Annotated in this window: 99 protein-coding genes, 2 tRNA genes, 1 other RNA gene and 3 pseudogenes (1 of these 105 running past the window's edge); 45 read left to right on the forward strand and 60 right to left on the reverse strand. The window is 71.9% G+C overall.

Going from position 1 to position 115,011, the window contains the following annotated elements:
* Positions 1–79: 79 nt before the first annotated feature.
* Positions 80–3,331: a dTMP kinase gene (gene tmk, locus ACFVT2_RS00240; RefSeq protein ID WP_390010388.1), complete on the reverse strand. Its 3,252-nt coding sequence runs from the start codon at positions 3,329–3,331 to the stop codon at positions 80–82.
* Positions 3,332–3,512: 181 nt separating this feature from the next.
* The gene (gene topA / locus ACFVT2_RS00245) at positions 3,513–6,353 is read right to left on the reverse strand and encodes a type I DNA topoisomerase (protein WP_390010390.1); all 2,841 of its coding nucleotides are present in this window, start codon (positions 6,351–6,353) and stop codon (positions 3,513–3,515) included.
* 462 nt (positions 6,354–6,815) lie between these two features.
* On the opposite strand from topA, the gene ACFVT2_RS00250 reads away from it, so the two are divergent.
* Entirely contained in the window at positions 6,816–7,400 is a 585-nt protein-coding gene (locus tag ACFVT2_RS00250; protein WP_390010392.1) for a hypothetical protein, read from the forward strand.
* Complete coding sequence (locus tag ACFVT2_RS00255; RefSeq protein WP_390010394.1) at positions 7,397–7,909, forward strand: DUF2752 domain-containing protein; 513 nt, start codon at positions 7,397–7,399, stop codon at positions 7,907–7,909. Before ACFVT2_RS00250 ends, ACFVT2_RS00255 begins: the two co-directional genes overlap by 4 nt.
* A gap of 18 nt (positions 7,910–7,927) precedes the next feature.
* On the opposite strand, the gene ACFVT2_RS00260 is transcribed toward ACFVT2_RS00255, so the two are convergent.
* The 7 genes from ACFVT2_RS00260 to bldG form a co-directional block, all read right to left on the reverse strand.
* Complete coding sequence (locus ACFVT2_RS00260) at positions 7,928–8,332, reverse strand: hypothetical protein (RefSeq protein WP_390010396.1); 405 nt, start codon at positions 8,330–8,332, stop codon at positions 7,928–7,930.
* Between the two features lie 158 nt (positions 8,333–8,490).
* Positions 8,491–8,688, reverse strand: coding sequence for a hypothetical protein (locus ACFVT2_RS00265; protein ID WP_100604829.1), 198 nt, complete (start codon positions 8,686–8,688; stop codon positions 8,491–8,493).
* Between the two features lie 118 nt (positions 8,689–8,806).
* Entirely contained in the window at positions 8,807–10,336 is a 1,530-nt protein-coding gene (locus tag ACFVT2_RS00270) for a methyltransferase (protein WP_390010398.1), read from the reverse strand.
* A 147-nt stretch (positions 10,337–10,483) separates the two neighbouring features.
* Complete coding sequence (locus ACFVT2_RS00275) at positions 10,484–11,068, reverse strand: small secreted protein (RefSeq protein ID WP_390010400.1); 585 nt, start codon at positions 11,066–11,068, stop codon at positions 10,484–10,486.
* 216 nt (positions 11,069–11,284) lie between these two features.
* A complete protein-coding gene (locus ACFVT2_RS00280) occupies positions 11,285–13,693 on the reverse strand; it encodes a sodium-translocating pyrophosphatase (protein WP_390010402.1) in 2,409 nt (802 codons plus the stop codon).
* Between the two features lie 932 nt (positions 13,694–14,625).
* Positions 14,626–15,063, reverse strand: a complete 438-nt coding sequence (locus ACFVT2_RS00285) for an ATP-binding protein (RefSeq protein ID WP_390010404.1) — start codon at positions 15,061–15,063, stop codon at positions 14,626–14,628.
* A 109-nt stretch (positions 15,064–15,172) separates the two neighbouring features.
* Positions 15,173–15,514 carry an anti-sigma factor antagonist BldG gene (bldG, locus tag ACFVT2_RS00290; RefSeq protein ID WP_046926810.1) on the reverse strand — a complete coding sequence of 114 codons (342 nt, stop codon included), beginning with the start codon at positions 15,512–15,514 and terminating at the stop codon, positions 15,173–15,175.
* Between the two features lie 160 nt (positions 15,515–15,674).
* On the opposite strand from bldG, the gene ACFVT2_RS00295 reads away from it, so the two are divergent.
* Positions 15,675–18,056, forward strand: coding sequence for a DEAD/DEAH box helicase (locus tag ACFVT2_RS00295; protein ID WP_390010406.1), 2,382 nt, complete (start codon positions 15,675–15,677; stop codon positions 18,054–18,056).
* 561 nt (positions 18,057–18,617) lie between these two features.
* Here ACFVT2_RS00295 and ACFVT2_RS00300 read toward each other — a convergent pair.
* The 7 genes and pseudogenes from ACFVT2_RS00300 to ssd all read right to left on the reverse strand — a co-directional run.
* Positions 18,618–18,851 (reverse strand): annotated as a pseudogene (locus tag ACFVT2_RS00300) (Rv3654c family TadE-like protein); the annotation flags it as partial.
* 16 nt (positions 18,852–18,867) lie between these two features.
* Positions 18,868–19,278, reverse strand: coding sequence for a TadE family type IV pilus minor pilin (locus ACFVT2_RS00305; RefSeq protein ID WP_390010408.1), 411 nt, complete (start codon positions 19,276–19,278; stop codon positions 18,868–18,870).
* The gene (locus ACFVT2_RS00310; RefSeq protein WP_362307194.1) at positions 19,265–19,453 is read right to left on the reverse strand and encodes a DUF4244 domain-containing protein; all 189 of its coding nucleotides are present in this window, start codon (positions 19,451–19,453) and stop codon (positions 19,265–19,267) included. Before ACFVT2_RS00310 ends, ACFVT2_RS00305 begins: the two co-directional genes overlap by 14 nt.
* Before the next feature lie 153 nt (positions 19,454–19,606).
* On the reverse strand, positions 19,607–20,467 hold the full coding sequence (locus ACFVT2_RS00315; RefSeq protein WP_390010410.1) for a type II secretion system F family protein: 861 nt from the start codon (positions 20,465–20,467) through the stop codon (positions 19,607–19,609).
* Positions 20,468–20,483: 16 nt separating this feature from the next.
* Positions 20,484–21,416 carry a type II secretion system F family protein gene (locus ACFVT2_RS00320; RefSeq protein WP_390010412.1) on the reverse strand — a complete coding sequence of 311 codons (933 nt, stop codon included), beginning with the start codon at positions 21,414–21,416 and terminating at the stop codon, positions 20,484–20,486.
* The gene (locus ACFVT2_RS00325; RefSeq protein ID WP_390010414.1) at positions 21,410–22,567 is read right to left on the reverse strand and encodes a TadA family conjugal transfer-associated ATPase; all 1,158 of its coding nucleotides are present in this window, start codon (positions 22,565–22,567) and stop codon (positions 21,410–21,412) included. The genes ACFVT2_RS00320 and ACFVT2_RS00325 overlap by 7 nt, the downstream gene beginning before the upstream one ends.
* Positions 22,568–22,778: 211 nt before the next feature.
* On the reverse strand, positions 22,779–23,942 hold the full coding sequence (gene ssd, locus ACFVT2_RS00330; protein WP_390010416.1) for a septum site-determining protein Ssd: 1,164 nt from the start codon (positions 23,940–23,942) through the stop codon (positions 22,779–22,781).
* A gap of 457 nt (positions 23,943–24,399) precedes the next feature.
* Between ssd and ACFVT2_RS00335 the strand changes: the two genes are divergently transcribed.
* Complete coding sequence (locus tag ACFVT2_RS00335; RefSeq protein ID WP_390010418.1) at positions 24,400–25,332, forward strand: HAD family hydrolase; 933 nt, start codon at positions 24,400–24,402, stop codon at positions 25,330–25,332.
* Positions 25,333–25,601: 269 nt separating this feature from the next.
* Here the strand turns inward: ACFVT2_RS00335 and ACFVT2_RS00340 are convergent, their stop codons facing one another.
* Entirely contained in the window at positions 25,602–26,459 is an 858-nt protein-coding gene (locus tag ACFVT2_RS00340) for an oxidoreductase (RefSeq protein WP_390010419.1), read from the reverse strand.
* A 101-nt stretch (positions 26,460–26,560) separates the two neighbouring features.
* On the opposite strand from ACFVT2_RS00340, the gene ACFVT2_RS00345 reads away from it, so the two are divergent.
* The gene (locus ACFVT2_RS00345) at positions 26,561–27,547 is read left to right on the forward strand and encodes an ATP-binding protein (protein WP_390010421.1); all 987 of its coding nucleotides are present in this window, start codon (positions 26,561–26,563) and stop codon (positions 27,545–27,547) included.
* Here ACFVT2_RS00345 and ACFVT2_RS00350 read toward each other — a convergent pair.
* On the reverse strand, positions 27,528–28,799 hold the full coding sequence (locus tag ACFVT2_RS00350; protein ID WP_390010423.1) for a hypothetical protein: 1,272 nt from the start codon (positions 28,797–28,799) through the stop codon (positions 27,528–27,530). The genes ACFVT2_RS00345 and ACFVT2_RS00350 overlap by 20 nt on opposite strands.
* A gap of 320 nt (positions 28,800–29,119) precedes the next feature.
* Here ACFVT2_RS00350 and ACFVT2_RS00355 point away from each other — a divergent pair, with 320 nt between their 5' ends.
* From ACFVT2_RS00355 to ACFVT2_RS00380, 6 genes are all read left to right on the forward strand, one after another.
* The gene (locus tag ACFVT2_RS00355) at positions 29,120–31,441 is read left to right on the forward strand and encodes a SulP family inorganic anion transporter (RefSeq protein WP_390010425.1); all 2,322 of its coding nucleotides are present in this window, start codon (positions 29,120–29,122) and stop codon (positions 31,439–31,441) included.
* A 148-nt stretch (positions 31,442–31,589) separates the two neighbouring features.
* Entirely contained in the window at positions 31,590–33,551 is a 1,962-nt protein-coding gene (acs, locus tag ACFVT2_RS00360) for an acetate--CoA ligase (protein ID WP_390010427.1), read from the forward strand.
* 294 nt (positions 33,552–33,845) lie between these two features.
* A complete protein-coding gene (gene nhaA / locus ACFVT2_RS00365) occupies positions 33,846–35,240 on the forward strand; it encodes a Na+/H+ antiporter NhaA (RefSeq protein WP_390010429.1) in 1,395 nt (464 codons plus the stop codon).
* A gap of 44 nt (positions 35,241–35,284) precedes the next feature.
* A complete protein-coding gene (locus tag ACFVT2_RS00370; RefSeq protein WP_390010431.1) occupies positions 35,285–35,743 on the forward strand; it encodes a phage holin family protein in 459 nt (152 codons plus the stop codon).
* Positions 35,740–36,669 (forward strand): alpha/beta fold hydrolase, encoded by a 930-nt coding sequence (locus ACFVT2_RS00375; RefSeq protein WP_390010433.1) that lies wholly within the window; start codon positions 35,740–35,742, stop codon positions 36,667–36,669. Before ACFVT2_RS00370 ends, ACFVT2_RS00375 begins: the two co-directional genes overlap by 4 nt.
* A 174-nt stretch (positions 36,670–36,843) precedes the next feature.
* On the forward strand, positions 36,844–37,041 hold the full coding sequence (locus ACFVT2_RS00380) for a hypothetical protein (protein ID WP_100604853.1): 198 nt from the start codon (positions 36,844–36,846) through the stop codon (positions 37,039–37,041).
* Positions 37,042–37,118: 77 nt separating this feature from the next.
* On the opposite strand, the gene ACFVT2_RS00385 is transcribed toward ACFVT2_RS00380, so the two are convergent.
* The 3 genes from ACFVT2_RS00385 to nth form a co-directional block, all read right to left on the reverse strand.
* The gene (locus ACFVT2_RS00385; RefSeq protein ID WP_390010435.1) at positions 37,119–38,318 is read right to left on the reverse strand and encodes a MarP family serine protease; all 1,200 of its coding nucleotides are present in this window, start codon (positions 38,316–38,318) and stop codon (positions 37,119–37,121) included.
* Between the two features lie 13 nt (positions 38,319–38,331).
* Complete coding sequence (locus tag ACFVT2_RS00390) at positions 38,332–39,057, reverse strand: NUDIX hydrolase (protein WP_390010437.1); 726 nt, start codon at positions 39,055–39,057, stop codon at positions 38,332–38,334.
* A gap of 67 nt (positions 39,058–39,124) precedes the next feature.
* The gene (gene nth / locus ACFVT2_RS00395) at positions 39,125–40,105 is read right to left on the reverse strand and encodes an endonuclease III (protein ID WP_390010439.1); all 981 of its coding nucleotides are present in this window, start codon (positions 40,103–40,105) and stop codon (positions 39,125–39,127) included.
* Between the two features lie 381 nt (positions 40,106–40,486).
* Between nth and ACFVT2_RS00400 the strand changes: the two genes are divergently transcribed.
* Positions 40,487–41,161, forward strand: a complete 675-nt coding sequence (locus tag ACFVT2_RS00400) for a Crp/Fnr family transcriptional regulator (protein ID WP_003981529.1) — start codon at positions 40,487–40,489, stop codon at positions 41,159–41,161.
* Between the two features lie 130 nt (positions 41,162–41,291).
* Positions 41,292–42,155 carry a nucleotidyltransferase gene (locus tag ACFVT2_RS00405; RefSeq protein WP_390010441.1) on the forward strand — a complete coding sequence of 288 codons (864 nt, stop codon included), beginning with the start codon at positions 41,292–41,294 and terminating at the stop codon, positions 42,153–42,155.
* Between the two features lie 43 nt (positions 42,156–42,198).
* On the opposite strand, the gene ACFVT2_RS00410 is transcribed toward ACFVT2_RS00405, so the two are convergent.
* The 4 genes from ACFVT2_RS00410 to ACFVT2_RS00425 form a co-directional block, all read right to left on the reverse strand.
* Positions 42,199–43,029, reverse strand: a complete 831-nt coding sequence (locus tag ACFVT2_RS00410) for an MBL fold metallo-hydrolase (protein ID WP_390010443.1) — start codon at positions 43,027–43,029, stop codon at positions 42,199–42,201.
* Positions 43,026–43,931 (reverse strand): NUDIX hydrolase, encoded by a 906-nt coding sequence (locus ACFVT2_RS00415; protein WP_390010445.1) that lies wholly within the window; start codon positions 43,929–43,931, stop codon positions 43,026–43,028. Before ACFVT2_RS00415 ends, ACFVT2_RS00410 begins: the two co-directional genes overlap by 4 nt.
* Positions 43,932–44,021: 90 nt before the next feature.
* Positions 44,022–44,486 carry a RidA family protein gene (locus ACFVT2_RS00420; RefSeq protein ID WP_390010446.1) on the reverse strand — a complete coding sequence of 155 codons (465 nt, stop codon included), beginning with the start codon at positions 44,484–44,486 and terminating at the stop codon, positions 44,022–44,024.
* Positions 44,483–44,641 carry a DUF4177 domain-containing protein gene (locus ACFVT2_RS00425; protein ID WP_003967454.1) on the reverse strand — a complete coding sequence of 53 codons (159 nt, stop codon included), beginning with the start codon at positions 44,639–44,641 and terminating at the stop codon, positions 44,483–44,485. Before ACFVT2_RS00425 ends, ACFVT2_RS00420 begins: the two co-directional genes overlap by 4 nt.
* A 153-nt stretch (positions 44,642–44,794) precedes the next feature.
* Between ACFVT2_RS00425 and ACFVT2_RS00430 the strand changes: the two genes are divergently transcribed.
* Entirely contained in the window at positions 44,795–45,772 is a 978-nt protein-coding gene (locus tag ACFVT2_RS00430; protein ID WP_359824100.1) for an ArsA-related P-loop ATPase, read from the forward strand.
* Positions 45,769–47,151: an ArsA family ATPase gene (locus tag ACFVT2_RS00435; RefSeq protein WP_390010448.1), complete on the forward strand. Its 1,383-nt coding sequence runs from the start codon at positions 45,769–45,771 to the stop codon at positions 47,149–47,151. The genes ACFVT2_RS00430 and ACFVT2_RS00435 overlap by 4 nt, the downstream gene beginning before the upstream one ends.
* 43 nt (positions 47,152–47,194) lie before the next feature.
* Here the strand turns inward: ACFVT2_RS00435 and ACFVT2_RS00440 are convergent, their stop codons facing one another.
* A complete protein-coding gene (locus tag ACFVT2_RS00440; protein WP_366331382.1) occupies positions 47,195–47,539 on the reverse strand; it encodes a WhiB family transcriptional regulator in 345 nt (114 codons plus the stop codon).
* 380 nt (positions 47,540–47,919) lie between these two features.
* On the opposite strand from ACFVT2_RS00440, the gene ACFVT2_RS00445 reads away from it, so the two are divergent.
* Positions 47,920–50,118: a transglycosylase domain-containing protein gene (locus tag ACFVT2_RS00445; protein WP_390010450.1), complete on the forward strand. Its 2,199-nt coding sequence runs from the start codon at positions 47,920–47,922 to the stop codon at positions 50,116–50,118.
* A 112-nt stretch (positions 50,119–50,230) separates the two neighbouring features.
* Here the strand turns inward: ACFVT2_RS00445 and ACFVT2_RS00450 are convergent, their stop codons facing one another.
* On the reverse strand, positions 50,231–50,695 hold the full coding sequence (locus tag ACFVT2_RS00450; RefSeq protein WP_390010452.1) for a GatB/YqeY domain-containing protein: 465 nt from the start codon (positions 50,693–50,695) through the stop codon (positions 50,231–50,233).
* A 158-nt stretch (positions 50,696–50,853) separates the two neighbouring features.
* Between ACFVT2_RS00450 and ACFVT2_RS00455 the strand changes: the two genes are divergently transcribed.
* Together ACFVT2_RS00455 and ACFVT2_RS00460 are read left to right on the forward strand one after the other, a co-directional pair.
* On the forward strand, positions 50,854–51,780 hold the full coding sequence (locus ACFVT2_RS00455) for a metallophosphoesterase (protein WP_390010454.1): 927 nt from the start codon (positions 50,854–50,856) through the stop codon (positions 51,778–51,780).
* A 279-nt stretch (positions 51,781–52,059) separates the two neighbouring features.
* A tRNA-Pro gene (locus ACFVT2_RS00460) sits at positions 52,060–52,133 on the forward strand.
* Positions 52,134–52,274: 141 nt separating this feature from the next.
* On the opposite strand, the gene ACFVT2_RS00465 is transcribed toward ACFVT2_RS00460, so the two are convergent.
* Both ACFVT2_RS00465 and ACFVT2_RS00470 read right to left on the reverse strand, forming a co-directional pair.
* Positions 52,275–52,997, reverse strand: a complete 723-nt coding sequence (locus ACFVT2_RS00465; protein WP_390010456.1) for a response regulator — start codon at positions 52,995–52,997, stop codon at positions 52,275–52,277.
* A complete protein-coding gene (locus ACFVT2_RS00470) occupies positions 52,994–53,512 on the reverse strand; it encodes a sensor histidine kinase (RefSeq protein ID WP_390010457.1) in 519 nt (172 codons plus the stop codon). Before ACFVT2_RS00470 ends, ACFVT2_RS00465 begins: the two co-directional genes overlap by 4 nt.
* Positions 53,513–53,525: 13 nt before the next feature.
* On the opposite strand from ACFVT2_RS00470, the gene ACFVT2_RS00475 reads away from it, so the two are divergent.
* Complete coding sequence (locus ACFVT2_RS00475) at positions 53,526–54,638, forward strand: Lrp/AsnC family transcriptional regulator (protein ID WP_390010459.1); 1,113 nt, start codon at positions 53,526–53,528, stop codon at positions 54,636–54,638.
* On the opposite strand, the gene ACFVT2_RS00480 is transcribed toward ACFVT2_RS00475, so the two are convergent.
* A complete protein-coding gene (locus ACFVT2_RS00480; RefSeq protein ID WP_390010461.1) occupies positions 54,592–55,431 on the reverse strand; it encodes a hypothetical protein in 840 nt (279 codons plus the stop codon). The two genes, ACFVT2_RS00475 and ACFVT2_RS00480, sit on opposite strands and share 47 nt — an antisense overlap.
* A gap of 68 nt (positions 55,432–55,499) precedes the next feature.
* Positions 55,500–56,684 carry an IS701 family transposase gene (locus ACFVT2_RS00485; RefSeq protein ID WP_390010463.1) on the reverse strand — a complete coding sequence of 395 codons (1,185 nt, stop codon included), beginning with the start codon at positions 56,682–56,684 and terminating at the stop codon, positions 55,500–55,502.
* A gap of 295 nt (positions 56,685–56,979) precedes the next feature.
* Between ACFVT2_RS00485 and ACFVT2_RS00490 the strand changes: the two genes are divergently transcribed.
* On the forward strand, positions 56,980–57,591 hold the full coding sequence (locus ACFVT2_RS00490) for a TetR family transcriptional regulator (RefSeq protein WP_390010464.1): 612 nt from the start codon (positions 56,980–56,982) through the stop codon (positions 57,589–57,591).
* Position 57,592: 1 nt separating this feature from the next.
* Here ACFVT2_RS00490 and ACFVT2_RS00495 read toward each other — a convergent pair whose 3' ends face one another.
* Both ACFVT2_RS00495 and ACFVT2_RS00500 read right to left on the reverse strand, forming a co-directional pair.
* The gene (locus ACFVT2_RS00495) at positions 57,593–58,516 is read right to left on the reverse strand and encodes an NAD-dependent epimerase/dehydratase family protein (RefSeq protein WP_390010466.1); all 924 of its coding nucleotides are present in this window, start codon (positions 58,514–58,516) and stop codon (positions 57,593–57,595) included.
* Positions 58,513–59,121 (reverse strand): ScbR family autoregulator-binding transcription factor, encoded by a 609-nt coding sequence (locus ACFVT2_RS00500; RefSeq protein ID WP_390010468.1) that lies wholly within the window; start codon positions 59,119–59,121, stop codon positions 58,513–58,515. The genes ACFVT2_RS00495 and ACFVT2_RS00500 overlap by 4 nt, the downstream gene beginning before the upstream one ends.
* Before the next feature lie 197 nt (positions 59,122–59,318).
* Between ACFVT2_RS00500 and ACFVT2_RS00505 the strand changes: the two genes are divergently transcribed.
* Positions 59,319–60,233 carry a ScbA/BarX family gamma-butyrolactone biosynthesis protein gene (locus tag ACFVT2_RS00505; protein WP_390010470.1) on the forward strand — a complete coding sequence of 305 codons (915 nt, stop codon included), beginning with the start codon at positions 59,319–59,321 and terminating at the stop codon, positions 60,231–60,233.
* A 48-nt stretch (positions 60,234–60,281) separates the two neighbouring features.
* Here the strand turns inward: ACFVT2_RS00505 and ACFVT2_RS00510 are convergent, their stop codons facing one another.
* Entirely contained in the window at positions 60,282–61,187 is a 906-nt protein-coding gene (locus tag ACFVT2_RS00510; protein WP_390010472.1) for a hypothetical protein, read from the reverse strand.
* A 149-nt stretch (positions 61,188–61,336) separates the two neighbouring features.
* Positions 61,337–62,188, reverse strand: coding sequence for a 2OG-Fe(II) oxygenase (locus tag ACFVT2_RS00515; RefSeq protein ID WP_390010474.1), 852 nt, complete (start codon positions 62,186–62,188; stop codon positions 61,337–61,339).
* 497 nt (positions 62,189–62,685) lie between these two features.
* Between ACFVT2_RS00515 and ACFVT2_RS00520 the strand changes: the two genes are divergently transcribed.
* From ACFVT2_RS00520 to ACFVT2_RS00550, 7 genes and pseudogenes are all read left to right on the forward strand, one after another.
* Positions 62,686–63,450, forward strand: a complete 765-nt coding sequence (locus ACFVT2_RS00520) for a BTAD domain-containing putative transcriptional regulator (RefSeq protein WP_390010476.1) — start codon at positions 62,686–62,688, stop codon at positions 63,448–63,450.
* A gap of 375 nt (positions 63,451–63,825) precedes the next feature.
* Positions 63,826–65,036 (forward strand): annotated as a pseudogene (locus ACFVT2_RS00525) (amino acid permease); the annotation flags it as partial.
* A gap of 6 nt (positions 65,037–65,042) precedes the next feature.
* Complete coding sequence (locus ACFVT2_RS00530) at positions 65,043–65,228, forward strand: amino acid permease C-terminal domain-containing protein (protein ID WP_390011189.1); 186 nt, start codon at positions 65,043–65,045, stop codon at positions 65,226–65,228.
* Positions 65,229–65,328: 100 nt separating this feature from the next.
* Positions 65,329–66,567, forward strand: a complete 1,239-nt coding sequence (locus ACFVT2_RS00535; protein ID WP_390010478.1) for an MFS transporter — start codon at positions 65,329–65,331, stop codon at positions 66,565–66,567.
* A 10-nt stretch (positions 66,568–66,577) separates the two neighbouring features.
* On the forward strand, positions 66,578–67,837 hold the full coding sequence (locus ACFVT2_RS00540; RefSeq protein WP_390010480.1) for an ATP-grasp domain-containing protein: 1,260 nt from the start codon (positions 66,578–66,580) through the stop codon (positions 67,835–67,837).
* Positions 67,838–68,285: 448 nt separating this feature from the next.
* Positions 68,286–72,311, forward strand: a complete 4,026-nt coding sequence (locus ACFVT2_RS00545; protein ID WP_390010482.1) for a hypothetical protein — start codon at positions 68,286–68,288, stop codon at positions 72,309–72,311.
* An 825-nt stretch (positions 72,312–73,136) separates the two neighbouring features.
* Entirely contained in the window at positions 73,137–75,104 is a 1,968-nt protein-coding gene (locus tag ACFVT2_RS00550) for a M3 family metallopeptidase (protein ID WP_390010484.1), read from the forward strand.
* 49 nt (positions 75,105–75,153) lie between these two features.
* On the opposite strand, the gene ACFVT2_RS00555 is transcribed toward ACFVT2_RS00550, so the two are convergent.
* Both ACFVT2_RS00555 and ACFVT2_RS00560 read right to left on the reverse strand, forming a co-directional pair.
* On the reverse strand, positions 75,154–76,212 hold the full coding sequence (locus tag ACFVT2_RS00555; protein WP_390010486.1) for a hypothetical protein: 1,059 nt from the start codon (positions 76,210–76,212) through the stop codon (positions 75,154–75,156).
* A 258-nt stretch (positions 76,213–76,470) separates the two neighbouring features.
* Positions 76,471–77,307: a class I SAM-dependent methyltransferase gene (locus ACFVT2_RS00560; protein ID WP_390010488.1), complete on the reverse strand. Its 837-nt coding sequence runs from the start codon at positions 77,305–77,307 to the stop codon at positions 76,471–76,473.
* 210 nt (positions 77,308–77,517) lie between these two features.
* On the opposite strand from ACFVT2_RS00560, the gene ACFVT2_RS00565 reads away from it, so the two are divergent.
* Complete coding sequence (locus ACFVT2_RS00565) at positions 77,518–79,338, forward strand: S9 family peptidase (RefSeq protein ID WP_390011191.1); 1,821 nt, start codon at positions 77,518–77,520, stop codon at positions 79,336–79,338.
* A gap of 86 nt (positions 79,339–79,424) precedes the next feature.
* Here ACFVT2_RS00565 and ACFVT2_RS00570 read toward each other — a convergent pair whose 3' ends face one another.
* From ACFVT2_RS00570 to ffs, 10 genes are all read right to left on the reverse strand, one after another.
* Positions 79,425–80,309 carry an SURF1 family protein gene (locus ACFVT2_RS00570; protein WP_390010489.1) on the reverse strand — a complete coding sequence of 295 codons (885 nt, stop codon included), beginning with the start codon at positions 80,307–80,309 and terminating at the stop codon, positions 79,425–79,427.
* A 329-nt stretch (positions 80,310–80,638) separates the two neighbouring features.
* Positions 80,639–81,913, reverse strand: coding sequence for a hypothetical protein (locus ACFVT2_RS00575; protein WP_390010491.1), 1,275 nt, complete (start codon positions 81,911–81,913; stop codon positions 80,639–80,641).
* Positions 81,910–82,572, reverse strand: a complete 663-nt coding sequence (locus ACFVT2_RS00580; RefSeq protein WP_390010493.1) for a SigE family RNA polymerase sigma factor — start codon at positions 82,570–82,572, stop codon at positions 81,910–81,912. Before ACFVT2_RS00580 ends, ACFVT2_RS00575 begins: the two co-directional genes overlap by 4 nt.
* Positions 82,573–83,157: 585 nt before the next feature.
* The gene (locus ACFVT2_RS00585) at positions 83,158–84,312 is read right to left on the reverse strand and encodes an aspartate-semialdehyde dehydrogenase (protein ID WP_390010494.1); all 1,155 of its coding nucleotides are present in this window, start codon (positions 84,310–84,312) and stop codon (positions 83,158–83,160) included.
* Positions 84,309–85,580, reverse strand: a complete 1,272-nt coding sequence (locus tag ACFVT2_RS00590; protein WP_100604876.1) for an aspartate kinase — start codon at positions 85,578–85,580, stop codon at positions 84,309–84,311. Before ACFVT2_RS00590 ends, ACFVT2_RS00585 begins: the two co-directional genes overlap by 4 nt.
* Positions 85,581–85,931: 351 nt before the next feature.
* Positions 85,932–86,594, reverse strand: a complete 663-nt coding sequence (locus ACFVT2_RS00595) for a DUF5063 domain-containing protein (RefSeq protein WP_390010497.1) — start codon at positions 86,592–86,594, stop codon at positions 85,932–85,934.
* Positions 86,587–87,186 carry a recombination mediator RecR gene (gene recR, locus ACFVT2_RS00600; RefSeq protein WP_390010499.1) on the reverse strand — a complete coding sequence of 200 codons (600 nt, stop codon included), beginning with the start codon at positions 87,184–87,186 and terminating at the stop codon, positions 86,587–86,589. Before recR ends, ACFVT2_RS00595 begins: the two co-directional genes overlap by 8 nt.
* Before the next feature lie 51 nt (positions 87,187–87,237).
* Positions 87,238–87,591, reverse strand: a complete 354-nt coding sequence (locus ACFVT2_RS00605; protein ID WP_390010501.1) for a YbaB/EbfC family nucleoid-associated protein — start codon at positions 87,589–87,591, stop codon at positions 87,238–87,240.
* A gap of 279 nt (positions 87,592–87,870) precedes the next feature.
* Complete coding sequence (locus tag ACFVT2_RS00610; RefSeq protein ID WP_390010503.1) at positions 87,871–90,414, reverse strand: DNA polymerase III subunit gamma and tau; 2,544 nt, start codon at positions 90,412–90,414, stop codon at positions 87,871–87,873.
* A gap of 83 nt (positions 90,415–90,497) precedes the next feature.
* Positions 90,498–90,596: signal recognition particle sRNA small type (gene ffs / locus ACFVT2_RS00615), an RNA gene on the reverse strand.
* 141 nt (positions 90,597–90,737) lie between these two features.
* Between ffs and ACFVT2_RS00620 the strand changes: the two genes are divergently transcribed.
* A tRNA-Ser gene (locus ACFVT2_RS00620) sits at positions 90,738–90,825 on the forward strand.
* An 89-nt stretch (positions 90,826–90,914) separates the two neighbouring features.
* Here the strand turns inward: ACFVT2_RS00620 and ACFVT2_RS00625 are convergent.
* A pseudogene (locus ACFVT2_RS00625) lies at positions 90,915–91,056 on the reverse strand (site-specific integrase); the annotation flags it as partial.
* A gap of 293 nt (positions 91,057–91,349) precedes the next feature.
* On the reverse strand, positions 91,350–92,039 hold the full coding sequence (locus ACFVT2_RS00630) for a TylF/MycF/NovP-related O-methyltransferase (protein ID WP_390010505.1): 690 nt from the start codon (positions 92,037–92,039) through the stop codon (positions 91,350–91,352).
* Positions 92,040–92,490: 451 nt separating this feature from the next.
* Here ACFVT2_RS00630 and ACFVT2_RS00635 point away from each other — a divergent pair, with 451 nt between their 5' ends.
* The 3 genes from ACFVT2_RS00635 (at position 92,491) to ACFVT2_RS00645 (ending at position 95,129) form a co-directional block, all read left to right on the forward strand.
* Positions 92,491–93,279 (forward strand): GntR family transcriptional regulator, encoded by a 789-nt coding sequence (locus tag ACFVT2_RS00635; protein WP_390010507.1) that lies wholly within the window; start codon positions 92,491–92,493, stop codon positions 93,277–93,279.
* 3 nt (positions 93,280–93,282) lie between these two features.
* Entirely contained in the window at positions 93,283–94,041 is a 759-nt protein-coding gene (locus ACFVT2_RS00640; protein ID WP_390010509.1) for a glycosyltransferase family 2 protein, read from the forward strand.
* Between the two features lie 122 nt (positions 94,042–94,163).
* A complete protein-coding gene (locus ACFVT2_RS00645) occupies positions 94,164–95,129 on the forward strand; it encodes an FkbM family methyltransferase (RefSeq protein WP_390010511.1) in 966 nt (321 codons plus the stop codon).
* 56 nt (positions 95,130–95,185) lie between these two features.
* Here ACFVT2_RS00645 and ACFVT2_RS00650 read toward each other — a convergent pair whose 3' ends face one another.
* Positions 95,186–96,427 (reverse strand): amidohydrolase family protein, encoded by a 1,242-nt coding sequence (locus ACFVT2_RS00650; RefSeq protein ID WP_390010513.1) that lies wholly within the window; start codon positions 96,425–96,427, stop codon positions 95,186–95,188.
* Positions 96,428–96,617: 190 nt separating this feature from the next.
* Here ACFVT2_RS00650 and ACFVT2_RS00655 point away from each other — a divergent pair, with 190 nt between their 5' ends.
* Complete coding sequence (locus ACFVT2_RS00655; protein WP_390010515.1) at positions 96,618–97,067, forward strand: DoxX family membrane protein; 450 nt, start codon at positions 96,618–96,620, stop codon at positions 97,065–97,067.
* Positions 97,068–97,190: 123 nt separating this feature from the next.
* Here the strand turns inward: ACFVT2_RS00655 and ACFVT2_RS00660 are convergent, their stop codons facing one another.
* The 3 genes from ACFVT2_RS00660 to ACFVT2_RS00670 form a co-directional block, all read right to left on the reverse strand.
* On the reverse strand, positions 97,191–97,718 hold the full coding sequence (locus tag ACFVT2_RS00660) for a hypothetical protein (protein ID WP_390010517.1): 528 nt from the start codon (positions 97,716–97,718) through the stop codon (positions 97,191–97,193).
* A 215-nt stretch (positions 97,719–97,933) separates the two neighbouring features.
* A complete protein-coding gene (locus ACFVT2_RS00665) occupies positions 97,934–99,916 on the reverse strand; it encodes an ABC transporter ATP-binding protein (protein WP_390010519.1) in 1,983 nt (660 codons plus the stop codon).
* Positions 99,917–100,545: 629 nt separating this feature from the next.
* The gene (locus ACFVT2_RS00670; RefSeq protein WP_390010521.1) at positions 100,546–100,722 is read right to left on the reverse strand and encodes a hypothetical protein; all 177 of its coding nucleotides are present in this window, start codon (positions 100,720–100,722) and stop codon (positions 100,546–100,548) included.
* Between the two features lie 313 nt (positions 100,723–101,035).
* On the opposite strand from ACFVT2_RS00670, the gene ACFVT2_RS00675 reads away from it, so the two are divergent.
* Complete coding sequence (locus ACFVT2_RS00675) at positions 101,036–102,232, forward strand: sensor histidine kinase (protein WP_390011193.1); 1,197 nt, start codon at positions 101,036–101,038, stop codon at positions 102,230–102,232.
* On the forward strand, positions 102,220–102,876 hold the full coding sequence (locus ACFVT2_RS00680) for a LuxR C-terminal-related transcriptional regulator (protein ID WP_390010522.1): 657 nt from the start codon (positions 102,220–102,222) through the stop codon (positions 102,874–102,876). Before ACFVT2_RS00675 ends, ACFVT2_RS00680 begins: the two co-directional genes overlap by 13 nt.
* 214 nt (positions 102,877–103,090) lie before the next feature.
* Here ACFVT2_RS00680 and ACFVT2_RS00685 read toward each other — a convergent pair whose 3' ends face one another.
* Both ACFVT2_RS00685 and ACFVT2_RS00690 read right to left on the reverse strand, forming a co-directional pair.
* Complete coding sequence (locus tag ACFVT2_RS00685) at positions 103,091–105,694, reverse strand: SpoIIE family protein phosphatase (RefSeq protein WP_390010524.1); 2,604 nt, start codon at positions 105,692–105,694, stop codon at positions 103,091–103,093.
* A gap of 269 nt (positions 105,695–105,963) precedes the next feature.
* Entirely contained in the window at positions 105,964–106,998 is a 1,035-nt protein-coding gene (locus ACFVT2_RS00690) for an Lrp/AsnC family transcriptional regulator (protein ID WP_390010526.1), read from the reverse strand.
* A 198-nt stretch (positions 106,999–107,196) separates the two neighbouring features.
* On the opposite strand from ACFVT2_RS00690, the gene ACFVT2_RS00695 reads away from it, so the two are divergent.
* Complete coding sequence (locus ACFVT2_RS00695) at positions 107,197–107,472, forward strand: hypothetical protein (RefSeq protein ID WP_390010528.1); 276 nt, start codon at positions 107,197–107,199, stop codon at positions 107,470–107,472.
* 115 nt (positions 107,473–107,587) lie between these two features.
* Here ACFVT2_RS00695 and ACFVT2_RS00700 read toward each other — a convergent pair whose 3' ends face one another.
* The 3 genes from ACFVT2_RS00700 to ACFVT2_RS00710 are packed head-to-tail and all read right to left on the reverse strand — an operon-like array spanning position 107,588 to position 108,758.
* Complete coding sequence (locus ACFVT2_RS00700; protein ID WP_390010530.1) at positions 107,588–108,007, reverse strand: hypothetical protein; 420 nt, start codon at positions 108,005–108,007, stop codon at positions 107,588–107,590.
* Entirely contained in the window at positions 108,004–108,315 is a 312-nt protein-coding gene (locus ACFVT2_RS00705; protein ID WP_390010532.1) for a hypothetical protein, read from the reverse strand. The genes ACFVT2_RS00700 and ACFVT2_RS00705 overlap by 4 nt, the downstream gene beginning before the upstream one ends.
* Complete coding sequence (locus ACFVT2_RS00710; protein ID WP_390010534.1) at positions 108,294–108,758, reverse strand: ATP-binding protein; 465 nt, start codon at positions 108,756–108,758, stop codon at positions 108,294–108,296. The genes ACFVT2_RS00705 and ACFVT2_RS00710 overlap by 22 nt, the downstream gene beginning before the upstream one ends.
* A gap of 214 nt (positions 108,759–108,972) precedes the next feature.
* Here ACFVT2_RS00710 and ACFVT2_RS00715 point away from each other — a divergent pair, with 214 nt between their 5' ends.
* Positions 108,973–109,857 carry a helix-turn-helix domain-containing protein gene (locus ACFVT2_RS00715; RefSeq protein ID WP_390010536.1) on the forward strand — a complete coding sequence of 295 codons (885 nt, stop codon included), beginning with the start codon at positions 108,973–108,975 and terminating at the stop codon, positions 109,855–109,857.
* Complete coding sequence (locus ACFVT2_RS00720; RefSeq protein WP_390010538.1) at positions 109,854–110,033, forward strand: DUF397 domain-containing protein; 180 nt, start codon at positions 109,854–109,856, stop codon at positions 110,031–110,033. The genes ACFVT2_RS00715 and ACFVT2_RS00720 overlap by 4 nt, the downstream gene beginning before the upstream one ends.
* Before the next feature lie 46 nt (positions 110,034–110,079).
* Here ACFVT2_RS00720 and ACFVT2_RS00725 read toward each other — a convergent pair whose 3' ends face one another.
* A complete protein-coding gene (locus tag ACFVT2_RS00725; protein ID WP_390010540.1) occupies positions 110,080–110,655 on the reverse strand; it encodes a hypothetical protein in 576 nt (191 codons plus the stop codon).
* Positions 110,656–110,876: 221 nt separating this feature from the next.
* Here ACFVT2_RS00725 and ACFVT2_RS00730 point away from each other — a divergent pair, with 221 nt between their 5' ends.
* From ACFVT2_RS00730 to ACFVT2_RS00755, 6 genes are all read left to right on the forward strand, one after another.
* Positions 110,877–111,401 (forward strand): DUF6879 family protein, encoded by a 525-nt coding sequence (locus tag ACFVT2_RS00730; protein WP_390010542.1) that lies wholly within the window; start codon positions 110,877–110,879, stop codon positions 111,399–111,401.
* Entirely contained in the window at positions 111,391–111,672 is a 282-nt protein-coding gene (locus ACFVT2_RS00735; RefSeq protein WP_390010543.1) for a helix-turn-helix transcriptional regulator, read from the forward strand. The genes ACFVT2_RS00730 and ACFVT2_RS00735 overlap by 11 nt, the downstream gene beginning before the upstream one ends.
* A complete protein-coding gene (locus ACFVT2_RS00740) occupies positions 111,636–111,725 on the forward strand; it encodes a DUF397 domain-containing protein (RefSeq protein WP_390010545.1) in 90 nt (29 codons plus the stop codon). Before ACFVT2_RS00735 ends, ACFVT2_RS00740 begins: the two co-directional genes overlap by 37 nt.
* Positions 111,726–112,080: 355 nt before the next feature.
* A complete protein-coding gene (locus tag ACFVT2_RS00745) occupies positions 112,081–112,611 on the forward strand; it encodes a DUF6879 family protein (protein WP_390010547.1) in 531 nt (176 codons plus the stop codon).
* The gene (locus tag ACFVT2_RS00750; protein WP_390010549.1) at positions 112,608–113,093 is read left to right on the forward strand and encodes a Scr1 family TA system antitoxin-like transcriptional regulator; all 486 of its coding nucleotides are present in this window, start codon (positions 112,608–112,610) and stop codon (positions 113,091–113,093) included. The genes ACFVT2_RS00745 and ACFVT2_RS00750 overlap by 4 nt, the downstream gene beginning before the upstream one ends.
* Positions 113,090–113,437 (forward strand): Scr1 family TA system antitoxin-like transcriptional regulator, encoded by a 348-nt coding sequence (locus tag ACFVT2_RS00755; protein WP_390010551.1) that lies wholly within the window; start codon positions 113,090–113,092, stop codon positions 113,435–113,437. Before ACFVT2_RS00750 ends, ACFVT2_RS00755 begins: the two co-directional genes overlap by 4 nt.
* Before the next feature lie 807 nt (positions 113,438–114,244).
* On the opposite strand, the gene ACFVT2_RS00760 is transcribed toward ACFVT2_RS00755, so the two are convergent.
* Positions 114,245–115,011, reverse strand: the end of a protein-coding gene (locus ACFVT2_RS00760) for a germacradienol/geosmin synthase (protein WP_390011194.1). 1,489 nt of this gene lie beyond the right edge of the window; the window shows 767 of its 2,256 coding nt (coding positions 1,490–2,256); its start codon lies off the right edge, out of view — the gene reads right to left on this strand; its stop codon occupies positions 114,245–114,247.

Here is a 115,011-nt window from a genome sequence, read left to right on the forward strand (position 1 = left end):
GGTAGGGTGAACGGCCGGGGCCGACGCTTGCGCGAGGGGGCCACGGCCGTTCGTGCGGGAGCTCCGGGCCCCGGTCGCGTCAGCCGCGCCGGCCCCGGCGGCGGCCGTTCCCGCCCGTGCCCCGGTCGGCGTCCCCGTCCGCATGCGGGCCGAGGAGTTCGTCGGCGAGGGTCGGCAGATCGTCCAGCGGGGTCTCCTCCGCCCATTCCGGGCGGGGGCGGCTGCGCCCCGAGGACTCCGCGGGGCGGCCGGTCTCCGGGTCGACCTGCGGGAGTTCGCGGGTCCGCTCGGCGCCTCCGCCGGCGTCCCCGGCCGTGCCGTGCTCCTGGGCGAACATCCACGGCGGCACCCGGTCCGCCGGGTCACCCTCCTGGACGGACGGCAGCACTGCGGTCTCCTCGGAGTCCGCGCCGCCTCCCTGGCGGGCGCCCCGGGCGTCGTCCCGTACGGGCGGCAGGACCGCCGTCTCGTCCGCCGGGCCGTGCGCGTCCCGCGGCTCGGGTCGCGGCAGTGCCGCCGTCCGCTCGCTGTCCCGGTCGGGGCCGGAACCCAAACCGGAGGAACCGGAGGAACCCGCACCGGATCCAGTGCCCGTCCCGGCGTCGCCCTCCTCCGCCATCCGCTTCCGCAGCTGCGTCACATCCGTCTCCGCGGTCGGCGCCTCGGCGGCCTCCTCAGCCTTGGCCTTCGCCGCCGTCTTGGCCTGCGCCGCGGCCGCGGCCGCCGCCTCGGCCGCCGCGATCCGGGCCTGCTCGGCGCGCAGCAGCGCCTCCTCGGCCTTGCGCTGCTTCTCCAGGCGGCGCTCCTCGGCCTCCTGGCGCAGCCGCGCCTCCTCCTCGTGCTGCTTGCGCAGCCGCTCCCGCTCGGCCTGGCGGGCCTGCTCCTCCGCCTCGCGGCGGCGGCGCTCCTCCTCCGCCGCCTGGCGGGCCTCCTCGGCGCGCTTACGGGCCTCCTCGGCCTGCCGCGCCGCCTCCCGGGCCTTGGCCTCCTCGGCCTCCCGCCGCTTGCGCTCCTCTTCCTCGGCACGCAGCTTGGCGAGCTGCTCCTGGCGTTCCCGCTCCCGGCGCTCTTCCTCGGCCTTGCGCGCGGCCTCTTCCTCGGCCTTGCGGCGGGCCTCTTCCTCGGCCGCCTTGCGGGCCTCGTCCCGTGCCTTGACCTCGGCCTCGGACAGCGGAAGCACCTGGTCGAGCCGGTGTCGGAGGACGGTGGTGACGGCCTCCGGCTCCTGGGCGGCGTCGACGATCAGATAGCGCGCGGGGTCGGCGGCGGCCAGGGTGAGGAAGCCGGTCCGGACGCGTGCGTGGAACTCTGCGGGCTCGGACTCCATGCGGTCCGGCGCCTCGGTGAAGCGCTCGCGGGCCGCGTCCGGAGCGATGTCCAGCAGGACGGTCAGGTGCGGGACCAGGCCGCCCGTCGCCCAGCGGTTGATCCGGGCGATCTCCGTGGGTGCGAGGTTGCGACCCGCGCCCTGATAGGCCACCGACGAGTCGATATAGCGGTCGGTGATCACCACCGCGCCGCGCTCCAGGGCGGGCCGGACGACGCTGTCCACGTGATCGGCGCGATCGGCCGCGAACATCAACGCCTCGGCCCGGTCGGACAGCCCGGACGTGGACACGTCCAGGATGATCGACCGCAGCCGCTTGCCGATGGCGGTGGCGCCCGGCTCCCGGGTCACCACGACCTCGTGGCCCTTGCTGCGGATCCAGTCCGCCAGCGCCTCGACCTGGGTGGACTTACCGGCCCCGTCGCCGCCCTCCAGGGCGATGAAGAAGCCGGTGGCCGCGGTGGCCTGCGCCGGGTCGCCGCCGCGCACCGCCTCCCGCAGGTCGTGCCGGAGCGGGACGCCCTGCCGGTCGTCGGTCTTGCCCAGCACCCAGGCGGCGACCGGCAGCAGCAGCGCACCGACCAGCATCAGGGCGTACGCGGCCCCGCCGTGTGCCAGGACGAAGGCGCCGCTGCCCACCTGGTGCGGACCGATCAGCCCGGCCAGCAGGGGCGCGACGACGGCGGCCAGCCCGATCGCGAGCCGTACGACGGCCTGGAGGTGCTCGGTCGTCCGGGCGGTGCGGGACTCCTCGGTCTCCTGGTCCAGCAGCACGTGGCCGGTGTTGGCGGCGACACCGGCGCTGAGCCCGGCCAGCAGCGCGAGCAGCAGCACCGTCGTGGTGTCCGGGACCAGTCCCATGGCCAGCAGCAGCAGACCGGTGGCGGCGACCGCCAGGGCGAGCAGCCGGCGCCGGGGGAACCCGGGCAGCACCTTCTGCGCGCCGCGGATGCCCAGAGCGGTACCGCCGGTCAGCGCGAGCACCAGCAGCGCGTAGGTGGCCGGCCCGGCGCCCAGGTCCACGGCGTGCTGGACGGAGAGCGCGGCGGCCGCGGCGATCGCGGCGGCCACCGCGGCGCAGGCCAGCACCAGCAGCGGGATGGCGCCGGTGCGGCCCTTGTCGGGGGCGGTGCCGTTCTTGGCCGTGGTCGCGGTGGTCTTCGGGCGGCGCAGGCCCTCCAGGGGGGAGCGCGGCCGCGGCGTCTGCCCACCGGGCAGTTCGATGAAGTAGAGGATCGAGATGGACGCGGCGAACAGTCCGGCCGCGACGTACGAGCCGAGCGCCGCCTGGTGGAGGTGGAACCACTCCACACCGGTCCCCAGCAGCTTCCCGACCAGCGCGCAGACCATCAGCGCGGCGGCCGCGATCGGCAGCGCGACGAAGCCGGTGCGCAGCGACAGCCGGCGCAGCGCGTCCATGTTGTCGGGCAGCGGCCGGATGGCGGCGCCCTCCGGGGGCGGGGCGGGCAGCAGGGCGGGCGCGGCGCTCTCCCGGGCGACGGTCCAGAAGCGCTCGGCGACGCCGGTGACGAAGACCGTCACCAGCAGCCAGGCCAGTGCGTTGGTGGGCGTCCAGTCGATCCACAAGGGGGCGATGACCAGCAGCGCGAGCCGCAGCCCGTCCCCGGCGATCATCGTCCAGCGGCGGTCCAGCGGCCCGTCGGGCGCCGTCAGCGCGGACAGCGGCCCCAGCAGGACGGCCCCGAAGAGCAGGGTCGCCAGCATCCGCACGCCGAAGACGGCGGTGACGGCGAGGGCGGCGCCCCGGTAGCCACCGCCGAACACGGCCTGGCCCCCCAGTGGTACGTACAGCGCCGCCTGAAGGGCGAGGAGTACCAGGACAAGCAAGGACAGGGCATCGCCGATACCCCCGACGAGCTGGGCGCTCCAGAGCCGCTTCAGTGGGGGGAAGCGGAGCAGGGCGCGTACGGCGCGCTCGCGGGAATCGGCTGCGAGGGCGTCTGCGGTGGGGGTCACGACCGTTGGCTGCTCGGCACGCGTCATCTCGCCAGCCTATCGGGACGGAACACTCCACTGGGCGCCCGCCCGAACAAACGGGCGGATGCGCGGGGGCGCGAAAGGGCGGGCCCGCGGAAGGTATCCGCCGACCCGCCCTCGTCCTGCGCCGGACCGCGCCGCCGGGACCGCTCCGGTCCTCGGCCCAGCCCTTGGCCCAGCCCTTGTCTCAGTCCTCGGCCGACGCGGCGGTCTTCTTGGCCGCCGTCTTGGCCGCGGTCTTCTTGGCGGTGGTCTTCTTCGCCGCCGTCTTCTTCGCCGCGGTCTTGGTCGCGGTCTTCTTGGCCGTGGTCTTCTTCGCGGCCGTCTTCTTGGCCGGCGCCTTCTTGGCGGTCTTCTTGGCCGGGCCCTTGGCGCGCTTCTCCGCCAGCAGCTCGTAGCCGCGCTCGGGCGTGATCGTCTCGACCTCGTCGTCCCGCCGCAGCGTCGCGTTGGTCTCGCCGTCGGTGACGTACGCGCCGAACCGGCCGTCCTTGACCACCACCGGCTTACCGCTGACCGGGTCGGTGCCCAGCTCCTTCAGCGGCGGCTTGGCGGCGGCCCGGCCGCGCTGCTTGGGCTGCGCGTAGATCGCCAGTGCCTCGTCGAGGGTGATCGTGAAGAGCTGGTCCTCGTGCTCCAGGGAGCGCGAGTCGGTGCCCTTCTTGAGGTACGGGCCGTAGCGGCCGTTCTGCGCGGTGATCTCCACGCCCTCGGCGTCGGTGCCGACGACGCGCGGCAGCGACATCAGCTTGAGCGCGTCCGCCAGGGTCACGGTGTCCAGCGACATCGACTTGAAGAGCGAGGCGGTGCGCGGCTTGACCGCGTTCTTGCCGGTCTTCGGGGTGCCCTCGGGCAGCACCTCGGTGACGTACGGGCCGTAGCGGCCGTCCTTCGCCACGATCTGGTGCCCGCTGACCGGATCCATGCCCAGCTCGTAGTCGCCGCTCGGCTTGGCCAGCAGCTCCTCGGCGTAACTCACGGTCAGCTCGTCGGGCGCCAGGTCATCGGGGACGTCGGCCCGCTGGTGGCCTTCCTCGTCCTTCTCGCCGCGCTCGACGTACGGGCCGTAGCGGCCGACCCGCAGCGTGATGCCGCTGCCCACCGGGAACGACGAGATCTCCCGGGCGTCGATCGCACCCAGGTCCGTGACCAGCTCCTTCAGGCCACCGAGGTGGTCGCCGTCGCCGTTGCCGGCGTCCGCCGCGCCGCTCTCGCCGGCGCCAGAGCCCTCACCGAAGTAGAAGCGCCGCAGCCACGGCACGGCCTGCGCCTCACCGCGGGCGATGCGGTCGAGGTCGTCCTCCATCTTGGCGGTGAAGTCGTAGTCGACGAGCCGGCCGAAGTGCTTCTCCAGGAGGTTGACCACGGCGAAGGAGAGGAACGACGGGACGAGCGCGGTCCCCTTCTTGAAGACGTAGCCGCGGTCCAGGATCGTGCCGATGATCGACGCGTACGTCGACGGGCGGCCGATCTCCCGCTCCTCCAGCTCCTTGACCAGGGTGGCCTCGGTGTAGCGGGCGGGCGGCTTGGTGGCGTGGCCGTCGGCGGTGATCTCCTCGGCGGCCAGCGCGTCGCCCTCGGTGACCTGCGGCAGCCGCCGCTCGCGGTCGTCCAGCTCGGCGTTCGGGTCGTCGGCGCCTTCCACGTACGCCTTGAGGAAGCCGTGGAAGGTGATGGTCTTGCCGGACGCGCTGAACTCGGCGTTCCGGCCGTCCGCGGCCTGCCCGCCGATCTTGACGGTGACGGAGTTGCCGGTCGCGTCCTTCATCTGGGAGGCAACGGTCCGCTTCCAGATCAGCTCGTAGAGCCTGAACTGGTCACCGGTCAGCCCGGTCTCGGCGGGCGTGCGGAAGCGGTCGCCGGAGGGACGGATCGCCTCGTGCGCCTCCTGCGCGTTCTTGACCTTGCCGGCGTACGTCCGCGGCTTGTCGGGCAGGTACCCGGCGCCGTACAGCTGCGTCACCTGCGTCCGGGCCGCTGTGATGGCGGTGTCCGAGAGCGTGGTGGAGTCCGTACGCATGTAGGTGATGAAGCCGTTCTCGTACAGCTTCTGCGCGACCTGCATGGTGGCCTTGGCGCCGAAGCCGAGCTTGCGGCTGGCCTCCTGCTGGAGGGTGGTCGTCCGGAACGGCGCGTACGGCGAGCGGCGGTACGGCTTGGACTCGACCGAGCGCACCGAGAACGCGGTGTCCGCCAGGGCGGCGGCGAGCGCCCGGGCGTTCGCCTCGTCCAGATGGAGCACGTCGGCGTTCTTGAGCTGCCCGTTGGAGCCGAAGTCGCGGCCCTGCGCGACCCGGCGGCCGTCGACGGTGCTCAGCCGCGCGGTCAGGGACGACGGGTCGCTCTTGTCACCGGCCCGGCCGGTGGAGAACGTGCCGGTCAGGTCCCAGTACTCGGCGGAGCGGAACGCGATCCGCTCGCGCTCCCGCTCGACCACGAGCCGGGTCGCCACCGACTGCACCCGGCCGGCGGACAGCCGGGGCATGACCTTCTTCCACAGCACCGGGGAGACCTCGTAGCCATAGAGGCGGTCGAGGATCCGGCGGGTCTCCTGGGCGTCGACCAGCTTCTGGTTGAGGTCGCGGGGGTTGGCGACGGCCTCGCGGATGGCGTCCTTGGTGATCTCGTGGAAGACCATCCGGTGGACCGGGACCTTCGGCTTGAGGATCTCCTGGAGGTGCCACGCGATGGCCTCGCCCTCGCGGTCCTCATCGGTGGCGAGGAAGAGTTCGTCGGACTCGGCCAGCAGCGCCTTGAGCTTCTTGACCTGGTCCTTCTTATCCGTATTGACCACGTAGATCGGCTGGAAGTCTGCGTCGACGTTCACGCCGAGCCGGGCCCAGGGCTCGCCCTTGTACTTCGCCGGGACCTCGGCCGCGCCGTTGGGGAGGTCGCGGATGTGCCCGACGCTGGCCTCGACCACGTAGCCAGGGCCGAGGTAGCCCTTGATCGTCTTCGCCTTGGCAGGCGACTCGACGATGACGAGTCGACGGCCGCCGCCCTCTGCGGTCTCGCTGGTCGGGGACAACTTCGCTCTTCTCTCCGGTCGACGCTGGGGATGCTCCTGGGCCGGACGCCCGGGGCGCACTGCGGTGACGCTTGACGCTGCGGAGTGTGACGGTACCTCCCGCCCCCGTGTCAAACGGAAAAACCCCGCAACGCCACTCGAACGGTAACCCGACTACATGCCTTCGTGCCGCCCCGACCGCTCCGACCGCTCCCCCACGGCCCTCCGACGGCCGCCCGTGGATCATGGCCGCCCGGCGCCGTCCACCGCCTCCGGCCTGCCGCCGATCTCACAGAGTGACCGTCCGGTACCCACCGCCGCCCGCCGCCGGATTCCTCAGGTGCGGACGACTGTCACAAGGCGGCGCCGGTTGCCGTCATCACCTTGATACGGCGGGTGAACGGGCTGGCAGGATGGACGTGGCACGGCCCGTGGGTGGGCCGGCAGCCGCCGTCATCACGACTCTCGGGGGGAACCACACCCATGGCGCATCAGTACCCCGGACCGCCACCGGAACAGCCGCCCGGCCAGCCCGGCCAGAATCCGTACGCCGCTCCGGAGGGCGGCCGGCCCGCCGAGGCCGGCTACGGCTACCCGCAGGGCGGCCGCCCCGGCGAGCCCGGTTACGGCTACCCGCAGGCCGCCCCGCCGCCGCCCGCGCCCGGTTTCCCGCCCGGCACCCCGCCGCCGCCCGGCGGCTTCCCGGGCCAGCAGCCGCAGGTCGGCGGCATGGCGCTGTCGCTCGGCGACATCGCGGTCAGCGGCGACACGATCATGACGCCGGCCGGTCCTATGCCGCTCCGTGGCGCGGTCTGGACGGCCACCGACATGTCGCGCACGGAGGAGAAGATCCCCGCGCACGCGGTCGTCCTCGCCATCGTCTTTTTCTTCTTCTGTCTCCTCGGGCTGCTCTTCCTCCTGATGAAGGAGCGCACCACGACCGGCTTCGTCCAGGTCACGGTGAACAGCCAGGGCCGGCACCACTCCACGATGATCCCCGTGCAGTCGCGCGAGCAGGTCATGTTCGTCCTGAACCAGGTCAACTACGCCAGGTCGCTGAGCGTGTGAGCCCCGACGAGCCCCTGGAGCCCACCGACCCGGTCCCTCCCGGCGGACCCGTGCCGCCGGGCGGACCCGCGCCGCCCACCGGGCCCGGGGGCCCGACCGCGGAGCACGCCGACGACCCCGCGGCCGTCCGCCGGCGCACCCTGCGCCAGGCGTCCCTCGCGCTCGGCGCCGCCGCGCTGGGCGCCGTCTACCTCTGGCACACCGACCCGCACCAGCCCGGCCAACTGCTGCTCCCCTGCCCCTTCCGCATGCTGACCGGGCTGCTCTGCCCGTTCTGCGGCGGGACGCGGATGGCGTACGACCTGATGCACGGGGACGCCCCGACGGCCTTCCACGACAACGCCGTCCTGCTCGTCCTCGGCGTGCCCGCCCTCGGCTACGTCCTGGCGCGCTGGCTGGCCGCCGGACTGCGCGGGCGGCGCTACCCACTGAAGCTGACGGCCCGCGGCAATGCCGTGGTCCTCGGCACCGCCGCGGTGTGGATGGTCGCCCGCAACCTCATCGGCTGACGACCGGGACCTTTGGCGTCAGCGGACGGTGACCTTCACGATCGGGGAGACGGTGCTCCCCACCGCGATCCGCAGCTCGTTGACGCCCTTGATGCCGAGCTTGACGCGTACCGCGTAGCTCCCGCTGGTGTTGATCGGCGCCTGGGCCGGCAGGGACACCCACTTCGTGTGCTGCTTCTGCTGCACCGTGATCTTGGTGCCCGGCTTGATGCCCTTGGCGGCGCCGGTGATGCGGAACTGCTGCCAGGCGTTGACCGTCGTCGCGCTGGCCTTGGCGGTCAGCGCCGCCGTCGCGGGCGCGGTGGCCACGACCGGGGCGGGCGTGTGGACGACCTCCTGCGCGGCGAAGGCGACGGCCGAACCACCGGCGAGCAGGGCGACGGTGGCCATGGCGACACCGGCGTAGCGAAGTGCACGATTCATGTCGGATTCCTCACTGATGGGCCAATGAGCGGGTTGGTGACCTTCGCTGAGGAATACGGGCGCCAGCACACGGAGGTTCCCCTTCCGCGACGCAACCTGCCGAATTCTCCGAAACTGGCCGGAACTGAACGTCCGCCCTCGTAAGGGAAGTTGTCCCCTCAGAACGCACCCAGCAGCCGGCACCCCAACGCCAGGAACACCACCCCGGCCAACAGCGCCGTCACCGTCCCGGCCACCCGGCCGTACCCCACCGCCACCGGCTGCCCGCTCCGTACGCAGACACCCGCCCACAGCAGCAACCCGCTACCGAACAGCGCGAACGCCGCGCCCGCGAATGCCTCCGGCCCACTGTCCATACGGGGAGCCTGCCAGCCCCGTACGGCAGCGGGAAGAACACCGTGTGAACGCCGCCCGCCGCCACCCGTCGGACGAGCCCGCCGAACCCCGAGGAGCCCCGCCGCCGCTACGCCCGGCTCAGTCGACCGGCTCCAGGAAGCCCTGCTCGATCAGCATCCGGATCGAGGCCGGCGTACGGTCCCGGAGCAGCACCGGGTCCTCGCCGACGAGCTGGGCGATGGCGTCCAGGATCCGCCCGGCGGGCAACGTCCCGTCGCAGACGCCCGCGAACCCGGCGCCGACCGTGTCCACCTTCGTGGCCCGCCGCATACCGCGGTTCTGACGGAGCACCACATGCTCCGGGTCCTCCGCACCGGGCAGCCCGACCTGCTCCTGCACCACCTCGTCGGCCAGCCGGAAGCGCCCGGCCAGCAGCGCCGCGTCATCGGTGGCCCGCAGGTAGTCCTGCCGGTCGAAGTGGCGCAGCACCGCCTCGCCCAGGGGCTGTTCGACCGGATGCGGCCATTCCTCGACCGTGATGGACGGGTCCGCGGCACCGGACTTGCGCAGCGTGATCCAGCCGAAGCCGACCGCCTTGGTCTTGCGCGCCTCGAACTCGTCGAGCCAGGCGTCGTACCGCGCCGCGTACTCCTCCTGGCCGGCGCGGTGGTCACCGCCGTCGCGCAGCCACAGCTCGGCGTACTGGGTGACGTCCTGCACCTCGCGCTGCACGATCCAGGCGTCGCAGCCGCGCGGCACCCACGCGCGCACCCGGTCCTGCCACTCCTCGCCGGCCACGTGCTGCCAGTTGGCCAGCAGTTGGCAGTACCCGCCGTCGTTGAGGTGCGCGGCGGCCTGCTGGACGAGGGTGCGGCACAGGTCGTCACCGCCCATTCCGCCGTCCCGGTAGGTGAGCCGCGCGCCCGGCGAGATCACGAACGGCGGGTTGGAGACGATCAGGTCGTACGTCTCCTCGCCCACCGGCTCGAAGAGCGACCCCTCGCGCAGGTCCGCCGGGCCGGCCCCGGAGAGCGCCAGGGTCAGCGCGGTGATCCGCAGCGCGCGGGGGTTGAGGTCGGTGGCGGTCACTTCGGTGGCGTGCTGCGCCGCGTGCAGCGCCTGGATTCCGGAGCCCGTACCGAGGTCGAGCGCCTTGGCGACCGGGCGGCGCGCGGTGATCCCGGCGAGCGTGGTGGAGGCGCCGCCGACGCCGAGCACCAGCTCGGCGCGGTCCGTCTCCGCGGCGCCCCGGATGCCGCCCGCGCCGCCGACCGCGCAACCGAGGTCGGAGACGACCCACCAGTCCTGCCCGTCGGGGCCGCCGTACGGCCGCACGTCCACCGTGGCGCGCAGGGCGTCGCCGTCCCGCACCAGCCAACGGTCGGTGAGGCAGTCCGCCACCGGCAGCACCGCGGCCGCCTGCGCCTCCGGCACCGGATGTTGCAGCAGGAACAGCCGCACCAGGGTCTCCAACGGCCCGTCACCCCGGGTCGCGCGCAGCGCGGGGACGGTCTCGCTGCGGGCCAGCGCGGCGTACGCGGGCGCGCCGAGCAGGTCCAGCAGACCGTCGGCGGTGAAGGCGGCGGCCAGCAGCGCCTCGCGCAGCCGGCGCGTGCGGGCGCTGCTCTCGGGGTCCTGGGCATCTGCGGTGGGGAGGTGCGTTGTCACCCCTCCATTGTCGGTCCTGCCACCGACAATCGGCGACGGCCCGGCGCCACGCCCGTTCTCGGGCGCGTCGCCGGGCCGTCGCCCACGACCGTGACCGCACCGCGGGATCCCGCGGTGCGGCTGCCCGCTGGGGGCGGTCCGGTGGGCCTACGCGCTCTTGGACGGCGCCGCGGACGGCCCGCCGGAGGCGTTCTGGTTCTGGCAGCCCTTCTGCCGCGCCATCGCCTTGCCCACGTCGCCGGCCTCCAGCTTCTTGAATGCCTGCTCGCTCTTGGCGTTGAGCTTGTTGATCCCGTCGGAGAGGTTGCGCAGCCCGTCCGCGAACTTCAGCTTGTCCCCGGTGTTCAGGCCGTCCACCTGCTTCTTGAGGTCCTGGTAGCCCGCGGAGAGGGAGTTGAGTTCCTTGACGGCGTTCTTCTGGGCCTGGTCGCCGCCCTCGCTCGGCGGTGCCCCCGCCTTGTCGAGGGACTTGGCCAGCTGGCCGTACGAATCGGAGATCTTCTGGAAGGCCGCCGAATCGGTCTGCTGGACCTTCTTGGAGTCCGTGTTGCCGCTGTCGGCCGTCTGCATGGCCGCGTTGGCCTCTTGGATCTGCTTGAACGGAGCCTGCGCGGGGTCGCAGAACGACTTCGCCCAGTTGTCGAGCTTCTGAGTGTTGTCGCTGCTGCAACCGGTCAGCGCGAGCAGGAGTGCGGCACCGCCGGACAGGGCAGCCACAAGCTTCTTGTTCACCGGATTGGTCCCTTCCATGGCTCTCGGCCCCGGAACATACACGCCCAAACGGCCTGGTCCATGGGTCGGGCATCGGCCCCGGCCCGCATTGCAGCCATTTGCACCAAGGACCGCGACCCCGGCCGGACATGCCGCGGGCGGGTGTCCGGCGCGGACAAAAAGCGCCGTACACCCGCCCGTTGAGCGGTCCGCGGGCCGGTCGGGCGGCCCCTCCCGTCAGGACGCCACGGCGGTCTCGGCCGACTTGGCGACGCTTTCGGGATCCTCGGAGTTGTTGTCTTCGTCACCTACGGCGATCCCGCGCCGCTTGGAGACGTAGACCGCGCCGACGATGACGGCGAGCGCCAGCAGCGCGACCGCGACGCGTACGCCGAGGCTCTTGTCGTGGCCGTACGAGAACTTCACCACGGCCGGTGCGATCAGCAGCGCGACCAGGTTCATCACCTTCAGCAGCGGGTTGATCGCCGGGCCCGCGGTGTCCTTGAACGGGTCGCCGACGGTGTCACCGATGACCGTCGCGGCGTGCGCCTCGCTGCCCTTGCCGCCGTGGTGGCCGTCCTCGACCAGCTTCTTGGCGTTGTCCCACGCGCCACCGGAGTTGGCGAGGAAGACCGCCATCAGCGTGCCGGTGCCGATCGCGCCGGCCAGGAACGAGCCGAGCGCGCCGACGCCGAGCGAGAAGCCGACCGCGATGGGCGTCAGCACCGCCAGCAGCCCTGGCGTGGCCAGTTCGCGCAGCGCGTCCCTGGTGCAGATGTCGACCACCCGCCCGTACTCGGGCTTCTCGGTGTAGTCCATGATCCCCGGCCGCTCGCGGAACTGCCGGCGCACCTCGAACACCACCGCTCCGGCCGACCGCGACACCGCGTTGATCGCGAGCCCGGAGAACAGGAAGACGACCGAGGCCCCCAGGATCAGCCCCACCAGGTTGTTGGGCTGCGAGATGTCCAGACTCAGACTCAGCCCACCGGCCGCCCGGCCGATGCCCCGTACGGCGTTGTCGATCGCGTCCCGGTACGAGCCGAACAGCGCCGAGGCCGCGAGCACCGCGGTCGCGATGGCGATCCCCTTGGTGATGGCCTTGGTGGTGTTGCCCACCGCGTCCAGGTCGGTCAGCACCTGCGCGCCGTCCCCGGCGACGTCGCCGGACATCTCGGCGATGCCCTGCGCGTTGTCGGAGACCGGGCCGAAGGTGTCCATCGCCACGATCACCCCGACGGTGGTCAGGAGGCCGGTCCCGGCCAGCGCGACCGCGAACAGCGCCAGCGTGATCGAGGCACCGCCCAGCAGGAACGCCCCGTAGACCGCCAGCCCGATCAGCACCGCCGAGTAGACCGCCGACTCCAGGCCGAGCGAGATGCCGGAGAGCACGACGGTGGCCGGGCCGGTCAGCGAGGTCTTGCCGATGTCCCGGACGGGCCGCCGGCTGGTCTCGGTGAAGTAGCCGGTCAGCTGCTGGATGAGGGCGGCCAGCACGATGCCGATGGCGACCGCGACCAGCGCCAGCATCCGCGGGTCGCCGCTGCGGCCCAGGATCTCCGGGTCGCTGACGCCGCTCAGGTCCTTGTAGCTCGACGGCAGGTAGGTGAAGACCGCGGCCGCCACCAGGACCAGCGAGATGCCCGCGGAGATGAAGAAACCGCGGTTGATGGCGGTCATCCCGCTGCGGTCCCGACGCCGCGGCGCCACGACGAAGATGCCGACCATCGCGGTGAGCACGCCGATGGCCGGCACCAGCAGCGGGAAGGCCAGCCCGGCGTCGCCGAAGGCCGCGGTGCCCAGGATGAGCGCGGCGACCAGCGTCACCGCGTACGACTCGAAGAGGTCGGCCGCCATACCGGCGCAGTCGCCCACGTTGTCGCCGACGTTGTCCGCGATGGTGGCGGCGTTGCGCGGGTCGTCCTCCGGGATGCCCTGCTCGACCTTGCCGACGAGGTCGGCACCGACGTCCGCGGCCTTGGTGAAGATGCCGCCGCCGACCCTCATGAACATCGCGATCAGCGCGGCGCCGAGGCCGAAGCCCTCCAGCACCTTGGGCGCGTCCACCGCGTACACGAGCACCACACAGGACGCCCCGAGCAGACCGAGGCCCACGGTGAACATGCCGACGACGCCACCGGTACGGAAAGCGATCTTCATCGCTTTGTGGGCGACCGCCGTAAGATCCTTTTGCTGTGCCGCGCCTTCTTCCGGAGTGGCTTCCCGGGCCGCTGCCGCCACTCGCACATTGCTGCGCACCGCGAGCCACATGCCGATATAGCCGGTGGCCGCCGAGAATGCCGCGCCGATCAAGAAGAAGGCACTGCGCCCGGCCCGCTGCGTCCAATTTTCCGCGGGCAGCAACATGAGCAGGAAGAACACGACGACGGCGAATACGCCGAGGGTCCGCAACTGCCGTGCCAGGTAGGCGTTTGCGCCTTCCTGCACCGCCGCCGCGATCTTCTTCATACTGTCGGTCCCCTCACCGGCCGCGAGCACCTGGCGGACCAGCACCGCCGCGACCGCCAGGGCGGCGAGGGCGACGACGGCGATCACCAGCACGATCCCGCGGTTGCCCGCGGTGAGCGAGGGTGCGGCCAGAAAAGTGGGGGTGTCCATCAACTGAGGGGTGTAAGGCCCCGCCATTCGTCCTCCTTGACGTTATGGCACATGGGCGCGCGGAAGCACGCTCAGGCGTCCTGAGCAAGATGTGGACGGATTGTAGGGAGCCACGGTTGATCAAAACAGTGCGCCTCAAAGGGAATTCGCCTGATCCCGGCGAAGATCAAAAGGCCGACGGTTCAACGAATTCGCCCGGACGAGGTAAACCCAAGAATTCGCTGACTCCTGACCGATGATCTCTCCTTAGTATTGATCCGCCCACTGATCCCGCTGCTCAAAGACCTCGTGCGACAGTCCGCGCCGGCCGTGACCGCCGTGAAACCGGAGGGAATTGAGCCGCCCACCGCCCACCCGAAGCCGCCACGCAACCCCCTCCGCCCCCTTCCACGGCCCCCGACAACCCCATGACGCCTCGTCAGATCCCGACCGGATCACGTCGCCCACAACGGCGCGGACGGCCCTGCACAAGCCACCTGACCACGAGCCACCGGGACCACCTCGGCATCAGGGCATCAGGGCATCAGGGCATCAGGGCACACGATGGCAGGCGACACGGCCCCGACCACGGATCACGGGCGACCGGGCCCAGCAACAGCAACGCGGGACCGCGGGCCTACGGGAACACGGGACCGCAGAGCGCCGGGCCACCGGCCACAGGCCACAGGCCGCAGAGACACAAAAGAACCCGAAAGCCGGGCACGCGGACACGGAGGCACTCAGGAGCTCGGGTGCACGCAGATGCGGAGGCACTCAGGAACTCAGGTACACACGGGCACGGAGACACTCAGGGCTCGGGCACACACGAACGCAGAGCCCCAGGTGAACTCGGAACCGCAGGCTGAAACACCGACGCCCCGGGCCCGCCCGCAGGCCGAGCCGCACGCCCAACGATGGGTGTCCCACCCACTACGGACGAGGATCGGCCGGCCGCCGTCCCGCCCTCTGCTCGACGGCCCCTACGGCAGGACCGGAGCCGGGTGTGCGGGCCAGCTCATCCGGATCCGCCCGCCGTTCTCACCAGAGGTCACCTCGACGTCGTCGACCAACCCGCTGATGACCGCGAGGCCCATCTCGTCCTCGCCCTCGGCGTCGTTCTCCCCGACACCCTCGGCGTCGGCACCGCCCGCGGCGGCCCCGCCGGAGCCGGGAACCTCGTCACCCACCTCGATCGAGAACTTCTTCTCGTCCTCGACCAGCACCACCCGCACCGGCGCCGTGATGCCGTGACTTTCGTGCAGCCCCACGGCTCGGCTGCACGCCTCGCCCACGGCGAGCCGCACCTCGTCCAGCACGGCTTCATCCACCCCCGCACGCCGTGCCACGGCAGCCGCGACCAGACGCGCGGTCCGGACGTGCTCGGGAAGGGCGCTGAAGCGAAGTTCGACGGTGGCCATGCCATCCCCCTCGTGATGCGGGCGTGCAACGCGGGGGGCCGGACAGATGCGTCCGGTACCCCCCACTCCTTCCACCCCCGCGCCCTGGGCGCGGGGGACCGGCGAACCGTCAGTCAGTGGCTGAGACGGCTTCGTCGACCGAGGTGTGGATCGGGAACACCTTGGTCAGACCGGTGATACGGAAGATCTTGAGAATGCGCTCCTGGTTGCAGACCAGGCGCAGCGAGCCCTCATGGGCACGCACCCGCTTAAGTCCACCGACCAGGACGCCGAGCCCTGTGGAGTCCAGGAAGTCGACACGTTCCATGTCCACCACGAGGTGGTAGCTTCCGTCGTTCACAAGCTCGACCAGCTGCTCCCGCAGCTTGGGCGCGGTGTATACATCAATCTCGCCACCGACCTCGACGACCGTACGGTCGCCAACGGTCCGGGTCGACAGGGACAGGTCCACGGATCCTCCAGCACCTTGCTATCGAGCGGTCGCCCCCCTGGGGCCTCCCCACCGAGGTAGGGGCGGATCGGCAGCCGCCATGGCATTCAATCACTTACCAGCAGGCGTGCACGACGCCTTGTGAGCATTGTCCGTCACACCGGTGACACACTCGGTGCCGATGGCCTCCAATCGACTCCCGCCGGATCCTGGCGCGCGCACTTCCCCAGGCATGATTCTCGACCGTCTCGCCCGGGGCGCGACCCGCGCTGCGCGCATCACTCATACGGAGCACTTGCCCCCGCGCATCGGCACCCATGCCGACTGGCCGGCACGGATCCGGCCGGAAGTGGTCGACGCCATCCGTTCGGCCGGAATCGAGCGCCCCTGGGCCCACCAGGCACGGACGTCCGAACACGCACTGCGCGGCGAATCGGTCGTGGTAGCCACCGGCACCGCCTCCGGCAAGTCACTGGCGTACCTGGCGCCCGTGCTCTCCACCCTCCTGGACGGCTCCGAGGCGCCCAACGGTCGGGGGGCCACGGCCCTGTACCTGGCGCCCACCAAGGCCCTGGCGGCCGACCAGCGGCGCGCCGTGCGCGAACTGGCCGCCCCGCTCGGCACGGCCGTCCGGCCCGCCGTCTACGACGGTGACACCCCGGTCGAGGAACGCGAGTGGGTCCGCCAGTACGCCAATTACGTGCTGACCAACCCGGACATGCTGCACCGCGGCATCCTCCCGGCACACCCCCGTTGGTCCTCCTTCCTGCGCGCGCTGCGCTACGTCGTCATCGACGAATGCCACACCTACCGCGGCGTCTTCGGCTCCCACGTCGCACAGGTGATCCGCCGGCTGCGCCGGGTCTGCGCCCGCTACGGCGCCGAACCGGTCTTCCTGCTGGCCTCCGCCACCGCCGCGGAGCCGGCCCAGGCCGCGTCCCGGCTCACCGGGCTCCCGGTGGCCGAGATCACCCAGGACACCTCGCCGCGCGGCGAGTTGGTCTTCGCGCTGTGGGAACCGCCGCTGACCGAACTCCACGGCGAGCAGGGCGCGCCGGTCCGCCGCACCGCGACCGCCGAGACCGCCGACCTGCTCACCGACCTCGCCGTCCAGGGCGTGCGGACGGTCGCCTTCGTCCGCTCCCGGCGCGGTGCCGAACTGATCGCCCTGATCGCACAGGAGCGGCTCGCGGACGTGGACCGCTCGCTGCCCGGCCGGATCGCCGCCTACCGGGGCGGCTATCTGCCCGAGGAGCGCCGGGCCCTCGAACGCGCCCTGCACAGCGGCGAGCTTCTCGGGCTGGCCGCCACCACCGCCCTGGAACTGGGCGTGGACGTCTCCGGCCTCGACGCCGTGATCATCGCGGGCTATCCCGGCACCCGCGCCTCCCTGTGGCAGCAGGCCGGCCGGGCGGGCCGCGCCGGGCAGGGCGCACTGGCCGTACTGGTGGCTCGCGACGACCCCCTGGACACCTATCTCGTCCACCATCCCGAGGCGCTGTTCGACCAACCCGTCGAGTCGACCGTGCTCGACCCGGACAACCCGTACGTGCTCGCCCCGCACCTCTGCGCGGCCGCCTCCGAACTGCCGCTCACCGAGGCCGACTTCCCGCTCTTCGGCCCGGAGGCCGCCGGGCTGCTGCCCCAGCTGGAGGCCGCGAACCTGCTCCGCCGGCGGACCACCGCCTGGTACTGGACGCGCCGCGAGCGGGCCGCCGACCTCACCGACATCCGCGGCCAGGGCGGCTCGCCCGTTCAGGTCGTCGAGGTCGGCACCGGGCGGCTGCTGGGCACCGTCGACGCCGCGGCGGCGCACACCACCGTCCACGACGGGGCGGTCCACCTCCATCAGGGCCGCAGCTATCTCGTCCGGCACCTGGACCTGGCGGATGACGTCGCCCTCGTGGAGGAGGCCAATCCGCCGTATTCCACGACCGCCCGGGACACCACCGCGATCTCCATCCTGGAGACCGACACCGAGGTCCCCTGGGGTGACGCCCGACTGTGCTTCGGCTCCGTGGAGGTCACCAATCAGGTCGTCTCCTTCCTGCGCCGCAAACTGATCACCGGGGAGGTCCTGGGCGAGACCAAGCTCGACCTGCCGCCCCGTACGCTGCGCACCCGCGCGGTGTGGTGGACGGTCACCGAGGACCAGCTCGACGCCGCCCGGGTCAACCCGCAGCAGCTGGGCGGTGCCCTGCACGCCGCCGAACACGCCTCCATCGGGATGCTGCCGCTCTTCGCCACCTGCGACCGCTGGGACATCGGCGGCGTCTCCGTCCCTCTGCACCCGGACACCTTGCTGCCGACGGTCTTCGTCTACGACGGCCACCCCGGCGGCGCTGGCTTCGCCGAACGCGCCTTCCACACGGCCGCCGACTGGCTCGCCGCCACCCGCAGCGCCATCGCCGCCTGCGAGTGCGAGGCCGGCTGCCCGTCCTGCATCCAGTCCCCCAAGTGCGGCAACGGCAACGACCCGCTCCACAAACGGGGCGCCATCCGACTCCTGGAAGAACTGCTCCGCGGGGCGCCGGACGGCCAGGGCCACATACCGGGCAACTAGCCCCGGTGGTCGAACTCCCGACGTCCGCCCGGGGGCCGGTCCGGGTGCCTTCCCCCGGCTGAACCTGGGCGGAGGCACGCCCAGCGCCCCCTGAGGGCGTGCCCCCAGGGGCGTGCTCCCGGTACGCCGGGCGGCGGTTCCCGTACGAAGCGTTCCGGCACCACCACACGGTGCGGCGACCAGGCGCCCGAGGGGATGACCGGCAGGCGGGGGCTGGCAAACCGCGCCGCGCGGTCGCGCTGGGCCGGGAGCTCCGGGCAGCGCCCGACGACCGCGCCACGGCCCGGCCCAGACAGCCGGTGCGGGCCCGGCGTCCGCGCCCGATACGGGCCCGGCGTCCACGGCCGGGCCAGTGCCCTGCACCGCTCCGGCGCCCGCGGCTGTCCCGATGCCCGCGACTGCCCAGGCGGCCACTGCCGGACCGCCCTCCCCTGCCGGGTCGCCCCCCGCTGCCAGCGCCGCCAGGTCCGCCACCGCCCCGGTGTCCGGCGCGCCCGTGGTGGGGCCCGCCCGGGACCGTACCCGCGAGGTGATCGGGCCGCCGCCGGCCTCGACCGTGACGTCGGCGATCAGCTCGGCCACCGAACAGCGCACCACACGGGTGTGCTGCCCGGCGGCCACCCGGCGCGCCGTGGCGCAGGCCGCCGCCGGGCCCCGGAGGGCCTGGTCCGCAGCTGCCAGCGCCGCCAGGTCCGCCGCCGCACCCGCCCGGTGCCGGGCGGCGACCGCCTGCCCGACGGCCATCAGCGCGGCGAAGACCGCGCACAGGGCCGCCGCCGCGAAGACCGTCCACACCGTGGCGGAGCCCGCATCACCGCACCGTTTCCTCCGCAAGGGCCACCGCCTCTCCCCTGACTCGTACCGGCAGCCGGCCCGCCCCGGGCAGCGCGGCCTCGACCCGTACGCGCACCAGGTCGCCCTCGCGCGAGACCACGATCCGCGCGCCCCTGGGAGCCGCCCCGCGGGCCGCGACGAGCACCTGCGCCGGCGACTCCTGCCGTGCGGCCGCACGGGCGGCGGCCCGTGCGGCGTCCACACAGGCGATCCGGGCGCAGGCGGCCAGCAGCCCCCAGATCAGCGCCGCGGCGACCGCCACCAACACCGGCAGCACCACCGCCGCCTCCGCCGTCACGAACCCGGCGTCCCGCAGCGCGCGCCCGCCGGGCGGCCCCGCACCGGCCGGCGCGGCACGGGCCCGCCCACGGCCCTCAGAACGGCACATCGAGCGCCCTCTGGAGCACGGACCGCAGCGCCGCGGCCACCGGTCCACTCGTCACGAGCTTGTAGAGCACCGCCGCGAACGCGCACGCCGCCAACGTCCCCACCGCGTACTCCGCGGTGCTCATCCCGCGGTCCACTCCGGCCGCGCGCACCCGCGCCCACCATCGACGGAACATCTCCTGCCTCCTTGGAATCTCCTGAATTCGCCTGTGCATCCGTGAACTTGTGAAGCCTGTGGAACCCCGTGCAGCCCTGTGCTGAGGTCGGGCTCCGGCCTCGTCCGATGCGGTTCTCGCGCGCCGAACCGATCGGGTCGGCGCGCCACCGCGTCATCCCATTCCGTCACCCCCCAGCAGTCCGCCCGCCAGCCCGATCAGCACCGGTGCCACCCCGAGCGCCAGGAAGGCCGGCAGGAAGCACCCCGACAGCGGGAGGGTGACCAGCACCCCCGCCCGCCGGGCCCGCGCGGCCGCGGCCCGGCCCCACTGGGCGCGCAGTTCGGCCGCGATCCGGGAGGCCGGCTCGACGGCCGGGGCACCTGATATCCCCGCGCGCTCCATGCAGCGCGCCAGCGCCTCGGCTCCGGGGAGCTCCGCCAGCCGCGGCCATACCGCGGCCGGTTCGCCACCCAGGCGCAGTTCCGCCGCGATGTGGCGCAACCGCTCGGCGACCGTCCCCTCCAACGACCGGCCCACCGCCTCGGCCGCCTCCCGCGGCCCGGCCCCGGCCGCCAGACAGGCCGCCAGCAGATCGCCGGCCGGGGCGAGTTCGGCGGCCACCCGCGCGGTCGCGGCCCGGCCGGCCGCCGCGGCCCGCTGCCACCTCAGCCAGCGGTACGCACCCCAGCCGACGGCGAACCCCACCAGCACCCCGGTGACGCCGCCCACGAGGACGGCCACGCATCCGGCCGCCCCCAGGGGCCCGGCCCACTCCCTCAGCCAGCCGTCCCGCCGGGCGCCCTCCCGGGCCGCTCCGCGCCTCCGCCGCCAGCCCCGGACGATCCACCGCAGCCGCGTGCGCCCGCCCTTCTGGTCGCCGTACAGGCCGCTTGCCGCCCCCTCCAACACGACCGGCACCCGCCGCCGCACGGCGCGCTCCGCACGCACCAGCCGCACCAGCGCCCCCGCGCACAGCGCGCTCGCGACGGCCAGCACCGCCATCCCCACCCTGTGGACAACTTCCGGGCTCACCACACCCACCTCCCCCTCATTTCCGCACCGCCGCCGCATCGGCGACGATCCGGGCCGTCCAGACCACCCCGCCCCACTCCAGAAGCCCGCCGACGGCCAGGCAGCCCCAGCCCGCCGGGGTATGCAGCAGCACCCCGAGTGGATCGGCCCCGAGCGCACCGCCCATCAGGAGCCCGCCCACCGGCAGCAGCGCGAGTACCGAGGCGGTGGCCCGCGGCCCGGCCAACTGGGCTTGCAGCTCCTCCCGTTGATCCCGTTCCGCGGCGAGCCCGGCCGCGATCCGCTCCAGCCCGCGGGCGAGCCCCGCACCGCCCTCCACCGCCACCTGCCAGCACGCCGCCGCCCCGGTCAGCCCCTCGGCACCGGGCTGCCGCGCCGCCGCCCGCAGCGCCCCGGGGACGTCCCCGCCGTACCGCGCCGCCGCCAGCACCGCGGGCCCCGCCTCCCCCAGCCCCGGCGCCCCGGCCGCGACCAGCGCCCGATCCGGCTGCCGGCCGGCCCGCAGCTCCCCCGCCACCGCCCCGCAGAACCCGGTCACCGCCGCCGCCCGCCGGTCCGCCGCCCGCTGCCGCGCCCGCCCGGCCAGCCACCGCCGCACGGCGACCAGGGCCGCCACCGAGGCCACCACCGGCAGCACCGACCGCCCCAGCAGCCCCAGCACGATCCCGGCCGGCAGACACCAGAGCTCCGCACCGACTTCGTACCGGCGCCCCAGCCGCCACCGCCGCCCCTCCTCGCCGCCGGCCGCCCGCCCGACGCACCACTCCCAAAGCACCGCACTACGCCCCCGGACCGGCCGCCCCGCCGCAGCGGACGCCGCACCCGCGTCCCCCAGGACCGCAGCCATCCGCCGCCGCAGGGCACGGCCGCGCCGCAGCCACCGCACCAGCACCACCGCGCACCCCACCGCGACCACGAGCGCGGCCAGCCCCGCCCCGTCCCTCAGCACCCCTCACCACCCCTTTCGCACAGCCGCGCCAACCGCCCCCAGCCGCGCGCCTCCTGGAATCCCCGCGGGCTCCACACCGCCGCCGGAACGGTCACCACGAAGCCGTCACGGTCCCGCTCCAGGACGTGGATCTCGGCGATCCGCCGCCGTCCGGCCCGGTCCCGCACGAGGTGCAGCACTACGGACAGCGCGGCCGCCAACTGGCTGTGCAGGGCCGCCCGATCCAGCCCGGCGGTGCTCCCCAACGCCTCCAGACGGGCCGGCACATCGCACGCGGCATTGGCATGGACCGTGCCCGAGCCCCCTTCGTGGCCCGTATTGAGCGCCGCCAGCAGGTCCGTGACCTCGGCGCCGCGCACCTCGCCGACCACCAGCCGGTCCGGCCGCATCCGCAGCGCCTGCCGCACGAGGTCCCGCAGGGTCACCCGACCGGCGCCCTCCTGATTGGCGGGCCTGGTCTCCAGCCGCACCACATGGGGGTGGTCCGGCCGCAGCTCCGCCGAGTCCTCGGCCAGCACGATCCGCTCGGCCGGACCGACCAGCCCGAGCAACGTGCTGAGCAACGTGGTCTTTCCCGAGCCCGTACCGCCGCTGACCAGGAACGACAGCCGGGCGGCCAACAGCGCCCGGAGCAAGCCGTCGCCGCCCGGCGGAACCGTCCCCGCCGCCACCAACTCCGGGAGCGCGAAGGCCCGGGGCCGCAGCACCCGTAAGGACAGGCACGTCCCGGCGACCGCCACCGGGGGCAGCACGGCGTGCAGCCGCGTACCGTCCGGAAGCCGGGCGTCCACCCACGGCCGGGCGTCGTCCAACCGCCGTCCGGCGACCGCCGCCAACCGCTGGGCCAGTCTGCGCACCTCGGCCGCGTCCCGGAAGCGGACGTCGGTACGCTCCAGTCCACCGCCCCGGTCCACCCACACCGCGTCCGGCGCGGTCACCAGCACATCCGTCACCTCGGGCGCGGCCAGCAGCGGCTCCAGCGGCCCACTGCCGATCATTTCCGAACGCAACGCGCCCACCACGCCCAGCACTTCGGCGTCCCCGAGGAGCCGCCCCTCCTCGCGCAGCGCCACCGCCACCCGGGCCGGCGTCGGCTCCGCCCCGGCCTCGGCGAGCCGCCGGCGCACCACGTCCAACAGTTCCCGACTCATCCGGCACCACCACCCCCGGCGGCCACTCCGCCCCACACGCCCCCAACGGGCCCGACGCCACCGCAGCTCCTACGGGACCACCACCCCGCCCCGCACAGCAGCCCGTCCCGCCACCAGTCACCGAACCGTGGACCGCACCGGCCCGCGGCCGCCCCGCCGCCGGCTCCAGCCACCCGGCCCCGACACCACAGCGCTCCCCTCAGCCGCCGCCTCATTCCGACGCACCCCCCGGCTCCAACTCGCCCCCGCGACCCACGCCCCCGGCTTCCACCGCACCGGCCCGGGCCCGTTCCCAGAACCCCGCACAGAACCGCGCCAACGGCCCCCGCACCCGCGCTCCGGGCACCCGCCCCCGCGCCAGGTCTTCCGGCAGCCCCGCCTCCCACGGGAGTTCACCCGCCAACGGCAGTCCCACCAGGCGCGCGATCTCCTCCACCGTCGGCCCGCCGCCGCACCCCGGTCCGGGATGTCCACAGGCCACCACCCGGACATCACGCAGCTCCACCCGCACCCCGTCGGCCACCCGACGGGCCGCCGCCACCGCCCGCAGCTCCGCCGGGACGAGCAGCAGCCCGACGTCCACCTGTGCCAGGGCTTCGGCCACCGTCCCGTCCACCCGGCGCGGCAGATCCACGACCACCACGCCGCCGCGCCGCCGGGCCGCGGCCAGGACCGCCCGCATGGCCGGTGGCGGGATGACCACCTCCGCTCCCCGGTCCCAGCTCAGCACCCGTAAGGAGTGCAGCCGGGGCAGCGACTCGGCGAGCGCTCCGCCCGCCACCCGCCCCCGCGACTCGGCGAAGGCCGGCCACCGCAGCCCCTTCTCCTGCTCCCCGCCGAGCAGGACGTCGAGCCCACCACCCAGGGGATCGCCGTCCACGAGCAGGGTGCGCTCCCCCGTACGGGCGGCGGTGACGGCCAATGCGGCCGCGAGGGTGCTCGCCCCGGCGCCGCCGCGTCCGCCGATCACCCCGACCGTCAGGGCCGGCGGCCCCGCCCCCTCGACCGCGTCGGCGATCCGGTCCACCAGCCAGCGCTCGCCGTCGGGAAGGGCCAGCACCCGCTCCGCCCCGACTGCCACGGCCTGGCGCAACACGGCGACGTCGTCCGCGTCCCGGCCGACGATGACGACGCCCGCACGGCGCCCGGTACCGGACAGCCGGCCGGCGCAGTCCGCGCCGACGACCACCAGCGGCGCCGATTCCCACTCCTCCGTGCGAAGGGGTGGGCGATGCGTCACTTCGGGCAGCGCGCCTGCCGCCGCGCACAACCGCAGGAGGTCGTCGAGGAGCTCTTCGTCCTCGGTGACCAGCAGCGGCCCGTCCCGCTCTTCACCGCTTCGCACCAGCTGGTCTGAAGTAGATGATCCGGACACGTTCTGTCCCCCTATCGCTACGCAACTCGCGCTTCCGCGAACTTCGCGGACTTTTACGGTGCAGCGATCGGGAAATCTCTGTGGATCTTGACCCAAAACTGTGGACAACTCCGCGGTTGTGAATATCCCCGTCACCTATTCCAGCGACGAACGGCCACTTCTGGGGCGCATGAGAAGCCTCCGCAGAGCAGCCCGACGACTACCCTGCGTGATGGCATATGCATGACAGAAGCGCGCGCCAACAGCGCGCGGAATCCAGGCGAATCAAGGGTTCACGGCAGAAAAAGCGTCCGGACATGCGACGACCCCCGCCGGGGGGGAGAGCGGGGGTCGTCCCCACGGCCGACTCGGGGGGGGAGGAGCCGGACCGGGTTAGCACGGTCGCGAACGATCCGTGACTTCCATGGTGTACCCGAGAGCCTTCTCAGGCAAACCCACGCGCCGCACCTTACGCCGAATGGTGGGCGCCTATGCTCGCCCCGTGGAAAACCACTCCGTGCCTCACTCGACTCCCCGTACTGCCGCGTTCTTCGACTTGGACAAGACCGTCATTGCAAAGTCGAGCACGCTGACCTTCAGCAAGTCCTTCTACCAAGGTGGCCTGATCAATCGGCGGGCCGTACTGCGCACCGCGTACGCCCAGTTCGTGTTCCTCGCGGGCGGTGCCGATCACGACCAGATGGAGCGGATGCGCGAATATCTCTCGTCGCTGTGCCGCGGCTGGGATGTGGCCCAGGTGCGGGAGATCGTCGCCGAAACGCTGCACGATCTCATCGACCCGATCATTTATGACGAAGCGGCCTCGCTCATTGAGGAACACCACGCGGCCGGGCGGGACGTCGTCATCGTCTCCACCTCCGGCGCCGAGGTCGTCGAGCCGATCGGTGAACTCCTGGGCGCAGACCGGGTGGTGGCCACCAGAATGGTGGTCGGCGACGACGGCCGCTTCACCGGAGAGGTGGAGTATTACGCCTACGGGCCCACCAAAGCGGAGGCCGTCCGGGAACTGGCCGCGTCCGAGGGATACGACCTCCAGCGCTGCTACGCGTACAGCGATTCGATCACCGACGTGCCGATGCTGGAAGCCGTCGGCAACCCCTGCGCGGTCAATCCGGACCGGGCGCTGCGGCGTGAGGCGACCGCCCGCGGCTGGCCGACGGTCACCTTCAGCCGACCGGTCCCGCTCAAGAAGCGGCTGCCCGCGTTGGCGATGCCGTCCCGACCGGTGATCACCGCCGTCGCCGCGATCGGCGCGGCCGCCGCCACCGCGACCCTGGTCTGGTACGCGAGCCGCCGCAATACCGGAAAAAAGCGGCTTGCCGTATTGCCCGCATTTGCTGCCAAACGTAAAGATCTGGGAGCTGGGGTTCCGCTCACCCGCCACGAGTAGTACAAAGGACTTAACGGCCCGCGCGACCAAGGACATCCGAGAGGAACGCCTTAACGCATCAAGTGGCCCACGGACCGATGCATGAATGCCGAGCACCCACGCGACGCCGACCCGTCGATTACGGGCCAGCCGCACCAGGTAAGCGGACAACGAATCCGACCTGATGGGCAACAATTCGAGCACGCTTGGTAACTGGGCGGACGTGCCAGCGGCGGTACCGAAGGGTTGGTACCGCCGCAACCCTTGTCTAAGGGCCGGGTGCCGCGCCGTTACGCCGCACCGCGTTGCAGCGCCTCGCAGACCGCCGTGCTCTCCCGTACACCCAGCTCGATCGCGCGCCCGCAGTGGGCGATCCACTCCGCCACGCCTTCCGGAGTGCCCGAGGCATAGCCCTGGAGAGCCGCCATGTAGGCCGCGCTCCCCTGTTCCGCGTGACCAGCCTCGGCCGGACAGATCGACTTCGGGTCCAGACCGCTGCCGACCAGCACGATCCGCTCCGCCGCCCGCGCCACCAGCCCGTTGTACGAGCCGAAGGGCCGCAGCGCCAGCAGTTCCCCGTGCACCACCGCGGCCACCACCAGGGCAGGCGCCGCGGTGCCCGCCAACAGGAGCCGCGACAGCCCGTCCAACCGGCCGGCGACCTCGTCGGCATCTGGCAGCGGCAGCTCGACCAGCGGCTCGTCCACCGGCTCGGCGCCCAGCCGCGGCCGGCCCACGGCGTCGTCGGGCGCGCCACCGCCGGCGGCGACCAGGTGGAGTCGGGCCAGCACCCGCAGCGGCGACTGCCGCCAGACGCTCAGCAGTTGGCCCGCCTCGGCGGTCAGCCGCAGCGCCGCACCCACCGTGCGCGGCTCGCCGCCGTCGCCGAAGTCGGTGCGCCGCCGAATCTCTTCGAGCGCCCAGTCGGCCCCGGAGAGCGCCGCGGAACCACGGGCTCCGCGCAGCGCCGCCTCGGCGGTGATCTCGATGCTGCGGCGCCGCATGACGCGGTGCCCGTAGACCCGGTCGACGGCCTTGCGGACGGAGTCCACGGAGTCCGCGACCCCCGGGAGCGACGCCAGGGCCGCGAGCGGGTCGTTGCTCACCTGGGGAGGTTCGGGGGACGTCCCCCGGGAGATTCCAGCCATGAGGACGACCCTACGCACCACCGGGCCGGACCCCTCGAAGGAGTGGTCTTCTTCACGTAAACCACTGTCCGAGAGGTTGGCCACATCTACGCTTGCTGAATATGAAGATCGCTTTCGTAGGCAAGGGCGGCAGTGGCAAGACCACGCTGTCCTCCCTGTTCATCCGGCACCTCGCCGCGGCCCGGGTCCCCGTCGTCGCGGTGGACGCCGACATCAACCAGCACCTCGCCGTCGCGCTCGGCATGGACGAAGCGGTGGCCGCCGCACTGCCCGCGATGGGCGCTCATCTCCCGTTGATCAAGGACTACTTGCGCGGCGGCAACCCGCGCATCCCGTCCAGCGAGACGATGATCAAGACGACCCCGCCCGGTGAGGGATCGCGACTGCTGCGGATCTGCGAGGACAACCCGGTCTACGACGCCTGCGCCCGGACCGTGCCCCTCGATGACGGGGCGGTGCGGCTGATGGCCACCGGCCCGTTCACCGAGTCCGACCTCGGCGTGGCCTGTTACCACTCCAAGGTCGGCGCGGTCGAGCTGTGCCTGAACCACCTCGTCGACGGCCGCGGGGAGTACGTCGTCGTCGACATGACCGCCGGGTCGGACTCCTTCGCCTCCGGGATGTTCACCCGTTTCGACATGACCTTCCTGGTCGCCGAGCCGACCCGTAAGGGCGTCGCGGTCTACCGCCAGTACAAGGAGTACGCGCAGGACTTCGGCGTCCCGTTGAAGGTCGTCGGCAACAAGGTCCAGGGCGCGGACGATCTGGCGTTCCTGCGCGCCGAGGTGGGCGAGGACCTGCTGGTCTGCGTCGGCCACTCCGACTGGGTGCGGGCCGTGGAGAAGGGCCGCCCGGCCCCCTTCGCCCTCTTGGAGGAGGCCAACCGTCGTGCCCTGGAGGCGCTGCACGACGCCGCCGACACCTCTTACGAGCGCCGCGACTGGGAGCGCTACACGCGCCAGATGGTGCACTTCCACCTGAAGAACGCGGAGAGCTGGGGCAACGCGAAGACGGGGGCCGACCTCGCTGCCCAGGTCGACCCCGCCTTCGTGCTCTTCGAGGGGACGGCTACCCCGCAACCGGCATGATCCGGGCCGCCGGCGCCGGACCGGACGCTTCCGGGGTACCGGAGAGGTACGCCGCCCAGCCGTCCTCCGGCGCCCGGCCCACCGGCAGGTCCTGGAGCCTGGCCAGCACCTCCGGGTCCTGCGCGTCCAACCAGTCGCTCAACTGCTTGAAGCTGACGCAGTGCACGCCCCTACGGGGGCAGATCTCCTTGATCGCCTCCTCGACGGCCTTCATGTACGTGCCGCCGTTCCAGGACTCGAAGTGGTCGCCGACGAAGAGTGGGGCGCGGTTGCCCTGGTAGGCGCGCTCGAAGGCGTCCACGATGCCGTCGCGCATCTGCAGGCCCCAGGTGTCGTGCATCGCGCGGTTGCCGTGGGTGGTGCCGGACTGGTTGGCCAGGAAGTTGTAGTCCATCGAGAGGGTCTCGAAGCCCCGGCCGGGGAACGGTATCGCCTGGAGCGGGAAGTCCCAGATGCCGTCGATCTTCCGCGGCCAGGTCTGCAGTCCGCCCGCCGAGCTGGCGTCGTAGCGGAAGCCCATCTCCTTGGCCGCGGGTATCAGATTGCGCTGCCCCTCCAGACAGGGGGCGCGGCCGCCGACCAGTTCCTTGGCGTAGTCGAACGGGAGCGGTGACTCGTTCCTGAGGCCGGAGTTGGTCTTCCAGTTCCGGACGAACGACACGGCCTGTTCGATCTCGCTGCGCCACTCCTCCGGTGTCCAGCTGCCGACTCCGTTACGGCCGCAGAAGTGGCCGTTGAAGTGGGTGCCTATCTCGTTGCCGTCCTCCCAGGCGCCGCGCAGCTGGGCCACGGTGTCCTTGATCCCCTGGACGTCGTTGAAGCCGATCGCCGAGGAGCCGGTTTCGTGGCCGGGCGGTTCGTAGAGCTCCGCCCTGTCGCCGGGGAGCATGTAGACGCCGCTGAGGAAGTACGTCATCGTCGCGCCGTACCTCTTGCCGACGGCGCGGAAGTGGGAGAAGAGCTTCTGGCCGTCCTCGCCGGCGCCGTCCCAGGAGAACACCACGAACTGCGGTGGTCTCCCGCCCGGCTTGAGGCGGGCGGGCTGGGGTTGGTGGGGCTGCGTCCCGGTGTACGCGGTGGAGCCGTCGCCTATGAGGCGGAGGGGGCGGACGGTCGGGGCCTTGCCGGGTGCCGCGCGCCCCTTGGCCGTGCTCTGCGGGGGCCCGTCCTGGGTCGCCGCGGAGCAGCCGGCTATCGCCGCCAGCGCCACCGCCGCCGCGATGTGCACTGTCGACTTCGATATGACTGCCATCAGCCACCTCATTCCTGGCGCACAAGACACCATGGGTATTTACCAGCGCGAACCTGACGATTCGCCTATATCCATTGACAGGCGACCAAAAGGGCACGGCGAAAGTCGTTTTATTCACTCGATAGTTGGAATGACTGCGCCATATGCCCGAAAAGCCTTCTCACTCTCTTTACGCGTCATTACGATTCATTTACCGATGCTTGAGAGTCACCGGCTCGTCACCCACCGCGACGCCCGCCGGCCGGCTCGCTCCCGCCGCAGCACACCGCCGCCCCGCGGTCGCGCCCGAGGCCGACCGCGCCGCCCCGGAGGAGACGGGAATGACGCAGATCCAGAAGTCGCCGCAGCCGGCACCGGCCGAGCTTGCGCCCGCACCCAAGACGCCCTCAGGGGCGGCACCCCACGAAAAGGAGACCGGCGCGGCATGGCGACGGGACCTCTCGGCCTCGGCCGTGGTCTTCCTGCTGGCCGTGCCACTGTCACTGGGCATCGCCCTGGCCACCGGCGCCCCGCTCCAGGCCGGCCTGGTCGCCGCGGCGGTCGGCGGGATCGTCGCCGGACTCCTGGGCGGCGCCCCGCTCCAGGTGACCGGCGCCGCCACCGGCCTCCTAGTAGTCACCGCCGACCTCGTCCAGCGCTACGGCTGGCGCGCCACCTGCGCGATCACGGTCCTCGCCGGACTGACCCAACTCGCCCTCGGGGCACTACGGGTGGCCCGAGCGGCGCTCGCCGTCAGCCCGGCGATCGTGCACGGCATGCTCGCCGGCATCGGTGTCACCATCGCCATCGGACAGCTCCATGTGGTGCTCGGCGGCAGCCCCGACAGCTCAGCCGTCGACAACGCCGCCGCGCTGCCCGGCCAGCTGGCGCATCCGCACACCACCGCGCTGCTGATCGGGGCCGTCACTGTCGCCGTACTAGCCGGGTGGCCACGGCTGCCGGGCCGGGCCGGGAAGTGGGCCCGGCTGCTGCCGGCGCCGCTGGCCGCGGTGCTCGCCGCGACGGCGGTCGGCGTGGGGAAGGCGGTGCCGCGCGTCGAGCTGCCGTCCTGGCGACTGCCCCAGTCGCCCGTACTCCCCGACGCCTCGCTCGCCGCCGTCCTCACGGCGGTGCTGACGGTCACCCTCGTCGCCAGTATGGAGTCGCTGCTGTCCGCGGTGGCCGTGGACCGACTGGCCGCCGAGCGGCCGGGAACTCCCCCCGGACGGCCCCAGCTCAACCGCGAACTGGCCGGTCAGGGCCTGGCCAACGTCGTCTCCGGCCTCCTGGGCGGCCTGCCCGTGTCCGGCGGCGCGATCCGCGGCTCGGCCAATGTGCGGGCCGGCGCGGCCACCCGCCGGGCGACCGTGCTGCACGGCGTCTGGGTGCTGTTCTGCGCGGGCCTGCTGGCCGGGGTGCTGGAGCTGATCCCGCTGGCCGCACTGGCCGCCCTGGTGATGGTCGTCGGCGTCCGGATGGTCAGCTTCGCGCACCTCAAGCATGTGCAGCGGCACCGCGAATTCCCGGTGTACGCGGCCACGTTGGGCGCGGTGGTGCTCTTCGGCGTACTGCTGGGCGTCCTGGCCGGCATCGCGGTCGGGATCTTCCTGGCACTGCGGCGGCTGACCCACACCCGGGTTGCGGTGACCGAGGAGTCCGGCCGCCACCGGGTGCGCGTCAGCGGCCAGTTGACCTTCCTGGCGGTGCCCCGGGTGACCCGGGCGCTGACGCAGGTGCCACCGGGCGCCGATGCCGTCGTCGAGCTGTGCGGGTCGTTCATGGATCACGCCGCCTACGAGGCCCTGCAGTGCTGGGCGACCACCCATCGGGCCACCGGGGGATCGGTGACCCTCGGGGGCCGTTCGGGCCGCCCGATCACCGAGCCGACCAGTACGCACGCCTGCCGGCCGTGGACACCCTGGCGCAACCACCACTGCACCCGGCCCGCACCGGCCCGCACGGCGGACCACCGGAGCGGCAGCCAACTGCTGGGCGGGGTCAGTGCGTTCCAGCGGCACACCGCCCCACTGGTGCGCGAGGAGCTGGCCCGGCTGGCGCGGGAGGGCCAGCGCCCCACCCAGCTCTTCCTGACCTGCGCCGATTCCCGGCTGGTGACGAGCATGATCACGTCCAGCGGGCCGGGTGACCTGTTCACCGTGCGCAACGTCGGCAATCTGATGCCGCCGCCCGGCTCGGACGCCTCCTGCGACTCCGTGGGCGCCGCGGTCGAGTACGCGGTCGAGGTGCTGCGGGTCGAGTCGATCACAGTCTGCGGGCACTCGGGCTGCGGCGCCATGGCGGCACTGCTCGACGCGGCCGGTTCCCCACCGTCGTCCGACGGGGCCACCCCGCTCACCCGCTGGCTGCGGCACGGCCGCCCGAGTCTGGCCCGTATGGCGCGGATCGGGCGGCTGGGCAGGGGCGAAGTCGCCCTCGCCGAGCGGCCGGTGACCGACGACCAGGAGCGGCTGGCGCTGGTCAACGTCCGGCAGCAGCTCGACCACCTGCGGGCACACCCGTGCGTCGCCCGCCGGATGGCCGAGGGCACCCTCGCCCTGCACGGCATGTACTTCCACGTCGCCGAGGCCCAGGCGTACCTGCTGGACGAGTCCAGCGGGCGGTTCCGGGCGGTGCGCGCCGACGTCCCGGCGATCGGAGTCTGACCTGCTCGGCATCACCTGAACGGCCCCATGACGGGCTAGATTCGGACAGGTCTACACCAATAGTTGTCCACAGCCCTTGTCAGGGTCGGTCGCGGGCTGATGAGCTATGGCCCGGGACACATCGCACGCCCTGGGAATGGGAGATGTCGTGAGCAACGAAAGCCTGGCCAACCTCTTGAAGGAGGAGCGGCGGTTCGCACCGCCCGCCGAGCTGGCCGCGAACGCCAACGTCACGGCCGCCGCGTACGAAGAGGCCGCGGCGGACCGGCTGGGCTTCTGGGCCGAGCAGGCCAAACGCCTGACCTGGGAGACCGAGCCCACCGAGACCCTCGACTGGTCCAATCCGCCGTTCGCGAAGTGGTTCGCCGACGGCAAGCTGAACGTCGCCTACAACTGCGTGGACCGCCACGTGGAGAACGGCCTCGGCGACCGGGTCGCGATCCACTTCGAAGGCGAGTCGGGCGACAGCCGCGCGATCACCTACGCCGAACTCCAGCGCGAGGTCTCCAAGGCCGCCAACGCCCTGGTCGAGCTGGGTGTTCAGGCCGGCGACCGGATCGCCATCTACATGCCGATGATCCCGGAGACGGTGATCGCCATGCTGGCCTGCGCCCGGCTGGGCGCACCGCACTCCGTCGTCTTCGGCGGCTTCTCCGCGGACGCGCTGGCGACGCGGATCAACGACGCGGACGCCCGGGTGGTGATCACCGCCGACGGCGGGTACCGCCGCGGCAAGCCGTCCGCCCTCAAGCCGGCCGTGGACGAGGCGCTGACCAAGCCCGGCACGGAGAACGTCCGCAGCGTGCTGGTCGTCCGCCGCACCGGCCAGGACGTCGACTGGACCGAGGGCCGGGACGTGTGGTGGCACGAGCTGGTCGAGCGCCAGAGCGAGCAGCACACCCCCGAGGCGTTCGACGCCGAGCACCCGCTGTTCATCCTCTACACCTCCGGGACGACGGGTAAGCCCAAGGGCATCCTGCACACCACCGGCGGCTACCTCACCCAGGTCTCGTACACCCACCACGCGGTCTTCGACCTGAAGCCGGAGACCGACGTCTTCTGGTGCACCGCCGACGTCGGCTGGGTGACCGGCCACTCGTACATCACCTACGGTCCGCTCTCCAACGGCGCCACCGAGGTGCTCTACGAGGGCACCCCGGACACCCCGCACCAGGGCCGCTGGTGGGAGATCGTCCAGAAGTACGGCGTGACGATCCTTTACACCGCGCCGACCGCGATCCGCGCCTGCATGAAGTGGGGCGACGACATCCCGGCGAAGTTCGACCTGTCGTCGCTGCGCCTCCTGGGATCGGTCGGCGAGCCGATCAACCCCGAGGCGTGGATCTGGTACCGCAAGCACATCGGCGCGGACCGGACGCCGATCGTCGACACCTGGTGGCAGACCGAGACCGGCGCGATGATGCTCAGCCCGCTGCCGGGCGTAACGGAGACCAAGCCCGGTTCGGCACAGGTACCGCTGCCCGGTATCGCCGCCACGGTGGTCGACGACGACGCGCACGAGGTGCCCGACGGCGCCGGTGGGTATCTGGTGCTCACCGAGCCCTGGCCGTCGATGCTGCGCACCATCTGGGGCGACGACCAGCGCTACCTGGACACCTACTGGTCCCGCTTCGCGGGCACGTACTTCGCCGGCGACGGCGCCAAGAAGGACGAGGACGGCGACATCTGGCTGCTGGGCCGGGTGGACGACGTGATGCTGGTGTCCGGCCACAACATCTCCACCACCGAGGTGGAGTCCGCGCTGGTCTCGCACCCGAAGGTGGCCGAGGCCGCGGTGGTCGGCGCCACCGACCCGCAGACGACCCAGGCCATCTGCGCCTTCGTCATCCTGCGCGGCGGTGCGGCCGAGGACGAGGGGCTCGTCGACGAGCTGCGCGCCCACGTCGGCCAGCAGCTCGGCCCGATCGCCAAGCCCAAGCGGATCCTGCCGGTCGCGGAGCTGCCCAAGACCCGCTCCGGCAAGATCATGCGACGGCTGCTGCGCGACGTCGCCGAGAACCGCGCCCTCGGCGACGTCACCACGCTCACCGACTCCTCCGTCATGGACCTGATCCAGGCGAAGCTGCCGAGCGCAGCCAGCGAGGACTGACGCGCCGGGCGTCGGCCGGCGCAGCGCGCCGACGTGCAGCGCCGACGTGCGCACGGAGGGGCACCGGACCATCGCGCCCGGTGCCCCTCCGGCGTTTCCCCAGGGGCGGGCCCGCCCCTGCTCCCCCGGCGGCCCGACGCCCGAAATGCCCGTAAAGTTAAGCCCACGCATTAACCCCTTGCACCCACCCGGTAGGGTTAGGGAGGCGTCAATGAGACGCTAAGAAACTCTGGGTGCGCCGGGAAGTCTGGTCGGCAACTGCTATAGCCGTTCTCAGCTGCCGGAGGTCATCGCGTGACTGCGCCCAGCAACCGCCGCTCCATATTCCTCGGCCGCATGCCGCTGCCGGAGCGGAACTTCATCGCCGAAGCACTGCGCACCGAAACCGTCGGCGGTGTCCTCCTCCTCGCCGCCGCCATCGCCGCCCTGATCTGGGCCAATACGCTCGGCGGCAGCTACGAGGCGGTCCGCGGCCTGCACCTGGGCCCGGCCTCGCTCGGCCTGGACCTCTCCCTCCAGCACTGGGCCGCCAACGGCCTACTCGCGATCTTCTTCTTCGTGGCCGGCATCGAGCTCAAGCGCGAACTGGTCGCCGGCGAACTCCGCGACCGCAAGGCCGCCGCCCTCCCGGTGGTCGCCGCGATCTGCGGCATGGCGACCCCCGCCCTCGTCTACTTCGCCGTCAACGCCGCCGGCGGCGGCTCCCTCCAGGGCTGGGCAGTCCCCACCGCCACCGACATCGCCTTCGCGCTCGCCGTCCTCGCGGTCATCGGCACCTCCCTGCCGTCCGCGCTGCGCGCCTTCCTGCTCACCCTCGCCGTCGTCGACGACCTCTTCGCGATCCTGATCATCGCGATCTTCTTCACCTCGAAGCTCAACTTCCTCGCCCTCGGCCTGTCCGTCGCCGGTCTGGCGCTCTTCTACCTCCTGCTGCGCAAGGGCGTCCGCGGTTGGTACGTGTACGTACCGCTGGGCGTGGTGATCTGGGCCCTGATGGAGAACAGCGGCGTGCACGCCACCATCGCCGGCGTCGCCATGGGCCTGATGCTGCGCTGCCACCGCCGCGACGGCGAACGGCAGTCACCCGGCGAGCACATCGAGCACCTGGTCCGCCCGCTGTCGGCGGGGCTGGCGGTGCCGCTGTTCGCGCTCTTCTCCGCGGGGGTGTCCATATCCGGCGGCGCGGTCCACGACGTCTTCACCCGGCCGGAGACGCTGGGCGTGGTCCTCGGCCTGATAGTGGGCAAGGCGGTGGGAATATTCGGCGGCACCTGGTGCACCGCCCGCTTCACCCGGGCCGAACTCAACCCCGACCTGAAGTGGCCGGACGTCTTCGGCGTCGCCTCCTTGGCCGGAATCGGCTTCACCGTCTCCCTGCTCATCGGCGAACTGGCCTTCGCGGGCGACCCCGTCCTGACCGACGAGATCAAGGCGTCGGTGCTGATCGGCTCGCTGCTCGCGGCCGTCTTCGCGGGCATCCTCCTCAAGGTCCGCAACAACAAGTACCGGCGCCTGTGCGACGAGGAGGAGCGGGACGAGGACCAGGACGGCATCCCCGACATCTACGAACTGGGCCAGCCCGCGTACCACTTGCGCATGGCCGCGATCCATGAGGCGAAGGCCGCGGAACACCGCCGGCTTGCCGAAATGGCTGCCGACGGCCGCTCCGGGGACGATGGTCCGGCATGATCTGAGAGGCTTTGCATCCAGGCGAAGAGAAGAGGGAGACGGCGATGAGCGCAGCCGAAGACGGTGCGGACCGCAGCCTCGGGCAGTTGGTGGCCACGGCGACCGCGGAGATGTCCGCGCTGGTGCACGACGAGATCGCACTGGCCAAAGCGGAACTTCGGCAGGACGCCAAGCGGGCGGGCATCGGCAGTGCCGCGTTCATCGTGGCGGGCGCCCTGGCGCTGTTCGCGCTGCCGGTGCTGAGTTTCGCGGCGGCCTACGGCATCAACAACCTCGGCCTCGGCCTCGCCTGGTCCTTCCTGATCGTGGGCGGCGCCTTCCTGATCATCGCCGCGCTGCTGATCCTGATCGCGATGGCCAAGATCAAGAAGATCAAGAAGCCGGAGAAGTCGATCGCCTCCGCCAGGGAGACCGCGGCCGTGCTGCAGAAGGCCAAGCCGCACCCGCGCCCGACGGACTCGGAACACCCGGTCCTGGAGTCTGTGACACGCTCATCGGTATGACAGCCCCTGACAGCACCGCCTCGGTCGTGCGGCTCGGCCTCCCGGACGGGACCGAGGTGACACACCGGGACGTCGCGGCCAACGGCGCCCGTTTCCACATCGCCGAGATGGGCGACGGGCCCCTCGTGCTGCTGCTGCACGGCTTCCCGCAGTTCTGGTGGACCTGGCGGCACCAACTGCCCGCACTGGCCGACGCGGGCTTCCGCGCGGTCGCCATGGACCTGCGGGGCGTCGGCGGCAGCGACCGCACCCCGCGCGGCTACGACCCGGCGAACCTCGCCCTCGACATCACCGGCGTCATCCGCTCCCTGGGCGAACCGGACGCCGCGCTGGTCGGGCACGATCTGGGCGGCTACCTCGCCTGGACGGCCGCGGTGATGCGGCCCAAGCTGGTCCGCCGGCTCGCGGTGTCCTCGATGCCGCACCCGCGCCGCTGGCGGGCCGCGATGCTCGCCGACGTCCGCCGCAGCTCACACATCTGGAGCTGCCAGCGGCCCTGGCTGCCGGAGCGCCGGCTGACCGCGGACGACGCGGCCCTGGTGGGCCGGATGATCCGCGACTGGTCCGGCCCCCGGCTCCCGGAGGACGAGACCATCGAGGTCTACCGGCGGGCGATGGCCATCCCCTCGACGGCGCACTGCTCGATCGAGCCGTACCGCTGGATGGTGCGCTCGATGGCCCGCCCCGACGGCATCCAGTTCAACCGCCGGATGAAGCTGCCCGTACGGGTCCCCACCCTGCATCTGCACGGCTCCCTGGACCCGGTGATGCGCACCCGCAGCGCCGCCGGCTCCGGCGAGTACGTCGAAGCCCCCTACCGCTGGCGGCTCTTCGACGGCCTGGGCCACTGGCCGCACGAGGAGGACCCGGCGGCCTTCTCCACCGAACTGATCAACTGGCTGAAGGACCCGGAACCGGACCGCTGAGGGCCCGCGGCCCCACGCCCGTCCCTCTGTCCCCACCGACACCACACGGTGACGGGCCCGTTCCACCACGTCATACGAACGTTCGTCTGACGAACAGCCAATTGCCTCCCGCATAGGCCAATTGGCCCTCGCCGGGGCGGTTACGGACCTTGGGCCACGGGCAGAGTCGAGGGTATGGGCTGGACGCACGACTACCGTGACGTGGCACGCAACCGCCGCAGCAGTGCCGCTGCAGTGGGCACGCAGGACAGGGGTACCCCGGATCTCGGATCCGACGGGTCCCCCGACCCGGCGCACCCGATGGGCATCCCCCGCATCCTGCGCCGCAGAGCGCGTTGGATGAGCGCGCGGTTGCGCCATCCCCGGGGCTGACCCGGCGCACTCCCCTTCCCCGGCCGCCGGGCCGCGTCCCGTCCGCAGCGGATCGGTTCGCGGCCCCGCGCCCGGCCTCAGATCGCGCAGCCCTGGGTGTCGACCGGCCGGCTCGCGGTCCGCCCCCGGACGGCGTCCCGTCGGACCTCGTCGGCCGTCAGCGCGTAGCCGGTGTGGGCGTCGTCCCTCGACTTGGCGAAGACCACGCCGTAGACCTCACCCCCGGGCGTGAGCAGCGGACCACCGGAGTTGCCCTCCCGGACCGTGGCGTAGAGCGAGTAGACATCGCGGCCGACCGTGCCCCGGTGGTAGATGTCCGCGCCGTCGGCCTGGATGCGGCCGCGGATCCGCGCCGGGCGGACGTCGTAGCCGCCGTTCTCCGGGAAGCCGGCGACGATGGCGCTCTTGCCGCTGCCGGCGTCCTTGTCGGCGAACTTCAGCACCGGGGCGCGGAGCTGCGGGACGTCGAGCACGGCGATGTCGCGCGCCCAGTCGTAGAGCACGACCTTGGCGTTCACCGGGATCCCCTCGCCGCCCACCTGGACCGTCGGGTCGCTGACGCCGCCGACGACGTGCGCGTTGGTCATCACCCGGTGCGGGGCGAAGACGAAGCCGGTGCCTTCGAGGATCTTGCCGCAGCTGGGTGCCCGTCCGACGATCTTGACGATGCTGTGCCGGGCGTCCGCCGCCACGGGGCCGTTGGCCAGGCCCGGGTCCGGCGGGCTGACCGGCCGGATCGGCTCGTTGGAGAACGGCGTGAAGACCTGCGGGAAGCCGTTCTGCGCCAGCGCCGAGGAGAAGTCCGCGAACCAGGTACTGGCCTGCGGCGGCATGACCTGGGACACCCCGAGCAGCACCTTGGAGTTGCGGACCTCCTTGCTGAGCGTCGGCAGCGACGTACCGGCCAGCGCCGAGCCGATCAGCCAGGCGACCAGCAGCATCGCCAGGACGTTGACCAGCGCCCCACCGGTGGCGTCCAGCGCCCGCGCTGGTGTCCAGGTGATGTGGCGGCGGAGTTTGTTGCCTAGATGGGTGGTGAGCGCCTGGCCCACCGATGCGCAGACGATCACGATGGCGACCGCCGCGATCACCGCGAAGGTGTTTGGTTTGGCGTCGTCGGTGACCCCGTTCCAGATCACCGGCAGCACGTAGACCGCGATCAGGCCTCCCCCGAGGAAGCCGATCACGGACAGGATGCCGACGAGGAAGCCTTGCCGGTAACCGACGATCGCGAACCACACGGCCGCGATCAGCAGCAGGATGTCCAGGACGTTCACGCCGGACACCGTCTCACGAGCGCCAGTCGAGCGGGACCTGCTTGTCGCGGTCCCATGCGATCTCCCAGCCTGCGTAGTGCAGGATCCGGTCGATCACTCCGGCGGTGAAACCCCAGACCAGCGCATCCTCGACGAGGAAAGCGGGACCGACGTGGCCGCTGGGGTGACGGGTGGTGACCCGATGTGCGGGGTCCGTGAGATCCGCCACGGGAACCGTGAAGACCCGGGCGGTCTCCCCCCGGTCCACCACGTCCACCGGACTCGGCACCCGCCACCACCCCAGCACGGGCGTCACGACGAAACCGCTGACGGGGATGTAGAGCCGCGGCAGCACCCCGAAGACCTGGACCCCGGACGGGTCGAGCCCGGTCTCCTCCTCGGCCTCCCGCAGCGCCGCGCGGACCGGACCCGGCCCGTCCGGGTCACCGTCCTGCGGATCGAGCGACCCACCGGGGAACGAGGGCTGCCCGGCGTGCGAGCGCAGGGTGCCGGCGCGCTCCATCAGGAGCAGTTCGGGCCCACGGGGGCCGTGCCCGAAGAGGATCAGGACGGCGGACTGCCGGCCGCCGTCCTTCGGCGGCAGGAAGCTGCTGAGCTGGCGCGGCTCTATCGTGGCCGCCGCACGGGCCACCGGAGCCAGCCACTCGGGCAGGCCCTCGGTCGTGACCGCGACCTCCCGCTCGGCCACCGTCCGGCAGGGATCCGTCGTCTCGTCGTACTGCTCCCGTGCACTCGTCATCCGCGCCCCCTTGAGGCTTACGTCGATGGATCGGTCCCCTTGTGGAGTCGTGCTCGCCGGCGCCGCCCTATGAGGCCGCCAGCGGGGGCGCGGGCTGCCCCGGATAGTCGGTCGGCGGCTTCAGCCGCTGCCCGGGCTGACCGCCCAGCTCGTACTTGAGCAGCTTCTTCGCCTTCTCCGGGTCGGTCTCGCCCTCGCCGTACGAGGGGCACAGCGGGGCGATGGGGCAGGCCCCGCAGGCGGGCTTGCGGGAGTGGCAGACCCGGCGGCCGTGGAAGACCACCCGGTGCGAGAGCATCGTCCACTCGCTCTTGGGGAAGATCTCGGCGACGTCGGCCTCGACCTTCTCGGCGTCCTGCGCGGTCGTCCAGCCGAAACGGCGCGCCAGCCGGCCGAAGTGCGTGTCCACGGTGATGCCGGGGACGCCGAAGGCATTGCCGAGCACCACATTGGCGGTCTTGCGGCCGACGCCGGGGAGCGTGACGAGGTCCTCCAGGCGGCCGGGCACCTCGCCGCCGAAGCGGTCGCGCAGGGCGATGGAGAGCCCGATCAGGGACTTCGCCTTGGCCCGGAAGAAGCCGGTGGGGCGGATCAGCTCCTCCAGCTGCTCCGGGGGGATCGCGGCCATGTCCTCGGGCGTGGGGCAGACCGCGAAGAGCCGAGGGGTGGTCTGGTTGACCCGCAGGTCGGTGGTCTGGGCGGACAGGACCGTCGCGACCAGCAGCTCGAAGGAGTTGGTGAAGTCCAGCTCCGGGTGGGCGTACGGATACAGCTCGGCCAGCTCGCGGTTGATCCGGCGGGCCCGGCGCACCATGGCGACCCGGGACTCGGGCTTACGAGCGGGGGCCGCCTTCTTGGCGGGCGCGGTGCTCTTTGCGGCTGCCTTCTTGGCCACGGCCGTCGTCTTCGTGGCAGTGGTCTTCGTGGCAGTGGTCTTCGCGGCGGTGGCCGTCTTCGTCGCGGCCTTCTTGGCGGCCGGCTTCTTCGTCGTCGCGGCCTTCTTCGCCGCGGTCTTCTTCGCCGCCGGCTTTGCGGGGGTTTCGTTCACGACCGCCTCCTTCGCCTCGAACGCGACGCGCCGGTCGCGGGCGCCGTCGGCCTCCGCGCGGTCATCACCCTGGAAGACGATTTGTTACGTTTGTCGGTATTCGAGGCGCCTGCGGGCAGCTGTTCGCCCACAGCGGAATCGCGCCCTGCGCTCACTCTGTAGGCCCCCAGTCCTCTGCTCTCACCGGCGTGTTGGACACTCGGCCAGACTAAGGCCACCCACTGACATCCGACTCGATCACCAGGATTCGTGACCCCAATCGGCCCCCTGCCGTATGGCTCGGGCCACGGGTCCGGCAAACTTGTGATTGATCGCACTGTTTTGCATTCCGGCATGATGGGGACCACAGTCCTCCGGAGCATGTCGACAAGGAGAGAACTCGTGGACGACGTTCTGCGGCGCGCCCCGCTCTTCGCGGCGCTCGACGACGAGCAGGCGGCCGAGCTTCGCGCCTCGATGGGAGAGGTCACGCTCGCCCGCGGCGACGCCCTGTTCCACGAAGGGGACCCCGGCGACCGCCTGTACGTGGTCACCGAGGGCAAGGTGAAGCTCCACCGCACCTCACCCGACGGCCGCGAGAACATGCTGGCCGTCCTCGGACCCGGCGAGCTGATCGGGGAGCTGTCCCTGTTCGACCCGGGACCGCGCACGGCCACTGCCACCGCGCTGACCGAGGTCAAGCTGCTCGGCCTGGGCCACGGCGACCTTCAGCCCTGGCTGAACGCCCGCCCGGAGGTGGCCACCGCCCTGCTGCGCGCGGTCGCCCGCCGGCTGCGCAAGACCAACGACCAGATGTCCGACCTGGTCTTCTCGGATGTGCCGGGCCGTGTGGCGCGCGCCCTCCTGGACCTGTCGCGCCGCTTCGGCGTGCAGTCCGAGGAAGGCATCCACGTCGTACACGACCTCACGCAGGAGGAGCTGGCCCAGTTGGTCGGCGCCTCCCGGGAGACCGTCAACAAGGCGCTCGCGGACTTCGCGGGCCGCGGCTGGCTGCGCCTGGAGGCGCGCGCCGTGATCCTGCTGGACGTCGAACGACTGGCCAAGCGCTCGCGCTGACGCCCCGCGTTCACGGCGACCAACCCAAGGGCCCCGCTCCGGCGGGGCCCTTGCCGTGTCCGGGCCGCGGCGGGCGGCCGCCGGGTAATTGGCTCGCGGCCCGCCGTTCCGCCGCCCCATAGTGGGCGCCATGACCACCAGCGGGGATTCCCGGGGCAAGGGCCTCGACCAGGACGGCTGTTTCGTGCGGGAGGGCTCCCTGGAACGGGTGCCCGCGCCGTTCGCACCCGTCGTGGCGGAGCTGGCCGCCCGGCTGGCCACCCGCTTCGCGCCCGACCGGCTGGTGAGCAGCTACCTCTACGGCAGCATCCCGCGCGGCACCGCCGTCCCCGGGGTCTCCGACCTCGACGCGCTGCTCGTCCTGCGCACGGACCCCACCGGCTCCGCCCGTACGGCAGGAGGGCCCACCGAAGCCGACCGGGCCGCCGCCCGGGCCATCGAGGCGGAGTTGGACGCCGCCTTCCCGCAGATCGACGGCGCCGGGATCCTGCTGGTCGCCGAGGAACGGCTGCTCAGCGCGGAGGAGCGGTACGACATGGCCTGGTTCGTGGCCTGTCTGTGCACGCCGCTCAGCGGGCCGGACGTGACCGCGGCACTGCCCCGTTACCGGCCCACCTCGCTCCTCGCCCGGGAGACCAACGGGGACCTGCACCGCCGGCTGCCCGGCCTGCGCGAGCGGGTCGCCGCGGCCGCCACCCAGGAGGAGCGCATCCGGCTGACCCGTGGGGTCACGCGGAACCTCGTGCGCACCGGATTCACCCTGGTCATGCCGCGCTGGGGCGGCTGGACCAGCGATCTCGTCGAGTCCGCCGAGGTGTTCGGGCACTACTACCCGGCGCACGCCGACCAGATGCACGCCGCGGCGCGCGCCGCCCGGCACCCCGCCGCGTACCCCGAACTGCTCGACGACCTGCTGAACGGGCTCGCCCCCTGGCTGGCCGACGAATACCTGGCCGTCCACGGGGCGAAGACCCTGCCGTCACAAGGGCCCTGACGCCCCCGCAGCGCCCCTCTGGCGCCGCATGGGCCGGCCCGCCCTAGATCAGCCCGTGCTCGCCCAGGTATTCCAACTGTGCCCGCACCGACAGCTCGGCGGCCGGCCACAGGGAGCGGTCGACGTCCGCGTAGACGCTCGCCACGACCTCGGCGGGGGTACGGTGGCCGGCCTCCACGGCGGTCTCCACCTGGGCCAGCCGGTGGGCCCGGTGCGCCAGATAGAACTCCACCGCCCCCTGGGCGTCGTTCAGCACCGGCCCGTGGCCCGGGAGGACCGTGGCGACCCCGTCGTCCACGGTGAGGGAGCGCAGTCGGCGCAGCGAGTCGAGGTAGTCGCCCAGCCGCCCGTCGGGGTGCGCGACCACGGTGGTGCCGCGCCCCAGGACCGTGTCGCCCGTCAGGACCGCCCGGTCGGCGGGCAGATGGAAGCAGAGCGAGTCCGCGGTGTGCCCCGGGGTGGGCACCACCCGCAGCTCCAGCCCCCCGGTGGTGACGACGTCGCCCGCGCCGAGCCCCTCGTCCCCCAGGCGCAGCGCCGGGTCCAGCGCCCGTACGGGGGCGCCGGTCAGCTCGGCGAACCGGGCCGCCCCGTCGGCGTGGTCCGGGTGCCCGTGGGTGAGCAGGGTCAGCGCGACCCGGTGCCCGGCCCGCTCCGCGGTGTCGATGACGGCCCTGAGGTGGTCCTCGTCGAGCGGTCCGGGGTCGATGACGACGGCCAGGTCGGAGCCCGGCTCGGCGACGATCCAGGTGTTGGTGCCGTCCAGCGTCATCGGGGACGGGTTCGGCGCCAGGATGCAGTGGGCGCGCGCCGTGGCCGGCCCCGAGAGGACACCGCCGCGGGGCTGGCCGGGGAGGGCGGCTGCTTCGGTCATGCGGAGGGACCTCCCGAAGGGCCGGCGGGGCCCTCGTCCGCCGGTGCGATGTGCTTGGTGAACTCGTCGTGGCCCGGCCAGCTCAACACGATCTCGCCGCCCACCAGATCGGCGCGGGCCAGCACCGGCGTCAGGTCCTGCGCCCCGGCCCCGGACAGCGCCTCGGAGACGCTGGCGTACGGCTGGAGGGAGCGCAACGTGGAGATGGTCGGCGGCATCATCAGCAGCTCCCCGCGGTCGTAGCCGGCCGCGGCCTCCTCCGGGCGGATCCACACCGTGCGGTCCGCCTCCGTGGAGACGTTGAGGGCGAGCTGTCCCTTGGGGAGCGCGGCGACGAAGAAGAACGTGTCGTAGCGGCGCGGTTCGAACTCCGGGGTGATCCAGCGCGCCCAGGCGGCCAGCAGGTCGGAGCGCAGCACCAGGCCGCGGCGGGCCAGGAAGTCGGCGAAGGACAGCTCGTGGCCGACCAGGGCCGCCCGGTCCGCCTCCCAGTCCTCACCGGTGGTGTCCGCGACGACCGTGGTGGCGGAGTCGCCGGCGAGCAGCACCCCGGACTCCTCGAACGTCTCGCGCACGGCGGCGCAGACGATGGCCTGCGCGGTGGACGGGTCGACGCCGAGCCGCACCGCCCATTCGGCCCGCGAGGGGCCGGCCCACCCCACAGGGCGCTCGTCCCGGGGATCGACGGAACCGCCCGGATAGGCGTACGCGCCTCCGGCGAAGGCCATGGAGGCGCGTCTGCGCAGCATGTGGACGGCGGGACCGCCGTGGTCGGTGTCCCGCAGCAGCAGGACCGTCGCGGCCCGCCGGGGCGCGGGCGGCGTCAGTTCGCCGTTCGTCAGGGCCCGGATGCGGGCCGGCCATTCCGGCGGGTACCACTGGCCATTCGTCGTCGACGCCATGGCCGGATGCTATGCGCTCGCGTGCGGATGTTCGAGGGGTCCTCCGGGGAGAGGGCCCTATCCGGACGCGAGCGCACCGCTCGTGGCCCGTCAGTCGACGATCTCGACCTGGATCTCGACCTCGACCGGGGCGTCGATCGGCAGCACCGCCACGCCGACCGCGGAGCGGGCGTGCACGCCCCGGTCGCCCAGGATCTCGCCGAGCAGCTCGCTGGCGCCGTTGATGACGCCCGGCTGGCCGGTGAAGTCCGGTGCGGAGGCCACGAAACCGACGACCTTCACGACCCGGACGATCTTGTCGAGGTCACCGGCGACGGACTTCACGGCGGCCAGCGCGTTGAGCGCGCACACCGCGGCGAGCTCCTTGGCCTGCTCCGGACTGACCTCGGCACCGACCTTGCCGGTGACCGGCAGCGCGCCGTCCACCATGGGCAGCTGGCCGGAGGTGTAGACGTACGAGCCGGAGCGGACCGCGGGCTGGTAGGAGGCCAGCGGCGGCACGACCTCCGGCAGCTTCAGGCCGAGCGCCGCGATCTTCTCCTCGACCGCGCTCACGCCTTCTCCCGCTTCAGGTAGGCCACCAACTGCTCGGGGTTGTTCGGGCCCGGCACGACCTGGACCAGCTCCCAGCCGTCCTCGCCCCAGGTGTCCAGAATCTGCTTCGTCGCGTGCACGAGCAGCGGCACGGTCGCGTATTCCCACTTGGTCATGGGCCGAGCGTAATGCCTGTCCCGAGGGCTCCGGGTCCGCGACCCCTAGGGCACATCCCCGACGCCGTCCCTGACCGCGTGCGGACGGATCTCCGGGTGCTCCCAGGCGTATCCCGTGCGTACGCGGGACGCGGACTGGTTAGGCTCCATGGCGTGAGCAGGCTCCATGTCGTCAGCGGCAAGGGCGGCACCGGAAAGACCACGGTCGCCGCTGCCCTCGCCCTCGCCCTCGCCACCGAGGGGCGCCGTACCCTCCTGGTCGAGGTCGAGGGCCGGCAGGGCATTGCCCAGCTGTTCGAGACCGAGGCGCTTCCCTACGAGGAGCGCAAGATCGCGGTGGCCCCCGGGGGCGGCGAGGTGCACGCCCTGGCCATCGACGCCGAGCGCGCCCTCCTGGACTACCTCCAGATGTTCTACAAGCTCGGCAGCGCCGGCCGGGCCCTGAAGAAGCTCGGCGCGATCGACTTCGCCACCACCATCGCCCCCGGCCTGCGGGACGTCCTGCTGACCGGCAAGGCGTGCGAGGCGGTCCGCCGCAAGGACAAGAGCGGCGCGTTCGTCTACGACGCGGTCGTGATGGACGCCCCGCCGACCGGCCGCGTCACCCGCTTCCTGAACGTCAACGACGAGGTCGCCGGCCTGGCCAAGATCGGCCCGATCCACAATCAGGCCCAGGCCGTGATGCGCGTGCTGAAGTCCCCCGAGACCGCGGTGCACCTGGTGACCCTCCTGGAGGAGATGCCCGTCCAGGAGACCGCCGACGGCATCGCCGAGCTGCGTGCCGCCGGCATCCCGGTGGGCGGCGTCGTCATCAACATGACCCGCCCCGCGCTGCTGGACAACGGGGATCTGGAGGTCGCCGCCCGCGGCGCCCGGGCCGGCATCGCCAAGGCGCTCTCCCAGGCCGGTCTGGGCGGCGCCCGGCGCGGCGGCCTCGCCGAGCGCCTGATCGACCCGCTGCTGGAGCAGGCGCGCGAGCACGCCGAGCGGGTCGAGCTGGAGCGCGCCCAGCACGCCGCACTGACCGACCTCGGCCTGCCCACCTACGAGCTGGGGCTGCTCCCCGAGGGAGTGGACCTCGCCGGGCTCTACGGCCTGGCCAGAGACCTGCGGAAACAGGGGCCCATATGACCTCCGACGACACGACGCTGGACGCCTCGGCCCCGTGGCTGGAGGTCGACGCCCTGATCGACGACCCACGCACCCGCATCGTGGTGTGCTGCGGCTCGGGCGGCGTCGGCAAGACCACCACCGCCGCGGCGCTGGGGGTGCGTGCCGCCGAGCGCGGTCGCAAGGTGGTGGTGCTGACGATCGACCCGGCCCGCCGCCTGGCGCAGTCGATGGGCATCTCGGAGCTCGACAACGTCCCCCGCCAGGTCAAGGGCGTCGACGAGAGTGCCGGCGGCGAACTCCACGCGATGATGCTGGACATGAAGCGGACCTTCGACGAGATCGTCGAGGGCCATGCGGACGCCGAGCGGGCCCGCGCCATCCTGGAGAACCCCTTCTACCAGTCCCTGTCGGCCGGTTTCGCCGGCACGCAGGAGTACATGGCGATGGAGAAGCTCGGCCAGCTCCGGGCCGGCGACGACTGGGACCTGATCGTCGTGGACACCCCGCCGAGCCGCTCCGCGCTGGACTTCCTGGACGCCCCCAAGCGGCTGGGTTCGTTCCTGGACGGCAAGTTCATCCGGGTCCTGATGGCGCCGGCGAAGGTCGGCGGGCGGGCCGGCATGAAGTTCCTCAATGTCGGCATGTCGATGATGACCGGCACCCTCAGCAAGCTCATGGGCGGCCAACTCCTCCGCGACGTCCAGACGTTCGTGGCCGCGATGGACACCATGTTCGGCGGTTTCCGCACCCGCGCGGACGCCACCTACCGCCTGCTCCAGGCGCCCGGTACGGCGTTCCTGGTGGTCGCCGCGCCGGAGCGGGACGCGCTGCGCGAGGCGGCGTACTTCGTCGAGCGGCTGGCCGCCGAGCAGATGCCGCTGGCCGGGCTGGTGCTCAACCGCGTCCACGGCAGCGGCGCGGCCCAGCTCAGCGCCGAGCGGGCGCTGGCCGCCGCGGAGGCCCTGACGGAGGACTTCGCCGACCGCGCACCGGAGGACGCGGTGCCGCCGCAGGAGCCGGACGACGACCCCAACTCGCCCTCCCACGAGGCTGGTTCACCCTCCGCGGAAAATCTTGAGCCGGACGGCATTGTCGATCTAGCCGGCGGGAAGACTGGATCACGTACCCCCGGCGGCTCCTCCCCCGCCGCCGCGGCGGAGCAGGCGGCAACCCCTTCGGCCTCGGCAGCGCAACTCGCCGCCGGGCTCCTGCGGTTGCACGCGGAACGCATGCAGGTCCTGGCACGCGAACGACGCACCCGTGACCGCTTCACCGCACTGCACCCCGAGGTGCCGGTGACGGAGGTCGGCGCGCTGCCCGGTGACGTCCACGACCTCGCGGGCCTGCGCACGATCGGCGACCGCCTGTCGCTGCGCCCCGGCGAGACCGAAGCCTGACCGACGACTGGCCAACGGCCCGCCGCCGGGCGGCGAACGCGGCCTACCCGACCGCCGCGTACTCGTCGTCGAACGCGTCGTCCGAGCAGTCCACCGGCAACATGCCGGTGCTGCGCTCGTATTCCGTACGCGCCGTCTCCAACAGGCGACGCCATGACGTGACCGTCGGACGGCGGCGCAACAGCGCCCTCCGCTCGCGTTCCGTCATCCCGCCCCACACGCCGAACTCCACCCGGTTGTCCAGGGCGTCGGCCAGGCACTCCGTGCGCACCGGACACCCGGTGCACACCGCCTTGGCGCGGTTCTGCGCCGCCCCTTGCACGAACAGTTCATCCGGATCGGTAGTGCGGCACGCTGCCTGTGCACTCCAGTCGGTTACCCAGCCCATGCTGGCGCCGTCCTCTCCCGAATCGAGGCTCCCCCACGGCGGCAAACGGCATATTCACCGTTGCCAGTTGAGGACGTTACGGAAGGCGGGCAGGGCGCAACACCTCCTTCGGGCCCAATCTTGAATGGCCCGAACGGACTATGCGTACGCGGCAGATCACCCAACGGAGTGACCGTGCGACATACGTCACTTCCCTCCCAAGCGGGACACTTCGCTGTGACGGCAAGGGATTTCTGGCGCACGGCGGACATGTGGGACAGCGCCCGCGCCGGGAGTAGGGGTTGACGTACTGGGGAGAAACCATTCCGCTGCGGCAGATGGGAACAGGCTAAGCGAACAGGTGCGCCCCTGTCCGGCGAACGAGAACGTAGGGTGCCCTCATGGCTAAGAAGCGCGAGGGCGGGGGTCGATCCAAGACCCAGCAGGCCGCCAAGTTCCTCGGTGTCAGCGTCCTTGCCGGAGCCGTCCTCGCCGGGATCGCGCTGCCGGCCGCCGGAGCGCTCGGCCTCGCGGCCAAGACGTCCGTCGAGGGTTTCGACGACATCCCGGCCAACCTCAAGACCCCACCGCTCAGCCAGCGCACCACCATCCTCGACGCCGACGGTGGCGAGATCGCGTCGGTCTACTCCCGCGACCGCACCGTCGTCGGCCTCAAGAACATGTCGCCGTACGTCCAGCAGGCGATCGTCGCCATCGAGGACGCCCGCTTCTACTCGCACGGCGCCATCGACCTGAAGGGCATCCTGCGCGCGGTCAACAAGAACGCCCAGTCGGGCGGGGTCGCCCAGGGCGCGTCCACCCTGACCCAGCAGTACGTGAAGAACGTCTTCATCGAGGAGGCCGGCGACGACCCGGACAAGGTCGCGCAGGCCACCCAGCAGACCCTCGGCCGCAAGGTCAAGGAGCTGAAGTACGCGATCAAGCTGGAGGAGAAGCTCGGCAAGCGCAAGATCCTCCAGAACTACCTCAACATCACCTTCTTCGGTGAGCAGGCGTACGGCGTCGAGTCCGCCGCCCAGCGCTACTTCAGCAAGCCCGCCAAGGACCTGAGCCTGGAGGAGTCGGCGCTGCTCGCCGGCATCGTCCAGTCCCCGACGCGGTACGACCCGGTCAACCACCCGCAGGCGGCGACGGAGCGGCGCAACACCGTCCTGCGGCGGATGGCCGACCTGAAGAACATCACCCGGGCCCAGGCCGACGCGGCCGCCGCCCGGCCGATCAAGCTGAAGATCAGCCGCCCGCAGAACGGCTGCATCACCGCCACCGACGGCGCCGGCTTCTTCTGCGACTACGTCCGCGAGGTGCTGCTGAACGACAAGACGTTCGGCGCGACCCGCGAGATCCGTTCGAAGCGCTGGATGCAGGGCGGTCTGACCATCCGCACCACCCTGGACCGGCAGACCCAGAAGTCGATCCAGGCGTCGCTGAGCAAGCACGTCTTCGAGGACGACCCGGTCGCCAGTGCCTCCACGGTCGTCCAGCCGGGCACCGGCAAGATCCTCGGCATGGGCCAGTCCCGGCCGTACGGCTTCGGCACCAACCAGACCCAGATCAACCTCTCGGTCGACCGCAAGATGGGCGGCGGCGCCGGCTACCAGCCCGGCTCGACGTTCAAGCCGATCGTCGCGGCGGCCGCGCTGGAGCAGGGCATCAGCCCCTACCAGCAGTACTCCTCGCCGTTCAAGATGGCGTACCCGAAGCCGGTCCAGACCTGCACCGGCGAGTGGAACGGCGGCGGCACGCTCCAGAACGAGGACCCCAAGGAGGTCGGCCCGTTCGCCATGAAGGAGGCGACCGCGAAGTCGGTCAACACCTACTACGTGCAGCTGATCAGCGACATGGGCATCTGCCCCGCGATCACGATGGCCCAGAAGATGGGGCTCCAACGGGCCGACGGCAAGCCGCTGAAGCAGGTGCCCGCCATGGCGCTCGGCGTCCAGGAGATGTCCCCGCTGACCATGGCCACGGCGTACGCCACCTTCGCCAACGAGGGCACCTACTGCTCCCCCGTCGCCATCGAGTCGATCACCGACGCACAGGGCAAGGCGCTGAACGTCCCGAAGACCGACTGCCGCAGCGCGATGTCCAAGAAGACCGCGGACACCGTCAACACCCTCCTCAAGGGCGTCGTCGAGGACGGCACCGGCAAGCAGGCCGGCCTCAAGGGCCGCGACAGCGCCGGCAAGACCGGCACCACGGACAGCCGCTACGCCGCCTGGTTCGTCGGCTACACCCCGAACGCGGCCGGCGCGGTCTGGGTCGGCGACCCGCGCCACCAGCGCCAGATGTACGACATCACCATCGGCGGCGTCCCGCACGACAAGGTCTACGGCGCCGACACCCCCGGCCCGATCTGGCGCGACCTGATGACCGGCGCGCTGGCCGGCCGCCCGGCCCTGACCCTGCCGACCGTCCCGATCGACGACCCCAACGACAAGGGCGACGACGGCAACAAGGGCAAGCCGAAGCCCGACCCGAAGCCGAAGCCGAACCCCGGCGGCGGCGACAACAAGCCCGGCGGCGGCTGGCACATCCCCGGCTTCCCCGACTTCCTGGGCGGCGGGAACGGCGGTTGGTGAACGACCGGTCCGGTTGACCGCCCTCCGGCACGGAGAAGGGGCGCCCTCTTGGGAGGGCGCCCCTTCGACGTCTGCGCGACGGCCGGCCGAGGGCGCGCCGTCGCGTACGGCCTCAGCCGGCCAGCAGCTTCTTCACCATCGCGGCGACCCGGCCGCCGTCGGCCCGGCCCGCCACCTTCGGGTTGACGATCTTCATCACGGCGCCCATGGCCCTCGGGCCCTCGGCCCCAGCCCCGGTGGCCTCCGCCACGGCCTCGGCGACCAGCGACTCCAGCTCGTCGTCGGTCAGCGGCTTGGGGAGGTACTCGGCGAGCACCTCGCCCTCGGCGCGCTCGCGGTCGGCCTGCTCGGGCCGGGCGCCCTTGTCGAACGCCTCCGCGGCCTCGCGGCGCTTCTTCGCCTCCCGCGCGATGATCTTCTCGACCTCGCCGTCGGACAGCTCACGCGCCTCGGTGCCCGCCACCTCCTCCTTCTGGAGCGCGGTCAGCGTCAGACGGAGGGTGGAGGAACGCAGCTCGTCGCGCGCCTTGATCGCGGCGGTGAGGTCGTCCTTGAGCTTGGCCTTGAGCGTGGTCATGACGTTGAGTATGCCTCCACCCACCGGCAACCGCCGCGCCTTTTCCCACCGCGCGCCCCGCCGCCGCCCACCCGCCGCCGCGCCGCGGGGACCGCCCGCCGGCCGTCCCACCAAGATCACCTCTCCCCGCCCTCCGCCCACTCTGCAACCATGGACACATGCGCGCGCGATACGGAGTTCCCCTGTCCCTTGCCGCGGTCGGCGCGGCCGGCCTGGCCTACGCCGCCGGCTTCGAAGTCCGCTCCTTCCGCCTGCGACGCGTCACCGTGCCCGTACTGCCCCACGGCATGCGGCCGTTGCGCGTCCTCCAGGTCTCCGACATCCACATGGTCAGCGGGCAGCGCAAGAAACAGCGCTGGCTCCAGTCGCTCGCCGGACTCCGCCCCGACTTCGTCGTCAACACCGGCGACAACCTCTCCGACCCCGAGGGCGTCCCGGAGGCCCTGGACGCCCTGGGCCCGCTGATGGAGTTCCCCGGCGCCTACGTCTTCGGCTCCAACGACTACTACGGCCCCAAGCTGCGGAACCCCGCCCGCTACCTGGTCGAGAAGGTCCAGGGCCGACACGGCCTGAACGGCAACACCCCCGCCGTCGGCGTCGTCCACAACCCTTGGGAGGACCTCCGCGACGCCTTCGACGGCGCCGGCTGGGTCAACCTCTCCAACACCCGCGGCCACCTCAAGCTGGAGGGCGCCGAGATCGCACTGACCGGCCTGGACGACCCGCACATCAAGCGCGACCGCTACGCCGAGGTCGCCGGCGGCCCGGAAGCCGACGCCGACCTCTCACTGGCCGTCGTCCACGCCCCGTACCTGCGGTCCCTGGACGCCTTCGCCGCCGACGGCTATCCGCTGATCCTCGCCGGCCACACCCACGGCGGTCAGCTCTGCGTCCCCTTCTACGGCGCCCTCGTCACCAACTGCGACATCGACACCCAGCGCGCCAAGGGCCTCTCCACCCACACCGCCGACGGCCGCACCTCCTACCTCCACGTCTCGGCCGGCTGCGGCACCAACCGCTACACCCCGGTCCGCTTCGCCTGCCCCCCGGAGGCCACCCTCCTGACGCTGACGGCGCGCGACTGACACGTCGCGCGATCGACGCAACGCCCCGGCCCCTCGCCTCAGGGGCCGGGGCCGTGTGCGACCTCGGCGGGCCGGCATCCGCCCCGGAAGCCGCATCACGACCCAATCCAGGGTGACCTCCGTCACTTCACCCCCTTCGGCCGCCCGCCCCGCCCCTCCAGCACCCCGCGCCCCCGCCGACCCGGCCCGACAAAACCCCAGGTCAGGCCCGTCTCCGCCGCCGACCGAAAGCGGATTTCACCTACGGGGATCAGTCCGCTAAAGTAGAGCTCGTTGCTTCGGGGTGTAGCGCAGCTTGGCAGCGCGCTTCGTTCGGGACGAAGAGGTCGTGGGTTCAAATCCCGCCACCCCGACTGAAGGAACAAAGGGTCAGGCCCGGTGCTGAGAGATCAGCACCGGGCCTGATGTCTTGTACGGCCCCATTCCGGGAGTCATTTGGGAGCCGCCGCCGGGGGCGGCCGCCGGGCGAGGTCAAGGGTCGAGCTCAGGCCGGGTCAGCCGGCGAACCCCGGCACCACCAGGCCGGACTCGTACGCGATCACCACCGCATGGGTCCTGTTCTGCGCGCCTAGCTTGGCCAGGACGTTGCCGACGTGGGTCTTCACCGTCTCCAGGCTCACCGTGAGCGACTTTGCGATTTCCGGGTTGGACAGGCCGGTGGCCATCCACCGCAGCACCTCTTCTTCCCGGTCCGTCAGCGCAGCTCTCGGCAGCGCCTCGGCGGAGTCCAGCGGGCGGGCGGCGACCATCCGACGCAGCGCCGCGGGGAAAAGGATCGCTTCTCCCGCCGCCACCACCCGCACCGCCTCCGCGATCTGCCTGACCGGAAGCCGCTTGAGTACGAACCCGCTGGCACCCGCGCCGAGTGCGGCGGTGACGTAGTCGTCGTTCTCGAAGGTGGTGATCACCACGACCTTCGGCGGTTCGGTCGACTCGGCCAGCAGCTGCCGGGTGGCCTCGATTCCGTTGCGGCGTGGCATCCGCACGTCCATCAGGACCACGTCCGGGCGCAGCCGCCGCGACTGCTCGACCGCCTCGACGCCGTCGGCGGCCTCCCCGACCACCGCGATCCCCGGCTGGGCCGAGAGCAACGTACGCAGACCGCTGCGGGTCACCTCGTCGTCGTCCGCGATCAGGAGTGTGACGGGGGTGCCGGCAGGGGTGAGGTTGGTGGCGGCGCCGGTCGTGGCGGCCGCGCTCGGGGCGGGGCCGGTCATGCCGACACCCGTACCGGCAGCCGAACCGCCAACCGCCAGTGCTGCGGCCCGTGCGGGCCGGCCTCGATCTCGCCGTGCAGCAGCCGCACGCGCTCGGCGAGACCGGGCATGCCGCGCCCGGAGGTCGGGAAGGCGCCCGGGTCCGTGCCGATGCCCGGTTCCGCCTCGGTCCGGTTGACCACACGGAGCTCCAGTGCGTCCGGCGCCACCACCACCCGGACTCCGATCGGACCGCCCGCCCCGTGCCGCAGCGCGTTCGTCAGTCCCTCCTGAAGGATCCGGTACGCCGCCCGGGAGAGCGTTCCCTGCACCTGGGCCAAGTCGCCCGACAGTTCCGGCTCCACCACCGCGCCCGCATGCCGCAACCGGTCGAGCAGCTCGGGCAGATCGGCCAGGGTGCGGGTCGGTGCCGTCTCCGCCGGCTGCTCGCGCAGCACGCCCAGTACGTAGTCCAGGTCCTCCAGCGCGGCCCGGGCCGACTCCTCGATGCTGCGCAGGGCGGCCCGTGCCGCCACCGGTGACGTTCCGTTGGACAACGCGGCCGCGGGCGCCTGGGCCGTGCTGTGTGGCGACACCCGCGCGTCGTGGCCGCGTGACCCCGAGCAGTACCGGCGCGACGCGATCCGCGACCGGGCCCGGTATCCGCTGTCCGGCGATTTCGCGTCCAACATCATGCCGTGTGCCTTCTGGAAGCAGGGCTACCGCCGCATGCTGCGGGCCGGGGCGATCCGGGTGGTCGGGGTGGTCGACCCGGGAGCGCTCGGACAGAGCCGGTGGATGGTGCGCCTGCGCTGCCGACCCGGCAGCGTCACGGCCATCGCCGAAGCGCTCGCGCAACGCGACGACGTCAGCTGGGTCGCCCTGAGCGCGGCCGGCTCCGAGGTCACCTGCGCCGTGCGCTCGCGCTCACAGGAGCAGCGCGACGACCTGCTGGGCCGCCGGCTCCCCCGTACCGCCGCCGTGCTCGACCTCCAGGCGTCGGTGATACTCCGCCAGTTCCTCGGCGGAGTAGGGCACTACTGGGCCGCGCTCGCCGGGACCCTGACGCCCGAGCAGGAGTCCGCGCTCGGGCCCGGCGGCCGGCCGTTCACCGAGCGGCCGGTGGTGCGGGAGCATCCGTCGCAGCTCAGCGCGCATGACGAGAAGCTGCTCGCGGCCCTCGCCGCCGACGGACGGGCCAGTCTCGTCGATCTCGCCGCCGCGGCCGACCTCACGCCGGGCCGGGCGTCACGGCGTCTGCACGCGCTGCTCTCCGGCGGAGTGGTCCACATCGACGTGGAGATCGCACCGCTGGCCCTGGGATACCGGGCCCGGGCGAACCTGTGGATGCGGGTCCACCCGGCCGAGATCAAAACTGTCGGGCGGGCGATGGCGCAGATGCCCGAGGTGGGGTTCGCCGCCGCGGTGTCCGGTCCGTACAACCTCCACGCCGCCGTCCACTGCCATGACCTCGACCGGCTCTTCGAGTTCGGCACCGACCGGGTCGGAACGCTGCCCGGCGTCGAAGGCGTGGAGATCAGTCCCGTCTTCCGCCAGATCAAGCAGGCCGGAACCCGGGTGGACGGTGACCGCCTGAGCTCCGTGGCCGGTGCCGTCAGTGCGGCTGGGCGAACCGGAGGAGTGACGTCTTCAGGGCGGTGACGAAGGCGTCGCGGTCGTCCGGGGCGAGGCGGTCCAGTGACAGGTAGGGGTTGAGGTCCTCAAGTTCGACCAGCAGCAGGCGGCCGTCCTGCGTGCGGCAGGCGTCGACGCGTTGGATGCCGTGGTCGAGCGCGTTCCAGTCGACGAAGCACTGCGCGAAGGCCAGGTCGTCGTCGGTGGGCCGGTACGGCGTGAGGGCCCAGCGCCGGTCGGAGTCGGGGGTGCGGAGGGCGTACTGGAAGGTGTGGTCGACGAAGTAGAAGGAGACCTCGTAGCGGAAGTCGATGCGCGGCTGGATGAGGAGGTCGCCGCTGTCTAGTCCGTCGAGTCCGTCGAGCTCGTCTCGTGCGAGGACGCGCAGGCCGAGCGAGTCGGCGCCGGCCTTGGGCTTGGCCACGTAGGCGTCCGCGTGCGGGAGCCGGTCGAGGGTGTCGCGGCGGTCGGCGGTCGGGATGACCGGGTGGCCCGCGGCGCTCAGGTCGAGGAGGTACTGCTTGCCGGCCATGTCGGCCTTGCCGGTGAGCGGGTTGTAGACGCGCACGCCGTGCGACAGCGCCCGGGTGCGGAAGTCCTCGTATGCGGCCTGGTAGTTGAGTACGGGGCCGCTGTTGCGGACGACGACCGCGTCGAAGGAGTCCATCAGCGCGACCGCGTCCAGGGGATGGCAGAGGGCGACGGTGAAGGTGTCGCGGAGCCGGGAGCTGAGGAAGACGTCCTCGTCGCCGTACCGGCGTCCCCGGGCCTCATAGGTCAGGTCGGTGACGTACAGGACGCTGGGCTGGGCGGACGGCATCGTTCTCCTGGGGCTCGACTTCCGTCAACCTATCTGCCCCTGTTTCACCCCTGTGTGGGGGGACCGGCTCAGGCGGCCGCCCGGCAGGCACCCTGCCGGACCCGGTCGCCGGTCAACCGGCTGAAGGCGCAGGCCGCGGAGGCCAGGGTGGTGTGGTGGTGCCAGCCCGGGTAGGACCGGCCCTCGAAGTCACTCAGCCCGAAGTCGTCGGCGAGCGCGTCCATCGTGTCCGAGAGGTCGTGCAGGGAGGCGAGGGACAGCAGGCGCTGCATGCGCGCGTGGGCGAGGCTGGTGACCCAGATGCGGGTCACCGTGCGGCGTGCGGCGTCGTACGGGGCGAAGAGCCGGTGGACGGCGCCGGCGGGCGGGAACCCGGGCAGTCTCACCAGGCACGTCAGCACCTGCACGTCCCGGCCGAGGCCGTCCCGGGACCCGTGCAGCGCGGAGCCGGCGCTGCCGAACCGCTCCAGCAGCCGCCCCGCACCGAGCACTTCCTCCGCAGCGGGCTGGCCGCCCGGCGCCGGGACGCCCGGCAGGAACGGCGTCATCGCCAGCGAGGGGGGAACGGCGACGACGAAGTCGTACCGCCGGCCGGCCAGGGCCCGCAGGAGGTGCCCGGCGTCCCGCTCGTGGCTCATATCGGCGACCACGGGCAGCGGGGCCGCACCGCTCGCCGCGGCGAGGGAGTCGACCAGGCCGAGCACCTGGGCGGCGAGCGGCCGGTCGCGGTGGTCCGCGGGAATGCGGGCGCGGGAGCGCAGTTCCTCGTCCTGGCTCCACCGGCCGGGCAGCAGGAGGCGCCAGTCGACGGGCACGTGTCCACCGGGGCCCGAGAGGAACGCGCCCAGGCCCGCCTGGCAGTTGATCGTGCGCCCCAGTGTCGGGACGAAGCGGCGGTGCACCCCGGCCGAGTGCTCGCCCCGCTTGGGAACGGCGGTGAGCCCGATGGTCCAGGCCCCGGCGTCGGTCCGCTGCTCGGCCCAGCGCAGCAGCGCCGTGCGGACCGGCTGCCAGTCCCAGGGGCTGGAGTTGACGAACTGCTGAAGGGACAGCGCCGCCGCCGGCCGACCGGTGGCGGCCGCCAGGTGGCGGATGGACTTCTTGCCCGGTGTGGACAGCAGCCCTCCCAGGTACACCTGCGCCCAGCGGCGCTGGTCGGCACGGGGCAGCCCGGCGAACAGGTCCCGCACGAAGGACGTGAAGGCGTCGTCGCTCCGGGGGCCCGGCAGAGGCGTCACGACACTCGCGGCCATGGATGTGCTCCCTCCTGGGTCGTCGCGAGAAAAATACATAACGTTCTCTTTTTTTCCAACCCTTCGGAGTGGGGTCCCGCCGCGATCCGGCTCCGGCGCCGGCCAGCGGGCCCGCGCGCACAAACGGATTGCGGTTGTGGCAAGTTGCCCTTCAACGCCGCGCGGCCGGCTGCGAAGCTGGCAGGTGATCCACCGGCGGCCCGGCCGGGGCGGCACCCGCATCCCAGGGGCCTTGTCCGTAGGGAATCTGCCCAGGTGCCCGGCGAGGGCAACGGAGCGTGCGAGCGGGGAGAGCATGACCAAACAGGACAGGGCAGTGCGCACCCGTGCCGCACTCATCGGGACGGCCGCGACCGAGTTCGCACGCGAGGGGTACGCGGGGGCGGCGCTGAGCAGGATCAGCCGGGCCGCGGGGACCTCGGTCGGCGCCCTGACGTTCCACTTCGACTCCAAGGCCGATCTGGCGGCCGCCGTCGTGGACCAGGCCGTCGCGGCCGGCCGCGTCGTGGTCGACGAGGCGACCGCCGCCGGCGGCCCGCCCCTGCGGCAACTCACCGCCGTCATCCTGGGACTTGCCCGGAAGGCCGAGGCCGACGCCGTCGTGCGCTGCGCGGCCCGGCTCGAACGCGACGCCCTCGGCGATGCGGAACCCTGGCGGGGCACCTGGTGGCCCACCGTGTGCCGACTGGCTCACGAGGCCCACCACAGGGGCGACTTGCCGGCCACGGCGACGCCCGGCAGCATCGCGGACCTCGCCGCGCTGTTCATACGGAGCATCGGGACACACACCGAAACACACGCCGGGGAACCCGGCGTGGCCGCCGCCGGCGGTGAGTCCGGGGCGGCCCGGCTGGCGCGACTGTGGCGCATCACGCAGCCGGGCATGGCGGACCGGGCGGGCGACTGAGTCAGTCCCCCACCGGCCGGTCGTCCCGGAGCAGCCGCGCGAGCGGCCCCGGCCCGGGGTCGACGCCGGCCGCGCTCCACACCGTGTCGCTGCGGTACCAGTGGTCCTCGGCGAACAGCCGGAACTGCCGTTCCGACACCCACCCCGGAGTGTCCCGCAGCGCGTCCAGGCACCGTGCCAGGGACCAGGCGGGCTCCGGCCGCTCCACCGCGCCGCACCGGGCGAGTGCCGCGATCAGGTCGTCGAGCCGGACGGGGTCCGGATGGCTCGCGTGGTACCCGCCCGGCCCGACCCCCGCGCCGGGGGCCGTCGCGAGCCCGGCGGTCAGCCGGGCGAGATCGGCGACGTGGACGAGGGAGAGCAGGGCCCGGCCGGCGTCCCAGCGGGCCGGGACGCGGAGCAGGGCGTCCTGGAGCGCGGGCACCACCCAGCGGTCGCCTGCCCCCAGGATCAGTCCCGGCCTGAGCACCACCCCGCCGGCGGCCAGGACGGGCTCTTCGGCGGCCAGCCGGCTGCGGCTGACCGCCGAGACCGGCTCTGGGGTCACCTCGCCGGTGCGGATGCCGCGGTGCGGGCCGGCGCCGTAGACGGCCGCGGTCGACAGCAGCACGATCCGCCGCGTCCCGGCGCGCCGCGCCTCGGCCACCGCGGCGCGGGTGCCGTGGACGTTGACGGCCCGGCACTGCTCCTCGTCCGGTCCGACGTGGGACGCGAAGTGCAGCAGCACACCGCTGTCGTCGCACAGCCCGTGCAGGGATGCCGGGTCGGCCAGGTCGGCCCGTACCCACTCCACGTCCCCGGAACCCGCCCCGGCCCGCGGAGGTGTGCGGCGCGCCACCGCCCGTACCCTGACGCCCGTCCCGGCGAGCTCCCGCAGGACGGCCGAGCCCACGAACCCCGTGGCGCCGAGGAGGGTGACCCTCACCGCTTGCGTTTCCCGGGCGCGTCCGGTGTGGCGGCGACGCGCAGCGAGCCCCGTACGCCGTCGGCGGCGACGCCGGGCAGCAGGTAGCGCCAGAGCGAGATGATGCGCTGCGGCAGGTCGGCACGGTCCGTGGAGATCTGCGAGAAGAGCTGGGTGCCGGAGAAGCAGCTCACGAGCAGCCAGGCCAGCTCGGAGACGTCGGCGGACGCCGTGAGCTCGCCGCGCTCGTGGGCGGCGGTCAGCTGTTCGCGGAAGACCCCGACCCACTGCTGGTACGCCTCGTCGTCGCGGAGCCCGAACTCCCCCTGCTCCACCGAGAGCCGCACCCCGCCGCGGAGCACGGGGTTGGTCTGGAGCTGCTCGGCCAGGTACAGCGTGATGTCGATGAGGCGTTGCAGGCCGTCGGTTCCGGGGGGCAGCTCAAGGCCGTCGCCCTGGCCGACCATCACCGCCCGCGCGAGCCCCTCCTTCGAGTCGAAGTGGAAGTAGACGGATCCCTGTGTCACCTTCGCCCGTTTGGTGATCTTCGCCACCGAGGCTCCGCTGAAGCCGTACTCGTCGAACACCTCCGCAGCGGCCCGCAGGATCGCCTCCCGCGTCTTCACGGCCCGTTTCTGCAGTGTTCGTTCGCTCTGGTCCCCCGGTTCGCGCATCACACCGGCCACCTCTCGACAAAAAAACGATCGTTCTTTATCTTACGGGCAACGCGACACCACGCAGTAGTCCGGATGCGGAAGAACGGCCGCTCGCCCACCACTTGCGAGCTGCTACCGCATCCATGTTCTCGGGGGGAGACACACCCATGCTTGTCCTCACTGCGCACCACTCGCAGACGGCAACCGCCATTCCGCGGCAGTACGTCCACAAGGCGGCCCAGAGCGAAGTCCTGCTCACCGGCTGGCAGGCCCTCGCCGACGACTCCTTCCTCATCACCGCGCAATGGCCGCGTGCGCACGCCTACTACGCGGCGGCCGGCGGCCGGCACGACCCGATGCTCCTCGCCGAGACCGTCCGCCAGGCCGTGCCCCTGCTCAGCCACCTCGGCTACGACGTCCCGTTCGGGCACCGCCAGATCTGGGACCACCTGACCTGGACGGCCGACCCTGCCGCCCTGTCCTGCGCCCCGGTGCCGGCCGAGATCGAGATGCACGTCCGGTGCAGCGACGTCACGCGTCGTGCGGGCCGTCTCGCCGCCCTGCGCATGGACATCGCGCTCACCCGCGACGGCGCGCCCCTCGGCACCGCGCACACCCGCTTCACCAGCCAGGCGCCGCAGGTCTACACCCGGATGCGCGGCCCGTACGCCGACCTGGAGCAGGCCCTCGCCCGGTGCGTCCCGCTGGCGCCGCCGGCGCCGCCGCGGCGGGCCGGCCGCACCCGGTTCGCGGACGTGGTCCTCTCCCCCAGCGGCACCGCCCACCGCTTCCAGCTGCGCGTCGACCTCAACCACCCGGTGCTCTTCGACCACCCCGTCGACCATGCGCCGGGCATGCTCCTGCTGGAGGCCGCCCGGCAGGCCGCCCACGAGGTCCTGCACCCGCGCCAGGTGCGCATCACGGGCATGGAGAGCGTCTTCCACCGGTACGTCGAGTTCGACGCGCCCTGCTGGATCGAGTCCGAGGTGCTGGGCACCGGGCCGGGCGAGGCGACGGTGGTCCGCGTCACCGCCTCCCAGCACGGGCACGAGGCGTTCACCGCCACCGTCACCGCCTCGTAGGCCGGCGGGAGGGTCAGGGGGAGAGCCGACGGGAGGTCGGCGGGCCGGTCAGTGCGACGGAACCCGCGGCCGGGACGGCGCGGGGAGCAGGCCCGCCGCCACGGCTCGCTGCACGAAGTGCGGGGTGCCATGACGGTCGCGGTACTCCGCCAGGGCCCCGTCGCGGGCGGCGTCCCAGCGCCGCCGCGCCTCCTCGGCGTGCTCCGCCAGGCCGATCAGGGCGAGGTGGGCCGCGATCCGCTCGCGCGCCTCGTCCCACCGACCGGACAGTGCGCGAGCACGCTGCGCGAGGGCGACCGGGACCATGGGCGTCATGACCCGCCGGCCCGGGTCGACCAGTGCGCGCACCGTGGCGTCGACCGCCTCCCCGTGGGCACGTACGACGGTGTCGGCGTGCCCGGACCGGACGCCGTCCCGCACGACCGCCAGCGCATGGGTGAGGTGTGCGGCGTCGGCCCGTGCCATGGCCGCCAGTTCGTCGGCGACGGGGGCCGGCGCGCACGCCTCCCGGGCGGCGTCGCGCAACGTCCCCAGCGTGGCCGGCACCAGCACGCCGCCGCCCGCCAGGTAACCGGTGACGAGGCCCGCGTACCAGTCGGTACCCGGGCTCGGAGGGACCGCGGGCAACTCCGGCCTGGCCTCGTGGAGTTGGCCGGGGGCGTCGTGCTGCGGGCCGGCCCCGTCGCGCAGTCGTGCCGCGTGCCGCCGGCACTGTTCGGCATGCCGGCGCTGCTCCGCGCCGTGTCGGCGCAGGACGTCCCGGTGGCCGTCGCCGGATGCCCCTCGCGCGAGGGACAGCAGGGCGTCGGCAACGTCGGTGCGGTGGCCGGCGAGGTCTTCGAAGGCGGTGGCCAGCCGTGCGCGGGCGGGCGGGGAGAGGGGCCTCCGCCACGCCGGGTCGTGCCTCCGCGGTGCCTGCGGCAGGCCGCGGGCAGGGGTCGCCGGACCGGTCATCGTCGTCCTCTCCTCGCCCGCGCAGGGGCAGTTCGTCCGTGCGGGGGCAGCTCGTCCGTGCGGGGCTGCGGCCGCCCCGTCGGCCCGGGGGCCGGCACTCGGATGCGCGGGGGCGGCCGGCGGCGGCCGCCCCCCTGCGCTCCAGGCGGTCAGCTCCAGTAGGTCAGGGGCCGGTCGGTGCCGCGCACGCCGATGAAGAAGCTCACCGCGGCGCGGTCCCGGCCCCGGGACGGCCGCACCGCGTGGATGCGGGACGCGTGGGACAGGATGAGCATGCCGGCGGACGGCTTGAGCGCCACGGTCGGCTCGGGGATGAGTTCGCGGTTGAGCCCGTAGCTGTCCGCGGAGTTGCGCAGCGCGTCGTACTCCGTGTGCTCGTAGCCGCGGGACCACAGCTCCAGTTCGCCGCCCTCGTCGGCGGTCTGGAGGTAGAGGTTGGCGGTCATCTGGGTCAGCAGCTCGGGCTTGCCGTCGACGCGGGCGGCGCGGCGCAGGTCCTCCAGCTCCCAGGACAGGAAGTCCTGGTGGGGAATGGCCCCGTTGCCCTCCTGGAAGACCCGGGCCTGGCCGACGAAGAGCGGATTCCCGTCCAGGTGCTCCATGTTGGCCCCGCCCGGCCAGCCCTCCTGAAGTTCCAGGCGGAGGCGGTCGATCGGCGACAGGTAGGGGGACCAGGCGTCGCGCAGCGACTGCACGGCGGCCACGGCCTCGGAGAAGTAGCGCTTCTCGCGCTCCTCGCTCGACAGGCCCTCGTAGGTGTTCAGGCCCCACTTGTGGACGCCCGGGACGTTCGCGTACTCGCCGTAGAGGCGGTCGTGCATGAGCTGCTCGGTGGCCCGCCGGCAGAGGTCCTGCGGGCAGTAGTCGCGGACGACGATGGCGATGGCCTGGCCGTGGGCCAGGTCGAGGAGGTCCTGCCGGGTGATGCGGTCGGCCTCGATGACGCGGGGGTTCGCCAGCTCACCGAAGGGGGAAATGACGGGGTCGGCAGCAGCAAGCATGTGCGGTCCTTTTCCTGGGTTCCGGCGTGTTCGGCGTTCGGCGCCCGGTCGGCGGAGAACGGATTGCCGGTGATCGGTTGGCGAGATCGTAGAACGGCTCCGAATGCCCGTGCACGGCCCGGAAATTGACGCGCATTCCGGCCTTCTGCGCCGCTTTGGCGGCCCTTTGGGTTCGCCGCCGCACACGGCGTTCGGCAAAGGCCGGCCGGGAGGAGGCCCGGTCGGGCCCGGTGCGGGCCGGGAAAGTTGCCAAAGTGGTGCTGCGCTTCCGGGCGGGTCGGACCGGCTTCCCCTTGCGGCGCTTCGGTCGGCCGCCCACCGGCCGTCACGGTGCGGTGGAGCGGCCCGCCGGCGCGGTGTACGTTCAAGGCGTTTGGATCCGTCCCGGGGGGACGACGCTTTCGAGGTCAATGAGGGGTCCGATGTCTTCCGTAAACCGGCCTGCAATACCGGGCACGTCGCATCTGGAATTCAGGATACTTGGCCATTTCGAGGTGGTGGCCCGTGGCGATACCGGCTGCACACCGCGACCGCTGAAGCAACGGGCGCTGCTCGCACTGCTGGTCTCCAAGAACGGCCAGTGCCTTTCCGTCAACGAACTCGTGCACTGCCTCTGGGACGGGGCCCCGCCGCCCACCGCCCGGGCCGCGCTCCAGGTCTACGTCTCGAAGCTGCGCAAGCATCTGGGGGAGACCGGGTGCGACGGGGGCAGCCTCTCCACCAGCCTCCCCGGCTACGTCCTCCACCTGGGCGAGAACGCCCTGGACCTGCGCGCGTTCCGGCAGCTCACCCGAGGTCAGGGCATCGCCCACCCGGAGGACCGGACCGGGCTGGAGCGGGAGTCCGGGGACCTCCAGCAGGCACTCGCCCTCTGGCGCGGTCCCGCACTGGCCGACCTGAGGGACGTCACCGCCCTGCGCGAGTTGGGCGTCGTGCTCGACGAAGCCTGGATGGCGGCCACCGAGCGGAAGTTGGAGATCGACCTGCTGCTGGGCAGGGAACTCGTGGCGCTCAGCGAATTGCGCCGGCTGGCGCTCCAGTTCCCCGAACGCGAAAAGATCCAGGGCCTTTTGATGACCGCCCTCTATCGGAACGGCCGGGCCGCCGAGGCGCTCGCCGCGTACAGCGGTCTGCGCAGAACGCTCGTCGACCGGCTCGGCATGGATCCCGGCCACCGGCTCAACCGGCTGCACCATGCCATCCTCAACCGTGAGAGATGGCTCGAAGAAAGCAAGGACGGACTGTTCGCACCCGCACTGTGAACGCCCCGGAAAGATAACCGAAGAGCATTTCCCGTACAGCCCGCCGGACTCCCTGCGGGCTGTACGCGATGGGTTTTACGCAGGCATCGGAAAAGGCCACTAAAGCGCCACTGAAATCTCTCCGTAGACCCACTGAAAAAGCGGCCCGTCGCCGCCGGATCGGCTATGCGCGCGATAATCAAGTCCCGTACGGTGTCCCGGAACTCATTCCACCGAGCCGGATCTCCTTGCGCCGGTTCTCCGTAGAGTACGGGGCAGACCACCGTGCGAATAAAAACAGTCGAGCAGACCCTCCAGGAACTGCAGGGCGCCGATGGCGTCCAACGAATGCGGCGGGACCTGGGCTGGTTCGACCTCGTCATGACCGGCGTCGGCATGGTGCTGGGCACCGGAATCTTCGTCTTCACCGGGCAGGTGGCCAAGCAGATGGCCGGCCCCGCGGTGGCCGTCTCCTTCGTGCTGGCGGCCGCCATCTGCGGCTGTGCCGCGCTGTGTTACGCCGAACTGGCGTCGTCACGGCCTACACCTTCGCCTACACGACCCTCGGCGAGACGGCGGCCTGGGTCATCGGCTGGGCCATGATGCTCGAACTCACCCTCTCCGCCTGCGTGGTGGCCGTCGGGTGGTCCGGATACCTCCAGTCGATGCTGGACAGCGTCGGCGTCCACCTGCCGGCGGCGATCAGCGGCGGCCACGGCTCCGTGATCAACCTGCCGGCCGCACTCCTCATCGTGGCGCTCGTCGGCGTGCTGATCGTGGGCGGTTCGGTCTCCAAGGGCGCCACCCGGGCGCTGGTCGCCGTCAAGCTCGTCGTCGTACTCGTCGTCGTCGGCGTGGGCGTCTTCTTCGTCAAGGCGTCCAACTACGCGCCCTTCGTACCGCATTCGGCACCGAGCAAGGCCGCGTCCGGTATGAGTGAGCCGCTGTTGCAGTGGCTCGGCGGCGGCGTCCCGACCGCCTTCGGCGTCAGCGGCGTGGTGACCGCCGCCGCCATGGTGTTCGTGTCGTACATCGGTTTCGACGTCGTCGCGACGTCCGCCGAGGAGACCCGCAAACCGCAGCGCGACCTGCCGATCGGACTCCTCGGCTCCCTCCTCGTGGTCACCGTGCTCTACGTGGCCGTCAGCCTGGTGATCACCGGTATGCAGTCCTACCGGGAGCTCTCGGTGGCGGCCCCGGTGGCCGACGCGTTCAAGGCCGTCGGGCACCCGGCCGTCGCGGGCCTGATCAGCGTCGGCGTGGTCGTCGGCCTGGTGACGGTGTGCATGGTGAGCATCCGGGGACAGAGTCGGGTGCTGCTCGCGATGAGCCGCGACCGGCTGCTGCCGCCGTCGTTCGCCGCCATCCACCCGCGGTTCGCCACTCCGCACCGCAGCCTGCTGGTCCTGGGGGGCATCATGGCCGTGCTCGCCGGCTTCGTCGACATCGGCGTGCTGGCCGACCTGGTCAACATCGGCACCCTCTTCGCCTTCATGCTGGTCTCGGTGGGCGTCGTCGTCCTGCGCCGCACCCGGCCCGATCTGCCGCGGCCGTTCCGGGTGCCCCTGGTCCCGCTGCTGCCGGGCGTCTCGTTCGTCGCCTGCCTGTATCTGATGCTCAATCTCCAGCTGCTGACCTGGGCGACCTTCCTGGTCTGGCTCGTCGTCGGCCTGGTGCTGTACGCGGCGTACGGCCGGCGTCACAGCCGCCTCGCGCCGCCCGGCGACCTCGCCCCGCTCACCGGCCCGGCGTCCCCCGCCCCGCAGGAGCGCGTCCCGGACGCCCCGACCCCGGTGTAGCCGCACGGGACACCCGCGCCGGTTCTCGCAGACGACCGGACGAGCACCCGACCGAACGAGGTCCCGCTCCGGGACCGACGAGATGAACAGGTTGTGATCAATGCGCCTCCCGAAAGCGTTCTGGCTGCTGTGGCTCGGGCAAGCGTGTAACCGGATCGGCACGCTGGCCCCCGCCTTCCTGGTCCTCTACTTGGAGCAGGGAAAGCTGGTGAACGCCCAGACGACGCCCGTCATCGTCGGGCTCTTCGGCGCCGGCGTCGTCGCCTCGGGACTGGCCGGCGGCGCCGTCGCCGACACCATCGGCCCGCGGCGCACGATCATCTCCGCCCAGCCGCTCGCCGCGGCGACGGCCCTGGCGTTCCTGGTGACCAGCAACGTCTACCTGCTCTGCCTGCTCTCCCTGCTCACCGGCTTCCTGTCCGCCGTCGACCGGCCGGCCGGCGCGGGGCTGATCGCGAAGATCGTGCCGCAGGAGGACTTCTCCCGGGCCTACAGCCTCTACATGGTGGGTTTCAACGTCGGCATGTCCCTCGGCCCGGTGCTGGCCGGATTCCTGCTGGCGTCCTACCCGCCCGCGCTCTTCGTGGTCTGGGCGGCCTGTAGCGGCGTCTACGCCCTGCTGGTCTGCGCGCTTCCCGCCGACGGCCCGCGGCAGGCGGCGGGGGACGGCACGTCGGTGCTGCGGACCGCCGTCCGGGGCATCGCCGAGCCGTTCCGCTCGCGGGTCATGCTCGCCTTCCTGGCCCTCACCTTCGTCCTGGCCTGCGTCTACCTCCAGGTGAACTCGACGCTGCCGCTGGGCATGCGCGCCGAGGGGCTGGGCCCCGGGGAGATCGGCCTGGTGCTCGCCGTCAACGCCGTGCTCTCCGTCGTCCTGCTGCCCCTGGTGCCCAGGGTCACCAAGGGGATGGCCGAAGAGGTGCCGCTGATGCTGGCCGCCGGGTTCGTCGCCGTGGGCTTCGGGCTCAACGTCCTGGCGCACGGCATCCCGGTGTTCATCGTCACGACCGTGATCTGGACGCTCGGCGAGGTGCTGTGGACGACGGTCTCCGCGGCGTTCGTCGCGCGGCACGCCCCCGCGGGCCGGGTCAGCACGTACCAGGGGTCGTTCTTCTTCGCCTGGAACGCGGCGTTCGTGGCCGGCGGGCCCGTCGGCATCGCCCTGGCGGCGTCGTTCGGGTACTCCACGCTGTGGCTGGCCGCCCTCGGCCTCGGCCTCGTCGTCACGCTCGGCTTCAAGTTCATGGTCAGAATGCCCGGTTTCGGCGCGGCCGCCGGCGCACCCGATGCCGCACGCGACATCCCCACTCCTGCCTCCCCACCCGTAAGCGCGAGTTGAAAGGACGCCCATGCGTTCCGCAGACAGCAAGCCCGTCGCCGTCGTCGTCGACGGCTATTCCGCCGGCAACTTCTACCCCGCCGCCTTCGCGCGGCTCGGCGCCGACCTCGTCCACGTGCAGAGCACGCCGGACCTCATCACCTCCATGTCCCCGCCCGCCTTCTCCGACTACCTGGCCAACGTGATCGGCTCCGACGAGGCGGAACTCGTCGAGCAGCTCCGCGCCTACGACCCCGTCTGCGTCGTCGCGGGCCAGGACGGGGCCGTGCCCATGGCCGACCGGCTGGGCGAACTGCTGGCGGTCCCGTCGAACGGCTCGGCGCTCTCCCGGGCCCGGCGCGACAAGTACGAGATGATCGAGGCGCTCCGCCGGGCCGGGGTGCGCTGCGCCCAGCAGTTCAAGAGCACCGACCCGGCCGCGGTGGCCGCCTGGGCGCAGGAGCACGGCAGGTACCCGGTCGTCGTCAAGCCGCTGAGCTCCGCGGCGTCGGACGGTGTGCGCATCTGCCGGAACGTCGACGAGGTCGTCGAGGCCGCCGAGAACGTCCTCACGTCCCGGAACATCTTCGGCGCCGCGAACGCCGAGATCCTGGTGCAGTCCTACCTCAAGGGCACCGAGTACATCGTCGACACCGTCAGCTGCGACGGCCACCGCTACACCTGCGGCGTCTGGGAGTACGAGAAGACGCTGCTGCCCAACGGCCGGAACATCTACAACCGCGACTTCCTCGTCGACCCCGACGGCGAACTGGTCGCGGAGCTCACCGCGTACCTCGACGAGGTCCTCCAGGCGCTGGACGTGCGCTGGGGCCCGGCGCACGCCGAGGTCATCGTGACGCCCGAAGGCCCCGTCCTCGTGGAGATCGGCACGCGGCTCAACGGCAACATCCACGCGGACTTCCACGACGTCTGCCTCGGGCACAACCAGGCGGGCCTCACGGCGGAGGCGTTCGTGCACCCGGAGCGGTTCGTCGAGCAGTACGGCGGCGGCACCTACCGCAAGCTGCGTCCCGCCGCCGTCTACAACGCCCCCACCACCCTCGACGGGGTGGTCGCCGCCGTCGACCAGTCCGTCGTCGACGAGATAGCCGGACTCGACAGCGTCTTCACCGTCAGCGCGAAGCTCAAGCCCGGCGCGCGCATCGCCCCGACCGTGGACCTGCTGACCAGCCCGCTGCGGGCGCACCTCACCGCGGAGAGCGAGGAGCAGCTCGCGGCCGACTACGAAAGGCTCACCAAGCTGAAGGACGACATCTACCGCCTCGCGTAACCGCCGCCACCGCACGCAGAGGGCGGTCCCGGCGGAACTCCGCGCCGTTCGGCACCGGTCCCTCCCCTCGTGGGGACCGGTGCCGAACGGCACAGGCGGCGTCGATCCGCGGATGAGCGGATCGAGGATGGCCGGACCGTGGTCGGCGTGAGACCGGTCCGCGGTGGACCGGCTCGGCGGATCCCCCGCGCTCCTGCGCCGAGATCCGCACCACCAACTCGTGACTCCGGCAGCAGGCGGGTGAGAACGTGCCCCAAGGGTTGTCTCTCCGCGCGCCGAGCTGGTGGCCTGTCCGGGTCGTACCGGTTTGCTGCCCTGCTGCGTGGTGATCCTGCCAGCTGTGGCTTCCGGGGAGGAGTTTCCGGCGTCCGGACAGGGGCTTATCCCCAGGTCAGCCAGTTAAGGTGAGTTTTCCGGTCCGGATGTCCAGGTGCGGGGGAAGTAAGGGGTGGAGACCTTGAGTTCCGACTCAGGGGCACGCACAGCCCTCGCGGAACGTCTCGCGCTGCTCTACAAGGAGGCCGGTAACCCGCCCCTCAAGAAGGTGGCCGAGGCGGTCGTCCGGCTGCAGCGGGTCGACGAACGAGGGCGTCCCGTGCGGGTGTCCGTGCAGCGGATCAGCGACTGGCGGCGGGCCAAGAACGTCCCCGCGCAGTTTGCCGCGCTCGCGGCGGTGCTGCACATCCTGATCCCCGAAGCCCGGCGCACGCGACCCGCGCCGGTGTCCACGGGACTGTACGACGTGGCGCAGTGGCAGCGCCTGTGGGAGCGCGCGGTCGCCGACCCGGTCGGCGACCGCACCGCGCCGTCCGCACGACAAGAAGAGGAGCGCCCCCCGGCCGAAGCCCCCGGCGTCCCCGGTGTGTGCCCCTACCGGGGGCTGGCTTCGTACCGTCAGCAGGACGCCCGGTGGTTCTTCGGTCGGGAGCGGAGCACGGAGGCCCTCGTCGCCCAGCTGCGCGCGGCGGAGCGGACGGGCGGTCTGGTCATGCTCGTGGGCGCCTCGGGGGCGGGGAAATCCTCCCTGCTGAACGCCGGCCTGGTGCCCGCCTTGGAGAACGGCGCGCTGGGCGACGGGACGGGCCAGGACCGGGAGGTCCTCCAGCTCGTGCCGGGCGGCGACCCGCTCGCGGAGCTGACGCACCGGATCCCCGAGCTCGCGCCCGTCCTGGCCGCCGCGGACGGGCCGGCGGCCGAGCAGTCGGACAGCTCGGGCTTCGGGCCCGCGGTGCGGGCGGCGACCACGGCCTGGGCGGGGCGCGGCGCGTCCTCCGCGGCCCGTCCGGTCGTGATCGTGGATCAGTTCGAGGAGGCGTTCACCCTCTGCTCCGACGAGGCGACCCGACGCACGTTCATCCAGCTCCTGCACGCCGCGTGCACGTCCGCCGACGCCGGTGAGCCCGCTCCGGCGCTGGTCATCCTGGGCATCCGCGCCGACTTCTACGAGCAGTGCCTCGGCCATCCCGAACTGGCCGACGCGCTGCAACACCGGCACATGGTGCTCGGACCGCTGTCCTCCGCCGAGCTGCGCGAGGCGGTGACCGGCCCGGCCAAGGCCGTGGGTCTGGAACTCGAACCGGGGCTGGCGGAGCTGATCGTCCGGGAGGTGAGCGCGGACGGCCCCGGCGGGACGCACGACGCGGGGGTGCTGCCGCTGCTCTCCCACGCCCTGCTCGCGACCTGGCAGCGGCGCAAAGCGGGACGGTTGACGCTGGCCGGATACCGCGCGGCGGGCGGCATCCAGGGCGCGGTGGCGGCGACCGCCGAGCGGGCCTGGTCCGGCCTCGACCCGTCGGCGCGTACGGCCGCGCGCCTGCTCCTGCTGAGGCTGGTCCGGCTGGGCGAGGACACCCAGGCCACCCGTAGGCGGGGGACCCGGCGCCAACTGGCGGAGGAATCGACGGATCCCAACAAAACGCAGGAATCCCTCGAAGCGCTGGTGCACGCCCGTCTGGTGACGCTCGACGCGGAGGCCGTGGAGATCACCCATGAGGCGTTGCTGCACGCCTGGCCGCGGCTGCGCGACTGGATCGACGAGGACCGGAACGGCAATCTGCTGCGCCAGCAACTGGAGGAGGACGGCCGGGCCTGGGAGGGCTCGCACCGCGATGCGTCCCTGCTCTACCGGGGTTCCCGGCTGGCCCAGGCCCGCACCTGGGCGGAATCCGCCGGCGACCCCTTCCTGACCCGCAGCGCGGTGGAGTTCCTGGCCGCTTCGGTCCGGCTGCGCAGGCGCACGGTCCTGCTCAGCCGGGGTGCGGTGGCGGCCCTGGTCGTCATGGCGATGCTGGCCGTCGGTTCGGCGGTGGTCGCGTGGCAGCAGCGGGACGACACCGTTTTCGAGCAGGTGCTCGCGCAGGCCGACCGCGCCCAGTACACGGATCCGTCCTTGTCGGCGCAACTCGATCTGGTGGCGCACCGCCTGCGCCCCTCCGACGAGGGCACCAACAACCGGCTGAACTCGATCGTGAACGCACCGCTGGCCACGCCGCTGCTGGGCCACACCGGTGCCGTCTACCTGACCTCGTTCAGCCCGAACGGGCGGATCCTGGCCACCGCCAGCTACGACCGGACCGTGCGGCTGTGGGACGTGGCGGACCCGACCCGCCCCAAGCCCCTGGGCAAACCCCTCACCGGCCATACGAGCTGGGTGAGCACCGCCGTCTTCAGCCCCGACGGGCAGACCCTCGCCAGCGCTTCGGACGACGGCACGATCCGGCTGTGGGACGTGCGGGACCCCCGCCACCCGGTACCGCTCGGCGCACCGCTCGCCGGCCATGACGGCACGGTCTACCTGCTCTCCTTCAGTCCGGACGGCCGCACGCTGGCCGCCGCCAACGAGGCGCGCACCGTGCGCCTGTGGGACGTCGGCGACCGGCGCCGGCCGACGTCGCTCACGACGTTGACCGGCCCCACCGCCCCGGTGCGCACCGTGGCGTTCAGCCCCGACGGGCGGACGCTGGCGGCCGGCGGCGACGACAACACCATCAGGCTGTGGGAGATGACCGATCGGCGGAGTCCGACGCCGGTCGACACGGTGCTGACCGGCCACACGGCCACGGTGCACTCGGTGGCGTTCAGCCCCGACGGCCGCACGCTGGCCAGCGGCAGCGCCGACGACACCGTCCGGCTGTGGAACGTGGCCGACCCGGAACACCCCGCTCCGCTCGGCGCGCCGCTCGCCGGCCACACCGGCGCCCTGTGGTCCGTGGCGTTCAGCCCCGACGGAAGCATGCTCGCCGCCGGCAGCGCGGACAGCACGGCGAGCCTGTGGAACGTCAGCGATCCGGCGTACCCGTCGCAGGTCGGCGAGTCCCTCGCGGGCAGCAGCGGCGAGATGTACGCCGTAGGCTTCAGCCCCGACGGGCGGACCCTCGCCACGGGGAGCGGCGACAGCAAGGTGCGGCTGTGGTCGATCCCGACGTCCAACATGGTCGGCCGGGTCGGCGCGTTCCGCCCGGACGGGCGGGTGCTGGCCACGGCCGCCCGGGACCAGAAGGTGCGCCTGTGGAACGTGGAGTCGCCCAAGCGGCCGGTGGCACTGGGCGGGCCGTTCCAGTCGGGGAAGGGGGGCAACGTGTACGCGCTGGCGTTCTCCCCCGACGGCCACACCCTCGCGGTGCGGACGGGAAACCCCAGCCCCGCGGTGCAACTGTGGAACGTCACCGACCCGGCCCGACCGGTCCCCTACGGGCCGCCCCTGGCGCTGCCGATCCGCTTCGCGGGCCCCGACACCGTGGCCTTCAGCCCGGACGGCCGCACGCTGGCGACCGCCTACGACGACTTCACCGTGCAGTTGTGGAGCGTCAGCGACCCGTCCCGTCCCCGCCGGCTCGGTCCGCTCCTCACCGGTCACAAGGGCTACGTCAACTCCCTCGTCTTCAGCCCCGACGGCCGCACGCTGGCCAGCGGCAGCGCGGACGACGCCATCCGGCTGTGGAACACCACCGACCCGGCGCACGTCACCCTGCTCGGCAAACCCCTCGCGGGACATCTGGGACCGGTGAACGCGCTCACCTTCAGCCCGGACGGCCGCACGCTCGCCAGCGGCAGCGACGACGACACGGTCCGGCTCTGGAACACGACCGATCCGCGCAAGGCGACCCGCCTCGGCTCCCCCCTCACCGGCCACACCGAAGCGGTCGTTTCGCTGACGTTCAGCAAGGACGGCCACACCCTGGCGAGCGGCGGCAACGACAACACGGTCCGGTTCTGGAACGTCGCGAGCCCCTCCAGGGCCGCTCCCATCGGTCAATCGACGAGCCCCAACGCCAAGACGGGCAATTTCCTGTCGTTCAGTCCGCAAAGCCACCTGCTCGGAGTATCGAGCGGCGCCGGCACCGTCCGACTGTGGAACCTGGACACCGACGAGGCAATCAGTCGCATTTGTTCGACGACCCGGGGTGTGCTGACCCCGGAGAAATGGCGCGAGTATCTACCTCACCTCTCGTACGCGCCTCCGTGCGGCGAGTAGCCGAGTAGGCGGGTACCCGGATAGCCGGGCGGCCGGCTATCCGGGCCGGGGCGCGGTGAGCCGCCCATTCCGACGCGCCGGGCGGGGCGTGGCCGATCGGCTCTGCGGCGCCCCCGGCGCTCCGTTCGCGCCCCGCGGCGAACCGGAGTCCGTGACACCGGTCACAACTCCGCCCGACAATTCGGCAGTTGACTCCCTTCTCGGAGCCAGTCTTGCTACGATTGGCCACAGCCCGATCGCTGGTGCATCCCCCGTCGCCAGCGATCGGGCCTTTTCGTGTCGCGCATGTCCCACATGGCCCGGATGTCCTGCGCGCCGTACGGGAGCCGGCGAAAACGCGCATTTCCCTTCCGCGGCATCCCACTGCGCGGGGCATTTCGATAGGGCGGACTGATGATTCCGCATTCAAACAAAGGCGTCCCTTCTTCTCCCCTCGCTTTACCTTCCCGGGGCGGCCGCCTATCCCCAGGGGCCCGGACCCCGAACTCGTACCCACGCACGCGGGATCTCGCAGCCGCATACGACCTCATGCGGCCCCGGGCCGTCTCCTGCACTCTCATCAGGCGCAGTCGGGGCGGCATGGTCGTGGGTAATCGGGCCGGTAAAGCTACGGACCGTGGGAGGGTGGCGCGCGTAGGGTCGTTCTCCGTGACTTCTGCGAAGAGTTCCGAGACGAGTCCGAGTTCCGAGACGACGGCGGGGCCGGTGGCGGGTGCGGGATCCGCGACGGCCTCGGGCGCGGCAGGGCGGCGCGCGGACGACGCGGTGTCGAATCCTTTCTTCTCGCCGAGTGAACTTCCCTACGGGCTACCGCCCTTCGCCCGCATGCGGCACGAGCACTTCCGACCCGCCTTCGAGCGGGGCATCACCGAGCAGCTGGCCGAGGTGGCCGCCATCGGGGCGAGCCCCGATCTGCCGACGTTCGAGAACACCGTGGCGGCGCTGGAGCGCAGTGGCGCGGTGTTGCAGCGGGTGTCCGCGGTCTTCTTCAACAAGGCGAACGCGGACACCGACGAGGCCACCCAGGAGCTGGAGGCCGAGATCGTGCCGCGGCTGGCCGCCCACGAGGATGCGCTGCTGCTCGATCCGGCCCTGTTCGCCCGTCTGGAGACGCTCCATGACGGCCGTGACGGGCTGGGGTTGGACGGTGAGCAGCTGCGGCTGCTGGAGCGCCACCACGCCGCGCGGGTGCGGGCCGGGGCGCGGCTGGACCCCGAGCAGCAGCGGCGGCTGCGGGAGCTGAACGCCGAGATCGCCACTCTCTGCACCGAGTTCCGGCGGAACCTGCGGGCCGATACCGCGGCGGCCGCGCTGGTGGTGGACCGCGCCGAGGAGCTGGCCGGACTGCCCGCCGACGAGATCGCCGCGGCCGCCGAGAACGCCCGGTCCCTCGGGCACGACGGCGCCTTCGTGCTGAGCCTGCTGAACTTCACCAACCAGCCGCAGCTCGCCGCCCTGGAGGACCCCGCGCTGCGGGAGCGGCTGCTGGCCGCCTCCATGGGGCGCGGCGGCGGCGCCAATGGGGCCGTCGCGGTCACCGTGGCCCGGCTGCGGGCCGAGCGCGCCGCCCTGCTCGGCCATCCCCACCACGCTTCCTGGCAGGTCGCCGACCAGACTGCGGGGACGACCGGTGCCGTGGAGGAGATGTTCGGGAAGCTGATCGGCCCGGCCGTGGCCCATGCCGAGCGGGAGGGCGCGGCGCTGGAGGCGGCCGCCGGCGTTCCGCAAGTCCCCGCCGCCGACTGGCAGTTCTTCGCCGAGCGGGTGCGGAAGGACCGGTTCGACCTCGATGCGGCCGCACTGCGCCCCTATCTGGAGCTGGAGGCCGTCCTCCGGGACGGCGTCTTCCACGCCGCCACCCTGGTGTACGGGGTCACCTTCACCGAGCGCCCCGATCTGGACGCGTACCACCCGGACGCCCGGGTCTTCGAGGTGCACAACGCCGACGGCAGCCCGCTCGGCCTGTACCTCGGCGACTTCCATGCCCGGGAGTCCAAGCGCGGCGGTGCCTGGATGAACGAACTGGTCACGCAGTCGCACCTGTTGGGGCAGCGCCCCGTGGTGGTCAACAACCTGAACGTCGCCAAGCCGGCGGCGGGTGAGCCGGCGCTCCTGAACTGGAGCGAAGTGACCACGCTCTTCCACGAGTTCGGGCACGCGCTGCACGGGTTGTTCTCCGATGTGCGCTATCCCCTGCTGGCGGGCACCGAAGTGCCGCGGGACTTCGTCGAGTTCCCCTCGCAGGTGAACGAGATGTGGGCGGAGTGGCCGGAGGTCCTGGCCCGTTATGCCCGGCACCACCGCACCGGGGAGCCGATGCCGCCCGAACTGCCGGCCAAGCTGCGGGAGGCGGAACGGTTCGGTGAGGGTTTCGACAGCGTCGAGCACCTGTCCGCCGCCGTCCTGGACTGGGCCTGGCACACCATGCCCGCCGCGGAACTGCCCGGTACGGACGGCGTCGAGGCGTTCGAGGCGGCCGTACTGGAGCGCCACGGGCTGGCCCACCCGGCGATCCCGCCGCGCTACCGGACCGGCTACTTCGCGCACGTCTTCGGTGGCGGCTACGCGGCCGGGTACTACGGGTACCGCTGGGCGGAAGTCCTGGACGCGGACACCGTGCGGTGGTTCCGGGAGAACGGCCGGACGGTCCGCGAGAGCGGCGAGATCTTCCGGCGGGAGCTGCTCAGCCGGGGCAACAGCATCGACCCGATGGTGGCGTTTCGCGCGGTGGTCGGCCGCGATCCGGACTTCGGGCCGCTGCTGGAGCGGCGGGGCGCGGCGGTCGCGGAGTAGCCGACGGGCGCCGGGGCCCTCGCCGGGGCCTCCGGCGCCCCGGCGCCGTCTACTTCCCGTCGTCCGCCGCGGCCCGCCAGGTGACCGGCTGCGCACCGTCACCGCTGCCCTGGAAGGTCAGCGAGGCCGGCGGGTCGCCCTTCGGCAACATGTGGATGGTGCACGCGGTCACCGTGGCGCCCGGCTTGAGCATCTTGTCGGGCACCGCCTCGGGGCACTGGCTGACCCCGGGGCCGCCGATGTCCAACAGGAGCATCTTCCGGGCCTGTTGGCCGCTGGCACCGCTCAGCACCAGGCTGTCGTTGAGGCTCGGGAGCAGGTCCTGCTTGCCCGTGTTCCGGTACTCCACCGTCACGTAGTACGGGACGAGCTTCTTCTGGTCCGCGTTCAGGTCGAAGCGGCTCAGGTCGGCCAGGGAGCCGGTGCGGACGCGCTTCGGGGTGGCCAGGACGGTCGCCGTACGGCGGTCGCTGTCCGTGGTGACCGCGTCGGCGGGCTGGTGCGCGGGCAGCACGCCGCGCGCACCCTGTTGGGCGCCCCCGACCTGCCACAGCAGGGTGTCGCCGCCGTCGTCCTTGTAGGAGACGTTCCCCGGCTTCAGCCCCTTGGGGAGCATGAAGATCTGGCAGAACGCGGCGGTCTCACCGGCGGCCAGCTCGGCCTTGCCGGACTCCTGGCACTCGGGCGGCAGACCGTTGCTGGTGGCCAACGGGTCGGTGCGGAACAGCGAGACCTGCTGGCCGGCCTGGCCGTCCACCCCGTTGAGGGAGAAGTTCCGCTGCGGGGACAGCTGGCTCACCGCGTCCTTGCCGGTGTTGGTGTAGGAGACGGTGAGGTAGTACGGGACCAGCCCCTTGAGGTCGTCGTCCAACCGGATGTGCGCGAGGTCCGAGGGGTGGCCGAGCGCCAACCGGGTCGGCTTGAGCCGCAGCGGGTGCGCCTTGTGGTCCGAACCGGTCCAGGTGCCGGTCCGGGCCGCGGACACCATCGGCAGCGGTTTGGCGGGCACCACGGCGGGGGACGCCCCCGGGCTCGCCTTGCCGCCGGGCGCTCCACCGCATCCCACGGCCAGCAGCATCAGCACGCTCGCGCCCGCGGCGCCAGCCATCCGTCTCCGTACGCGCACGGAAACCCCCGTTGCAGAGTCGTTCGTCGTTGCCCGCGTCCGCACGGATCGTGGTCGCGCTCGAAGTGGTCCTTCGCAGTGGCCCCTTGGGGCGGCGGACCGCAACCGGCCGAAACCGACCGGGCCGTCCGCCACATTAACCGGCCCGGGCCGGAGCAGCCCCGGGGGGCCCGGCGGGCCGCCTCCGGCCCCGAACCACCGGCTTCACCGCCCGCAACCCATCCATCCGGTACCGCGCCCTCAAACCGCCGGCTTCGTCGCCTTCAGGGAGTACATCAGCGGGACGCGGGGCCGGTCCTCCGGGAAGCGGTAGAAACCGTCCTCGCCCCGCCGCAGCACCCCGAAGCGCTGAAACAGCGTCATGTCGTGCTCGTGCAGGAACTCGATCCGCAACCCGGCCCGCGCCACCGCGCTGACCACGTCCCCCAGGGAGTGCTGCCATTCGACGCTCCTGTTATGGACCGTCTGCGCCGAGAAATCCGTATAGCTGCCGGAGGTTTCCTCGTCCCACGCCTCGCGACGGAAATAGTCGTGGGCGACGCGCGAGCCGGTCTCCTCGTCCAGCACATCGCCCAGCGGGTGGAACTCGGCGAGGTAGAGGAAACCACCCGGCACGACCAGGGACGCGGCCGTCTCGGCCCAGCCGACCAGATCCGGCAGCCAGTTCACCGCCCCTATGCCGGTGTAGACGATGTCGTACGCGGGGTCGGGCACCGCTTCGGCGGCGTCATAGACGTCGGCGGCGACGAAGGCCGCGCGGTCCGGGCCGTAGCCGAGTTCGGCGGCCAGGTCGCGGGCCGCCTCGACGGCCGGTTCGGAGAAGTCGAGGCCGACGACCCGGGCCGCGCCGCGGTGCGCCCACGACAGCGTGTCCTGACCGAAGTGGCATTGGAGGTGCAGCAGGCTCCGGCCGGTGACGTCGCCGACCTCGGCGGCCTCGAAGTCACGGATCACATCCCGGGTCCGCCGGAACGCGTCCTGGTCGTAGTAATCGCTCACGGTGTGGAGGGGAACGCGCTCGTCCCACCTCGCACGATTCACCTCACGCCAGTCATCGGGACCCCGCTGTTCTCGCATAGGGCGAAGTTATCCACAGCCTGACGGCCTCGCCAACGGAAATTCTCCCGCCGGGCGCAGAATGGCCCCATGACTGACGAGACCACAGGCCCCGGCCGCACCCCCACCGATCCGTCCCCCGCCCACCCCCGTGCCGCCGACGCCGCGACGGAGTCGGCGGCACCGCAGACCACGGGCCCGCAAGCGGGCACGGCGGACGCGACGGGCGGCATGCCGGCCTGGGAGCAGCGCTTCCGCGCCCCGCGGATCGGGCTGCCGGACTGGGCCGAATACGCCCCGGCCCACTCCCTGTTCGTCTCGAACGCCACCGGCACCTTCGAGCTGTACGCCTGGGACCGCGCCACCGGCACCCAGCGGCAGGCCACGGACCGCCCGCACGGCACGACGGACGGCACGCTCTCGCCGGACGGTGAATGGATCTGGTGGTTCTCCGACACCGACGGGGACGAGTTCGGCGTCTGGATGCGGCAGCCGTTCACGGGCGGCCCCGACGAGCCGGCCGCACCGGGGCTCGACGCCTCGTATCCGGGCGGCCTGGCGATCAGCCGGGACGGCACCGCGGTGATCGGCCGCTCCACGGACGAGGAAGGCTCCACGATCCACCTCGTACGGCACGGGGAGCCGCCGGTGGAGATCTACCGGCACCGCGAGTCGGCGGGCGTCGGCGACCTCTCCCACGACGGCTCGCTGATCGCCATCGAGCACACCGAGCACGGCGACGCCATGCACTCCGCCATCCGCGTCGTACGCCCCGACGGGTCGACGGTCGCCGAGCTGGACGACACCAACGGCGGCACCGAGGAGCTGGGCCTGTCGGTGATGGGCTTCGCCCCGGTGGACGGCGACAGTCGGCTGCTGGTCGGGCACCAGCGGCGGGGCCGCTGGGAGCCGATGGTCTGGGATCCGCTGACGGGCACGGAGACCGCGCTGGAGATCGACCTGCCCGGCGATGTGGCCGCGGACTGGTACCCGGACGGCTCGGCACTCCTGGTGGAGCACGAGTACCAGGCCCGCAGCGAGCTCTGGCGCTACGACCTGGGCGCGGCCGGCGGTGCGGGCGCCACGGACGCCCCCGGCAGCGCCCTGAGCCGGGTCGACACCCCCGCCGGCACGGTCTCGGGCGCCACCGCCCGCCCGGACGGGACGGTGGAGTTCCTGTGGTCGTCCGCCGCCCAGCCGCCGGAGGTGCGGTCGACGGACGGCACGGTGGTCCTGGACCCGCCCGGTATGAAGGCCCCCGGATCGGTTCCGGTGACCGACGTCTGGGTGGACGGCCCCGGCGGCCGGATCCACGCCCTGGTCCAGCAGCCCCCCGGCACGGGCCCCTTCCCCACCGTCTTCGACATCCACGGCGGCCCGACCTGGCACGACAGCGACTCCTTCGCCTCGTCGCCGGCGGCCTGGGTGGATCACGGCTTCGCGGTCGTCCGCGTCAACTACCGAGGATCGACCGGTTACGGCCGGGCCTGGACCGATGCGCTCAAGCACCGCGTCGGGCTGATCGAGCTGGAGGACATCGCCGCGGTGCGGGAGTGGGCGGTCGCCTCCGGTCTCGCGGATCCGGAGCGCCTGGTGCTCGCCGGCGGCTCGTGGGGCGGCTATCTGACACTGCTGGGCCTGGGCACCCAGCCCGACGCCTGGGCGCTGGGCCTGGCCGCGGTCCCGGTCGCGGACTACGTCACGGCGTACCACGACGAGATGGAAGCCCTGAAGGCCATGGACCGCACCCTCCTCGGCGGAACCCCGGAGGAGGTCCCCGAACGCTTCGAAGCGTCCTCCCCCCTGACGTACGTCGACGCGGTGCGGGCCCCGGTCTACATCTCCGCCGGCGTCAACGACCCCCGCTGCCCGATCCAGCAGGTCGAGAACTACGTCCAGCGCCTGGAAACGCGCGACCACCCGCACGAGGTCTACCGCTACGACGCCGGCCACGGCTCCCTCGTCGTCGAGGAACGCATCAAGCAGGTCCGACTGGAACTCGACTTCGCCCGCCGCTACCTGGAGACGACACGACCGGCGGCGAACGAGTAAACGAACAGCCACGATCCGGGGGAGGTGGGGGTGGGTGGGGGTGGGTGGGGCGGGGGGGAGGGGGAAGCCCCCCGGGGGACGGCCCCCTACCTGCCCGCCGGCACTTCGTCCCCGGCCGTGACGTCCCCGCCCCCGCCCCCGCTCTCGCTCTCGCTCCCGCCGGCCACCGCTCGGTGCGACTCCTCCGGGAGGATGCCCAGGGCGGCGTCCTTGGCGGCTTCCGCCTCGCGGCGGACCAGGCGGAACCACATGAAGACGACGAAGCCCGCGAAGACGAACCATTCGCCGGTGTAGCCGAGGTTCTGGAACGCCTTCATGTCCAGGCCGCTGCCCTCCGCGGCGGCCGGCGGCACGGCGTGCAGCGGGGCCGGCGGGTCGGCGAGCGTGATCCAGGCGTCGTAGATGCCGTACGGCACGATGTTGACCAGCGACGCCGCGCTGATCATGCCGAGCTGGCCCTTGGGCAGACCGCCGCCAGCCTGGACCCCGGACGTGCCCTCGTTCTCGGACGCCTGGAGCGCACCGGTCACCGTGACCTCGCCCTTGGGCGGCGCGGGCACCTTCGCCGTATCGGCCTTGGCGTTCGCGTCACCGGGGAGCCAGCCGCGTACGACCGGCAGGGCCTTGCCGCTGTCCGTGCGCAGCAGGGTCAGAACGTAGAAGCCCTGCTGGTCGCCGTGCTTGCCCTGCAGGATGCGGCCCGGGACCAGAAGTTGGTGCCCGGTGTCGTAGCGGCCTCGGGCGCTGGCCTGGCGACCGGAGGTGACCTGGTCGACCGGCAGCAGGCTCTCCAGCGGTCGGGGAGCCGCGGCCTTGGCGTCGGCGGATCGGTTCTCCTGCTGATGGTGTGAGGCGACCCGGTCGTCGAAGCGACTCAGCTGCCAGCTGCCCATGAAGATGCAGAAGGGGATCGCCAGTACGGCGAAGACGTTGATTCCCCACCACCGCGGGGTCAGCAGGAACCGGTACACCCCACCAACGGTACGGGGCCCGCACCGCACGACCGCACCGCCCCCTCCCCACCGCCGCCCCGCCCCCGCGACCTGGGCGGTTTTCGGCGAGCACACCACCTGACGGCCCGGCACCCGCACCCGCACCCGCACCCGCACCGAACGACGACTCATGCAGCCCGTTCAGGACAACGGCAGCGAGAGCAGCGACGACGGCCAGGGCAACACGAGCAGCAAGAGCAACGGCCACAGCAACAACAGCCGCAGACCCACAACACACAACAACAGCCCAGCAGCAACGGCCCCTCGGCAACAGGCCCTCACCGAAGGCCCGCCCGGCGCCGCACCGGCTACGGCGCCGCCAGGGGTGCCGTGCGGTACACCGTGCCGGCGCACGCGTCCGAGATCTTGGTCTCGGCTGCGACGGGCTCGCCCGCCTCCGGCGTGTGAGTGAGGCGCACGCCGCCGGCCGCCGCGCCACCGCCCCCGGTGCCGTCTCCGCCGCCGGCCTGGCCTTCGGTGCCGCTGCCGCCGCCGCTCGTCGTCGACGCGGCGGCCGGCGACTCCCCAGGCACCTTGGACGGGTCGGGCGTCGGCGACGGCCCCGGGCTGACGCATCCGGTCGGACCGCCGCCGGCCGCCGGGATCCAGGCGAACTTGACCTCGTACGCCTGCCCCGGCTTCAGCACCAACTGGTCGGGGGTGGTCGCCGGATCGGGCAGCCCGGTGGCGTCGTCGCCCGAGGTGTGGTCGACCACATGGATCTTGTCCGGTTTGGTGGAGCCCTGCGGTGTGAGGTCAACGGTCCCGCCGCCCTGCACGGAACAAGCGGAACCGGAAGTGTTCACCACCCGGAACGCGCCGTAGACCCGGCCCGACGAGTCGGCCGCGCCGACCGTGCCGGTCCCCTTGCCGAGTTGCTCACGCCCGCAGACCGGCGAGGTGACGTCCATGGTCGTATCGGGGGCGGGTGTGCCGGCTCCGGCGCCGGGGCCCGTACCGGGCGTCTCGGTGCCCTTGCCCACTGTGCCGGGCGGGCGGTCCGCGCCGGGCTTCCCCCCGCTCTGGCCGGTCGGGCGGGTACTGGCCTGCTCGGTGCCTTCGCCGTGCGCGCCGCTGCTGTCGTGCTCGGTGCTGCGACTACTGGCGGCGTTGGCCGGGCGGTCCCCGGGGGCATCGCTGAAGCTCGCGACGTGGACCATCGCCGGGACCGCGGTACCGCCGAGCAGTACCGCCGCGGCCGCGCCCACCAGGGCGTGCCGCCGTCGCTGACGACGGGCCGGGACCGCCCGCCGCAACTGCTCCAACGCCTCCGGCGCCGGCTCCAGGTCGGCGACGCTGGACTGCAACAGCCGCCGCAGGTCGTCCTCACTGCCGAACCCGGCACCACCCTCACCAAGTCCAGCGCCAGCACCAGCCCCAGAACAGGAACCGGAACCGGAACCGGCCCGGGCCCCGGAAGCCAAATCGCCCCCGGCCCGCGCCCCGAAGTCGTCCTCCCAGGCGCCCCAGGCATCCCGGGCGCCCTGGGCGTCCCGGGTATCCCGGACCTCCCGGGCTTCCCCGTCGTCCCAGTTGCCCCCGTCGTGCCCAGCGTTCCCCCGGCTGGATCCTGCCGCACTCACGCCGGAGCCTCCATGGCGACGCGGAGCGCCGCGATCCCCCGCGAGCCGTACGCCTTGACCGAGCCGAGCGATATCCCCAACGCCTCCGCGACCTGAGCTTCCGTCATGTCGGCGAAGTAGCGGAGCACCAGCACCTCGCGCTGACGGCGCTGCAACCCGCGCATCGCCTTGATCAACTCGTCCCGTTCCAGCAGGTCGTACGCGCCCTCCTCGGCGCTCGCCATGTCGGGCATCGGCTTGGAGAGCAGCTTCAGCCCGAGGATCCGGCGGCGCAGCGCGGAACGCGAGAGGTTGACGACCGTCTGTCGCAGGTAGGCCAGGGTCTTTTCGGGGTCGCGCACCCGGCCGCGGGCGGAGTGCACGCGGATGAAAGCTTCCTGCACGACGTCCTCGCAGGAGGCGGTGTCGTCGAGCAGCAGCGCCGCCAGGCCGAGGAGTGAGCGGTAGTGCGCGCGATAGGTCTCGGTGAGGTGGTCGACTGTGGTGCCGGCTGCCATCGCGTCGTCAGTGTCCCCACGCTGCGTCGAGAGCTGCGCGGGGCGCGCGGCGGACCAGGGGGCGATCACCGGCATGCCCCCGGAAACCCGTGGGCGTTGCGGGCGCACTGCCGCGCCTGCCGCTCCCGCCGGGACGATGGTGAATCCGAGTACCTCTGCCACGCCTGTTGGACACGCTTCCCCCCAAAAGGGTTGTACGCACAAGGCACCGCTTGCGGCGATGCGTCAAATGCCCTCATGCGCACCAGCTCTTCCCAAACACCCCAATTGCCCTGATACGACAGCCCTGACGCCATCGCTCCGCCACCCCAGGGCCCCGGAAGCGGCCCGCGAACGCCACGGCCCACCCCAGGGAGTGACCCCAAAAGACGCCACCCGCCGGCCGCCGGTTGCAGCACCACGGGAAGCGAATGATCGAACAGAACATCAGCCCAGATCAAGTGGCTCGAACCAGCACTCCGCACACGAAATCTTCACACGCCCCACAAAGTATGTCGCAGGCAGCCGGCCCACCGCAGCCACTCCCCCCAACTACCGCGCCCACCACAGAGGAGCACCGGAAACAGAGTCACAGAACCGAGCCACAGAACGGAGTCACAGAACCAAGCCGCAGAACCAGCAGCACGAGACCCAAGTCACGGAGCCCAAGGCGCGGAACCCAAGGCACAAAACCCGAGACCCACCACCCACCGCCGCCCACCAGCCCACAACCAAGCGACCGAGGCCCCGAGGCCCAAGCCCCCACCCCTACCCCCGCAGCTCCCCCGCCACCAACTCACCGATCTGCGCCGCGTTCAGAGCCGCCCCCTTGCGCAGGTTGTCCCCGCACACGAAGAGCTCCAGTGCGCGCGGATCGTCCAGCGACCGCCGCACCCGCCCCACCCAGGTGGGATCGGTCCCCACCACGTCCGACGGGGTCGGGTACTCGCCCTCCGCCGGGTCGTCGCACAGTACGACGCCGGGCGCGGCCGCAAGGATCTCGTGCGCACCGGCGACCGTGACCTCGTTCTCGAAGCGCGCGTGCACGGCCATCGAGTGCGTGGTGAGCACCGGCACCTGCACGCAGGTCGCGGTGACCGGCAGTTCCGGCAGCCCCAGGACCTTCCGGGACGCGTCGCGGATCGCGAGTTCCTCCGAGGACCAGCCGCCCTCCTGGAGCGATCCGACCCACGGCACGACGTTGAGGGCGAGCGGCGCCGGGAACGGCCCCAGGGTGTCGCCGACCGCCCGCCGCACATCGCCCGGCGCGGCGCCCAGTTCCGTACCGGACACCGCGGCGAGCTGCGCCCGCAGCGTGTCGGTGCCGGCCTGTCCGGCCGCCGAAGCGGCCTGGTACGAGGAGACGATCAGCTCGCTCAGCCCGTACTCGGCGTGCAGCGCGCCGAGGACGACGATCATCGACAGGGTGGCGCAGTTCGGGTTGGCGATGATGCCGCGCGGACGGATCCGTGCCGCGCATCCGTTGACCTCGGGCACGACCATCGGCACGTCCGGGTCCCCCCGGAACGCGCCCGAATTGTCCACCACGACCGCGCCCTTGGACACCGCGACCGGTACCCACTGGGCGGCAACCTCGTCCGGCAGGTCGAACACCGCGACGTCGATGCCGTCGAAGGCGTCCTCGCTCAGCCCGACGACCTCGACCTCTTCGCCCCGCACGGTCAGCTTGCGGCCGGCCGAGCGATGGGGGTCCCCCGTGCTCGAACGCAGTTGAGAGCTTGGGGGAGAGGCGATCAGCCGGATCTCACCCCAGATGTCGGCCCGCTCGGAGAGGATCCCGAGCAGGACGCGGCCGACGGCACCGGTGGCACCGACGACCGCGAGGTGCGGCTTGGCAGCCGGGCGGGCCCCCGCCCCAGCCGAATCGGCGAGGGACGGGCGGCCCGCCTCGGCCGGAATCATCGTCCGGTGCCGCCGTAGACGACTGCTTCGTCGGTCTCGCTGTCGAGGCCGAAGGCGCTGTGCACCGCCTGGACGGCCTCGTTGACGTCATCGGCACGGGTGACGACCGAGATGCGGATCTCGGAGGTCGAGATGAGCTCGATGTTCACGCCCGCGTTCGACAGCGCCTCGAAGAACGTCGCGGTCACGCCGGGGTTGGTCTTCATACCGGCGCCGACCAGCGAGATCTTGGCGATCTGGTCGTCGTAGCGGAGCGAGTCGAAGCCGACCGCGGCCCGGGTCTTCTCCAGTGCCGCGACGGCCTTGCGGCCCTCGGCCTTCGGCAGCGTGAAGGAGATGTCCGTCAGCCCGGTGGAGGCCGCCGACACGTTCTGGACGACCATGTCGATGTTGACCTCGGAGTCGGCGATGGCACGGAAGATCCGCGCGGCCTCGCCCGGCTTGTCCGGGACCCCGACGACCGTGACCTTCGCCTCGGAGGTGTCGTGCGCGACGCCCGAGATGATTGCCTGCTCCATCGGCCTGTCCCCTTGCGGTTCGTTGCTGACCCACGTGCCCTTCAGCCCCGAGAAGGAGGAACGGACGTGGATCGGGATGTTGTAACGGCGTGCGTACTCGACGCAGCGGTGCAGCAGCACCTTGGAGCCGGAGCTGGCCAGCTCCAGCATGTCCTCGAAGGAGATCCACTCGATCTTCCGGGCCTTCTTCACGACCCGCGGGTCGGCGGTGAAGACACCGTCCACGTCGGTGTAGATCTCGCAGACATCGGCGTTCAGCGCGGCGGCGAGCGCCACCGCGGTGGTGTCCGAACCGCCGCGTCCCAGCGTCGTGATGTCCTTCTTGTCCTGGGACACGCCCTGGAATCCGGCGACGATGGCGATGTTGCCCTCGTCGAGGGACGCCTTGATACGGCCCGGCGTGACGTCGATGATCCGTGCTTTGTTGTGCACGGAGTCGGTGATCACTCCGGCCTGGCTGCCGGTGAAGGACTGCGCCTCATGGCCGAGGTTTTTGATCGCCATCGCCAGCAGGGCCATGGAGATCCGCTCTCCGGCGGTCAGCAGCATGTCGAACTCGCGCCCCGACGGGATCGGGGACACTTCCTGCGCGAGATCGATCAGCTCGTCCGTCGTGTCGCCCATCGCCGAAACCACCACGACAACCTGGTTGCCGTTCTTCTTGGCCTCAACGATTCGCTTGGCGACGCGCTTGATGCCCTCGGCATCCGCAACGGATGAGCCGCCGTACTTCTGCACGACAAGGCCCACGTGCGCTCCTCGCAACTGTCTCTGCGGGAGGGGGTCCCTCCCGGACCCCCTGACATGGGGGTACTGCGGTCGGCTCAGTCTAACGAGCGGGCGGAATCCGCCCCGCTACTACCACATCGTGAGACACAAAACCCACGCTTCGATCAACTCACTCACCATGAACACGCCCGTGAAGGCGCCCGATGAGCACGTCGAACGCGGTCCGTGAACGCCGTGTCTCTCACTGGTTCCAGCGCGGTGCTCCATCGCACCGGCCCGGCGTGCACCTTCCCGCTCCACACCCGGGCACACGGAACGTAACCCAGCTCACACCTCGCACACCGCTCAAGCGTACGGCGGCGCGAGCGGCGGTTACACCCCCCGCAACCCCAGCGGACCGGCGATCTCCGCCGCCATGACCTTGCCGGCCTCCTCGGCGAGCCGGTCCTCGTCGTCGGCGGCGCCGGTGTCGGTGTCCAGCCCTTCCAGCGCGTCCAGCGGCTGGTCGAGGCGTACGTGGGCGACCAGCGACTGGAGCGCCCGTAGGGCGGCCGAGGCGGTCGGGCCCCAGTTGGAGAGGTAGGAGAACTGCCACCACCACAGGGCCTCGGTGACCCGGCCCGCCCGGTAGTGCGCCAGCCCGTGCCGCAGGTCGGTGATGACGTCGGCGAAGTCGTCGGAGATCCGGCAGGCCACCGGCTCGCTGCGCGGCACGTACGGGTCGAAGACCTCGGAGTACACGTCCACCGGCTCCAGCAGCCGCGCGAACCGCTCGCGCAGCTCGTCCACGTCCGCCTCCGGGCCGGTGTCCGGTTCGTACCGCTCGTCCGGAACGATGTCCTCGTGGGCGCCCAGCCGGCCGCCCGTGAGCAGCAGCTGGGAGATCTCCAGCAACAGGAAGGGCACCGCGCTGTCCGGCTCGTCGCCCTTGGCGACCTCGGTCACCGCGACGATGAAGCTCTCGATCGAGTCGGAGATCGAAACGGCGAAGTCGTCCGGGTTCTGTGTCGTGTCGTGCAGCGTGGCGTCAGACATCAAGAAGTCTCCTCCCTTCGAAGGCCCGCCCGAGCGTGACCTCGTCGGCATACTCCAGATCGCCTCCGACCGGCAGCCCACTGGCCAGTCGCGTCACTTTGAGGCCCATCGGCTTGATCATGCGGGCCAGGTACGTGGCCGTGGCCTCGCCCTCCAGATTCGGGTCGGTGGCCAGGATCAGCTCGGTGACCGTGCCGTCCGCGAGCCTGGCCAGGAGTTCCCGTATCCGCAGGTCGTCTGGGCCGACGCCCTCGATCGGGCTGATCGCCCCGCCGAGGACGTGGTAGCGGCCGCGGAACTCCCGCGTCCGCTCGATCGCCACGACGTCCTTGGACTCCTCCACGACGCAGATGACCGCCAGATCGCGCCGCGGGTCCAGGCAGACCCGGCACTGCTCCTCCTGCGCGACATTGCCGCACACGCTGCAGAACCGGACCTTCGCCTTGACCTCCATCAGCGCGTTCGCGAGCCGGCGGACATCGGTCGGCTCGGCCTGAAGGATGTGGAAGGCGATCCGCTGCGCGCTCTTGGGACCGACGCCGGGCAGCCTGCCCAACTCGTCGATCAGGTCCTGGACCACGCCTTCATACACGGAACGTCTTCTCTCTCTTCTGCCGTGCTGCGTACGCTAGTTGGCTACTCCTCAGAAGGGGAGGCCCGGGATGCCACCGCCGCCGCCCAGCGCCTGGGCGAGCGGACCGAGCTTCTGCTGCTGGATCTTCTGCGCGGTGGCGTTGGCGTCGCGAACCGCCGCGAGGACGAGGTCGGCGAGGGTCTCGGCGGTCTCCTCCGCGGAGTCGGTGTCGACCGCCTTCGGGTCGATCACCAGCCCCTGGAGCTCACCGGAGCCGGTCACCGTCGCCTTCACCAGGCCACCCCCCGCGGAACCCTCCACGGGCGTCTCGGCCAGCTCCTGTTGGGCGGCCGCGAGATCCTGCTGCATCTTCTGGGCCTGCTGGAGCAGCTGCTGCATATTGGGCTGACCACCGGGGATCACGACATGACTCCTGCCGTACGACAACGATTGGTGCGGTAGCCCGAGCCTACGTGTTTCCCGCGCCCGGCGCCCTACGCCGTAGGGAGGAGCACTGATGTACCCGGTACGCCCCTGGGACGGGCCGGCGGCCCCCCTCCCGCCCAGGCGCGCGGACCACGGTCAGCGCATGACGCTCCGCCGCCGAAGCCGCGCCCACCAGCGCTGACGCACCGGCCCCACACCGCCGCTCACTCGTGGCCACGCGCTCGCTCGTCGCCACATGTCACTCGATGCCGCGTGTCACTCGTTGTCGAACTCTTCCAGCACCGTCGCGCCCAGTTCGCGCACGATCAGCTCGTGCCCGCTCAGCGCCGAGTCGACGAGATCCGGGTCGTCCTCCGCCGGCATGTCGTACTCGATCGACATCGGGGGCTCCGGCGCGGTGTACGAGGGCTCCGGAGCCGGTCCGCCCTGGCCGCCGCCCGTGGACGGCGACGAGGCCACCGCCTCGCGCGCCATCCGGGCACCCTGACCGCCACCGGATCCGGCACCGCCCGACCCGTACGACTCGGGCGCCGCCGGGGCGCTCTGCCGGGCCGGGGCCTGCGGCGCCGCCGGCTGCGGCGCACCGCCCCCGCCACCGAAGCCGCCTCCGCCGCCCCGGGCACCGCCGGCCGGCGGATTGGCGCCACCGGACGGATCGACGATCGCCTCGACCCGCCACTGCAACTGGAAGTGCTCGGCGAGCACCTCCTTGAGGACGTCCTCGCTGCCGCCGTTGGCGAAGCTGTCCCGGGCCCCGGCGTTGGGGAACCCGATCTGCAACGTGGTGCCGTCGAAGCCGGAGACCTGGGCGTTCTGGCTCAGCAGGATCCAGGTGAAGCGCCGGCGGCCCTTGACCGCGTCCAGGATCTGCGGCCAGAGCTGCCGCACCTGTGCGGCACCCTGCGCCGCCCCACCGGGCACCGGCCCACCGGACACCGGCTGACCGGGCCCCACCGGGGCGGGAGCGCCACCGCCGCTGGACACGGGCGCACCGCCGGCCTGCGCGGGGGCACCGCTGCCGACCCCGGGCGCACCGGCCCCGGACGCCGCAGGCGCCTCGGACGCCGCCGGTCCGCCCTGCCCGGGCGCCACGGCCGACGGCCAGCTGCCGGGCTGCCGCGCCGCAGCGCCCTGCCCGGCGCCCGCCGCACCGGCACCGCGGCTGCCACCGGGCCACGCTCCGGGCCGCGCCGCGCCGCCCTGCGGTGCGGCCGCCGGCCCGGCCTCCTGGCCGCCCTGCGCACCGGTCTGCGCCTCACCGTAGGCACCGCCCCCGGCCGGCCCCGCACCCGCGTCCCCGCCGGGCCCGGGAGCAGCCGGAGCGGCAGGGCCGGCAGGCGCAACGGCCCCCGCAGGGCCCACCCCCGGGCCCCCGCCGGGCGTCGGAGCCGCACCCGAGGCCGCCCCTGCGCCCGGGCCGCCCGTCGTTCCGCGCACCGCGGCCCGCGCCGCCGCCGGTCCGGACGGCCCGGACGGTCCGGCGGCCGGCATCGGCGGATGGGCCTCCGCGCCCGGCGCATACGCGACCGCGGGCCCACCGGACTCCACCATCGCCCCGCCGGGACCAACGCCCCCCATGCCACCGGCGCCACCGGCCGCCCCTAGCCCGCCGCCCAGCGCCATCACCGCCGCACCGGCGCCGATCCCGCGCTCCAGGCGGTCCAGCCGCGCCTGCATCGACCGCTCGTCGTCGTACGCCGCGGGGAGCAGCACCCGGGCGCAGATCAGCTCCAGCTGGAGCCGCGGAGAGGTGGCCCCGCGCATCTCCGTCAGACCGGCATTGACCAGGTCGGCGGCGCGGCTCAGCTCGGCCGCCCCGAACACGGACGCCTGCGCCGTCATCCGCTCCACGACATCGACCGGGGCGTCGATCAGCCCCTTCTCCGCGGCGTCCGGCACCGCCGCCAGGATCACCAGGTCCCGCAGCCGCTCCAGCAGGTCGGCCACGAACCGCCGCGGATCGTTCCCGCCCTCGATGACCCGGTCGACGACCTCGAAGGCGGCCGCCCCGTCCCCGGCCGCGAACGCCTCCACGACGGAATCCAGCAGCGACCCGTCCGTGTACCCCAGCAGCGACGTCGCCATGGCATACGTCACACCGCCCTCACCGGCACCGGCGAGCAGCTGGTCCATCACCGACATCGAGTCACGCACCGAACCGGCACCGGCCCGCACCACCAGCGGCAGCACGCCGTCCTCGACCGGGATCTCCTCCCGCCCGCACACCTCCGCGAGGTACTCCCGCAGCGTCCCGGGCGGCACCAGCCGGAACGGATAGTGGTGCGTACGCGACCGGATCGTCCCGATGACCTTCTCGGGCTCGGTCGTGGCGAAGATGAACTTCAGATGCTCCGGCGGCTCCTCGACGACCTTCAGCAGGGCGTTGAACCCCGCCGAGGTCACCATGTGCGCCTCGTCGATGATGTAGATCTTGTACCGGCTGCTGGCCGGCCCGAAGAACGCCTTCTCTCGCAGCTCACGCGCGTCGTCGACACCACCGTGCGACGCCGCGTCGATCTCGATCACATCGATCGAGCCCCGGCCGTTCCGTGCCAGGTCCACGCACGAGTGGCACTTCCCGCACGGCGTCGGAGTGGGACCTTCCTCACAGTTCAAACAGCGCGCCAGGATCCGCGCGCTCGTCGTCTTGCCACAGCCGCGCGGCCCACTGAACAGATACGCGTGGTTGACCCGGTTGTTCCGCAACGCCTGCTGCAGCGGGTCGGTCACGTGCTCTTGCCCGATGACCTCGGCGAAGGACTCGGGGCGGTAGCGGCGGTACAGCGCAAGGGACGACACGCATACGACGATATCGGGCTCCGCTGACAACCGGCCGTCCCCAAGCTCTCGGCTCCGCTTGAGCAGGGGAGGCCCCATCCGCAAACGCAAGCGCCCCTCACGCACCCGCCAGAGCCGACCTACCCTTGCTGCCTTCCGGCCCTGGGGGATTTCAGTCAGATAGCGCCACGTGAGGGGCTGAGCCCCACATTAGCGGATCCCCGCCCCAAGAAACGACCCAGCCCCCCACCGGCCTCTTCCTCACCCCCTCCCCGCCCCCTCGGCCACCCCTCCCGCCGGATCATGTTCGCGAGCACCCCCCGACGTCTTGTATTGTTTGCGGCGGAGGATTCGCCTAGTGGCCTAGGGCGCACGCTTGGAAAGCGTGTTGGGGGCAACCCCTCACGAGTTCGAATCTCGTATCCTCCGCCAGTGCTCTCACCGGGCACGATGTCGAAGGGCCCCACCGTTCGCGGTGGGGCCCTTCGACGTTCCTCAGCCCTCGTTGTCGGTGGTCCGAGGTACCTCGCGCGCATCCTCGCGGCGCCGCCCGGCTCCCACCCCAATGATCTGGTCGATGACCCGGTCCGGGACGCCCAGCAGCCTCAGCACCGTTCCGGCGGTGTGACGGGCGTCATGAAGCCGGCTGTCGCGGACCTGAGCGGGGCCGCATGCGTGCCAGCAAGGGCGGGAGGAGGGCATGAGGAGGACATGGCGTGGCATGGCGGAAATTCGTGTTTGGGGTTTTCTCGGTCCGGTAAATTACCCCGCTCCTTCACGGCTGCCGATCGCCAAGCCCGATCGCCGCGGAACAGCTCACGCGTTCCACTGGTCACTCGATCTGTCCGATGCTCGATCTGCCCAATGATCTATCTATTCAACGATCGATCTGTTCAATGATTGATTTGCGGCCGTCGGTTTTGGGTGAGGTGGAAAGTCCCGGGCCGGCCCCCGGGTCACCTGAAGTTGCCGGCTCGGTCCAGATGTCGGTAGACGCCCAGGCCCCAGCCGCCCCCGGCGGATGCCACGGTCACCGGCGACGGCGCTCCGAAGTACTCCTCGCACGCCTTCATCACGCCCGGTGATTTCGGCTGCGCCGGATACTCGTCGTCCACCCCTGGTGCGGAGGCGTCCGCGTAGTCATCGAGGACGAGCACCGCCCCCGCCGAGAGGCGCGGTACGCAGGCACGCAGACACGTGAGGGTCGATGCGTACCGGTCGGCGTCCAGGTAGACGAACGCGATCCGCTCCGGTAGGTGGTGGGGCAGTGTCTGGTTGAACCAGCCCTCGTGGATGACGGGTTGGGGCAGTCCCCAGGTCTCGTGCAGGCTGCGCACCTCCGTGGCGCAGGCGGCGAACTCGCCGGCCGCCAGATGGTCGCCGTCGTGCGCTCCCGTTTCCGGTAGCCCCTGGAAGGCGTCGTAGGTGTGGATCACCCGGTCCGAACAGCCCTGTCCCTCCAGGATGGCCCGCATCCAGGCGGTCATCCCGCCGCGGAAGCAGCCGAACTCCACCACCGCCCCGGGGACGCCGGTGGCCACCACGCGCGACAACTCCCTTTCCACCACCGGCATCCGCCCCCGGTTGACGGTCCGCGGTTGCTCGCCCAGCAGGGCCTCCCGCAGCGCTCCACGAATATCCGTCATGTGCCACCGAACCTCTCCGCCATAGGAATGCCACCGCCACATCGTTCGACGTTGCTCGGCCCCGGCATTGTGCTTTCTCGCCATGCATGGGCAGCGGGACGCGCACAAAAACTCGCGGTTTCCCGCGCGACGGGGGCTGCGCGGCGTTTCCCGGAGTGGAGCGATATCGCGTCAGCTTCAACGTCAATGCGTCACTCGCCTCGTACGCCGTCGGGAGGATGTCGTTTCGGTCGTATGGCGGGTGAGACGGGGTGCGTCCCGAATTCGTGGATTCCGGGGCGGCGAAGGGCGGAACGGGCCGGCTTTCCGGGTGGGTGGGGCGTAAAGACCCAACTCGTCAACACCTCATGAGGAGTCGTAGCCTGGAGGTAGGCGGTTGATTCGGCTGGGGCGGCCGGCCGGGCGTCCGGGGCGCGGGCCGGAGCGTCGGGCGACGGAACGGTGAGCACCCATGGCAGTGGCGTACGAGCGGATCGCGGATGAGCTTCGTACTGCTATCCGTGGCGGCCGGCTGAGGCCCGGGGACCGGCTGCCGGCCGAGACGAAGCTCGCCGAGGAGTTCGGTCGTAGCGTGCCGACCGTCCGGGAGGCGCTGCGTGCGCTACGGGACGAGGGGCTCATCGAGAAGCAGCACGGCATCGGGAACTTCGTCCGCCGTCCGCGGGCTCTCGCGCGGCGCAGCAATCTTCGGCACCAGTGGGAGAAGGACCGGGCGCGGGCGCCACTGGAGCGGCGGGCGCAGACCGGGGCCACCGAGCACGACACCGGCCTCCGGGTCGGCGACCTGGTTTTCCGCGCGCGGTACCGCGAGATCGAGGCGACCACGGCCGTCGCGGAGGCGCTCGGCGTCCCCGAGGGCACGGCGCTGCTCCGGCGTAGTTACCGGACCCGGTGCACCGTCGAGAGCGCCCCGTTCAGCCTGGTCACCTCCTACCTCGTCCGCGACATGATCGCCGGCAATCCCGACCTCCTGGACGAGACCAAGGAGCCGTGGCCGGGAGGCTCGCAGAGCCAGCTCCATTCCGTCGGGATCGAGCTGGACCGCGTCGAGGAGCGTGTCACCGCCCGCCCGCCGACGCCCGAGGAAGCCGAAGAGCTGGAGTTGCCGCCCGGGACGTCGGTGCTGGTGCTCCGGAAGGTCTCCTACGACACCGATCGTCGCGCCGTGGACGTCACCGACGTCATCCTGCCCGGCGACCGCACGGAACTGGTCTTCACTACTCTCCTGGAAAGGTGGTGAGCCGTGCGTCGGCGCATCATCATCGTCACGGCCGTCCATGCCCCCTCCGCGCCGTATTTGCCGGACGCCTACGCGTCGCTCTGCCGGCAGGAGCTCCCTGAGGGGTGGGAGTGGCACTGGGTCGTCCAGGAGGACGGCACGAGTGCGGAGGTCGCTCCGCACGTTCCGGACGACCCGCGGGTGACTTTCCGCCAGGGGCGGCCCGGCGGCCCTGGCGTCGCGCGCACCATCGCCCTGGCGCAGGCGGAGGGCGAGTACGTCAAGGTCCTGGACGCCGACGACCAGTTGCCGCCCGGCGCGCTCGCCCGTGACCTGGCCGCGCTGGAAGGCGATCGCAGCCTCGGCTGGGCGACCTCGCGCGTCCTCGACCTGCTCCCCGACGGCTCCACCGTCGGTTTCGAGGGGGATCCGGCGCCCGGTCCGATCGAGCGCGGCGCGGTCCTCGACTTCTGGAAGGCCCACGACTACCTGGCGCCGGTCCACCCCGCGTCCCTGTGTGTCCGCCGCGATCTGCTCCTCGCTCTAGGGGGCTGGATGGCGCTCCCCGCCTCCGAGGACACGGGGTTGCTCCTGGCGTTGAACGCCACCAGTCGCGGCTGGTTCTCCTCCGAGGTGGGTCTCCTGTACCGGAAGTGGCCCGGGCAGGTGACCAGTCAGGCGTCGCACACCGATGCGGCCGAGCGGGACGCCCGGATGGCCGTTGTGGAGGCCCGGGCGCGTCAGCTGGCCCGCTTCGAGTGGCGTTTTCCGGCCAATGGATAGCTGGGTTCGGGGGGTTGGGGCGGGTCCGGTGCCGGTGGTGCCTTCGGTGTCGGCAGGGGGCGGCCGCTGGTGTGGGATGCGTCTCCTTGCTGTCCGTCGGGAGGTCTCGTAGCGTCGCGGACATGTCTTCCGCCGGGCTCCGTCCTCCGCCGTCCGAGACGCACTTGGTGCCCCCACCGTGGACGCCGCTGTTGTTGGCGTCCCGCTGGTGGGTCCGCCATGGGTGGGGCCTCGGCCTGAAGCGGTTGATGTTGCGCGAGTGGCTCGATGTGGGGCTGCGGCAGAACCCGCGCCGCGATCAGGTGGTGCGGACCCGGTACGGCTTCCGGGTCCGGGTCGCCACGACGGAGGATCTGATCCAGCGGTCGATCCTGGTGCACGGGTGCTGGGAGCCGCAGGTCAGCGCGTTCATCGCGGCGCGGCTGACCCCCGGCTCCGGGCTGGTGGACGTCGGGGCGAACCTGGGGTACTACTCCCTGCTCGCCGCGCAGTTGGTCGGCCCGGAGGGGATGGTGGTCGCGGTCGAGCCCGCCCCCGAGATGCACAGCGCGCTGCGGGCCAACATCGACCTGAACGGCTTCTCCCACGTGCGGGCGGTGCGGTGCGCCATCACGGCGGAGCCCGGCGAGGTCCGGCTGTTCGTCCCGCACGCCGGGAACCTCGGCGCCACGAGCCTGATCCAGCCCGACCGGCACGAGGCCGAGCTGCGGGTGCCGGGCCTCCCGATGACCGAGGCGGTGACCGCGGAGGAGTTCCGGCGGGCCCGGATCATCAAGATCGACGTCGAGGGGGCCGAAGGGACGGTGCTGGCCGGCCTGGTCCCGCTGCTCGACGAGCTGCCGGCGGACTGCGAGATCGTGGTCGAGGTCAGCCCGGACCGGCTGGCCGCCTGCGGGACGACCCCTGACGAGGTCCTGGCGCCCTTCCTGGCACACGGCCTGCACCCGTACCGCCTGGTCAACTCCTACATGCCGGAGGACTATCCGGCGATGCTGCGACAGCCGCGCCCCCCGGTCCGGGTGCGCGGACCGGTGACCGAGCAGATGGACCTGGTCCTGTCGCGGGTGGACGCGGACGCGCTCACCTGACTGGGCCGCGGCCCGGCCACCGCCCGGCTCAGTCACGGTCTCCGGCGCGGCCTCAGTCACAGTCTCCGGGCGCGGTAGCGGTCGAAAGGCAGGTCCAGCATGCGGATCGCGTTCCCGCGGAGCAGTTTGTAGGCCACGTCCTCCGGAAGGTGGCCCACGTGGTCGGCGGCCACCTCTTTCGTATGCGGCCAGGTCGAGTCGACGTGCGGGTAGTCGGTCTCGAAGGTCGCGTTGTCCACCCCGACGGTTTCGATCGCCTCGACCCCGTGCTTGTCGCGGAAGAAGCAGCAGAAGATCTGCCGGTAGTAGTACGTCGACGGTGGTTCCGGGATCAGGTCTTTCACCCCGCCCCACGCCCGGTGCTCCTCCCAGACGTCGTCGGCCCGCTCCAGGGCGTACGGGATCCAGCCCATCTGGCCCTCGCTGTAGGCGAGTTTGAGCCGCGGGAACTTCACCAGCACCCCGCTGAAGAGGAAGTCCATCATCGAGGCCATCGCGTTGTTGAAGGAGAGCGACGCCTGGACGGCGGGCGGTGCGTCCGGGGAGGCGGCCGGCATCTGCGACGACGAGCCGATGTGCATGTTCACGACCGTCCCGGTCTCTTCGCAGGCCGCGAAGAACGGGTCCCAGTAGCCGGAGTGGATGGACGGCAGGCCCAGGTAGGTGGGGATCTCGCTGAAGGTGACCGCCCGGACGCCGCGGGCGGCGTTGCGCCTGATCTCGGCGACGGCGAGGTCGATGTCCCAGAGGGGGATCAGGCACAGCGGGATGAGCCGGCCGCCGCTGTCACCGCACCACTCCTCCACCATCCAGTCGTTGTACGCCCGGACGCAGGCCAGTCCGACCTCCTTGTCCTCCGCCTCGGCGAAGGTCTGACCGCAGAACCGCGGGAAGGTCGGGAAGCAGAGCGACGCCTCGACGTGGTTGACGTCCATGTCCGCCAGGCGGGCCTTGGGGTCCCAGCAGCCGCGCCGCATCTGGTCGCGGGTGATGCCGTCGAGCGTCATCTCGTCGCGGGAGAAGCCGACGGCCGCGATGATGCGCTTGTACGGGAAGAGCAGCCCTTCGTACTCCCACCAGTCCGTGAGCTGGCCTTCCGGGTCCGTGGTGAAGCGGTACTTCCCGCCGACGTACGCCAGCTCGCCGATGCCGGCGGTGAACGGTTTCGGGCCGCGGTCGCGGTACTTCCGGGGCAGCCAGGTCTCGAAGAGGTGGGCCGGCTCGATCACGTGATCGTCCACGCTGATGATCCTCGGCAGCTCCGCGGTGCCGTTGGTGCTGCTGTTGCCGCTGGTCACGCTGTACCCCCAACTGCCGTGCCGGTGAGTCACGCCGGTCCGGAATCTGACGACCCATCAGTTCGGAGGTTAGGAGCTCACCCTTGCAACCACAAGGGAGGACCGGAAACTCGACCCCTTGCGCGATCGGCCGACCTCCGCTGAACTGACGGACCATCAGATAGCCAGGGAAGTGAGAGGGGCAGCTCGCATGCAGACGATCTGGCTCACCGGCGCCGAATGGCTCGCCGTCCTCCGCATCGGGCTCGGGCTGTGGTGGCTGGAGAGCTGGCGCCACAAGGACAAGAAGAGCTGGTTCGCCGGCGGCGGCATCGACTGGGCGGCCGGGGTCGCGGCCAAACACCGCTGGTCCGTGGTCCGGACGGGCTTCGACCGCGTCGTGAAGCCCCGGCCGCGACTGATGGCGTACGTGGTCGCCTACGCGGAGCTGGCGCTCGGGCTCGGCTTGATCGTCGGGCTGTTGACCCCCGTCGCTCTGATCGCCGGACTGGTGCTCAACCTGATCTACCTCGTCCTGATGATCCACGACTGGGCGGAGCAGGGGCAGAACCTGATGATGGCGCTGATCTCCGCGGTCGGCTTCTTCGCCGTGTGCTGGCAGAGCTGGTCGGTGGATGGCGCGTTGGGGTTGTTCATGTGACGGGGGTGTTCCCTGGGGCGGCGGGGGCGTTGCCTGGGGCGGGGGCGTTCCTGTGATGGGGCGTTCCTGTAGCGGGGTGCTGTTCCTGTAGCGGTGCTGTTCCTGTGGCGGGGCTGCCTCGTCCTACATCCAGCCGGCCGCCTCGGCTGCCGCTACGGCTGCCGCCTCGTCGGCGTCCGCCGTCCGGTTCAGCGCCTCGTCCCGGCCCCGCGCGGCCTGGCCAGCGGCTGCTCCACCGGTCATGGAAGCCTTGATGGCGGCGCGGTAGGCGACGTCCGAGAGGTCACCGGCCCCCGTGTGGGACTGCGCGACCTTGGCGACGACGGCGGCCGCCGCGGCGGCGTTCCGTGCGCAACGGGCGTCGGCCGCGGGGTCGAGGGGAAACCCGGGAAGGCGCGCGAGGGCCTGCGCGGACAGCCGGACGGCGTTGGCCGCCTTCGCGGTGGGGTCCTTCGGCACGACCTGCGCATCGTCCTCGGCGATACCGGCGTAACGGCACATCGCCGTGGCCCGGTCGATCGCGCTACGGCCGCGCGCCAGATGCCGCTTCCGCAAGGCGTCCCCGCAGGCCGCTGCCTCGCCGTGGCACCCTCCGCCCGCGTTTCGCGCGGGGTCGGGGTTCTGTGGCGCGTCGTCATGGGTTTCCCTCATGGCCGTCTCCTTGTCCGTCGAGCGCCGCGAAGGTGTCGGCCGGCCGGCGGGGTGCCGCGGCCTGCCGGACCGGCGGGCGCGGCCCGTGCCGTAGGCGCCCGGAAGGGTGCCACGTCCGCCGCGAACACACCAGAGTTGTGCGCGGGGCACGGAGGGGCGTCCCGTTGGTCGTGGGTGTGGTGGCCGCGTTCGAGGAGCAGCGCATACCGGCCGCCCTAGTGCCCTACGTCGGGCCTCCCCCCTGCGAACAGTTCCGCGTACAACCCGCCGTGGAGGAGGAGTTCGGTGTGGGTGCCCGATTCGGTGAGGTTGCCGTCGTCGAGGACGAGGATGCGGTCGGCGGTGGCGGCCAGGTCGAGGTCGTGGGTGATGACGAGGGTGGTGCGGCCGGCGGCGAGGCGGTGGAGGGGGGCGAGGATGCGCTGGGCTGCGAGGGTGTCGAGGCCGGTGGTGGGCTCGTCGAGGATGAGGACCGGGGCGTCGCGGAGCATGGCGCGGGCGATGGCGATGCGTTGCAGCTGGCCGCCGGAGAGGGCGGCGGTGGCGGGGGCGATGACCGTGGCGTAGCCGTCCGGGAGGGCGGTGACGAAGGCGTCGGCGTCGGCGGCCTGGGCGGCGTGGACGACTTCCTGGTGGGTCGGGTCGGGGCTCTCGCGGCCGCAGGCGATGTTGCGTTCGATGGTGTCGTGGAGGACGAGCGTCTCTTGGGGGAGCAGGGTGATGTTGCGTCGGAGGTCGGCGAGCGGGAGGCGGTCGACCGGGATGCCGTCGAGGCGGATGGTGCCGGCGTCCGGGTCGTAGAAGCGCAGCAGGAGCGCGGCGAGGGTGGACTTGCCGGCGCCGCTGGGGCCGGTGACGACCAGGAACTGGCCGGGGTGTGCGGTGAAGGAGAAGGCGTTGAGGGCGTTGTGGTGGGGGGAGTTGGGGTAGCGGAAGGTGACGTCGTCGGCGGTGAGCTCGCCGTGGGCGCGCTGCGGGAACGGGGTGGTGCGGGCGGGTGCCGGATCGGTGACGGCGGGTCGGGCGTCGAGGATCTCCAGCAGCCGGTCGGCGGCGGCGGTGGCGGCGGTCGCGGTCAGGCCCAGCTTGCCCAGGGAGCGGATCGGCGGGTAGAGGTAGCCGATGAAGGCGGCGAACGCGAGGAGCTGGCCGAGGGTCATCCGGCCGGCTGAGATCTCCCAGGCGCCCAGGCCGATGATGGCCAGTACGCAGAGTGTTTCCAGGATTTCGATGAGCTGGTCGTAGAGGGCGTTGAGGCGGGCGCTGGCGACGGAGGCGCGCAGCCAGCGGAGGGCTTCCCGTCCCAGGCGTTTCTCTTCGTCGCGCTGGCGGTTGTACGCCTGGGTGAGGACGACGTTGACCAGCGTTTCCTCGACGACGGAGGTGAGGGCGCCGTCGGCGGCCCGCTGGCGGCGGGAGACCTCGCGCAGCCGGCTGGTGAAGCGGCGGGTGGCGGCGAAGAAGATCGGGGCGGCGACGAAGGTGGCGAGCGCCAGTTCCCAGCGCAACAGGAGTGCGGCGGCGGCGTAGAAGAGCGTGCTGAAGACGGCCGCGCAGGCGCCCACCAGCCCGGACACCACGAGGCTTTCGATGGCGTCGACGTCACCGGTCAGCCGTTCCACGAGGTCACCGCGGCGGTTGCGTTGGAAGAAGTGTGGCGGCAGCTTCTGGAGATGGGTGAAGACGCGGGCACGGAGGCGCAACAGGAAGCGCTCCGCGGTCCAGGCGGCGAGGGAGTGGCCGAGATAGCCCACCACGGCGCCGATGACCGCGACCGCGAGCCAGATGCCGGCGGGGTGCCAGAAGGCACTGACCGAGCCCTTCGCCAGGGCGTGGTCGGTGAGTTGGGCGAAGATCAGGATCGTGACGGTCTCGGCGAGGGCGGCGAGGATGGCGCACAGTCCCACCAGCAGCATCCAGCGGCGGTCGCCCAGGGTCAGCGGCCAGAAGCGACGGAACGCCTCTACGGGGCCGACGTGGCGGGTCAGGATGGGGGCGTCGGCGGGGAGGTGGGTGGGCTGGGCGGTGCGCGGGCGTTCGGGGGCCGATGCGGGCGGTGCGGGCGGCGGGCCGGTGAGTGTGGCTGTCTTCGTCCCACGGCCGCGGGGCGTCGGCGTCTCCCGGTCGTTGGCCGTCCCCGCCGTACGTCCGTCGGCCGTCTTGGGGCCGCGGGCGCGGCGGGAGTTGCGCAGATGCATGGTCACGAGGTGTGGTGCGGGCCGGTGAACGGGGTGGGCAGCCCACGAGGCCGGCCCGCGTGCGATACGCGAGCCCGCCTCGGGCTGTGTCTCAGGTCTCTAGGCCCGAATCACATTTCACTGTCACTGGTCGTCAACTGTCGCCCGAAGGTGATGACAACAGATGAGGACAACAGGTCGGCTGGTCGGTTAGCAGAAGAAGTAGCCTCCACGGCCACCGCGACCACGGAAGCCATAGCCCCCGCGTCCGCCGTATCCGCCGTATCCGCCGCGTCCTCCGCGTCCTCCGCGTCCGCCGCCACCCCAGCCGCCACCACCGTGACGTCCGATGTCGTTAATGCGGTTGCGGGGGAAGAATGCCCTGAAGGTCATCTTCGCCTCCTGTGAGAGGAATGGCGCCGCGGCTCTCCCGGACCGTGCTCTGGTGGCGATTCGGCGCTCCCGTCGGGGCGTTCCCTGCGGTTCGTTCCGGCGGCACGTTCTCGCCGCGACACTTTCGACACTACGACGGACGTCCAGTGCCAACAAGTACCTTTCCGTGAAAATTCAGGCAAAACAGGCACGTCACTGTGGGTGGCCCGGCGCTTGCCGATGGTCCACGCGGGCCGGCCCGGAAGGCGGTGGCGGCGTCACGGGCGCCGCCTCCGGCGCATCAGGAACAGGGCCGCGGCCGAGGCGATGACCACGCTGCCGGTACCGACGCTGATCAGGACCTGCTGTACGCCGTCGAAGGCGAAGCTGGTGGCGACGTTGACGACGAGGGCGACGGCCAGTGCGCACCAGACCAGGGCTTTCAGGGCGTTCATCGGTGGCGTTCCTTCCGGGCGGGGGCCGGGTCCTGGGGCTGGGGCCGGGGACCTCAGGCGGTGCACAACAGGGCGTGGGGCGGGCGCGGTCAGCCGGTGCGGACGCCATGTCGGCAGCGGTGACCCTGTGCGCTCGACCCGTCCACCACGATGCCCGGCGCGCGGGCCGGCGACGAGGGAGCGCACACCCCGATCAGGGGTGTAGCGCGCTACACCCCCGGGGTTGGGGACCTGGCCCGACCGTGGGGAGCCGACCCGACCGTGCCCGCCGGTACCGTCGCCTAGCCTGTTGGCCATGGGGGGCGGGGCGGGGATGCGGGCAGCGGTACGGCGGGCGGCGTGTGCCACCGGGCAGTTGATGGCGGGGGCGGGGCTGGCGCTGCTGTCGTACCTGTTCCTGGCGGTGCTCCTGTTCACCGCCGTGGCGACGCTCATCGTGATCGGCGCCGGGGTGCTGCCCGAAACGGTGCTGATGCTGCGCGGGATGGCCGGGTTCAAGCGGCGCCGGGTGGCCGGCTGGACGGGCGAGCCGGTCCCCGCGGCGTATCTGCCGTTGCGCGGCGGGCTCGGCGAACGGGTGCGGACGGCACTGTCGGACCCCGGGACGGTGCGCGATCTGCGGTGGCTGGTGGTGCACTTCGGCTACGGCTGGCTACTGGCGTACGCCTGCCTGCCACTGTGGGCGCTCGGCCTGGTGGTTGACGGGGTGTGGTGCGGGCTGCTCAGGCGCCGGGCGGTGGTGCTGCCGCTGATCGGGCGGCTCGCCGACCTCGACGCGGCGTGGTCGCGGGCGCTGCTGACGCCGACACCGGAGGCCCTGCACACCGGCCGACTCGCGGAACGGGTCGAGGAACTGACCGTCACACGGGCCGGCGCGGTCGCCGCCCACGGCGCCGAACTACGGCGCATCGAACGGGATCTGCACGACGGCACACAGGCCCACTTGGTGGCGCTGTCCCTGCGGCTGGGGCTGGCGCGGCGGATGTACGACGCGGACCCGCAGGCCGCGCGCAGACTGCTGGACGACGCCCAGGACCAGGCCGAGGAGGCCCTCACCGAACTGCGGCACGTCGTCCGTGGCATCCATCCGCCGATCCTGACCGACCGTGGACTGGCCGGCGCGGTACGGGCGTTGGCGGCCGGCAGCGGTCTGACGGTGGAGGTGCGCGAGAGCGGCCGTACGGAGGCGCCGCGCGCCCCGGCGGCGGTGGAGGCGGCCGCGTACTTCGTGGTCGCGGAGGCGCTGACCAACGCGGCCAAGCACAGCGGGGCGGACCGGGCGGCGGTCGAACTCACCCGGGTGGCGGGGGCGTTGCGGGTCCGGGTGCGGGACGAGGGCCGGGGCGGTGCCCGTGAGGGGGGCACCGGGGCCGGCGCGGGCTCCGGCGCCGGCGGCACCGGGCTGCTCGGGATGCGCCGGCGGGTTGCCGCCCTCGACGGGACGATGGAGCTGGCGAGCCCGGTCGGCGGGCCGACCGTGATCGAAGTGGAGCTGCCGTGCGCGTGGTGATCGCCGAGGACAACGCCTTGTTGCGGGAGGGGCTGGTCCTGTTGCTGACCTCCGCAGGGCACGAAGTGGCGGCGGTCGCGGCCACCGGACCGGAGGTACTGCCGGCCCTGCTCACCCACCGGCCGGACGTGGCGGTGCTGGACGTGCGGATGCCGCCGGGGTTCCGGGACGAGGGGCTGCGGGCGGCGCTCGCGGCGCGCAGGGAACTGCCCGGGCTGCCGGTGCTGGTGCTGTCGCAGTACGTCGAGGAGACCTACGCCGCCGAGTTGCTGGGCGACGGCGCGGGCGGGGTCGGCTACTTGCTCAAGGACCGGGTGGGCCGGGTGGACGCCTTCTTGGACGCGTTGGAACGGGTCGCGGGCGGCGGTACGGCGCTGGACCCGGAAGTGGTCACCGAGTTGTTGACCCGCCGCCGGGACGATCCGCTGGACTCGCTGACGCCGCGCGAGCGCGAGGTGCTCCAGCTGATGGCGGAGGGCCGGGACAACACCACCATCGCGCGTCTGCTGGTGGTCTCGGACCGGGCCGTCAGCAAGCACATCGGCAACGTCTTCGCGAAGCTGGGGCTGCCGCCGAGCGACAGCGGGCACCGACGGGTACTGGCCGTGCTGGCGTATCTCAACCGGCGTACGGAGAAGGCGTAGGCGGGTCACCGGGCGGCCCGGTGACGGCGGGGGCCGGTGGCGGCAGGGGCCGGTCCGCGCGGCCCGGTCGGCCCGGTCGGGCTGGTCGGGCTGGTCGGGCTGGTCGGGCTGGTCGGCCCGACCAGGTACGAGGCGACCGCACCCCGCCGGCCCTCCCGGCCGGTACTCCCGGCCCGCATCGGCCAGTTGGAGCGCGGGCGCCCCGCCGGTCCGGTCACCCCACCGCGACCGCACCTGCCCCGTCACCCGACGACGCCCCCTGTTCCGGCCCCTCCTCGTCCCGGTCCGCCTGTCCCTGCTCCGCCCAGATGATCTTCCCGTTGGCCGTGTAGCGGGTGCCCCAGCGGCGGGTGAGCTGGGCGACGATCAGCAGCCCGCGGCCGCCCTCGTCGGTGGTCCGGGCGTGCCGCAGATGCGGGGCGGTGCTGCCGGTGTCGAAGACCTCGCAGATCAGGGCGGCTTCCTGGCGGATCAGCCGCAGGGTGATCGGGCCGCTGCCGTGCCGGATGGCGTTGGTGACCAGTTCGCTGACGACCAGTTCGGTGGTGAACCGCAGCGGCTCCAGCCCCCACTCCGTCAACTGCCGCCCGGCGAGGTTGCGGGCGCCGGCGACCACGGCCGGGTCGGTGCCCAGGTCCCAGGAGGCGACCTGGCTCGCGTCCAGGGCGTGCGTCCGGGCCAGCAGCAGCGCGGCGTCGTCGGACGGTGGGCCGGTGAGCAGCGCCGTCACCACGTTCCCGCCGATCTCCTGGAGCGTCGCGCCGGGCGCGGCGAGGGCCCCGCCCAGTCGGGCCATGCCCACCCCGATGTCCCGGTCGTAGGTCTCGATCAGGCCGTTGGTGTAGAGCGCCAGCAAACTGCCTTCGGCCAGCTCCAGTTCGGCCGGTTCGAAGGGCAGTGCGCCCAGGCCGAGCGGTGGTCCGGCGGGCAGGTCCGGGAACTCCACGGCGCCGTCCGGGGCGAGGACCGCGGGCGGCAGATGGCCGGCGCGGGCCATCGTGCAGCGCCGGCTGACCGGGTCGTACACGGCGTACAGGCAGGTGGCACCCAGGAAGCCCTGGAGGGTGGCGGCCGTCCCGTCGTCGAACGCCGCGCCGCCGTCGGTGACCGTCCCGTCGTCGGTGGCCGTCCCGTGGTCGGGCGCCGCGCCGCCGTCCCGGCGGGTCTCCATCAACCCGATCACCAAGTCGTCGAGCCGGGCGAGGAGTTCGTCCGGCGGCAGGTCCAGATTGGCCAGGGTCCGCACCGCGGTCCGCAGCCGGCCCATGCTGGCCGCGGCGTCGAGACCGTGCCCGACCACGTCCCCGACGACCAGCGCCACCCGCGCCCCCGACAGCGGGATCACGTCGAACCAGTCGCCGCCCACCCCGCTCGGCGCGTCCGCCGGGAAGTACCAGGACGCGACGTCCAGGGCCGCGCCGCCGGCCAACGCGTGCGGCAGCAGGTTGCGCTGCATCATCCGGGCCGCGGTGCGCTCGCGGGTGAACCGCCGCGCGTTGTCCAGGCAGACCGCGGCGCGGGCGACCAGCTCCTCGGCAAGGCGCACGTCGTCCGCGCCGAAGGGCCCCAGTCGCCGGGACCGGACGAAGGTCGCCGTGCCGAGGGTGATGCCGCGGGCCCGGACCGGCGCCACCATCGCCGACCGGAACCCGTAGGCGCGCACGATGTCGGCCCGCCGCGGGTCCTCGTTCACCCAGGGGCTGTCGGCGGCCAGCAGCGGTTCCACCACCGGTTCCCCCGACAGCAGGCAGCGCGCCACCGCCGACGACGGCGCCCGCCGGACCGCCTCGCCGACCGCCAGCCCGGCCTCCGGGCACCCCTCGCGGACCGACCGCTGCCCGGTCCGCCGCATCGTCGGGGTGCTGTCTACCGGCCCGGGGACCGGTTCCTCGCCGCGCAGCACGGAGTCCAGCAGATCGACCGCCACGAAGTCGGCCAGCGCCGGCACCGCCACGTCGGCCAGTTCCTGCGCGGTCCGCGTCACGTCGAGGGTGCTGCCGATCCGGGCGCTGGCGTCGTTCAGCAGCGCCAGCCCTTCCTGGGCCCGCCAGCGCTCGGTCACGTCGATGACCATGTACCAGATCCCCACGCACCGGTCGTGCGGGCCGGCCAGCCGGAAGAACGACGCCGAGTAGGCCCGTTCCTGCGTGGGATCGGCGTAGGTGGGGCTGCGGAACTCGTAGTCCATCACCGGGTGCCCGGTCTCCAGCACCCGCGTCATCCGCTCCTCGAACGCCTCCGCCTCCAGCCGCGGCAGCACCTCGCCCACCGTGCGTCCCAGCCGCTGCTCCAGCGGGATCAGGCGCTCCAGTACGGCGTTCACCCAGACGTAGCGCAGCTCGGTGTCGAGGACGGCCATGCCGACCGGCGCATGGGCCAGGAACGGTTCCAACATCAGCTGGTTCACCCCGCCGCCGGGGACCCGCCACTCCTCCAGGGCGACCACCGACCACCGCCCGGCCCCGACCGTCCCGTCGTCGGTCGCGGCGAGCACCGGCGACACCTGCACCGCGAGCTGGATCGCCCGCCCGTCCCGGTGCCGGGCCGCCACCGATCCGCTCCAGCCGTCCCCCGCCCAGTGCGCAACGGCGGCGACCCGCGCCGCGTCCCCCGGTACGGCCAGCAGCTCCACCGCGTCGTGCCCCAGGACCTCCGCCGCCGGGTACCCGAGCAGCCGTTCCGCCGCCCGGGTCCAGGAGACCACCGCCCCGCGCCCGTCCAGCTCGGCCGCGGCCGCCGTGGCGAGGTCGCAGGCCCGGCCCGGCCTCTCGTCCGCCCCGCCGCCCGGCCTCTCCGGCCGGTCATTCTCCGAGGTCATCGCATCGCCAGTCCGTCGCAGCCGGTTCTCTCCGGGGCGCTGTCGTCTCCGTGGCGCGGGTGCCGGTGCGGTCCGCCGCCGCGGGCGGGCGCTCGCCGGGCCGGTGGTCCACCGGCGCGCTCGGCGGTGTCGGGGCGCCCGCCGTGTCCTGCTCGCCGCGCCCGCACCCTGCCCACTACGCCCCGCCTTGCCCATTTTAGGAGCAATCCGAAGGCGAAGCGGAGGGAAGCGCCGCGGCAGAGGGGAGCGGAGGGGTGCCGCAGAGCCGATCAGTTCCCGCCGGGAACGGCCGCCTCCGGGCCCGCCCGCTCCGCGTGGCCCCGCTCCGTCACCACCCCGGCCCGCTTGTACGTCCGCAGCAGCAGGGCGGCTTCCGCGGCCGTGACGCCGTCGAGCGGGGCGAAGACACGGGCGGTGAAGGTGTGCAGGTCCTGGGTGGAGCGGTGGCTTGAGTAGCCCTGGACGTTGCTGTGGCCCGTGGTGAGCACGAGGTGGCGGACCTCGGGTTCGCGGGCGAGGCGGCGGACCGCCGCGTCCAGGAAGCGGTGTTCGACGGTGAGCCGGAAGCGGGCCTCGATCGGGAAGCCGAGGACCTCCGGTTCGGCGTGCAGCCGCAGGTGGAGGATGTGCGAGTCCATCAGGCGGGCCAGCCGGCGCCGGGCGGTGGTCTCACCGACGCAGAGTTCCTGCGCGAGGCGGGTCATGGGGGCGCGGGCGTCGCGCTCCAGGAGGGCCACCAGGCGACGGTCGAGGTCGTCGATGGTCGGCGGCGGGGGCAGCGTCCCGCCCTCCGCGATCCGGCGCCGGGTCGGGGTGGGTTCGTCGCCGTACGGGTCCCAGTCGGTGGCGGTCAGCAGCAGGCGCAGCACGACCGCGGTGTGGATGCCGGTGACGCCGGGGATGCGGGCGATCGGCCCGTCGACCAGGGAGAGCAGCTGGTCGGGGCCCGGCACGATCATCTCGGCGACGACCTCGGACGCGCCGGTGGCCACGTCCACCGCGCGGACGTCCGGCCGCCGGGCCAGTGCCAGCGCCGTCTCGTGCAGCCGGCCGGGGGCGCAGCGGACGGCGAGTTCGACGACCAGGCCCTCACCGAGGTGCTCGGGCACGAGGAAGGCCGTGAAGCGGACCAGGCCCGCGGCGATCAGCCGGTCGAGGCGACGGGCCACCGTCCGCTCGTGCACGCCGAGGCGCGCCCCGACGTCGGCGAAGGCGGCGCGCGGTTCACGGGCCAGGATGCGGATGACGGCGTGATCCAGCTCGTCCAAAACCACCGCGGCGCCGGCCGGGATGTCTGAATCCACCGATGACCACCTCTGGGATGCGGGTTCCGGGCCACCTGAGGGTCACATATGGACGAGGGTACGGCCGGCCCGCCACATTGATGCCCTGTTTCCGCCAGCGACGATCTTCCGCCCTACGGCGTTCCGTTGCGGAGGCTCCTCACCCCGGCCGCCCGGCGCCCCCGCCGCGCGCCCTCAGAGAACAGGTGCGGCACCGCCATGACCGAGCCCGGAACCACCCTCGACCCGTCCCCACCCGCCAGAACCCCCGGCCCGGCCGCCGCCGTGGCGACCGGAACCAGCCGGCCCACGGTCCCCACCTCCCCCGCGATCGTCCTCCACAACCCCGAGTTCACCCGCTACGGCACCACCCCCAGCGCCGACCGCGCCCTCCTGGACGGCGGCCTGGCCATGGCCTGGACGGCCCTCTCCCTGGCCCAGAGCACCCACCGCACCCGCCTCCTAGCCCACCTGGCAGCCCGCCACACCAACTGACCAACGCCACCCACCAGTTGGCCGGCAACGACGCGGGGGCTCCCGTTAGCCGCCCCGAGGCGGGCGGAAAGCAGGCCGCCCGCCCCGACCCCGCCCGAACCGCCAGCCGGGGACCTCAGGTCGGGCCCCGGCCGACCACCACCCCCACCGGCCCGCCGAACCGCACCACCCCCGCACCGTCAGACCGCACACAACGCGACCCCGCACGACTCACCACCGCCAGGAAGAGCACCGGCCGGGCCGACCACTCCACCCACACCCCACCGCAGTCGAGCGCCAGGCCGCACGGCTCCCCTCGATGCAACGCGGCCATGGCTCCCACGCGCCCGCCGCCCTCCGTCCCGCTCAACACCCGCCGCCGCGCCCGGCCAGCGAGTCCACCGGCCATCCTCCGCGCATCCGCCCCAATGACCCGCGCCGCCTGAGCCGGGCTGTCCACCGCGAGCGTCACCCACGACACGACGACCTCCGCGTCCAGCGACCGGTACACCACCCGCTCGCACCAGATCCCCGGCGTCCCCAGCCCCCGCGTCACGCCGCCACCTCCAGCGTCGCGACGACCGGCCGCGCCACCAGCGCATACGCGCACCCCTCACCATCAACCACCGTCAGCGCCACGGCACTTCCCCCGGCCAGCGCATCCACCGCCCCGTCGAACTCCCCCGCACCGTCCAGCCAGGCCCGCACCCCACCCTCGTACGGCGCCCCTAACTGCTGCGCCATGTGCACGGCCCGCCGCCGGACCCACCCCACCGCCCGACGCGGCGACGACGACGCCAGCCCGCCCAGCTCGATCGACGCACCGTCCGGACACCGCACCGTCACGTCGGCGCGATACCGCACGGCCCCTCCGGTACCGCCAACTCCGCCCACACGACCTTTCCGATGCCGTCCGCTGCCACGCCCCAACCACTTGCCAAGGCGTCCACCAGCACCAACCCACGCCCACATTCCGCGCCCTCCTCCACGATGTCGTTCACCACCGGCTTCTCCGCACTCCCATCCCGCACCTCCAGCCGCAGCCGTCCGCCCGAGAACCCGAACCGGACCCCGACCCACGCACCACCACCCGCCCCCTGCGCCCGCACCGCATTGGCAACCAACTCGGACACCAACAGCTCAGCGGTACCGACGAGTTCGCCCGCCACCCCCCATTGCCCCAACTGTCGCCGCAGCTCCCTACGGGCCCATCCGGCACTACGGGGCTCACTCGGTATCCGGTAAGCGACGCCGCCCGGGGCAGCGGAGACGAAGCGAGTCGAAACGGGCCGGGCGCGTGCGGACATGGCTATCCCCTCGGGGAGCGCGACTGGAGAGGCCCACACCACCGGGCACAGACGCCACAGCGTGAGCTGGTACGCACTCAACGTGACATCACCCGGCTACCTCGCGCAACCTAACTCAGGGAATTAATTCTCAAGAGCGACTACTCGCTACCCGAACTTGCCCAGGGAAGCCGCGCGCCCAGACACTGTGCACACGTGCTCACGGGAGGTAGTCGTGGCGAGCCAACAAGCCGGCAGGGAACGGAAGTCCACCGTCCTGGGCAGGAAGCTGGGCGGAGAGCTGCTGAAGCTCCGCACCGCGAAGGGCCTGACGCAGCCCCAGGCGGCGGCACACCTGACGGCTACCCAGACGAAGGTCGTCAAGATAGAGCGTGGCGTCGTCCCCGTCCGCGACCCTGACCTGCACGCACTGTGCGACTTGTACGGGGTGGAACGCCCCGGACCCGCCAGGGACCGTCTGCTCGCCCTCGCGAAGGCGGACCGCGAACGTCGACGGGCAAAGGGCTGGTGGGAGGAGTACACCGACCTCGGCGATCTCCAGGAATACATCCAGCTTGAGGCCGGAGCATCCAGGATCCGCACGTTCCAGAACCAGTTGATCCCTGGCCTGCTGCAAACGCCCGAGTACGCTCGCGCGGTCACCGCTGCCGATGACGTGTGGGAAGACCCCGACGAGATCGACCAGTTCGTGGCGGCACGAATCAGCAGGCAAGCCCGCCTGACCGAGGAAGTCCCCTTGAACTTCTGGGCGATCCTCTCCGAAGGCGCCCTACGTCAACAGGTCGGCGGCCCGACCGTCATGCAGGGGCAGTTGGAACGGCTCCTCGAAGCGTCCGCCATGCCCAACGTAAAGCTCCAGGTCTGGCCGTTCGAGGCTACCGCGCACGCCTCCATGACCGGACCGTTCGTGATCCTGGGCTTCGAGGAACCGGCCTCGTTGGACGTGGTCTACGTCGAGACCGCCGGCTCCAGGCTGTGGCTGGAGAGTGAAGACGACGCCCACCGGCATCGCGGGCTGTTCGATAGCGTGCGCAGGAAGGCGCTGTCCCCCGAGGACACTCGCGCACGGCTGTCCAGCCTGATCAAGGAGCACCGGTGACCGCATTCGAGTTCCGTAAGTCCAGCCACAGCGGTTCCCAGGGCGAGTGCGTCGAGGTAGCGCGCAACGTCCCGGGCTTCACGGCCGTACGCGACAGCAAGGACGCCTCGGGCCCCAAGGTACTCGTCGACGAGGGGGCCTGGGACTCGTTCATAGCGGCGCTGAAGAACGGCTGACGGGGAGGGCGCCCCACCTCTTCCGGCAAAGGCGCCGCCCCATGCGCTAACCGACCGGCAACCCCAACGACCGCAGTGTCCCCGGCGGGACGTCCACGCCGTCGAGTTCGTCCGCGAGGCGGAGCGCGTGGTCCGCGACGACGAGATCGTGCGGCACCGGCGGAATGTCGTCGCCGAGGCCGCGCAGAAACCCGGCGATCTTGCGCCAGGAATAGAACGCCGTACCTTCCGTCTCCACGTCCGGTTCCGGAAAACCGCCGGGGCCGCGCTGCCCGCGCGAGAGCTGCACCAAGGACTGGCGGCTGCGCCCACAGCGCTGCGCGGCTTCGCCCAGCGTCACCATGTCGTCGTGCCGGACGCCTACCGCGTGCAGCCCGGGAATGAGCCGGATGTTGCGGGCCACTTGGGCAACGGCGTCCAACAGCGTGGGGGCCTCAACGTCACAGGAGAGTTCTCGCAGTTCGGCCGCGTCGGGGCGGTGCGCGGCGTACTGCTGCGGGTCCGCGGGGCCCAGGACATACGCGACGGAGCCATCAGCAAAAGCATCGCAGTGGTCAAAGGCATCGGCCTGCTCCGGCGTAAGGGCCTGATTGAGCCGGAGGGTGAAACTCCACTCGGACACGGAAAACCCTTTCAGTGCTGATGGATGCTGACGAACCGGTCGATGCGCTTGGCCTCGTTACCGGGATTCTTGGGCGTGCCAGACACGGTGTACCGCGCACCGCATAGTCTTAGCCGGCACCCTCGGCGGTCAGCAGGAGGCCCTACTGACCGCCCTCGCTTACGGATCTGAGGGGGAGGGCCTGGTGGAGCTCCCCGAGCACGTTCTGAGGGAGGTTGTCCGTGCTCTTGGATGGTGAAGAGTGGCGCAGCTTCTTTGACGCGTTCGAACGGGAGGCATGGCGGTTCGAGGCCCAACCCACCTACACCATGCCCAAGGAGCAGGAGAACGTCGCCCGCTTCCTTCGGGGCGCGGACAAACCCGTTGGCCACAACGCCCGTTGGCATGAACGGGTGCGTGGATACGTTGAGTCCGGACGGCACATCGGCCGGGTCCGCATCGTGCGCCGGCCGCTCACCGACTACCAGCGGTACCAATTCGCCTGGGGCATCCCCGGCAACCTCGCGGCCGGTGAAGACATCCGCGTCCTGGACGTGACGCGGGAGGACTACGACTTGCCACTGTCTGGACGGGACTGGTGGCTGTTCGACGATTCCCGCATCGCCCACCTGAATTTCCGGCCGGACGGCACCCAAATCAATCGCGAATCCTACGAGGGCGACCCCGGTCCCTACCGGGAGTGGAAGAGAATCGCCCTGGAGCACGCCGTGCCCTTCGAGAAGTACGTGAAGGGCCTTGACGTTTGACCCCGGGCAGCTGGGCCAGTCAAAGGCTGAACTGGCGGAAACGCTCCGCAGCATGCGCAAGCGAGCCAGCCGTACACAATCCTGGCTCGCCCTGCGCTGCAACATGTCCCAGATCAAGCTCAGCAAAATTGAGACCGCGCGCACCACGCCGAGCCTCGTCGACGTCGAGCTGATTCTCCGCGCCCGTGGGCTTCTGGGCGATGTGCCCCACGCAACATCTTCGGCCGCACGGCCATGCGCGGCAGCAAGGACGTCGCCGGCCCCCGCGTGATCGTCGACGCGGGAGCCTGGGACTCGTTCATAGCGGCGCTGAAGAACGGCTGACGGAGGCGCCCCTGAACTCCCGACGGCCTTGGGGCGAGACCAGCGCCTACCGACGCGGCCGGGTGGGCCGCCACGGTTTCCCGTTCTCTCAACTGTGATCCCTTGACCCTCGGGTCATCACCTCGGAAGCATCAGGTCGGACACCAACCGACAGGGGGTCAGCCGGTGAAGCTCAGGCAGCTTGCTAGCGACTGCGACGAAGGGCCGTGCCCAACCGTTTGGGAAGTGGAGGGCACAGAGCACGTGTTGGTCCAGGGCTTCAAGGTCGAGGACGGGGAAGCCCTAGCGACCATGGGCTTACCCGAGAACGAAACGGCGGTCCGAATTCCCATGGCGCTGCTGAAGAGGGTGGCCAGTGAACATCGCACCTGAAGACTTCGGGAAACTCTTCACGGAGTTCGAGCGGGAAGCTTTCCGACTCGAAACCCTGGACGACTACAGCAAGTCGGGCGGCGTGGACGCTTACGAAGCCTTTCTCGCCGGCAAGCCTCAGCCGGAGAGCTACAAGTCGTCCGGCTGGGTCACCACGGTGCGCGACGCCACCCAGGCCGGTAGGCGCATGTACCGGGTGCACATCCTCAACCGCCCACTGAGCGACTACCTGCGCTTCGAACTGGGCTGGGGGTATGTCCGTAATCAGGGCGCCGGAGAAGAGTTCTTCATCCTGGACACGACGGAGCAGGTCAACCCGTTGGATGGCGTTCCGGACTTCTGGGCATTCGATGAGAGGGTCGTCGTGTCTATGAAGTACGGGGATGCTGGCGCATTCCTTGGGGCTGAGATTGCGCCCGAAGGGCGGGCGCAAGAATGGTTGGAGCGGCGAGATACGGCCATGAACCACGCGGTGCCATTCCCCGAATGGTGGGACCGCCACAAGCCGGAGTGAACGGAATCAGTATCGGCAGAGCACTGCGGGAACTGCGAGAGGCCAGCGGAAGGCAGGCCAAGGCAGTCGCCCGCAGTGCTGCCATGTCTCCAAGCAAGCTGAGCAAGATTGAGCGGGAGGCGCTCACTCCCAGCATCATGGACGTTGAGCGCGTCCTTGCGGCCTTGGAGGTCTCCGAAGAGGTCAAGGCCGGGCTGACCGAGGCCGCGCGGAAGGCTGCAACGGAGGCAACCGCATGGCGTCTGTACCGCCGCACCGGGCTGTATAAGCATCAGGAGGAGATCCGGGCCATTGAGGCACAGACGGATCTCATGCGACTCTTTCAACCCGTATGCATTCCCGGACTACTCCAGTCACCGGAGTATGTGCGTGCCGTATTGAGCAGACACGGCTATGCAGACGATGCTCTGGAGAAGATGATCTGCTCAAGGATGCGCCGACAAGAAGCTCTTTACGATAAAAACGCAGCTATCACTTCGTGATCACCGAGTCGGTCCTCAAGTGGAGGCTCATTTCGCCTACCATGATGGCGGCCCAGCTGGACAAGCTCATCACCATGTCGAGAATGCCGAACATCAGCATTGGCGTGGTGCCGTTGTCGGCACCCATGACAGACCTGCCAAGTTCTTCATTCGCCCTCTTCGACAACCGGCTAGTCATTGTCGAGATCCCTCACGCTAAGGTCACCACTACAGAGCCTAGGGACATTGAGCGGTACGTAACCAAGTTCGACGGCTTCGAGCAGGTAGCCGTTGCGGACGAGGGAATGCGAACATTGATGGAAGGAATACGGGACGACTTCTTGAGGGAACAGGAAATCAACTAGCACACTCTCGGAATCCGCAGCACGATGGACCTCGGTCAGATCAAACCGGGGAGGTCAGCGGAATGGTGAGCAGCACCGAAACATCCGAGGGGACTTGGGAGTACGCGACATATGCGCCCAAGGGCCAGCGATGCTCCGCTTGCATGAAGCCGATCCAAAGGTTCGAGCTGACTCGCCGAGGTCAGATCACGGGTGCCTCTGGGACGCCCGTGGTGGTCTACCGGCACGCCGACAAGTGCCCCAAGTAGGCGCCGTGGTCATGCAATCCAGGCGGGATCACCGCAGCCGGGGGCCGCAGCCGGAACCGAGCACACCGATGGCCAGCCTGTCGGCAGCCGAGCCGGCAGCCCCGTCCATGGCCTCTTCGGGATGCCGGACGGACTACGGCAGGCAACTGGACGCGGCCTCTGGAGTCGTACGTATCCCCTCGGGAGCGAAGGTTCCGCCGTGCCCCTTTCCGTGCCTCAGTTGCCGACGTAAGGGCCGTCAGTAAGGGAAGTAACGCCCGTGATCCACGGTGAGAACCTGGCGAAAGTCCTGCGGCGTGACCACGGATTCGTCCACGTCGGACGCACCAGGGACGGCAACGCCGTGGTCATGCGCAAGCGCGACAGGTGGACCGTGGTCTCCCTTCGCTGGCTCACCGAAGACGCCGTGGAGAGCATCAAGGCCCAGGCCGGAATCAGCCTCGTCCGAGTCGGCTCCCGCGCTTCGTTGGCGCGCCCGGCCGTCGTTCCCGGCGGGACGGCGCCGGGAGGGGTGGCCCCGGGCCCGACAGCCCTGGAGCCACCCGGCCGGGTAAAGGCCCTACCCGACCGCCGCCCCCATCACCCCCACCACCCGCGCCCCCGACGTCCCCAGGCCCGTCGCGCCCGGTGTCCACCCGGACGTGCCCGGCCGGTGGCGGAGGTACTCGGGGCGGTAGCGGCGGCAGTCGCGGTGCCAGGTGAGGATGCCGGCGAGCCAGTTCTCCAGTTCCCTGACGTAGCCGTCGAGGGTGGCGCGGGCCTCGGCGGAGAGGTTGAAGTCGTCGTAGAGGATGGGGAGTTGGTTGGTGGCGACGTGTTGGAACTCGCGCATGCGGGAGGTCATCAGGTCGTGGACGATGGCCAGCGCGGTCGGGTAGTCGCAGTCGAAGAAGTTCTGGACGACGAGGATCCCGTTGTGGACCTCGCCCTCGTACTCGATCTCCTTCTGGTACGAGAAGACGTCGTTGAGCAGGCAGGCGTAGTCGGCGGCGGCGTTCTCCAGGGAGCGCATCGGGCCGCTGCGGTAGATCTCCGGCGGCACCTGGCGGCCGTGGCCGAGCCGGCTCAGGCTCATGGTGAGGTCCGAGCCGAAGGTGGCGCGGCGCATCTCGATGTAGTCGACCGGGTCCGGGACGCGGTGCAGCACCATGTTGTCCAGTTCCCAGAGCCAGCTGGCCGTCATCGTGTCGATGGTGGCCTTGAAGGTGCGGCGGGCGTCCGGGGGCATCGGTCCGGCCGTGCGGTTCCAGAGGTCGACGAGGGCGCGTTCGAGGGCGTTGGCCGGTTCGGGGGTCGGGTCGGACGCGTCTACGGGCATCAGGGCGG

It is taken from the genome of Streptomyces sp. NPDC058000 (genome assembly GCF_042886435.1).
Classification (GTDB): Bacteria; Actinomycetota; Actinomycetes; order Streptomycetales; family Streptomycetaceae; genus Streptomyces.

Coding starts and splice junctions, on each gene's coding strand:
- ACFVT2_RS00295 (WP_390010406.1), top strand. CDS start 15,675: ATGGCCTCCAATCGACTCCCGCCGGATCCTGGCGCGCGCACTTCCCCA.
- ACFVT2_RS00410 (WP_390010443.1), bottom strand. CDS start 43,029: ATGACCGAAGCAGCCGCCCTCCCCGGCCAGCCCCGCGGCGGTGTCCTC.
- ACFVT2_RS00405 (WP_390010441.1), top strand. CDS start 41,292: ATGACCACCAGCGGGGATTCCCGGGGCAAGGGCCTCGACCAGGACGGC.
- ACFVT2_RS00310 (WP_362307194.1), bottom strand. CDS start 19,453: ATGTTCCGTCGATGGTGGGCGCGGGTGCGCGCGGCCGGAGTGGACCGC.
- ACFVT2_RS00450 (WP_390010452.1), bottom strand. CDS start 50,695: ATGACCACGCTCAAGGCCAAGCTCAAGGACGACCTCACCGCCGCGATC.
- ACFVT2_RS00485 (WP_390010463.1), bottom strand. CDS start 56,684: ATGGCCGCGAGTGTCGTGACGCCTCTGCCGGGCCCCCGGAGCGACGAC.
- ACFVT2_RS00560 (WP_390010488.1), bottom strand. CDS start 77,307: ATGCGAGAACAGCGGGGTCCCGATGACTGGCGTGAGGTGAATCGTGCG.
- ACFVT2_RS00530 (WP_390011189.1), top strand. CDS start 65,043: ATGCTCAATCTCCAGCTGCTGACCTGGGCGACCTTCCTGGTCTGGCTC.
- ACFVT2_RS00285 (WP_390010404.1), bottom strand. CDS start 15,063: ATGGCCACCGTCGAACTTCGCTTCAGCGCCCTTCCCGAGCACGTCCGG.
- ACFVT2_RS00550 (WP_390010484.1), top strand. CDS start 73,137: ATGCGGCACGAGCACTTCCGACCCGCCTTCGAGCGGGGCATCACCGAG.
- ACFVT2_RS00355 (WP_390010425.1), top strand. CDS start 29,120: ATGACGCAGATCCAGAAGTCGCCGCAGCCGGCACCGGCCGAGCTTGCG.
- ACFVT2_RS00505 (WP_390010470.1), top strand. CDS start 59,319: ATGCTTGTCCTCACTGCGCACCACTCGCAGACGGCAACCGCCATTCCG.
- ACFVT2_RS00655 (WP_390010515.1), top strand. CDS start 96,618: ATGCAGACGATCTGGCTCACCGGCGCCGAATGGCTCGCCGTCCTCCGC.
- ACFVT2_RS00465 (WP_390010456.1), bottom strand. CDS start 52,997: ATGACCGGCCCCGCCCCGAGCGCGGCCGCCACGACCGGCGCCGCCACC.
- ACFVT2_RS00380 (WP_100604853.1), top strand. CDS start 36,844: ATGGGCTGGACGCACGACTACCGTGACGTGGCACGCAACCGCCGCAGC.
- ACFVT2_RS00660 (WP_390010517.1), bottom strand. CDS start 97,718: ATGAGGGAAACCCATGACGACGCGCCACAGAACCCCGACCCCGCGCGA.
- ACFVT2_RS00445 (WP_390010450.1), top strand. CDS start 47,920: ATGGCTAAGAAGCGCGAGGGCGGGGGTCGATCCAAGACCCAGCAGGCC.
- ACFVT2_RS00675 (WP_390011193.1), top strand. CDS start 101,036: ATGCGGGCAGCGGTACGGCGGGCGGCGTGTGCCACCGGGCAGTTGATG.
- ACFVT2_RS00265 (WP_100604829.1), bottom strand. CDS start 8,688: ATGGACAGTGGGCCGGAGGCATTCGCGGGCGCGGCGTTCGCGCTGTTC.
- ACFVT2_RS00630 (WP_390010505.1), bottom strand. CDS start 92,039: ATGACGGATATTCGTGGAGCGCTGCGGGAGGCCCTGCTGGGCGAGCAA.
- ACFVT2_RS00565 (WP_390011191.1), top strand. CDS start 77,518: ATGCCGGCCTGGGAGCAGCGCTTCCGCGCCCCGCGGATCGGGCTGCCG.
- ACFVT2_RS00455 (WP_390010454.1), top strand. CDS start 50,854: ATGCGCGCGCGATACGGAGTTCCCCTGTCCCTTGCCGCGGTCGGCGCG.
- ACFVT2_RS00340 (WP_390010419.1), bottom strand. CDS start 26,459: ATGGCTGGAATCTCCCGGGGGACGTCCCCCGAACCTCCCCAGGTGAGC.
- ACFVT2_RS00710 (WP_390010534.1), bottom strand. CDS start 108,758: ATGTCCGCACGCGCCCGGCCCGTTTCGACTCGCTTCGTCTCCGCTGCC.
- ACFVT2_RS00435 (WP_390010448.1), top strand. CDS start 45,769: ATGACCTCCGACGACACGACGCTGGACGCCTCGGCCCCGTGGCTGGAG.
- ACFVT2_RS00260 (WP_390010396.1), bottom strand. CDS start 8,332: ATGAATCGTGCACTTCGCTACGCCGGTGTCGCCATGGCCACCGTCGCC.
- ACFVT2_RS00350 (WP_390010423.1), bottom strand. CDS start 28,799: ATGGCAGTCATATCGAAGTCGACAGTGCACATCGCGGCGGCGGTGGCG.
- ACFVT2_RS00440 (WP_366331382.1), bottom strand. CDS start 47,539: ATGGGCTGGGTAACCGACTGGAGTGCACAGGCAGCGTGCCGCACTACC.
- ACFVT2_RS00740 (WP_390010545.1), top strand. CDS start 111,636: ATGCGCGGCAGCAAGGACGTCGCCGGCCCCCGCGTGATCGTCGACGCG.
- ACFVT2_RS00510 (WP_390010472.1), bottom strand. CDS start 61,187: ATGACCGGTCCGGCGACCCCTGCCCGCGGCCTGCCGCAGGCACCGCGG.
- ACFVT2_RS00595 (WP_390010497.1), bottom strand. CDS start 86,594: ATGTCTGACGCCACGCTGCACGACACGACACAGAACCCGGACGACTTC.
- ACFVT2_RS00345 (WP_390010421.1), top strand. CDS start 26,561: ATGAAGATCGCTTTCGTAGGCAAGGGCGGCAGTGGCAAGACCACGCTG.
- ACFVT2_RS00490 (WP_390010464.1), top strand. CDS start 56,980: ATGACCAAACAGGACAGGGCAGTGCGCACCCGTGCCGCACTCATCGGG.
- ACFVT2_RS00375 (WP_390010433.1), top strand. CDS start 35,740: ATGACAGCCCCTGACAGCACCGCCTCGGTCGTGCGGCTCGGCCTCCCG.
- ACFVT2_RS00540 (WP_390010480.1), top strand. CDS start 66,578: ATGCGTTCCGCAGACAGCAAGCCCGTCGCCGTCGTCGTCGACGGCTAT.
- ACFVT2_RS00250 (WP_390010392.1), top strand. CDS start 6,816: ATGGCGCATCAGTACCCCGGACCGCCACCGGAACAGCCGCCCGGCCAG.
- ACFVT2_RS00695 (WP_390010528.1), top strand. CDS start 107,197: ATGACCGAGCCCGGAACCACCCTCGACCCGTCCCCACCCGCCAGAACC.
- ACFVT2_RS00670 (WP_390010521.1), bottom strand. CDS start 100,722: ATGAACGCCCTGAAAGCCCTGGTCTGGTGCGCACTGGCCGTCGCCCTC.
- ACFVT2_RS00415 (WP_390010445.1), bottom strand. CDS start 43,931: ATGGCGTCGACGACGAATGGCCAGTGGTACCCGCCGGAATGGCCGGCC.
- ACFVT2_RS00335 (WP_390010418.1), top strand. CDS start 24,400: ATGGTGGGCGCCTATGCTCGCCCCGTGGAAAACCACTCCGTGCCTCAC.
- ACFVT2_RS00305 (WP_390010408.1), bottom strand. CDS start 19,278: ATGTGCCGTTCTGAGGGCCGTGGGCGGGCCCGTGCCGCGCCGGCCGGT.
- ACFVT2_RS00685 (WP_390010524.1), bottom strand. CDS start 105,694: ATGACCTCGGAGAATGACCGGCCGGAGAGGCCGGGCGGCGGGGCGGAC.
- ACFVT2_RS00555 (WP_390010486.1), bottom strand. CDS start 76,212: ATGGCTGGCGCCGCGGGCGCGAGCGTGCTGATGCTGCTGGCCGTGGGA.
- ACFVT2_RS00390 (WP_390010437.1), bottom strand. CDS start 39,057: ATGACGAGTGCACGGGAGCAGTACGACGAGACGACGGATCCCTGCCGG.
- ACFVT2_RS00585 (WP_390010494.1), bottom strand. CDS start 84,312: ATGATTCCGGCCGAGGCGGGCCGCCCGTCCCTCGCCGATTCGGCTGGG.
- ACFVT2_RS00665 (WP_390010519.1), bottom strand. CDS start 99,916: ATGCATCTGCGCAACTCCCGCCGCGCCCGCGGCCCCAAGACGGCCGAC.
- ACFVT2_RS00425 (WP_003967454.1), bottom strand. CDS start 44,641: ATGACCAAGTGGGAATACGCGACCGTGCCGCTGCTCGTGCACGCGACG.
- ACFVT2_RS00515 (WP_390010474.1), bottom strand. CDS start 62,188: ATGCTTGCTGCTGCCGACCCCGTCATTTCCCCCTTCGGTGAGCTGGCG.
- ACFVT2_RS00370 (WP_390010431.1), top strand. CDS start 35,285: ATGAGCGCAGCCGAAGACGGTGCGGACCGCAGCCTCGGGCAGTTGGTG.
- ACFVT2_RS00325 (WP_390010414.1), bottom strand. CDS start 22,567: ATGAGTCGGGAACTGTTGGACGTGGTGCGCCGGCGGCTCGCCGAGGCC.
- ACFVT2_RS00645 (WP_390010511.1), top strand. CDS start 94,164: ATGTCTTCCGCCGGGCTCCGTCCTCCGCCGTCCGAGACGCACTTGGTG.
- ACFVT2_RS00280 (WP_390010402.1), bottom strand. CDS start 13,693: ATGGCGGGGCCTTACACCCCTCAGTTGATGGACACCCCCACTTTTCTG.
- ACFVT2_RS00535 (WP_390010478.1), top strand. CDS start 65,329: ATGCGCCTCCCGAAAGCGTTCTGGCTGCTGTGGCTCGGGCAAGCGTGT.
- tmk (WP_390010388.1), bottom strand. CDS start 3,331: ATGACGCGTGCCGAGCAGCCAACGGTCGTGACCCCCACCGCAGACGCC.
- ACFVT2_RS00480 (WP_390010461.1), bottom strand. CDS start 55,431: ATGCCGTCCGCCCAGCCCAGCGTCCTGTACGTCACCGACCTGACCTAT.
- ACFVT2_RS00635 (WP_390010507.1), top strand. CDS start 92,491: ATGGCAGTGGCGTACGAGCGGATCGCGGATGAGCTTCGTACTGCTATC.